The sequence below is a fragment of the Bradyrhizobium sp. Ai1a-2 genome (genome assembly GCF_000426245.1).
In the GTDB taxonomy this organism is placed as follows: Bacteria; Pseudomonadota; Alphaproteobacteria; order Rhizobiales; family Xanthobacteraceae; genus Bradyrhizobium.
Window position 1 is genome coordinate 9,241 of the sequence record NZ_KE384513.1, and the last position, 95,102, is coordinate 104,342.

A 95,102-nucleotide genomic window follows, 5' to 3' on the forward strand; every position below is an offset into this window, starting at 1 on the left:
TTGCCACCGTCACCCTTAGGGATGTTTCCATCCCCCAGGACTTAGCGCCAGCGTCGGGGCGCCGGGACCACACGACTTCGCCGTCCGTGATGCGTCTGCTCGTCAGTCACACGCATCGCGTCCACCGCATCTCACCGCAACGTTCGTGACGATCGCGACCCGCCCCTCATTCGGGTGAGACGCGCGGAGTTAAATCACTGATTTGCCCGACGACGGAAGCGGAATGTTTTTCGCGCGAGGGCTGGACAGCCTTTTGGCTGATTTGCCCGTCGGGTTGATTTGTCGCACCCGTTGTCTCCACATCGTCATTGCGAGCGGAGCGAAGCAATCCATAGCGCCGCAAGCGGAGGCGTGGATTGCTTCGCTCCGCTCGCAATGACGGAGGCTATCATTCCGGGGCGCGCGAAGCGCGAGGGCGGAATCCATTGGGCCACATGCGCAGGCTGAGAAATGGATTCCGGGCTCGCGCCAAGGGGCGCGCCCCGGAATGACGGCGCCCTGAACTGGCTGCGGGCGCCGCTGAGGGCTGAGAAGCCCGAAAGCGCACTATTGCAGGCTGACCAAGGTCAGATCGACGAACCACGACTGCGGCGAGACGAATCCCTTGACCTTCGGGCTCATCGCGCGCGGGTTGAGATCGTGCACGATGTAGAGCCACGGAGGGTTATCGACGAGACGTTCATGCGCCTTGCGATAGGCAGCCGCGATCACCTTGGGATCGGTGGACTCGGAGATCGTCTTGAGCGCATCGTCGAACTCGGCGTCCTTCCATTGCTCGAAATTGAATCCGTTCGGCGAAAAATTCTCGGATGAGAAATAGCGCGCCATGACGCCGGCATCGGAGGACGGCGAAGAGATATTGAGCCCCATGGCGCCCTGTAGCGTGGGACTATCGGGCGTCGCCCGCGCGGCAGTCAAAAGAACCTGCCACTCGATCACGTCGAAGGCCACGTTCACACCGCAGGCTTCTTTCAGGTTTTGCTGCAGGAATTCGTTCATCGGCAAAGGCAGCATCTGGCCCGAACCGGAATTCGAGATCAGCATCTTGAAGGACAATGGCTTCGCCGCCGTGTATCCGGCCTCAGCAAGCAGCGCCTTGCCCTTGGCGGGATCGAACTTGTAGCGGTTGACCGGCGAGCCGAAATCGGGGTCGCTGGCCTTGAGCCAGCCTACCGAAGGCTCCGCGGTCCTGTTGAGGAGCGCAACGAGCCCTTCCCGGTCGATGCAATAGTTCAGGGCCTGGCGGACCTTCACGTCTTTGAAGGGGCTGTTGGTCGCGCCGATATTGTAGAACCACGGCCAGACATGGGGATATGAGCCGGTGGTAATGGCAAAGCCGGCTGATTTCAGCGAGTCGATGCCATCGGCCGGCGGCACCTCGATCCAATCGACCTGACCGGAACGAAGTGCGGCCAAGCGCGAATTGGCTTCGGGGATCGGCATCAGCACGACATTGTCGACCTTCGCCAGCTTGCTCGTGTCCCAATACCCATTCCAGCGCGCGAGATCCGCCTCCTGTCGCGGCACGACCCTGGTGATGCGGAACGGTCCGGTACCGGCGGCCGGCAAAGTCGCGACCTTGGCCCAATCCCGCCCCGCCTTTTCGAACGAAGCCGGCGATGTGAACAAAAGGTAGACCGCCATGTAGGGGAGATAGGACGCCGGCTTGGTCGTGGTGATCGCGACCGTGAAGTCGTTGATCTTCTTGTAGCTGCCCATCACGGGAACGCGCGCTCGCGACATCGCCGAACTCGCGGGCTCGAATTGGGGGCTGGAACTGTTGAAGTAGCGCTCGAGATTCCAGATCACGGCATCGGCATTGAAATCCGTGCCGTCATGGAATTTCACGCCATGGCGCAGATGGAAGATCCAGGTCTTGTTGTCCTCGGGATCCTGTTCCCATTTCTCCGCAAGCCCCGGACGCAACCCGGCCAATTTGTCGGTCCTGGTCAAGTCCCACAGCACCAATCCCTCGAAGATCGGGTAGCCGAGAAAGCGCATTCCTTCGAAGCCGTTGTTCGGCAGCCCGGTGGCCGTGGGGATATCGGACGCCGTCATCCCGATGCGCAGCGTCGTTTCGGCCATTGCTGCGTGCGACGAAAGCAGCGCGGCGGTGAGCGTGAACGTGCAGCAAGCCTTGCGAATGAGCATAAAACTCCTCCCGTCCGGAAAGATCCGTGCCTGGATCGGGGGAAGTACGGGCAAGTTTCAGGCCACTGGAGCTTCGGTTCTGATCGAATCAGAACCGAAGCTCTAGATTCTTGTTTTGACGCGTTTTCTTCACGCGAACCGGTGTCCACTTCGCTCGAAAACGCTCTAGCGCGGGGCCGGCTATTTCTGGTCGTCGGCGAGCAACTTTCTGTATTTCTCGACGTCGCGCGTGACGAGTTGTTGCAGCACGTCCGCCGCATGCTCGTTGGCGTCAGGCTCAACCGTCGATAGGTCAGTGAAACGCTTTTTCACCGCCTCGCTCTCCACGGCAGTCCGCGCCGCGGCATTCAATTTGGCGATGATCTCGGGCGGCGTGCCCTTCGGCGCGAACAGACCGTTCCAGCCCTGCGCCTCGAATTCGGGCAGGCCTGCTTCCGCGGAGGTCGGCAGATCAGGCAGCGTCGCGAGCCGCACGGTCGAGCCGACCACGAGCCCCCGCACCAGCTTCTCGTTGATCGCCTGCGACACCGAGGCCGCCGCATCGCAGACGCCATCGATCTGGCCGCCGATCGCGTCCGTCAGCGCCGGTGACGCGCCGCGATAGCCGACCAGCGTCACGTCGATGCCGGCAGCGTTCACGAAACTTTTGCAGATCAGGTAATTCGACGAGCCGACGCCGGCATGACCAAGATTGACCTTGCCGGGATTCTTCTTCGCGTAAGCGATGAACTCCTGCAGATCCTTGGCGGGAAAATCCTTGCGTAACGCAATGATGCCAAAGGTCTTCGCGACCACTGCGATCGGCGCAAAGGAGTCCGGCGTGAACGGCAGTTTCGGATAGATCGTGTAGCTGGCGGCGCTGGTGCCGGCATTTCCGATCGCGATCGTGTATCCGTCCGGATCGGCACGCGCGGCACGGGCCAAAGCGGTCGAGCCGCCCGCACCTGCGACATTCTCAATCACGATCGGCTGCCCCAGCGCTGCGCTCATCTGCTCGGCAACGACGCGCGCGATCACGTCGGACGTGCCGCCGGCCGCGAACGGCACAATCATGGTGATGGGATGCTTTGGGAAATCCTGGGCGTACGCCGTCGTCGCAAGCCAAAGCGCCGCAATCGCCGCGAGGCACCTCGCGACGACAGCCTTCACGCGGCCTTTTCCAGATGCTGAACCAGACCGGCGAACAGGCCGCGACCGTCGGTGCAGCCCATGATGTCTTCGACGTGGTTTTCCGGGTGCGGCATCATGCCGAGCACGTTGCCGCCGTTGTTGACGATGCCGGCGATCGATTGCGCGGCGCCGTTGATGTTGTGGCGCTCGTCGACCACGCCTTCCGGCGAGCAGTAGCGATAGAGCACCCGCCCCTCGCCTTCCAGCCGCCTGATCGTCTCCTCATCCGCCTCGTAATTGCCCTCGCCGTGGGCGACGGGCACGCGGATCACCTGGCCGGCATTGTAGCCGCGGGTGAAGGGCGTATCGGAGCGTTCGACGCGCAGATGCACGTCGTGGCAAATGAACTTCAGTCCCGCATTGCGCATCAATACGCCCGGCAGCAGGCCCGATTCACAGAGGATCTGAAAGCCGTTGCAGACGCCGAGCACGAGACCGCCTTTGCTCGCATAATCACGCACGGCATCCATGATCGGCGCCCGCGCCGCAATCGCGCCACACCGCAGATAGTCGCCGTAAGAGAAGCCGCCGGGCACGACGACGAGGTCGGTGCCAGCAGGCAGCGCGGTCTCGGCATGCCAGACCATCGCTGGCTCCTGGCCCGAGATGAGCTTGAGCGCCCGCGCCATGTCACGCTCGCGATTGATGCCGGGGAAGACGAGGACGGCGGATTTCATGGCGTAGGCGCGTCGCTCAATTCTAGCCGACCCTCGATACGATCAAAACGGTGCTCGTGCCGAACCAGTGTCGCGTGGATGCTCGAAATTTCCTGAAATACGCCGGTAATCTCGTGACGAATGCCGTTCTGCGACGTGCGCGACGCCTGCATTTCCTGCTTGAGTTCGTCGATCTTACCATCACCCTGGGCGAGCCGCGCTTGGATGGCTCTCAATGCCTCAAACATTAGCTCAGCCGTAACGTCGGCCATCTGGCTCACCCTTAGGACTTCATCTCGATAGCATAGTTCTCGATCACGGTATTCGCGAGCAGCCTATCCGCCGCGTCCTTCAGCGCGGCTTCCGCCTTGGCGCGGTCGGAGCCGGCAAGCTCGATGTCGAACACCTTGCCCTGGCGGACGCTGGCGACGCCGTCGACGCCGAGCGATTTCAGGGCGCCCTCGATCGCCTTGCCTTGGGGATCGAGGATGCCGGATTTCAACGTAACGGTGACGCGTGCCTTCACTTAAACCTTGCCCCTCTCAGCTCTTCACCAGCACCGGGCCGGAGCCGGCCGGCCGCTCGTTCTCCATGAGGATGCCGAGCCGCTTTGCCACCTCGGTATAGGCTTCCAGCAGCCCGCCGAGATCGCGGCGGAAACGGTCCTTGTCGAGCTTCTCGTTCGACTTGATGTCCCACAGCCGGCACGAATCGGGCGAGATCTCGTCAGCGACGATGATCCGCATCATTTCGTTCTCAAACAGCCGCCCGCATTCCATCTTGAAGTCGACCAGGCGGATGCCAATCCCCAGGAAAAGCCCGGTCAGGAAGTCGTTGACGCGGATGGCGAGCGCCATGATGTCGTCGATCTCCTGCGGCGTCGCCCAGCCGAAGGCGGTGATGTGCTCTTCCGACACCATGGGGTCGTTGAGCTGGTCGTTCTTGTAGTAGAATTCGATGATCGAGCGCGGCAACTGCGTACCTTCCTCGATGCCGAGCCGCTGCGACAGCGAGCCGGCGGCGACGTTCCGCACCACCACCTCCAACGGCACGATCTCGACCTCGCGAATCAGCTGCTCGCGCATGTTGAGGCGGCGGATGAAGTGGGTCGGCACCCCGATGTCGTTGAGGTGCTGAAACAGGTACTCCGAAATCCGGTTGTTGAGGACGCCCTTGCCCTCGATCACCTGGTGTTTCTTGGCATTGAACGCGGTCGCATCGTCCTTGAAGTGCTGGATGAGGGTTCCGGGCTCGGGACCTTCGTAAAGGACCTTGGCCTTGCCTTCATAAATGCGGCGTCGACGGCTCATTGGGATGTACCGTGTTTTGTTGAAATCCATGAATCTGGTGTGCTCCGGTTGACAAGGGATCGAGGACCCACGACGGAGCTGCCGCGGAAGCCTGGAACCCAAAACAGAACAAGAACCAAGCCGTATGGCAACCTATCCGATTGGCCCATCCAGCACAATCGATCCGGACCCTTTTGGGCGACTTATCCGCCTTGGATTGCCACCCAAAAATCTGCCATTCTGCCTGCGGCTTAACGGCTCCTTGTCTTGCCGATTCGTCCCTTTTAATTAGGCATTCGCCGGGGCTGCCGCAACGCGAGCTCCACCCGTCCGACAGCTGGAATTGGAACCAATTATGACTACTTTCGACAAGCGCGAGGAAGGTTTTGAGAAGAAATTCGCCCTCGACGAGGAGCAGAAATTCAAGGCCGAGGCTCGCCGCAACAGGTTGCTGGGCATGTGGGCGGCGGAAAAGCTTGGCCTCACGGGCGATGCCGCCAACACCTATGCCAAGGAGGTGGTGGCCGCCGACTTCGAGGAAGCCGGCGACCATGACGTGCTGAAGAAGGTCCTGAAGGACCTGACCGCGAAGGGCGAGGCCATCACGGAGGGTCAAATCCGCGCCAAAATGGACGAACTGCTGGTCCAGGCCGTGGCGCAGGTGAAGGCGGGGGCATAAGCCCCCGCTATTCGGGGCTATTTCAACGTGATCTGAAGGCTCATCGAGCCGTTGATGTTGAAGCCTTCCTGCTGCTGACCGTACTGCCGGTTGATGTTGATACTACTGTTCACCGACTCCATCCGGCAGTCCTTGGCCAGCACCTCCCGCAGCAAATCGCATTCGTGCGCCGCCATTTCATAGACGGTGCGGCGCGCGCGTTCGCGCAGCTTCTGCGCCTCATCCCCCTCTCCGGTGGGGCCGACGATAAAGAAACTGATCGAGCTCTGCACCCGCACCGTTCCCTCCTGGCGCGGCGAACTGCCGGGCTGCTCGGCCATGATCCGCTGACCCGGCGTCTGGGCGAAGGCAGGAGCGATCAGAAACAGCAGGCCTATACCTGCCGGAAGAAGAAGGCGCGACGGCGACATCATGGCGGACCCTTGCGGTTGAAGTGACGGGCCGGTCTATAGCGACCTTAGATTGCAACAAGACGAACCGTTGCCGCGAAAAATCGATGCGCCACTTCATGCCGCGTTAACCGCCGTATTGTTGCTCTATCCTTCTTTGAATCCGTACTCCGGTACGTTGCCGCTGGCGCCGTAATATTTGAACGGCAGGAATTTTCCGGACATCGTGATTTTGACGCGGTCGCCCTTGGGATTGGGCAGGCGCTCCATCGCCATGTCGAAGTCGATCGCGGACATGATGCCGTCGCCGAACTCCTCCTCGATCAGCGCCTTCCAGGCCGGGCCATTGACCATCACGAGCTCGTAAAAGCGATAGATCAAGGGATCGGTCGGCGGCATCGGCAGGCCCTCCCCGCGCATCGGCGTCTCGTTCAGCAGCGCGATTTCGGATTTGGACAGGCCGAACAGTTCTCCGGCATTCGCGGCTTGCGGCTTGGTCAGCTTCATCTGGCCAAGGATCGCGCCGACGATCAGCACCTCGGAATAGCCACCGATATTCTCGCAGATATATTTCCAGCTCCATTCCTTCTCGCGCTTGATGTCGAGCAGCTTTTCGGTGAGGTCGGAACGTTTCATGGGGCTCTCCTTGCTTTTGTCGTTCCCGAGCTTGTCCCGGGCATTCACGTGGTTGGCGCAATTCAAGAGGACGTGGATGGCCGGGACAGGCCCGGCCATGACGTCTGGGTTGACGGCTTGGCTTCCGACGCGATCGCCAATTCAGGCAAGCCCGGCCGCACCGTCGGCACGTTGCGCGGGTCGTGACCGGTCGCTGTCGCCGCAAAGCTCTTGCTGCGGCTGACCAGGAAATCGATGATGTGGTTGCGGAGCGCGTAGTAATAGGGATGGCGGTGCAGGTCGATCCGGCCGCGGTCCTTCGGCAGCGGATTTTCGACGATTTCGGCCAGCACCGCGCCCGGGCCGTTGGTCATCAGGAAGATCTTGTCGGCAAGATAAATCGCTTCGTCGACATCGTGGGTGATCATGAACGCGGTCTGCCCGGTCTCGAGGCAGATGCGCCGCACCTCGTCCTGCAGCGTGCCGCGCGTCAGCGCGTCCAGGGCCGAGAACGGCTCGTCCATCAGCATGATCTTCGGCGTGATCGAGAGCGCACGGGCAATGCCAACGCGCTGCTTCATGCCGCCGGACAGTTCGGAGGGACGCTTGTGCTCCGAACCGGTGAGGCCGACGAGATCGATGAATTTCTGCGCGTGCGCCTTGACCCGCGCACCATCCCATTTGCGCCATTTCGAGCTGACGGCGTAGGCGACATTGCCGAGCACGGTGCGCCAGGGAAGCAGCGCGTGGCTCTGGAAGATCACGGCGCGATCGAGGCTCGTGCCCTCGATCGCCTGCCCGTCGACGATCACGGCGCCCTCGCTCGGCTCGTCGAGGCCTGCGAGGATGTTGAGCACCGTGGTCTTGCCGCAGCCGGAATGGCCGATCACGCAGCCGAACTCGCCCCGTGCCATCGAGAGCCACAGATCCTCGAACACGGTGGTGGTGCCGCCGCCCGCGCCCGGATAGCGCCGCGCGATGCCTTCGATGGAGATGAATTTGTCGGTCATCGCCCTACTCCGGAAACGTGACCATGCGCGTGAACCGCGCGAGGATCTGGTCGAGCAGCATGCCGACGATCCCGATCAGGAGGATCGCGATGATGACATTGGTGATCGAGAGGTTGTTCCACTCGTTCCAGACGAAGTAGCCGATGCCGGTGCCGCCGACGAGCATCTCGGCGGCGACGATCACGAGCCAGGCGATGCCGATCGAGATCCGCATGCCCGTCAGGATCGTCGGCGCCGCGGCCGGCAGGATCACCGTGAAGGCGCGCCTGACGGTGCCGACCTCGAGCGTGCGCGCGACATTGATCCATTCCTTGCGCACGCCGGCGACGCCGAACGCCGTGTTGAGCAGCATCGGCCACACCGAGCAGATGAAGATCACGAAGATCGCTGAAATCGAGGAATCCTTGATGGTGTAGAGCGCGAGCGGCATCCAGGCGAGTGGCGAGATCGGCTTCAGCACCTGGATGAACGGGTCGAGCGCTTTGCTGATCAATGGCGACATGCCGACCAGGAAGCCGAGCGGGATCGCGACCAGCACCGCGATGAGATAGCCCAGCCCGACGCGGCCGATCGAATAAGCGAGCTGGATGCCGAGCCCCTTGTCGTTGGGCCCGTTGTCGTAGAACGGCCGCCTCAAGTGCTCCCACAATTTGGCGCCGACATCGAGCGGACCCGGCATCGCCGATTTGCCTTGGGTGGCCGTGAGCCCCATCAGCTTCGCATATTCCGGGCTCATGTTGGTGGCCGGACCGGCGCTGCGGGTGGCAAGATGCCAGACGCCGATGAAGGCCGCGAACAGCACGACGGAAACGATCGCCGCGCGCAGGCGGAGGGAGAAGGTCATCGCCCTCTCCCTGTATCCGGACGTGCCGTCACGACGACTTCCTGATCTTGAAGCTGGCGAGATAGTCGTCGGGCTTCGCCGGATCGAATGGCTTGCCCATCACCGAGAAGGATTTGTAGGCGGTCGTCGGTGGCGTCAGCCCCATCTCGGCCATCACCTTGCCGGTGTCGGTGGCGAGATAGACCTGCTCGGCGATCGCCTTGTAGTCGACGTCGCCCTTGATCTGCCCCCAGCGCTTCATCTGGGTCAGCATCCACACCGCAAACGACTGCCAGGGGAACGGATCAAAGTCGACACGCTTGGGGTCAGTCTTCACGCCGCCGAGCCCGTCGGCATACGTGCCGGTGAGCACTTGCTCGAGCACCGTCACCGGCGCATTGATGTAGTTGGCCGGTGCGATCGCTTCCGCGATCTGCTTGCGGTTTTCGGCTTTCGACGCATAGGCGGTCGCGTCCACGATCGCGCGGGTCAAAGCGGCGAACGAATTCGGCGAGTTCGTGATGAATTCCTTGCTGGCCGCAAAGCTGCAGCAGGGATGCCCGTCCCAGATCTCCTTGGACAGGATGTGCATGAAGCCGACGCCATCATAGATCGCGCGCTGGCAGATGTTGTCTGGCGCGAGGAAGCCGTCGATGTTGTCCGCTCGAAGATTGGCGACCATTTCCGGCGGCGGCACCGCGCGGAGTTGCACATCGGTGTCAGGGTCGAGCCCGTGCTCGGCGAGGTAATAGCGCAAGAGATAATTGTGCATGGAATAGTCGAAGGGAATGGCGAGCTTCATGCCCTTCCAGTCCTTCGGATCGCGCTTGTCCTTGTGCTTCATCGCAAGCGTGATGCCCTGCCCATTGATGTTCTCGATCGCAGGGACGGCAAAAGGTATCGCATTGGCGCCGAGCCCGAGCGAAATCGCGATCGGCATCGGTGCCAGCATATGCGAGGCGTCGTATTCCTTGTTGATGGTCTTGTCGCGAATGACGGCCCAGCCGGCCGTCTTGACGACCTCGACGTTGAGGCCTTGCTTGGCATAGAAGCCGAGCGGCGCGGCCATGATGATCGGGGTTGCACAGGTGATCGGGATGAAGCCGACCTTGAGGTCCTTCTTCTCCGGCGCCGCGGTTTGCGCGAACACTTCCGTCGCGGTCTTGATCGGGAAGAACTGCGCCAGCGCCGCAAGCGCGGTCGAGGCCCCGACCGATTGCAGAAATGTGCGGCGCGCCATGTCCTGCGGAAACACCGCGCGCATCAGCGCGGAAGCGACCACGCCCTCGTAACGTTTCTCCTCGCTCTCGGCCGGCTCGCAACGGAACGTCGGCCCGGCCGCATCGTGCTCGGCGGCGGAACGATGCTGACCGCACGCGCAACCGGACTGGTTGAGCCTGCGGCTTGCATCGAACGGGTCATCGAAGGTGGACATGCTGCGCCCCTTTGTCACACCGAAGCGGCCGAAGTCCCGTTCCGCCGCTTCCGGAAGATTGCGTCACCGCCCGGCGCGCGCCGGACGGTGAAAAACCATGCACGTTCTATGCCGCTTTTCCGGTCAGCTCCGCCGCCGCGGTCGGCTGCCCCTCCTCGATCGGCAGCGACGGGTCGCGCGACCATTCGTTCCAGGAGCCGAAATACATCCGCACGTCCTTCACGCCGGCGTTCTTCAACGCGAGGAAGGTGTTCGAGGCCCGCGCGCCCTTGAAGCAGTAGAGATAGACCGGCGTGTTCTGGGTGATGCCGACAGTGGCGCATTCCGCCAGGATCTCGTCCCTCGACTTGAAGCGCGGGCCTTCCGCCGTCGGCTTCATCATCCGGTACCATTCGAGCCAGACCGCGCCGGGGATGCGCCCCTTGCGCGGGCAGAAGTCCTTGCCATAGGGCGAGGAGCTATCGCCGATCCATTCATCGACGTCGCGCACGTCGAGGATCGCGATACCGGGCTTGTCGAGCGCAGCCAGCACCGTCTTGGCGTCGATCAGGATCTCGCCTGCCTCCGGCACGATCGAGAACGAGGCTTTCACCGGCGACGGCACGTCCGTCGTAACAGGCAGACCCGCGGCGACCCAGGCATCGTAGCCGCCATGCAGCACCTTCACCTTCGGATAGCCAAGCATGGTGAGCAGGTAATAGCCGCGGCAGGACTGGCCGAAGCCGGAGCTCATCGACTGCTCGTAGACGACGGCGGTTTCGCTGCCCGACAGGCCGGCCGCGCCGAATGCATCGGCGAATTTGGTCTTGAGCTCGTGGACGCCGTCTGGCGTCGAGGTCGCCAGATAGGTGAAGATCTCATGCACGTTGACAGCGTTCGGCAGATGTCCCGCGGCGTAGGCCTCGGGATTGCGGGTGTCGATCACGACACACGGCTCCGTCTTCAAGAGTTCGGCAAGTTCGCCGGCAGTAATCAGAACGTCCGTCATGGCAGCCTCTCCTGTTCGTGGTTGCAGTCTGGGTGGATTTCGAAAGTTGCGTTCACGCCTCCGCCAGCATCTTGCGAAGCTGCTTGGTGGCGGGGGTGACGATGGCGACGAAATAGGCCTCGCGAAGCCGCCGCTGCGCGCGATGGCTCTTCAGATATCCGCGCGCGCCACAATGCAGCATCGCCGCATGCGCGGCCGCGACGCTGGCGTCGCCTAGTCGCAGCCGCAGCGCGACCACTTTCCGCCAGTAGGTGTCATCCTCATTGAAGGGATCGCGCGCCAGCGCCATCGCTTCGTTCTCGAACTCGGCATAAAGCTCGCGAAACTGCGTCGGCTGCTGCGGCAGATAGCGGTTGACATGGCCAAGCGGCGCACCGACCTCGTCCATGATTGCGATGCAGTCGCGGATCAGGCCGAACGCCATGCCGGCCTGCAGCAGGATGAAGCCGGCACGGATCTTTTTCACAAACGGCGCCGCGACCTCGGCGAGGATCAATTCATCCGGCACGAAGACGTCGCGGAACTGGACGCCGAAGGTGCCGGTGCCATCCATCGCCAGAAACGGCTTGCACGGCTGCAACGTGATCGCGGGATCGGAGCAATCGGCGAGGAACATGACGGTGCCGCCCTCCTCGTCCTCGCGCTCGAAAATGCTGCCGAAATAATGGTCGGGGCCGAGATTGGAGACCCAGGGCAACGCGCCCTTGACGATGTAGCCGCCTTCGACCTTGCGCCCCTTCAGCTTCAGCCGCTCGATGCCGAAGAAGCTTTTCATCGGGTTGGAGAGCCCGGTGCCGCCGAGAATGCTGCCGGTCGCGAATTTGTCGCCGAATTTTTCCGCGAGCTTCTCGTTGTCGGAATTCGACGCGTACCAGACCAGCGTGTTCTGGCACCAGGCCATGAAGGCGGTGGCGCCGCAGACTTCGCCGAGCGAAGCGATCGACTGGATGGCGCAGCGAAGATCGGCTGCGCCATCGCTTGGCTGATGACTGCCCCAGGCGCCGACATCGCCGAGCCGGCGCAACAATTCGTCCGGATAGATCGTGCCGGCATCGATGGCACTTGCCATCGGGGCGAGGTTCTTGCGCGCGATGGTGGCGACCTGGTCGGCGATCGACGTTCCCGGCAGGTCCTCTGCAAGCGCGAGCCGAGATGCAGCCAGTGTACCCATGAGTCCCTCCGCTCCCCGATGGCTTGTTGCGGCTGCGTCTACGCGCTGACTTCGAGATTGACGGGCCGCGTGAACGTATTGGCGACCGGCGACCATTTCTTCACATGCGCAACCAGTTGATCGATCTCCTCCTTCGAGACGCCCTCGCATTCCATGTCGACCTTGACGCGGACATCGGTGAAGCCGACCGGCTTCTCGCTGGTGTCGCCGGTGCCCCACACTGCCGTGATGTTGAGGTCGCCCTCGAGCTCCAGCTCGAGCTTGTTGACGGTCCAGCCGCGATGCACCGCATTGGCGTGCAGGCCGACCGCAAGGCACGAGCCAAGCGCGGCGAGCGACGCTTCGGAGGGATTGGGCGCTGTGTCGTCGCCGAGCAGGCCCGGCGGTTCGTCGACGATGTAGGGGGCAAGGTTGCGGATGTAGTTGGCGTGGCGGAATTTGCCTTCGGCCACGGTCTTGCACTTCAAGGTCTTGATGACCTTCGGGTTGGCCTTGCCGCTTTCAATGAGCTGTTCGAGTCCATTTCGGTCGATCGGGGCAAGGCAGCCCGTCAGCACTGTCTTTTGAGCAACCGCAGTCATCAATTTCTCTCCCTGGGAGTGAGGATACCGAACGGTCTGTTTCCTGCACGAAGCGTGCCAGACCGCACCGAAAGCAAAAGCTGAAACTCTCTCAGCGCTTAGCGCTGCTGCATCGAAATTGATCAGGACCGTCTTTGCCCAAATACCGCGCAGGCGCCGCGCGCTTGCGATTATTTTGAGCGCAGGGAAGAAGCGGCTTGATGATTGCGTAGGGCTCCGACTAAGCTGACGCGCATGGGCAGCAAATCGGTCTCGAAGAAGAAGTCACCCGCCGCTCCGGCCGCGGGCGACGATGAATCCGCGCGTGGGCGCCTGCTCAGCGCGGCGACCTATCTGTTCTGCAAGAACGGCATCAACGCTACCGGCATCGACGCGATCATCAATGCCGCCGGCACGGCGAAGACCACGCTGTACAAATTGTTCGGCTCGAAGACCAATCTCGTGCACGCCGTGCTGGAGGCGGAAGGCCGGCAGTGGCGCGAATGGTTCATCGGCGCGATCGAGGCTGGAGGCGGCGATGCGCAGACCAAGCTTGCACGGATATTTCCTGCGCTGAAGACCTGGTTCGGCGAGGAACGCTTTTACGGCTGCCCGTTCATCAATGCAGTCGCCGAACACGACAAGGACCAGAAGCAGTTCCGCGCCATCGCGCTGCGCCACAAGAAGGTTGTGCTCGCCCATATCGAAAAGCTTGCAGGCGAGATGGGCGCTTCCGACCCGGCCGTGCTTGCGCATCAACTCGCGCTTCTGATCGACGGCGCCATTGTCGCCGCCATGGTCTCGCGGGACCCCGGCGTGGCGGACACCGCAGCGCTCGCCGCAGGCAGCCTGCTTGCGCCGGCCAAGACGAGGAAGCCGAAACGGGCCGGCAGCGCAGCCGAGCTCGAGGCCGTGTGAGAACCTCCGCCTGCCCGGCGCCACTCACGACCGCAACCGGGTGGACCGTCGCCCTACGCGCCGTCCTGGGGGTGCGCGTCTAGCACCATCTGCAGCCGCTCCAATTCCGCCGCCAGATCGCGCTCCACGTCCGCGGCGCGCAGATTGAACACGCGATAGTCCCGCTCCTCCAGCCACTCCCGCCGCCTGCCCCGGTCGGCCGCGATCGTCGCGCTCTCGTCGGGGTTTACCAACTCGATCGCGAGCCGGTGGATGAAGGAGACGAAATCGGGGATATGGCGCCCGACCGGGGTCTGGCGCTTGAACAGGCCGGCGAAGCGGCGATCTTTGGTCAGCGCCTGCCACAGGATGCGCTCGGCATCGGTCGGGTTGCGCCGGAGCAGCCGCGCCAGCCCGCGCACCGTGCTGCTGGCATCGGCGGAGGTGCCGCCGTGCCCCTGCTCCGCGAGGAGCGCCCGCAGCCGGGTCGCCTGCTCGCCGTCGAGCACGCCGCCCTTGGCCGGCCCCTTGCGTCCCTCGGCGATCGCCATGATCACCCCGTGCAGGGTATGCATGTCCTGCTTGGTCGGCTCCATCCGGGTGAAGATGTTGCGCAAATTGACCAGCATGGTGTCGCGCTTCTCACGCGGCCGCAGGAACTCGACCTTGTCGAGCTCTGCGACCAGATTGTCGAAGAACGCCTGAACCTGATGCTGGGAAGCGCGCTCGGATCGCTCGGGCATCGCGAACGGCAGTTCGCCCAATGTCGAGAACTTGAACCACTCATAGCCCATCAGCAGCACCGCCTGAGCCAGGTTCAGCGAGGCGAAACCCGGGTTGACCGGGAAGGTGACGATGCGATTGGCGAGCGCGACCTCCTCGTTGGTCAGCCCGGCGCGCTCGCGGCCGAACAGGATGCCGGCCCCGCCACCATCGGCCACATGCGTCACGATCTCGCGCGCGGCCGCCTCCGGCCCGACCACCGGCTTGGCCTGGTCATGCGCACGGGCGGTGGTGGCATAGAGAAGGTCGAGATCGGCGACCGCCTGCTCCACGGTGACGAACAGCTCGACCCCGTCGAGAATATGGTCTGCGCCCGCGGCAGCACGCTGCGCGGCGACGTTCGGCCAGCCGTCGCGAGGATTGACCAGCCGGAGCCGCGACAGCGCGAAATTGCCCATCGCGCGCGCAGCCATCCCGATGTTCTCGCCAAGCTGCGGCTCGACCAGGATCACCACGGGACCCCTGAGGTCGTGGCCGGTCTTGGTCTTGTCGGTGCCGGACATCCTGAACTTCGCTTCCTGATTCAACGTTTGAACAATCTGATTCAGGTCCTGAAGGAGTTGAATCAGACTGCTAGGTCTCTTGGCCCGGCCGGATTGCCCCGCGGGCGCAAATTTCTCAAGCGGAATAATGGACTTGCGGCTGTTTTTGAATCTTTATCCGAAACCTGAGACTCAAGGCATCGCAACCCCACTGCTCCCTTTCGCTGCCGCCTGAAGCATGAGACATAATGGCGGCATTCTCGGCTAAAGGATGAGCCGAAACTGCATAACCCCTTGGCTTCCGCCGGCGCTTTCCCGGTGCTATAGGCCCGAGGATAGTCCGCTAGTCGCGCCCGAAAGCGCGCTGTTCCCCCAAGAGGCCCTATTCCCATGGCAAAAATCAAGGTGACCAACCCCGTCGTCGAACTCGATGGCGACGAGATGACCCGGATCATCTGGAAATACATCAAGGACAAGCTGATCCACCCGTTCCTTGATGTTCAGCTTTTGTATTACGACCTGGGGATCGAGTATCGCGACAAGACCAACGACCAGGTCACGATCGACGCGGCGGAAGCGATCAAGAAGGTCGGCGTTGGCGTCAAGTGCGCCACCATCACCCCGGACGAGGCCCGGGTGAAGGAATTCAACCTCAAGGAAATGTGGAAGTCGCCGAACGGCACCATCCGTAACATCCTGGGCGGCGTGATTTTCCGCGAGCCGATCATCTGCAGGAACGTGCCGCGGCTGGTTCCGGGCTGGACCAAGCCGATCATCATCGGCCGCCACGCGTATGGCGACCAGTACCGCGCCACCGACATCAAGTTCCCCGGCAAGGGCACCCTGTCGCTGAAATTCGTCGGCGAGGACGGCACGGTGATCGAGAAGGAAGTGTTCAAGACGCCCGGCGCCGGCGTCGCGATGGAGATGTACAACCTCGACGACTCCATCATCGACTTCGCCCGCGCCTCCCTCAACTACGGCCTGATGCGCGGCTACCCGGTCTATCTCTCGACCAAGAACACCATCCTCAAGGTCTATGACGGCCGCTTCAAGGACATCTTCCAGGACATCTACGACCGCGAATTCAAGAAGGAGTTCGAGGCCAAGGGGCTGACCTACGAGCACCGCCTGATCGACGACATGGTGGCCTCGGCGCTGAAATGGTCCGGCGGCTATGTCTGGGCCTGCAAGAACTATGACGGCGACGTCCAGTCCGACACCGTGGCGCAGGGCTATGGTTCGCTGGGCCTGATGACCTCGGTGCTGCTCACCCCGGACGGCAAGACCGTGGAAGCCGAGGCTGCCCACGGTACGGTGACCCGGCACTACCGCGAACACCAGAAGGGCAAGGAGACCTCGACCAACTCGATCGCCTCGATCTTCGCCTGGACGCGGGGCCTCGCCCACCGCGCCAAGCTCGACAACAATCCCGAGCTTGCGAAATTCGCCGACACCTTGGAGAAGGTCTGCGTCCAGACCGTCGAGGACGGCTACATGACCAAGGACCTCGCACTCCTGGTCGGTGCCGACCAGCGCTGGCTCTCCACCACCGGCTTCCTCGAGAAGGTCGCCGAGAACCTCAACAAGGCGATGGCGGCCTAAGCCGCCTTCCCGGGCTTCGCTCTTCCCGGGGGGAATATGTATGGAGACTGCACCATGCCACTCCCCGGGAAAACCGCATTCGCATTGCTTGTGCTGTCGAGCACGCTGGTCAGCGTGCGTGCGGAAACACCCCTCCCCGACGCGATTGCCGCGCCGGGAGAGGCAGTGGTGCTGAGCGTTCACGCCGAAGGCGCGCAGGTCTACGAGTGCAAGGCTGGCCTCGAAGGCAAGCTGGCCTGGGCCTTTCGCGAACCGATCGCGACGCTGATGGCCGACGGCAAGACCGTCGGCCGCCACTATGCCGGACCGAACTGGGAGCACGTCGACGGCAGCGTCGTGCTCGGCAGGCCGTCCGGCAATGCGCCGGGCGCGACACCGAACGACATTCCCTGGCTCAAGCTCGAGGTGATTTCGCGGCGCGGCAGCGGTACGCTGTCCGGCGTTACGACGGTGCAGCGGATCAACACCGCGGGCGGCGTGCTCCAAGGCGCATGCGGCAAGGCCGGCACGACCCACAGCGCGCCCTATTCCGCGGACTACGTGTTTCTCCGCAAGGGCTGAGCGGCTCGCGCCAAAGGCAGGACCCGTAGGATGGGTAGAGCGCAGCGAAACCCATCATCGCGCGGCTTGCTCCCAAGCTCACGAACGTTGCGGTGAGATGCGGTGGACGAACCACGCAAATGCGAATTGGCTGGCACCCAGGTCCGACAAGGTCGCAACAACTTCGCCTGGTGCAAACCCTCGGGTGGCTCACCTGGAAGACTGAACTGCTCGCCAGGTGAGTCCCTTAATTTTGAAACCGCGTGGCGGCTTCCCAACCGGTTTACCATTCAGTAGATGCAGGAGTACGACCATCCGTATGGCGTGTAATGCCGGCAACCAAGGCCGTAGCCGTAATAGCCGCCACCGAAATAATGTCTTCCATAGCCAAAGCCATAACGATGTCCTCCATATCCGTAGTGACCTCGGCCATAGCCATAGCCATAGTGACCTCCACCAAAATGACTTCGGCCAAAACCTCCTATGTGACCTCCGCCGAAGCCGCCGCCTCCGTGTCCACCGCCCCCGTGTCCGCCGCCGCGCGCCTGTGCCCCCGTCGCAATCAGAGACCCGGCAAGTAGGGCCGTTGCCAATACCATCATCGTTGTTCGTGCAGTCATGAATTTTCCTTTCGCCGGGCAGAGCCATCATCCCATATGATGGCCTTGGTCGTGCACCCCCGTGTATGGATGGCGCGCGCTACGACATGATGTCGTGACCGGGAAGACGCGTTACGTTGGCAACCTTCCGCTCGGCAGACGCTCCACGAGTCTGAGAAGAAAGGAAAATCAGCTATCTCAAGTAAGCGTGCGTGAGGATTGCGACAGAACGTGTCGCTATTGGCCGTTCTTGACCCAAATGCGAAACTCGCCCCTACAAGAGCCGCCCGAATAATCCCGAGCCCGTTTGGGGACTCACGCCATCAGCGATCCCAGAAAACGGATCGCCGGAATGCTCGGCATGAACGCATAGGCGCCGCCGCGAGTCCGGACGAATCGCGGCAATCCCCGCAGCCGGATCGTCGTGCCGGATTTGAGCGGCAAGTCGAACCAGCTGGTGCCAGGATCATTCGCGCCTGTGATCGGATCGTTGGAGCCGGTGATGCGTGGATCCTGCAGGCCAAGATTCAGCCAGTCACAGGACATCGCCTCGAACTGTGCGCCGAGACTCGCCCCAATGAAGTTACCGAGCAGGCCCCGTTCCGGTTCGGGTTTGGTCGGATCGCGAGGCTTCGCCGGATCATAGAGTGGTCCATAGGGCATCCCACGCCGAACAAGACGCCGACTGTTGTTCGCCACCCGTTGCACGATCTGGCCGCCCCGCGGGTTGCACCGCCGGATATGCGCCCCAAAGGGGCAGCGGGAGTTGCCAACGTAGTCAAAGTTCGCCTGATCCACTTTGGGATCAGGCGCATCCGGGGACAGTGCCATCGGCGTGCCATCGCGCCACCGGCCGCACAAATGGGCGGCGACGACCTCGCGCAAGGCGGCGTGGCGTGACAGGCCTTCGATTGACAAGGCTTGGCCGATTTTCTCTTCAGCACCGGGCGGCAGCAACTCGTCGATTTGCGGGCGTGTCAGCAAATCCGACGCGGCCTGATCAAGATACTCCTCGAAGCCGACCACATCCTGTTCCAGCACGCGAAAGGCGTTGAAGGTGCCGTTGTGTCCCAATGCTTCGGGTTGAGGCACCCGCCACCTCAGACCTTCGAAGTTGGTCGGATGTCCCAGCAGCACGGTGCCGAGTGGGGCTTTGGGTTGTCCGTCTTCATAGCGTTGTCCGTCATGAACCTCCGCGAATCTCGGTTGCATGATGTTGTCACGATAGCCGAAGTGAACGGCGTCCTTGGGGAAACTGCAGCCCTCAAGGGCGCCGAGCAGCTTGAAGGCCTCTCCGTCGGTGAGGGCGCGCTGCTGGACCTGGTCCAGCTGCGCGACCTCGTCGGCATAGATCGTCGCAATGAGATGAATCCGCCTGGGATCACCGAAGGGATCTGGCCAGGTTTCCGGCGCGCTCGGCCCGACGTCTCCGAGCTTCAAGGCGCGGGCGTTCATGCCTTCGATGAATTCGTTCGGGAACGTTGCAAGTGAAGAACCCGGCGTGCCGAGGGCGCGCAGTCCCTCGTAGGTCAAGCCAATGTTGAAGCAGGTCTCCGGCTTGGTTCTCCCCCAATTCCCGGTGGTGATCTGCGGAACATCGTCGCGCCCGGTTGTCGAGGCGGCGAACCAGCGCCGGGCCGCCATGCGATCGGCGACTTCAAGAATGAGGTACCGCACGCGAGGCTTGCGATAGCCCCGCAAAATATTGCCCTGCACATCAGCGGCGTCGAATACAGTGCTCACCAGCCTATCCCCAGTTGGTTGCGGACCTGAGCCGCTGAAAATCCGGGATAGGCCCGGTAGCCGCTGCCGAGCGAAACATTCGCGTTGGCACGGAGCTGGAGGACCACTTTCCGAGGAAGCAGGCGCAGATCGTCATGACCGAATGAGGCCTTGTCGCCGTTCAAAGCTTCCTGGTCTCTCAGAAGATCGGTGGCGGTGTCCGGCACCTGGTACAGGTCGCGCTCATGCACCCATTGGATGAACGCCTCGACATTGTGCTCGCAGGGAGTCACCGCGTCCCCTCCTTCGACAAGTTTAACCACGGCGTTGAACACGCCGCCGATCGTAGCGATGAAGTCACGAATGTAGTTGGTGAAGTCTCCGTCGTAGACGGAGAACATGCAAATATTGTCGCCGACGATGACGAAGCGCGCAAAGTGCACCGTGCCGACATTGTCCAATCCGGCATATATCGCATCCTTGTTTTGCGCGATCGCCAGCGCCGCTTTTGCTCGGCCGATCGGCGACTTGTCCTTCAGCGGCATGATCAGGTTCATCATGCACTGGATATTGTCGCCAGGCTGAATTGATGGGTGGGGACCACCGGGCAGCGGCTTCACCGGAGTGCGCCACGCCCAATAAGGCACCAGGAGCCACGACGCCAAGCGCTGGAATACGCGCGTCTCGGGCAACCCGCTCACAAACCGATCTAACCAACTCTCGTCACTTGGCATCAGCTTGACTCCGAATGAAGGGGCACCCGCCGCGCATTTCACGCGAGACTTCATAAGCGCACCGGCGGGCGTGGAGGATCGGATCGCCGGAGGGCTCGATGCCGGGCACGAGACGCCAGGGATTGAAACTGATGCGTTCGCCGTCCGCGACCTGATCCTTGGCGAGATTGGTGAGCGTAAGGGTGCCCATGACGACCCGGACCCGCCTGGCCGACCAAGGCTTTGTGGGATCGTCGAGCGCGTCGCCCGCTTCGCCGATTGTCATCATCAGCATGAACCGGGCCGGCCATCGCCGCAGGCGCTCTTCGAGTTCATGGCGCAGATATTTATCGACCGGCGTGGCAGTGGGATCTGTCGTACGAACGCCTGCGACCGGCTGCCAGGAAAAGCGAACGGGGCGACGCACGCCATGGGGATCTTCCACCATGAAGGTGTGGATGGCGTGATAGGTCGCGCGGGTATAGCTTACCGGAGCGCCGATCTGCGCGGCCTCGAAGACTGCCAGCTGGGCGAACCGGTACCGATTGGCATAACTGAGTGCCCCCGCATCGGTATTCGTCGTTTCCTTCGGGTATGGGTCGCGAACAGGCTCCTTGAGCTGCAGCATGTCGAGAATCTTCCGCCACGGGGATTCTCTTTGAACCGGATGCTGCCTCGCGATCTTGGTGAACTCGAAAAAGTCCTCAACATTGCGGGCGAAGAATTCGCCGAGCGTCGTAGCGATCAGGTCGGTTGCCGGTCCGTCCTTCACGCCGCCCTGCAGGTGGAAGCGTGTCGCCATTCCCCGGACATCGGACCATCCATCATGCTGCTTCGGCCCGCCAAATCCGTTGGAGAATCTCACCGACACCTCAACGCGGTGTCCCCTGAAGTGCTCTGCGATGCAATAGTTGCGCGCCACATCTGAAGCCATGAAATAGCCGTCCACGCCTACGCCCATGGTGTGCACCGGCCTTAGCCCGGGGGCAGGCTCCGGCAAATTGGCAATGATGGCGTCGACGAGCTGCTTTGCTACCGATGAACCGGTCATGCCCTCTCCATTACGAATGGACCGGCAACCCGAGGTGCCGTTGGCGCTTGATGCGTTAGCGATGTCGATCGAATTCAGCCTGCGCCCTCCCCCGAACGTTACATTTGATCGCAGGACGGGCATGTGATCTGGTTCACAAACTAGCCGAACGAGGCGCCGAGCAATTCGGATCGGGCAACTGGAAATAAACCCATGGCTTTCTGGACAACGGGCGCGGTTGGATTGGTGATCGCCTATCTTCTCGGTTCTACGCCCACGGGCTATCTGGCAGGGAAGCTCCTCAAGGGCATTGATATTCGAGAGCATGGCTCCAAAGCCACCGGCGCTACGAATGTATTGCGGACCCTCGGCAAATGGCCTGCACTGGTGGTGCTCGTCGCCGATGTGCTCAAGGGCGTCGGCGCCATCATCGTTGCCCGCTCGTTCTGCCCTTGGCTCTATGCCGAGTTATCTCCGACGCCGCCGACAGCGTTTGATTTGCAAATCTGGGTGCCATGGGCTGTTTGCCTGGCCGGAATTGCCGTGCTGTTCGGGCATAGCCGCTCGATTTGGTTGAACTTTACGGGCGGCAAATCCGCCGCGACCGGACTGGGTGTGTTGTTGGCGATGTCGTGGCCAGTGGGATTCGGCACTGCAACGGTCTTCGGCATCGTGCTGGCTATTGCTCGGATTGTTTCCCTTAGCTCGCTACTCGCGGCGTTGACAGCAATCGTTCTCGTCTGCGGTTTCGCGCAACCGCTGCCCTACCGGTTGCTGGTAATCGGAGGCGGCATCTACGTGATTGTTCGCCATCGTGCCAACATTCACCGGCTAGTGGTGGGGACGGAGCCACGCATAGGTCGAAGTGGTCCAGATGCGAAAGCAGAAGCGCAAGTCTAGCGCTAGTGCACGACCATCACCGGCACGCTTCCGTCCGCCAGGACCTCAGATGTTTGACTCCCCAACAACAGCTTCCTGAAGCCGCGACGCCCATGAGAGGCCATGACGATCAAGTCGCAGCCTCTGGACTTTGCTGTTTCAATAATCGCGGTGGCTGGGTGCGCATCCGGAACATGCAAGAGTTCTGCAGATATCCCGATCTCCTCCGCCATGGCTCGCGCTTCATCGAGCACTTTGCCCGCACGTTCCTTGCAGGCTGCGTCAAAGCGATCGAACTCTTCCTGCGAGGGAATCCATCCCGAGGCGTGTCCGCTGCCATAGTCGACCGGCAGCGGTTCCGTTACGGTGATGACTGTCACCTTGGCGTTCAAGGCCTTTGCCAAGGCAATCCCATGCTCGACGCCTTTTCTCGCGACGTCCGATCCATCCGTGCTCAAGAGAATATTGGCGTACATTCGGGGGCTCCCTTGCTCGTCGAATATTTTCCCTAAAACAAGTGATCCTTACTTATATGGTCCGATCGTCGCCGCGCAAAGTTCGACACCCTCGAAGGAAATTGGTCAGGCAGCTTGACGACATCGTCGGGCGTTTTTACGATGCTACCAAAGGTTGGTTGTGAGAGTTGCCTTGTAGGGAGGGTATGATGCTCGCCCTTGCAGCGGTGATCGCGCTCGTGACGCCAATAACACCGCTGCAGCGACGAGGAAACGCGTGATCAAGCCCTGGATGTTCGAGTTCTGGCAGGCCCCGGCCGTCGCCGGCGAGGTCACGCCGGCCACGGCCGTGTTTGACAACGGAATCGCCTTTTGGAATCGGCTCGATGCGCTCGGGTTTGAAGGCATCTCCTTCAGCGAGCGGCATTTCGGCGTTTCCAACAGCCCCTCCCCCGGCCTTCGAATCCGTCGCGCGCAATTTTGCGGCACGCCGAGGTGAGCTAAGCAGTGCAATCCCTATTCAACGTCCAGCGAACACCGTGAAGGCTACGGCACATGACTGAATCAAATCTGATCGATCGGTTGACGATTCGCGACCTCGTCGAGAACTGGGCAGTGTGGCGCGATGCCGGCGATTGGGATCGGTTCAAGACGGTTTGGCATGAAGACGGCTGGATGTGCGCGACCTGGTTCCAGGGCCCCGCGCCGGATTTCATTCGAGTGAGCAAAGCGGGCTGGGAGAAAGGCGTCAGTATCCTCCATTTCCTCGGAGGCACCTCGATCGATCTCGATGGCGACCGTGCCATTGCGCAAACCAAGATGACGATCTCGCAACGCGCCGCCGTGCATGGCGTCATGTGCGATGTCGTCTGCACGGGACGCTTCTACGATTTTCTGGAAAGGCGTGCCGGCACCTGGGGTCTTGTTCTGCGGCAACCGATCTATGAGAAGGATCGGCTCGATCCGATCGATCCGTCGGCCAAACTGGAGCTGGACGCCGAAAAGCTGAACGGATTTCCTGTCGGCTATCGCCATCTCGCTTACGCGCAGGAAGAAATCGGCTATCGCGTGAAACGCGACATGCCAGGCTTGACCGGGCCAGAGGTCGAGGAACTGTACAGGCATGGGCGAGCCTGGCTGAATGGGCACCTCGCTCACGGCGCGGAATTACGGCAAGCGCGCGGTATCTCTTAAGGCGCCTGGTGCAGCTTCTTCAAACTATCCACTGTTGAAGGTATGGGCAGAGACGATGCCGAAGAGAATTGCAATTGCCGGCGCTGGAATTGGAGGCCTTACGGCGGCCTGCTGCCTTCTCAAGGCTGGCTATGAGGTCGAGCTGTTTGAGCAGGCGGCGGAATTGTCGGAAATCGGCGCCGGCATTCAATTGAGCGCCAACGCCATGCATGTCCTGAATGATCTGGGGCTCGGCGAAGCCATCGCCAACTTTTCGGTACGCCCCCGTGCGTACGTCTTTCGTCTGCATGATACTGGAGAAACAGTCGGTCAATTTCCACTCGCTGAAGAGCATGCGGCACTGAACGGAGCGCCCTACAATCAATTGCATCGGGCCGATCTGCATCAAGTGCTCGTCGCCAAGGTCAAGAGCCTGGGACCGAAAGCGATTCGATTGAACTGCCGCGTCGACGGATTTGAAGAGTCGGAAGGCCGCGTTCAATTGATGTTGTCCGATGGCTCACGCGTGGACGCCGACATTCTGATTGGCGCCGACGGTGTCAAATCCGCCATTCGCGCTCAGATCGTTGGCGCAACCGGTGCTTCCTATACGGGGGATGCCGCATGGAGGCTGGTTGTTCCCGCCGCCCGCCTGCCTGCGAATTTCATGGACCCGGTCATGTCAGTCTGGATGGGGCCGGGCCGGCATGCGGTTTGTTACTATCTTCGCGGCGGCTCTCTATTGAATTTCGTCGGCCTCGTGGAAACTGATGAAGTGTCGGAGGAGTCCTGGACGGCGAAATATCCATGGGAACGTTTGAAAGCCGATTTCGAGGGTTGGCACAGCGATATTCAGGAGATCATCGACAGAGCCGATCGGAATTCCTGCTATCGCTGGTCATTGTTTTATCGTCCGCCTATCGCAAAGTGGAGCACCCGGCATGTCACGATGTTGGGCGACGCGGTCCACGCGACCTTGCCGTATCTTGCGCAGGGCGCCGCGATGGCCATCGAGGATGGCGCTGTGCTGACACGCGCGCTCAAACTGACCGACGACACGGCGGCCGCGCTTCAGCTTTACGAACGCAACCGGATCGAGCGGACATCAAGGATCGTCAACGGCTCCGGTGCAAATCGAACGCTATTCCACATGAGCGACCAGGAAAAACTGCGCCAGGCATTCGCCAACCGTGACGAGGGTAAGGCTCGAAACGAATGGCTCTACAGCTATAACCCCTTAACAGTCGAACTGGTGTGAGAGAGCGACTATGCCGACAAGCGGGATGCTTTCGCGGCGCCTGACCCTCGCCATCCTGGCCACGGCCTGCGCGCCGGTCGGACGAGGCTGGGCGCAGGGCGGATCGCGGCAGATCATTCGGTTCATAGTGCCATTCACGGCGGGCACCGGGCCTGATTTGCTCGCGCGTATCCTCGGAGATGAATTGCGGCAGCGCTGGAACGAGCCGGTGATTACCGAGAATAAGCCTGGGGCAAGCGGAAACATCGGCACGCAGGCGGCCGCGCGCGCCGATCCGGATGGCCAAACCCTGCTGGTAACCGTCAACACGTTCGTTATGAATGCGAGTCTCTATCGCTCGATCCCATACGATCCAGCGAAAAGCTTCTTGCCGATCATAGAGATCGCTACGGGGGCTCTTGGCCTCGTGGTGCACCCTTCGCTTAATGTCAACAGCGTGCAGGAGCTGATCGCATTGGCTCGCAGCAAGCCGGGCGAGATCAACTATGCGTCCCCGGGCAGAGGAACACCGCAACATCTCGCCATGGAGCTTTTTAAACTCACGGCACAGATCAATCTAACTCACATTCCATACTCAGGCTCCGCCGGTGCGGTGAATGACGTGTTGGGAGGGCATGTCGCGGCCATGTTCCTCCCGATCCACACCGCTCTCCCGCTCGCTGAGCAGCAACAAATCCGCATCCTCGCCGTCGGCAGCAAAGTTCGGGCGCGGCAGGCGCCTCAGGTGCCGACCACGGTTGAATTGGGGATGACGGATTTCGACGTGGATTTATGGTTTGCGGCCCTGGCTCCGGCTGGCACTTCCAAGGCCATCATCGATCGCTACAATGCAGCGTTCAACGAGATACTCGCGCAGCCGAACGTTCAGGCCGTTCTGGAGAAGCAAGGGCTGACTGCGCGAGGGGGAACACCAGAGCAATTGTCAGAGCTGATCGAAAAAGACCGCTTGCGTTGGGCCAAGATAGTCAAGGATGCCGGCATTACGCCGGACTGAGCTGACCAAGCGGACCGAGCTTGGAGCGTTTTCGAGCGAAGTGGACAACGGGTCTCCACCAACACCTCGGCTCAGGCCGGGCGCTTGTACTTCTTCAGCTGGAACGCAAGCGCGATGTAGACGCAACCCGCGAGGATCGCGAACGAACCGATCAGCCAGAGAACTGCCAGCGCGCCCGCGCCGGGTTGAGCAAACAGAACAACGCCAAAGGCAATCGACAGCAGGCCACTCAGACCGAGCAGCCACTCGCCCTCGATTTCCTTGCGAAGCCGGATCGCGCCCCAGATCTGCAGCGCACCGATGACAATCGCCCAACTGGCGATGAACATGAGCAAAACGAGCGCGGTCATGCCTGGCCAAACGAAAGCCAGTAGACCGGCGAGAATGCCCGCGATGCCGACGACGGCAAGCCACCATCGCGGTGCGATCTCGCCGCCTCTGCTGGCAATCGCTGCCCACAGGGCCAAGACTCCGTCCGCGATCGCGTAGATGCCCCACATGAAAATCAGTGTCAGCAGGGTGAGGCCTGGCCAAATAAAGGCCAGAACTCCGAAGGCGATCGCAGCGACGCCTCGCAGCAGCAGCAGCCACCAATTTTCTGCGAGTTCGCGCAACGCGAGCCCGAGGAATGGAGACCCTCGGCTGGGTTGAATGTGTGTGTCGGACATTGAGTTCCTCCCGAATTTGAATTCCCCCTTGCATTCAGCATCCCGGCACTGCTGTAGGTCGTTGCAAAGACATGATTGGCCTGGAGACCGTTGATCCGGCCGCCTGCGCGCGCAAAACAGGCGGCACAGCTAGTGCTATGCTCGCAACCACCAGAATATGCATCGAATTCGTGGCGACGCTCCATCGAAGTGGAGACCGCCCGGTTATTTATCCGCTTGTGCTTTACCGAACCTGAGCCAAGCTGGCGCCCGACATTTGGTCAGAGATACAGTCCCTCCGCCAGCCCATTGGCCTAGCGCGATCTTTGGACTTACAACGCATGACGCTAACCGAACGAAGTATACGCCAACCATCAGTTCTCCGCAACGCGCAACGTCCAATGCTGACGCCCGGGGATCGGCTCAAAGCTGCCGCCTGCGTTGCTGCAATGTGGTTTGTGCTTCTGGCACCACACGAAGTCCTCGCGCAAACCTCTAACGACCAGGCCGGAAGTTCGGTCTCGCTTGGTGCGCGTCGCGGATTGGCAACGGAGCGAACGCAAGGCGTGGCAGCGGACGACACGACCGAGCAAAGGTTCGCTTATACATTCGCGGCCGGCATGGCATCAGATTACATCTATCGGGGAGTTACGCTTTCGGCCCACCAACCCGCTGTTGGCGCGGCATTCGAAGCAAGGTTCGGCTCGTTCTATGCCGGTTCGACCGTCACGAGCGTGAAATTACCGAGCGAACCGGCGGCCGAACTGTCATTCACCAGTGGTTTTCGACCTAGCTTGTCCGGTTTCGATTTCGATATTGGCGTAACCTACTTCTTGTATCCCGGTGAAGTAGGCGGCATTGATACCGACTATTTTGAGTTCGTGGGCCGTGTAGACAGAAAACTTACGGACACGGTGCGCGTCGCGGCAGGCTTTGCGTACTCGCCCAATGTCTCGAACACGGGAGCCTGGAGCAAATACGCCGCAGCCGGGATCGGCATCGAGCTTCCAAAGCTAGGCCTGTTGCCCGACGTGACAGCGTCCTTCACGACAAGCGCAGGTTATCTCTGGTTCGGAAATCAGTCAGCAGCTCTAGGCGGATTTGCTCTCCCCGCCTATGCGACCTTCAACGCCGGTGTCACATTCAAACGCAATCACTTCAACTTCGACCTCCGCTACTACGACACGAGTCTTTCAAGGGAGAACTGCTTCGTATTTACAGGCGATCCAGGCGCCCGACCCGGAGGACGCATTGACCCCGTGACCAATCCCGAGGGCTTGACATCGTCTTGGTGTCGTTCCGCCGTGGTCGGGAAAGTCTGGTTTGCGCTCGACTAAAACCAATGCCCGATGATGCCAGCTTATGGCCCATTGCGTTGCCGCTGGCACGTCAGGTCTTGCGCCGCTTTCCGAGCCAAGCCGAAATCCGCAAGCGCGATCCGGTGGCCGCATCCGTTTCCGCCAACAAGAGGCTGAACGAATTGGCTTCTTAGGTCTGGATCACTGCTACATAGTTGGTCGCTGTCATACTACTAATGTATGATCCGCTCCGTGCGGTGAACTCCCGTTTACATGCCATTTGCATACGAACTCAATTGTGAGCATGCGCTTTTTATCGGCCGTGAGGGCTCAAGCCATGACGAAGGACTTTCCGATGCGCATCATGACAGATGTGCTCATAATCCTAGTATCTGTAGCGACAATCACGATTGCGGCGATATCCCTGGGCGAGCCCATTCGAGCCGGCATCGCTGCTTCTATTCCAACCCCATTCGATCTTGCGATGGAAACGACACTCGCAACCGCCCAACCGAGCAAGGTGAACCTTGCCCACGCGCAACCGACATGCCGACTTCGTTCCGCTCCATTGCAATGGAACGTAGACTGGCTTTTCGGGCCGCCTGTCGATCGCGGTTGATGAGAGTTCGTGAAGCAGCAGTGGCGTCGCCAGGCATCGCCATTTAGCGCCCCAGCTGAAACCAGGACCTAATGGGGCCCGCCCTGAGACGGGGGGGCCTACTCTATTTGACTTCGACGCTCCGCGAGCGCCACGCTCGTCAGTCGTGACACCCTCGCCCACCGCATCTCGCCACAATGCTCGTGACGATCGCGAGCCGCCCCTGATTCGCGCTGAGACGCGCCGATTCACACGCTCATTCGCCTGGTCTCATGAACGGGTCTTTGGACAGGCCCGCACAATCGGAGCTAGGATCGGCATGTTCGTCGACATGGGGGCATCCGCAAATATGATGAATCTATTGATTTCGTTGCTTGTGTTCGCGCTGATATTTGGCGGCGCCCTGGCTGGGATGGCCGTTCGGCCGTTGCTATCCGAACATCACTTGCAGTCGGACTCCAAGGATGTCGTAAAACTGACCGCGGGCCTGATTGGTACACTGACCGCACTCGTGCTGGGCCTGTTGATCGCATCCGCAAAAACCACGTTCGACCAGAAAGCAAGCCAGGTCAGGCAGCTGACCGCAACGATCATCCTTCTGGACGATCTGACTACGCAATATGGAACGGAAGCAACCGCTGTCCGAAAGCTCCTGCGGGAGAGCATACCACCGATGGCTGATCGCATTTGGCACGAGCAAGTGAACTCAACCGGGAAACCCGCGCGCTTCGAGTCCAGCGTGGAGGCGTGGGCATTCTACGATGAACTCGAACGGCTATCGCCGAACAACGATATGCAACGTTCCCTGCAGGCTCGTGCTATCGCGGCTTTCACGGAAGGCGCGCAGATGCGACTGCGGTTGTTTACGCAGGCCGGCAGGTCAATTCCGACGCCTTTTCTGATCATCATGGTATTTTGGCTGAGCGCGATCTTTGTGAGCGCCACCCTGTTTGTGCGGGCGAATGTGGTCGTCACCATCGCACTATTTGTGTGCGCGCTGTCGTTTGCCGGCGCGATCTTTCTGGTTTTGGAGCTGGATGACCCCTTCACGGGACTGATGGGGATTTCGAGTTCGATACTGCGGAGTGCGCTTCCGCCGCTGCACTCGTAAGCTCCGGTGGTTGCGATAGACAAAATATCAGCTCTCGGGCATGCACAAAGTCGGCAGCCGATTTCTCGGCCGCCGACTTTTTGCATCGAGCATGTCAAAGCTGCGATATGCCACCATCGACGACCAGTTCCGATCCGGTCATGAAGGAGGACTCTTCGCTGGCCAGGAACAAGGCCGCCTTGGCGACTTCCTCTGCTTCGCCGAAACGATGCAGCGGGATCTGATCCTCGATTGTCGCGGCCGCTTCATTGAGTTGCTTTTCGGAAAGCCCGAGCTTGCCATGAAACGGAGTGCTGATCGGACCCGGGCTTATGGCATTCACGCGAATGCCACGTGGCGCGAGCTCCGCTCCCAACGACCGCACCAGCGAACGCACCGCTGCTTTCGTGGCGGACAAGATGGACAGGCCGGGTGAACCTACTTCGTTCAGGAATGATGTCGTCATGACAACGCTTCCACCTTTGGCCAGCAGTGGAGCGACCTTCTGAACGGTGAAGAAGACGCCCTTGAAGTTCACGTTGAATTGCGTGTCGACCTGATCTTCCGTGACAGATTCCAATGGGGCCGCTATGCCCATGCCGGCGTTCGCGAACAGCACGTCGACACGGCCGAACTTCTCGCCAATCTGGCGAACGATATCTTCAATCTCCGCGGACTTGCTCACGTCGCCGCGCAACACGGTAACGCCGTCCCCGAGTTGACTTGCCGCCGACTGCAACCGGGCAGGATTCTGCCCGACGATGATCACGGTGGCTCCTTCGTCCCGAAACAACCTTGCCGCTTCGAGCCCGATGCCGGAGGTTCCGCCGGTAATAAGGGCGATCTTGTTCGATAGTTTCATGGTTCTCTCCTGGTCCAAAGGTTTGGGGTTTGTGACCGGAGCGCGCGTTCCGTTGTCAGCAACATGATCGTTGACCCTCGCTGCCGCAACAGAGATGATCTGTGCGAGCGACACAGAAAAACTTGTTCGGAAACTTCATGAGGGCTCCCAACCACTTAAACGCACTCCGCGCGTTCGAGGCGGCTGCCCGGCATCTCAGCTACGTTGCGGCAGCAGACGAACTCAACGTGACGCCAGCGGCGGTCGGAAGCCTCGTGCGGACCCTCGAAGCGGTTGTCGGAGTCGAACTTTTTCATCGCTCGCAGGCAGGTCCCGCACGACTTGTCTTGACCGAAGCCGCGCAAGCCGCCCTACCCGAGCTTCAAGCCGGATTCGATCACCTGACCGCGGCCTTTGAACGTTTGAAAGCATCGCGCGGGATAATCACGATCAATATGACCGTTCCGCCAGCCTTTGCCGACAAGTGGTTACTGCCACGCGTCGAGCGTTTTGCGGCCAATCATCCCCTGTATGACCTGCGCATCGATACCAGCGGCCGGCTCGTTGATTTTGCGGCGGAGAGAATCGATCTCGGCATTCGATACGGTGGTGGTCGCTGGCCCGGCCTCAAATCGACCTTCCTGTTGCACGACGCATTTTTTCCAGTCTGTAGTCCAGCATTGCTCGACGGGCCACACCCGCTGCGAGGCCCCGAAGATCTGAAGCATCACACGCTTATCCATGATCGTTCGATGACGTTTGAAAATGAATTCCCGACATGGCGGAGCTGGCTGCAAGCAGCAGGCTATCCGGAGATGAACTGCGACCGTGGGCTGCAAATCAACGATTCAGCGGCAGCCTACCAAGCGGCGATGAATGGAAGTGGCGTTGCCCTGGGCAGGACAACACTGGTAGCCCTGGATATGGAGGCGGGCCGCCTTGTTCGTCCTTTCGGCGAAGCAATAAACTGTGAGCTTGCCTACTATGTTGTCCATCGGCCCGGCGCCGACGGCGACCCAGGAATCGCGGCGTTCAAGGACTGGATCTGCGCTGAAGCGGCAACTGATCATGCGAAGATCGGCTAGTGACCCTGAGCCGAAGAACGCTTAAGCACGTCACAGATCACCTGAAGGGCCAGCGATCACCCTCGAAATACCAGGCGACGGTCGACGAGAGCGCAGTTTCGGACAGACTTGGAGCTGGAGGTCCCCTCCAATTCTCGACAGGTCGCGGCAACGCTGCGTATAGCCGCTTGAGGGTCACCCATTCAGCCCGCCTGCCCTTTATGAACCTTTAGCCGATGGGCCGAGACGTACTAACAGATGATTGAGCCTGCTGCCCGGCCTCCTCCCCACTTGGGGACGACGCCGGTCATTATCGGTCTGATCGTGGTCGGAGCATGGTAATTCAGTTCGGCTAGCCGCCAACCAGAGGGTGGGTGGTGCCAATGCAGCAGATTGCGGACTGGCTCGAGAAGCTTGGGCTTGGGCAATACGCGAAGCGTTTTGCCGAGAACGGGATCGATATTGGCATCCTGCCCGACCTGAAGGATGAGGACTTCGACAAGCTTGGAGTCGTGCTCGGCCATCGCCGTAAAATGCTTCGTGCGATCGCCGAACTCGATCAAGCCGAGCTGATCGCCGAGTCGGCGCGTCGCCACGACGCCGAGAGACGCCACCTCACCGTGATGTTCTGCGACCTGGTCGGCTCGACCGCGCTCTCGGCGCGCCTCGATCCCGAGGACATGTGGGAGGTGATCAGAGCCTACCGCGCCGCCTGCGCGAGGGTCATTGCCGCCTATGACGGCATGATCGCCAGGTTCGTCGGCGACGGAATCCTCGCCTATTTCGGCTATCCCCGCGCACACGAGGACGACGCGGAGCGCGCAGTGCGTGCGGGCCTCGATATCATCGCCGCAATGGGAAAGCTCGAAACCCGCGCGGAAGAACGGGTCGAAGTGCGGATCGCAATCGCCACCGGGCTTGTGGTGGTCGGCGACCTCATCAGCGGAGGCGCGTCGGAGGAACAGGGGATGGTCGGCGATACGCCGAATGTCGCTGCCCGGCTCCAGAGCCTGGCGGAGCCCGGCGTGGTCGTGGTGTCTGCTTCGACGCGCCAGCTGCTCGGCGACTTGTTCACTTTTCGCAATCTCGGCGACCGCAAGGTCAAGGGTATCTCCAATCCCATCGCGGTCTGGGCGGTCGAAGGTGCAGCCGCATCGGAGAGCCGCTTCGAGGCGGTGCGCACGGCGCGCTCGATCGGCTTTGTCGGCCGCAAGGCAGAAATCGAATTCGTGCTCTCGCGCCAGCAGCTGGCGTGGCAGGGCCAGGGTCAAGTGGTGTTGATTTCCGGTGAGGCCGGAATCGGCAAATCGCGCCTTGTGGCAACGCTGGCCGAGAGCCTTGAGCTGGGGTCGCATCGCCGGGTGCGCTATCAGTGCTCGCCTTACCATACGAACAGCGCGCTTCATCCCTTCATCGCTCAGCTCGAGCGGGCCGCCGGCATCACATCACAGGACACGCCCGGGCAAACGCTCGACAAGCTCGAGGCAATGCTGGCGCTCGGAACGCAGCAGGTGGCCAGCGTGACGCCGCTGATTGCCGCGCTTCTTTCGATCACAACCGGCGAGCGCTATCCGCCGCTCGGCCTCACTCCAGCGCAGCAGCGGCGACAGACATTCGCTGCACTGCTCGACCAGCTCGAGGGCCTGGCACGGCACCAACCGTTGCTGATCGTCTGCGAGGATATGCATTGGGCCGATGCCACGACGCTCGAGCTGTTCGACCTCGCGGTCGATCGGATCCGGGGACTGCCAATCCTCGTGCTCATGACATTCCGGCCCGAATTCGAGCCGCCCTGGGCGGGCCTTGCCAATGTCAGCCTGCTGCAGCTCGAGCGGCTTGACCGGCAGGACACGCGGGCACTGGTCGAGGAGGTGGCTATCGGTCGACAGGTGCCGCGCGAAATGATGACGCAGATCATCAACAAGACGGATGGCATCCCGCTCTTCGTTGAGGAATTGACCAAGATGGTGATGGAGTCCGGACTGCTCGTGGAATCGGCCGGGCGCTATCGCCTCGATAATCCGCTGCCGCCGCTCGCCATTCCCGAGACGCTGCAGGACTCGCTTATGGCGCGGCTTGACCGGCTGGCGCCGGTCAAGGAGGTTGCCCAGATCGGCGCAGCCATTGGCCGCGACTTCTCATACACGCTGCTGCGATGTGTGGCGGGGCGGGATGAACTGACGCTGAACGCCGCGCTGGCACAGCTCGAACAGGCCGAACTGCTGTTGCGCCGCGGGACGCCGCCCGAAGCGAGCTATAGCTTCAAGCATGCGCTCGTTCAGGAAGCGGCGTACGAGAGCTTGCTCAAGAGCCGCCGCCAACTGCTGCACAAGCACATCGGCGATGTGCTTCGCGATCAGTTTCCGAGCATGGCCGAGACCGAGCCGGAAGTCGTGGCATTCCACTTCACTCAAGCGGGGTTGGGCGGGGTCGCCCTTGAGTGGTGGCGCAAGGCGGGCCAGCAGGCGTTGAAACGCTCGGCCTATTCCGAGGCGATCGCACATCTCGGCAAGGCGGTTGCCATTGCCGATGAACTGCCTGATGCGCCCGACCGGGTGATGAGCCGGCTCCATCTTCAAATCGCATATGGCCGCGCGTTGCGGGGCAGCCTCGGGCACAGCGCTCCCGAGACAGTGGCCGCATGGACGCGCGCCCGACAGTTCGCGTCTGGCATCAATGATCCGGTTGAACTCGCGCCGATCCATTCGGGCTTGTTCAATGCATGCCTGACTCACGGCGAGATCGCGCCGATGCGGCAGTTGGCGGATGCAATCATTGATGTCGCCGACCGGCGGCCGGAGTCGCCGGTGGCCGCCGTTGTCGCACACTGGACGAGTGGAGTGACCTGCTGGTTCGGGGGCGAGTACCTGGACGCGAGAATGCATCTTGAGCAGGCACTCGCGATCTATGGTGCCGAGCCGGATCCCGCGACGTTCAAGGCGTCCGCGCTCGACCTGCCGTTCGTCGTCATGCGGTTTCTTGCCCTGGTGCTTTGGCCGCTTGGAGCGATCGATCGCGCGCGTCGGCTCGCCGCGGAAGCGGTGAGCGGTTCAGGAGAACAGCGGGCGCTGGCTCAAGCCAATGCGCTCGTTCACAGGGCCGTTTTCGACGGACTATGCGGCGGCATGCTGGAGCAGACGGAGACAATCCTGGCCCTGGGTCTGGCTCGCGACCATACGATGCCGTTGTATGTGGCCGCGGGCACTTACCTGAACGGCCTGGCAAAGTGGCGCGCTGGCGACCGAATGGTTGGGCGCACGGAAATGCGCCGGGGCTGGACGTTGCTGCACGAGAATGACTGCTACCTCTGTGAACCGTTCTGGGGGATGCACGTTGCCGTGGCGGATGCGGAGGCGGGCCAACTCGAGGCCGGGTTGGAAATCTTGAGGGAATTGATCATATGGGCGCAGCAATCCGGTCAGCATTGGCTCGATGCCGAACTGCATCGCGTCCAGGGAGAACTCTTGTTGCGTCATGACGCTCCGAACCTTTCCGGTGCCGAAGATGCCTTCAACCGAGCGCTGGAAATCGCCCGACACCAACAGACGAGGACGTTCGAGTTACGCAGCGCACTTGGACTTGCGCGCTTGCACAACACAAATGTCCGACCCGAGGCGGTATCGGCGGTGCTCGCTCCCGTCCTCGCCGAATTCGGCGCGGGGCGGCAAGATCTTCCCGAAATCCAAGAAGCAGAAGGGCTGCTCGAGCATCGGCATTAGCTGCTCGAGACGGTTTGTGACCCGGGCCGACCTGAGCCACGCCCGCAAGATCGCCCCCCAATCTTCGCCGCCTTACTCGGCCGCCATTTCGATCGCTCTTTTTTGCGTACCTTTCGGCTTCCAGATGCCGCTAAAAGACGAACCGCGTATCATCGTCCCCTGCGCAACATCGCCCCAGCAATACTCCGTGTCGCACAGATTGAACTTTTCATTTTTTGACCATTCCAGCATCCCGCCTTGGGTCGGGATACGCACCTTCATGTTGTCCCTTGCGGCGTCCGAAAGTAACAGAAACTCCGGAGTGAACAGGACCTCAGAGAAACTATGTAGAACGGACTTGTCTTTTTTCGACTTTTCTTCCCAACCAGGACCACCGCGCTCAAAAAAGGTCCCTGGCAGATCGTACCGCTCAATTGAAGCGAGATAGCTGTCCGTCCTGGTATCTTCGTTAAGCGACATATCCAGTGGCCATCTCAGCAGGATCGAAGATATGATGGCGCTCGCCCCGACGATGATAGCAACAGTCGCGAACCAGGATAACACTGTCACTTGTATCCGTGCGTTTTTTGCCAGAGGACTGGAGCCCTCCAGCTTTTCTGTACCCATTTCGAGACTGATCACAACGAAGATGAGCAAAATAAACAATACAAGACCCGATAGAGAATAACCGGCCGTCTCAGGCTTGAATGCAAGGGCTGCCGTGGTTGCTGCAACCACCAATCCACCGGCGCCGACCGCCCATTTGTATGCCCCGGGCGTTTGCTTCTTGAACTCCTCTTCCCCTGTGCCATTTGCCATGCGCTTTCTCCCGCATCGCGATAGGTTTCCAATCCGGCACTGTCATCAACGGCAGTGCACGGCGGCATGGTAAATAACGATCGTCAGCAAATGTGTGATCTGCCTCACGCCAAGCAAGGAAATGTTGGGCGGGTTTCCCCGCCTGCGTGCGTCAATTTGCATCGCAGCGCGCTGACGGTGTCGAGCTCTGCCATCTCTTCCGGCGTCAGGTGGGCATCAATCGCCTTTGTTGTCTTCGAGTTGCTTGCCCCGGGAACAAAGCTATTCAGGTAACCCCAGTTCAAGATCAGCAACGGCGGCATTGGATTCGCCCTGCCAGTACAGCACAGTGAATTGGCTCCATGGCCACCACAAAAAATGACCGCGCGGTGAAGATATGGCCTCCCGCAGCTTGATCTAAATCAATCGTCCTGCCCCGACATTTCATGTCTATTTCCTTGGTCGATTTCGGCCGAGGGGGTCAAGGCTTTGTCATTTTCAGCATCGAGACAGAGGATCAACTGGCTTGGCCTCTTGTTGTGCGTTGCAATTTCGCTTGCTGGTCAGAATGCCGTTGCCAAGAACCGATTGACGGACCCTCTGAAGATTGCACGTGAATGCAAAAGCGAGGCGGAGAAGTTTTGCAAGGAAGTGCGTCCCGGTGGGCAACGCATCACGGCTTGCCTCAAAGGGAAGATCGCCGAACTGTCATCTGCGTGCAAGACGGCGCTCAGGTCCACGGAATAGGAGGTGTCCACATCTCGCGACCGCCAAGGCCATTCGCGAGCGAGCAAGGCCGCAGGCCATCGTTATCGTCACGCCAAGAGTGGAGAAACCCGATGTGGGTCCTCATGTACGTCTTTTCCTACTCAGTCAGTCCGGCCGCTACAAACGACAAAGCGGAATGGAGGCTTCGTCCCACCGTGGTATTTCAGGAATTCTCGAACGAAGAGAGATGCAGGACGGCCAAAGCGACCCTTGAAGGCAGTCTAAAGGACGCAGGCGCAAAGTTACGGAGCGGTCTGGAAGACTTGAAGACCCTGGGTAAGGCCGACCCAACTCAGATCATCATCGCCTACAATGTGGAATGCCTTCCGAAATAAGAGAGAGCGGATGGGCACGCTAGTGATCCGGCTTTCTGTCTTGACCTTCAACAAGTTCATATATGGGAACGTGGGTGCATTCCGACCACGACTCCAGCGCGGCTCCGCAGACCGCGCAGATCGCGTCACCCGTATGCGGCACCAAGAACTTCTCTTCGGTGCGTCTGTACTCGGCGCCGCAATTGCAATGAACAATTGTCGCCATACCCCAACTATGCGCCTGGGAACGTGAATTTGCTATCAGAACGCCACAACAAAAATATGGCCCAGTCTATGGGCGCGCCTGGCGGGCACTCTCGGCGGCCATCCTTATTTTGACGCCGGCCCAAGTGACGAAACGCAACACAGGTTCGTGAAGGGTCAGTGTTCCTTCCGTGGTTCTCCGGCCCTCAACGAAAATCCGGTGCTATAAGAAAGGGTCTGGTTTTGTTTGCGTCGGCTGAGGGGCGGGACAATGCCAATCAATCGGGTATTGAAAGACAAGCGCGCGCCGGAAGAAATCGAACTTTTGAACAAGGCCTTCAACCAGGCTCTAAACTTGCTGGGCGTGGTTGATCGCAACGACCCGTTTTGCGATATGGTCGCTCGCAAGGTTATCGAGGTCCGCGCGACAGGCATAAGCGAGCCGCGAAAGATCGCGGAAATGGCCGTGGTCCGGATTGGCCTTCGGTAGGGCTGGCCGCTCGTAGTGCGGCTCGCGACGCTGAACGGGCTCGAAAGGGCACATCGATGTGCGCTTTCAGTCATCAAATCGCCGCGCCAGCGAAGTACGCAACCAATATTATCTTCGGCCGTTCATTTTTGTACTGAGCCTCGCTAGAGGCCCGTCCTCAAAAATTCACAGTGCACAGCAGGAGGCATTCATGCCGATTCCTGAACGTGTGGTACAGGTCGGGGAACTACTGGATGTCGGCGCAATGTTTGCCCTGCTGATCGTTGGGACAATTTTTGCGAACATTGAGGATTATCGTCACCGCAAGACACTCACGCGGGAACAACTCGACGAGTACCTCGAAGAAGATCGGCGTGAAATGAACATCTGGTGACACCGCCAGCCCCAATCGGCTGACAAGCATGCGAAACCTGAACAGCTGTTCAATAAAGTTCCTGCCCAGTTCCTGCAACACCCGATGCCCGCAGCTGTTGTCCCCTGCACGAACGATGCAAAGGAGGAACGGATGAAGAAGCTCACTTACGCTCTTGCAGCGGCAGCGACGCTTGCAATCGGTGTCCCGACCATCGCTAATGCGGCCGGTTTTGGCGTCTATGTTGGCGGCGACCGCGGCTATTATGGCGACCGCTATGATGGCCCTCGCGTACGCTTCTACGATCATGACCGCGGTTGGCACCATGGCTGGTACCGTCACGGCTACTACGGTGACCGCGATGTCGTGATCCGTCATCACCGCTGGGATGATTAGCAACCCACTATAATCCAGCAACGAAGGCCTCGCTTCGGCGAGGCCTTTTTGCGTTCCTGCCGTCCACGGTGGCTGCGCTATTGAGGCTTCGACAGTTTGCACAAGACTTCCGCAAGCGGCCGTAAGCTGCTTTGATAGGCCAAACAATCATGGCGGGAGGTATTGCGGTGACTGACGGATTTGGTAGCTGCGGTGCGGCGCGGCCGAGGCTTTTCCAGCCGCTGACAATTCGGGCCCTCACGTTGAAGAACCGGCTCGTCGTGCCACCGATGGTCCATTACCGCTGCGACCCCGGCAACACTTGCGGCACTTTCCACGTTGTACATCTCGGCCGCTATGCGCTCGGCGGCTTCGGGCTGGTCTTTGTCGAGGCAACCGCCGTCGAGGACGTCGGTCTCATCAATGAGAATGATCTTGGCATTTGGAATGAGGCCCAGGCCGAAAGTTTCAAACCATTGATCGAGTTCATGCGGCGCCAGGACACGGCGATCGGCATCCAGCTCGCCCATGGCGGACGGAAGTCATCCTCGCAGACCGCTATGCAGGGCATGGGGCCACTGACTGAGGAAAATATCAAGGCGGGTGCAAAGGTCTGGCAGCCGGTGGGACCGACAGCCGAGCCAGTAGCAGCAGGCTGGCTAGCGCCGCGGCAGCTGACGACAGCCGAGTGCCGGGCGATGCCCGCGACCTGGGCCAACGCCGCGCGCAATGCGGTGAAGGCCGGCTTCGACCTGATTGAGATCCACATGGCGCATGGCTATCTGCTCGCGTCCTTTCTGTCGCCGGTGTCCAATACACGCAACGATGAATATGGCGGCGACCGTGCCGGACGCATGCGCCTGCCGCTGGAGATCGTCGAGGCCGTGCGACGTGAAATGCCGGCTTCCATGCCACTGTTCGCGCGCGTCTCATCCGTCGACGGCACGAAGGAAGGCTGGAACATGGATGACACGGTGGCGCTTGCGCACGAGTTGAAGGCACGCGGGGTTGACGTGATCGACTGTTCTTCGGGAGGAATTGCAGGGGCCGCAACGGCGGCGCAGGTTACGCGCAGCCTTGGGTTTCAGGTCCCGTTCGCCGCGAGGGTTCGAAAGGAAGCCAACATCGCCACGATGGCCGTCGGCCTCATTCTCGAGGCGCAACAGGCAGAAGTCATCCTTGAGAGCGGTCAGGCCGATCTCATCGCGGTCGGCCGACAGTCGCAGTACAATCCCAACATCGCCCATCACTGGTCTCACGATCTCGGCATCAACAGCCGCTTCGAGGACTGGACCCCGGAGTATGGATGGTGGCTCGAGAAGCGGATCAGAACGATGCAAGGCTTTGCCACGCCGACTGGCAGCGTCACACGTTCCTCCCCGGAGCATGGAGCTGAGCAATCATGACGTTTTCGAGCGCTGAGCGATCAAGCGGCCTGCCGCGGCGGGCCGCGTCTTACCACCAGCGCGGTTGCATCGGTTGATAGTTTTGGCCGGCGCGCGGACGCGGATTGCCGGGTTGGGAGTTCCAATTGGGCTGAAAAAAGAAGCCGAAGCCGTTGTTGCCCCAGTCGTTGCCGCTGGCAACCGGGACATCGACGACTGTAGGCCGGCGCATTTTGAAGCCGCCCTGGGGCTGGTCGTTCAGCACCGCGACGAACTCGGTGCGATAGTTGGTCTCGCGGCTCAGCGGCTCGTCCGAGACGATGATCGAGGATCGCGGCAATGCAGTCGGCGCAATCCGATCGAGCACATCCTGCGGGATGGCGATGCGGTCGAGCGCATTCTTGGCGTCGTCGCCGTTTTCGATCGTGACCGCGGTCCAGCGCAGGCCCGCGTCGTTGCGCGCCATCGCCGTGAACACATGCGTGCCGATCCGCTTGTCGGGATCGCGGATCGTAACCGGAACCTCAATGGTCGCATCGAACACCTCGCCTCCGTCCGGCCACTGCTTGTGAGTGTTGCGCCGCACGTAAAGCTTCTGCGTCGCGCGGCTGACGTAGACGGAGACCGGCTCGAGCGCCAGCTTCGCCTCGCTCGCCGCCTTGGCGGTGTCGGCCTTCCTGGTCTGAGCCGCTTTGATGGCGTCCTTTGCGGCGGCGGCAGCAGCAAGCTTCGACTTCGCGTCGGCCTTGGCGGTGTCGAGCTGTGTCCCCGCTTCCGCGGCCTTATTGGCGGCCTTCTCCCTCTGCTCACTGGCCTGCGCCTTGGCCTGGTCCGTGTTTGCGGCGGCGAGCTTCTTGTCGGCGGATGCGAGCTCGGCGTCGGCGCGCGCCTTGAGCCCTTCCAGCTTGCGCAGCGACGCCGTGAGCGATGCTGCCTCGCGCGCCGCTGTCGCGGCGGCTTTCTTCGCTTCGTCGGCTGTCCTGGCGGCCTCCTCCGCCTCGCGGACGAGCGCCTCGGCACGCGCCGGAGCAGCCGCGACGGCCTTCGCGTTCGGCACGAATAGCGCCGGATGGGAAAACTCGACCGGGTCCGCGTCGTTCGGCGAGATGATCACCCGCATACCGATCCGCGTCTTGTCGAACAAATTCTCCGCAAAGTCGTAGGGCATCCGCACGCAGCCATGCGAGGCCGCATACCCGGGCAGCGGCCCGCCGTGCAGCGCGATGCCGTTCCAGGTGATGCGCTGCATGTTCGGCATCCAGGCATCATCGTAGAGGGTCGAGTGATGGTCCTTGTCCTTCTCGATGACGGCGAAGATGCCGGCAGGCGTCTCGCGTCCCTTGGTGCCGGTCGACACCGGCGCGCGCAGGATCCAGCCCTCGGAGTCGTAAAAAGTGACCTGCTGGGTCTTGATCGACACAATCGCCATGATCGGCTCGCCTGCTTCGCGCGGCGCCGTCGCCTCGGTGGGCGGCGCGGGGCGCGCCTGTCTCGCCGCGGCGTCGCCGGTCAGCGCCGCCAGTGCAGCCATCGCGGCGAGCGTCACAATGGCGGGCTTCCCCCAATGCCGCGCCTCTACGGTGGATTGCGCCGTCATGAACCGATTTGCCATGTCATGTCCCGGTTGAAGTGCCCGTCCGCCCTTGCGCCCATCAAGGATCGACGACCAGCTTATTCGACTCGCCCCGACACGGCTAGACCGACCCGACGTCGGCTGTTGGCCCGCAGCCAACCTGGGCCTCCGGCCGCCGAAGTCCGCTTTCACAATAACGTCGGCTTCTGACCTGCCGTCGAGATAGGCGAGTCATAACGCGCTCTTTGAATTTGTGCTTTTGGGCGACACCGAGGCGCCAAGCTACGCCGCAACGAACCACACCAGCAGCACTACTGCTGTAACATCTTCGGTCCGCGCTGAAATCGTGCCGTAACCGGTCCGGACTATCCCGCCAACCCCCTGCGGCATGGTCCGTGTGAGCGATGTCATGCTTTGCGCAGAATTGCCCGGAGGCGCTGCGCAAGTCTGCACACGGGGAGGTTTGGGGATGATCGGAAACTCATCCACCATGCCCAGCAATTCTCTTACCCGATGAGCCTCCCGGTGTCTCACGACAGACATCGTTTGGATCATCGGGACTGGAAGACGCCAATGATCCTCGGTGATGTCGCCTACTACTCGTTCACGATCTGCAACGTGCTCCGACTGGTTTCGTATCTGCCGCAAATTCACAAGATCGCGCGCGACACCAATGGTGCCACCGCGATTTCCTATTCAACCTGGATTCTCTGGTTGGCCGCAAATGCATCAACGGCCGTCTATTCCGTTTCCAATTTGGGTGATGCCACCATGGCATGGACCAATGGGCTCAATGCACTGTGTTGCGTAATCGTGATCATGCTGACCGCGCTCAAGCGGCGTCAGTTTCACTCCCAAATCGCGAATTACCGAACGCCTGCGATGAAGTGATGCTCCATCACGTAACTCATCTACGCCACCGACCGCATCCAGGCTGCAAAGGCCTCGATGCTGGCTCGCCGTGGGTGGTCGGGGACGTGGACGACATAGAAGCCGTAGCCCGGCAGCGCCAGATCGTGTGCCTTCACCAGCGCGCCGCTTTCGATCTCATGGCTCACCACGACATCGCTGCAGATCGCAATCCCCTGCCCCGCCGCGACCGCATCGATGGCGTGGATCTCCTCGCGGAAGCTCAGGTCCCAGTGCTCGGTCGCCGTAGGAATGCCCGGGTCCACCGAGCGTGCGACGGCGAGCCATCGCGACCAGCTCGGTGCCTCGCGATCTCCGTTCAGCCAATCGTAATGGATCAGCGGATAGTGCAGGAGGTCGGCGGCGCGCGTGATCGCCGGCCCGCCTTCGCTCAATAGCGCCGGGCTGCAGACCGGGAAGAAACTGTCTCGGAAGATTTCCCGCGCGACTAGGTCAGCGGGCATCGTACGGGCGTAGCGGATCGCGAGATCGGCATCTCCGGCGCGCAGATTAAGCACGTCGTCGGTGCCGATGATCTCCAGCCGGATCTGCGGATACAGCTTGCGCCACCGCGGCAGGCGCGGCACCAGCCAGCGGCTCGCAAACGCGTTCGGACTGGTCACGCGCAACGTGGTCCTACCGGTCTTTGCCGACACCGCGGTGACGACGGAGGCGAATGTATCGAAGCCGTTGCGGATCACCGGAAACAGCCGCTCGCCCGCATCCGTCAGCGCCAGCGGTCGCGGGCGCCGGCGAAACAGCGGTCGTCCGCAGATCTCCTCGAGGATCCGGACCTGATGGCTGATTGCGGTCGGCGTGACACCGAGTTCGGCCGCCGCTTCCCTGAAGCTCAGGCGTCTGGCAGCGGCCTCGAAGGCGCGAAGGGATCCCAGCGGCGGGAGCTTTCTCATGCCGCCAGTGTAGATGAATCCAATTCATCCAGCGACTGAGATATTCGATTTTGCCGCGACAAAAGCGCCGTGAGACCATCATGGCGCCGGCTTCAGCAGCATCGGACCCGAACATGCGGATCGATCATTCTCCCGTCGTCGCGCGCTATCTGGAAGCGATCGCCGCCGTCGCTCCGCTTGTCGCGGAGTTACGCCAGCAGTTCGATCGCGACCGCCGGCTCCCACCGGCGATGTTCGCAGCACTCGCTTCCGCCGGCCTGTTCCGGCTGTGGCTGCCCAAGGCACTGGGCGGGCCGGAATTGTCGCCGCTCGAATTCATGGCGGTGGTCGAGCAGGTCGCGACGGTGGATGGCTCGCTCGGCTGGATCGTCGGCAATGGCGCGGGCATGAGCCGGATCGGCGGCTACGTCCCCGAGCCGACCGCGCGCCGCTGGTTTTCCGATCCTGGCGCCTTCATCGCGAGCGCGACCGGCGCCGTCGGCGAAGCGCTTCCGTCGGATGGCGGCTACCGCGTCTCCGGACGCTGGCCGTTTGGCAGCGGCGCCCACGGGGCAACGCTGTTCATGGGTCTTGCCGCCGACAAGACGGATGGCGAAAGCCGGCTCTTGTGTTGCTACATGGATCGCGAAGCGGTCGAACTTGAGGACACCTGGCACGTCTCGGGCCTCCGTGGCACCGGAAGCTGTCACTTCCAGGCGCGCGATGTGTTCGTGCCTGCCGCGCACACGCACAGCTTCCTGGAGCCGAGCCCGTCGCAGCCCGGCCTCATGTATCGGCTGCCGCCCGCAACCCTGTTTCCCTGGACGGTCGCAGCCGTGCCGCTCGGGATCGCCCGCGGCGCCATGGAGACTTTCGTCACCCTCGCCGAAACCAGGTCCCGCAGCGGAAGCTCGTCCCTGCTTCGCGATCGTGAGACGGTGCAAGCCAGCGTCGGACGCGCCGAAACACTATACAGGTCGGCACGGGCCTTCCTTGCCGACGCGATGACCGACCTCATGGAGGGCGCCGAGCATGGCGAACCGACGACGAGCGCACGCGCCGCTTATCGCGCGGCGTGCGCGAATGCGGCGGAGAGCGCCTCAAGGATCGTCCAGCTGCTCGCGGCAGACGCGGGCGCAATCTCGATCTTCGAATCCTGCCCGCTGGAGCGAGCGCTCCGCGATATCCAGGCCGCGAGCCAGCACGTGGCCATGAGCCCGAACAACTACGTCATCGCCGGCCGCATCCGCCTCGGCCTCGATCCCGGCACAGCGAGACTTTGAGGAACGCTCGTGTAGCCGGGTGGAGCGCAGCGCAGCGCAGCTGCGCTTCACCCGGCTACGAAACTCTCCGACGTCCCGGGAACTGAAAGTTTCCGTTTGGGAACTCACGCGGCGTTTGTGCTGTCGTGAGAGGAAGGTTCAACGGCTTCCGCATCGAGATGCGCTCGATTTAATTTGACATTAAATTACATTTAAATAATTATTTACCATTAAATAACGTTTTCGTTCTCCTCGCGACATATGGGGCACCGCAAACACCCGAATTGCTGCGGCATCATTCCGATTACACGTGGTCTCATTGAACAGGAAGACACGCGAAGGCGTCTTGCATGCGCCAGCCAATTGCCACTGCACCGAGAGACGGAAAAGATGTCTGGGTCGAGGATGCGGCCGGGGCCATTGATATCGCTCGCTGGTCATCGGAGGCGTGCAAATGGGTTTGGAAAAACGGGCGACCAATCAATATCACGCCGACCCATTGGTACCCGATAACCGAGGATGTGTTCCAAGAAGACGAACAATCGAGCAGGCTGTTCCCGCCCGGCCGTGCGGGCCGAAGGTTAGCGGCTTCCTTGGTCCTTGTAGTGCTCGGCGCGATTGCGCTGATCGGTGTATTTGATCAATTCAGCGAAAACGCGATTTCGGAAACGATCGGAGGCGGTCGCACCGTCGGGCTCAATCTCAAGCCTGAGCTCGCGACCGCGTGGCAAACACGCGTTCAGCCCGAAACGACAGTAGCCCTCATGCAAGACACCGACGCTTCGCGCCAGATGCTGTTGGCGGGCACGACGCAGCGTCGCCAAGTGCTCCAAGAGGACGCACTCGCGGGCGAGCCGGCGGCAACAGCGTCCGCGGAATTGCGGCAGTCGCTTTACCAGGAACGCGAAAGATCCGGCGCGCTTGAGGCAGAACTCGCACGAGTCCGCGGCGACTTGGAAACGATGCTGGCACTGTCGAGCAAGTTCCAAAACGACGCGGTACAGCGCTGGGAGGCAGCGGAAATTACGGCGGAGGAGCTGCGGCAGTCGCTCCAACAGGAACAGGCCCATTCCGCGGCGCTCGCGACCGAACTTTCCGGAACGCGCCGCGAGATCGAGACCCGGGACACGCAGTCGACCAAGGCGGACGATGAGGCCGCCCAACAGGCGACGGGACGAGAGGTCGCGGAACTGCGGCAGTCGCTGCAGCAGGAGCAGGAAAAGACCGCCGCCCTCACCCGGGAAGTCGGCGCGGCGCGCCAGGCGATGACAGCGAGTGCCGAACAACAACGCCGCGCGCTCGACGAGGCACAGGCGCGCGCCGCGGCGCTCGCGAGTGAACTTGCCGGAACGAGCAGCAAGATCGAGACCCAGGCCGCGCAGTCGCAAAAGGCAGTTGAAGAAGCCGTACAGCAGAAGCAGACGGCGGAGGCCACCATTGCGGAACTGCGGCAGTCGCTGCAGCAGGAGCGGAACAGAACCGAAGCCATGGCACGGGATCTCGCATCGGCGCGGCGCGATGAGCGCGCAACCGGCAGCCGCGCAGTTGAAGGCCCGATGGTGCCGGTGACGAAGACCGTGGCAGCCGCCGTATCGGAGCCGCCAACAGCCGCAGACCAGGAGAAGGCAGAGGCGGCCCGACTGATTGCGCGCGCCAGCGCATTGCTCAGCCAGGGCAATATCGGCGCAGCGAGGACAGTGCTCGAGCGTGCCGCCGAGAACGGCAATGCCCAGGCAAGTTTCATGCTCGCGGAAACATATGATCCAGTCGTCCTGTCCGCCTGGGGCACCTACGGCACGCGCGGCGAAGCGGCCAAGGCACGAGAGCTCTACGCGAAGGCACACAGTGGCGGTATTCGCGAGGCCAAGGACCGGCTCGACGCGTTGCCGCAGTGAGAGGATGAGGTTGTTGCGTCCACGAAAATGACGCCCGCTGCTGCAGCTGGCGATCAAGAGGGGGCTGCCATGAACATGATGCCGAGGCCAAGCTCGTTGCTCCTGCTCGCCGCGCTGGTGCCGCTCGCCATGATGCTTCAACCGGCAGACCTGGAAGCACAGACCACGCAACCCTCCAAGGGCAATGCACAAGCGGTTCGACGGCCTCTCGCGCAGGAGAGAGAAAAAGACCGCATGAACGCCTGGACCGTCGGGCTCGCTGGCGGCTTGCTCGAGGGAGCGCCGATTCGCCTCGCCGCCGAGATGGCCCGCGTCGTCGACGACGGAGAAAACCTGCATCTGCTACCGATCGTCACCCGGGGCGCCACCGAGAATCTGAACTCGCTGCTCTATCTGCGCGGCATCGATACGGCGATCATCAATTCCGACGCGCTCGAAGAATACAAGATTCAAGTGCCGCAGATCCGCACCCGCATCGCTTACCTGCTCAATCTCTTCCCGTCCGAGCTTCATATTTTCGTCCGACCGGAAATTGCAAGCCTGCAGGATCTCGCCGGCAAGAAAGTGAACTTCAACACGCAGGGCACCGCAGCCGCCTATTCAGGACCGCTGATCTTCAGCCGTCTTGGCGTCGAGGTCGAGAAGACGTTCATTCCTCATCAGCTCGCCCTCGAACAGATGCGCAAAGGTGAGATGGCGGCCGTGGTGTTCATCACGTCGAAACCGGTGGACGCCTTCGTGCGCGGCCGCTGGGATGCGGGATTCAAGTTTCTCCCGGTCCAGTACGACAGCAAGTTCGAGGACTACTACCTGCCCGCGACGCTGGAGACAAATGAGTATCCCAATCTGATCAAGCAGGGCGAGCGGGTGTCGACCATCGCGGTGCCGACCGCGCTTGTCGCGTTCAATTGGCCGCCGCGGTCGAACCGCTATCAGCGCATCGCGCGCTTTGTCGACTATTTGTTCTCGCGAATCGATCGCTTGCAGGCGCCAGGCTTTGACCCGAAATGGAAATCGATCAATCTCGCAGCGACCGTCCCTGGACTGACCCGCTTCCAGGCCGCGCAGGAATGGCTGGATCGCAAGGCCCGCAGCGCGCAGGCGCCACCATGAGGGCCGCTGCTTTTCCCCTCGCCGTCACGTTCGAGATCGTTTGCGGCTGCGCCTACGCGCAAGGCACGAACGATCCGATGGAGAATCTTCGGGCCTGCTCGATGATGGAAGGACGAGCCCGGCTGCAATGTCTGGAGGATCTGTCACGCAAGATTACGCCGCCTGGTCGCCCGGCGCCGTACGACAACTGGCTGCTCAGCGAGACCACCTCTCCGGTGGACTATTCGCCGATCGTCGTCGCCACCACATTCGCTCGCGGCTCCGATGGGGCTGCGATGCAACTCGCGATCCACTGCCGCAAAGGCCGCACCGAGCTTGTGGTCGCCGGACCTGCGGTGTCACGCAGCGCCGCGGAATACACCATCTCCTACCGCATCAATGCAGATCCACCGGTGCAGGTTGCAGCCGCGTCGCCGTCATTCGGGTCCGGCGCCGCCTTCCAGGGCGACGTCGTGCGCTTGCTGCAATCGTTACCCGACGAAGGCGGCTTCACTGTCCGTCTTTCCGCCCGCACCGGCGCAGCTCAGGAAGGGAACTTCCCGCTCGGCGGATTGAAGACCGTGCGCGAGAAACTGGCGGTGGCGTGCAAATGGCCACGTGCCGTCGCCAGACCAGGAGAGTGATGGTCATGGGACAGGGAGAGGCAAGATGATCCGAACTGGAAATCTGGCGATAGCAGCCATTGCCGGCCTGGTGATGTCGCTCCTGATCGCGCCGACCGCGCAAGCGCAGGCGGATGATCAGATGAGGCCGCAAGCGAGCAGGCAGTACCGGGTGATCAAGTACAAGCCGCCGAGCAGACAGAAGCAGGCGAGCAAGAGGGACGATCAGACCAGCAAACGCGACCAGGCGAGCAAGCAGAAACTGGCACTGGTGACGAAACCTGCCGAGACCGCCAGGAAGCCGCATCAGCTGCTGCTGCAGGTCAACTCCAACGAACCCGCGATGATGAATCTCGCGCTTAACAATGCGACCAACGTTGCGCAATACTACCGCGACATCGGTGAAGACGTGTCGATCGAGGTCGTCACTTTCGGTCCTGGCCTCCACATGCTGCGCGATGACACTTCTCCGGTGAAGGCGCGCATCGAGGCGCTCTCGACGAGCAACCCGGAAATCTCTTTCAAGGCCTGCGGCAATACCCGGGAAAACATGCGCAAGGCCGAGAACAAGGACATCACCCTGCTTCCACAGGCGACGGTTGTGAAATCCGGCGTCGTCCGCGTCATGGAGCTGCAAGAGCGGGGCTGGACCTACGTCAAACTGTGAGACGCCACGACGGACCAGCACCTCGCCCTGCTCGATGGTGCCTGCGGTTCCGATTCAAATTGTCAAACAGCGAAGAGGATGCGATTTCGCATTCTCGCGGCATGAGATGCCCGAGCTTTGCATGTCGTTTCGCGCTCCTCGAAACAGAGGGCGCAGGGAAAGCCGGGTGCCGGTTGCACCCATGGGTCCCGTGCAACAAAAAGCACGGGGGTAGGACCACAGGTTCAACCGAAGCATTCCGGCTTTCCCTGCGCGATGGTTTTACAGCTTACTTCGTGCTCTCCCCGGTGACCGGGCTTTCTTGCCACCGTCATCTCTCGCGCAAACTTGTTTGCGCAACAAACTTAGCGCCAGCGTCGGGGCGCCAGGACCACACGACTTCGCCGTCCGTGAGTGCCACGCTCGTCAGTCGTGACACTCGCGTCCACCGCATCTCACCGCAACGTTCGTGACGATCGCGAGCCGCCCCTCATCCGCCGTGAGACGCGCGGAGTTAAATCACTGATTTGCCCGACGGCGAAAGCAGAATGTTTTTTCCGCGAGGGCTGGACAGACTTTTGAATGATTTGCCCGTCGGGTCGTTCTGTCGCGGCCAAGCGTCGAAATCGTCGTTGCGCCCGAAGCGAAGCAGGCCATGGAGAAAACAGGGTGCTGGTTTTTAAAGGCTCAGCCGAATGCTGCGTACGTCGGATTTCGGAGATAAGAGCGGAAATAGAAAACTCGATCAGAAAGTGCCGCTTTTGACCCATCTCGGATTCCGCCAGCGCTGTACACGTGCCGAATCCGCACAGGCGGGCTATAGTGGCACAATTGCCGGCGGCACAGCGACCCCTGGCTCAATCTGCCGAAGTTGCATAGCGCGAAACGTTCCCAACTGCTCGGCTCTAGATCACTCGGTACTGCCAAATGGAGGAAACCAATGAAAATTGGATGCGCGTTATGGCGTGGCGTGCTGGTGGGTTTTGCCGTAGTGGCTGCGATGAGCATAGAGGCATCAGCGCAACAGCAGAAGCGACCAAATGTGGTCATGCTGATGACGGATGACACGGGCTGGAACGATTTCGGAGCCTATAGCGGGGGCGGCGCTGCACTCGGCCATCCGACCCCAAACATCGACCGGATCGCTAAGGAAGGCGCGACGTTCACGAGCTGGTATGGTCAAGCGAGTTGCACGGCAGGCCGCGCCTCGTTTATGACCGGACGCATTCCGATCCGTTCAGCGCTCTCCATCGTGGTCGCCCCCGGCGACGAGAATGCGCTCAAAAAGGAGACGCCGACCATCGCGGAGTATTTTCAAAAGAACGGCTACTCGACTTACTTTTCTGGAAAGTGGCATCTCGGCGACAAGCCGGAGTCCTACCCGATCGAGCACGGCTTCGATGAGATGAAGGCGTTCGCCGCGTATTATCCGGGCGTCTACACTTATGCCGACACGTCCAAGTGGTTCCATCCGTGGTTTCCCTCGTACAACCCAGAGGTCGCTAAAGCATATTTTGAAGTTGTGAATATGTACGAATGGGAAGGAGTTGCTGGGCAACCGGCGAAACGAGGCGAGTACATAACTTACGACTACCTCGCCAACTTTGACGTCCGGCAGGCAGATTACGCAATCGATTACATCAAGAAACACGCCAAGGACGCGAAGCCGTTCTTCATGGACGTCAATTTCATGAAGATGCACAACCCGACCAATGCCTCACCAAAATTCGCTGGGAAGTCCCGGTTAGGCGATTATTCGGATTCGGTGATGGAACTCGACGACGACATCGGCCGGATTATGGACACTATCCGCGCGGAAGCGCCGAACACGATTGTGATCATAACGGCGGATAACGGTGCGTGGCAGGATGCCTATCCTGATGCGGGCACTACGCCTTTCCGTGGCGAAAAGGGTTCAGCCTTTGAAGGCGGATGGCGTGTCCCGGGCTTGATGTGGTGGCCCGCACAAATCCCGGCTGGCTCGCAATACCATGAAATGATGTCGCATATCGACTGCTGGGCGACGCTCGCCAAGATGGTCGGTCTAAACCCGCCGCCGCACGGTGCATGGACCGACAACAATGGCAAGCCAATCTACTTTGATAGCATCGACAACAGCGAGTACATCCTCGGTCGCGCGAAGCACTCAGCACGAAAATCGTGGATTTACGTCGACGGCGAAAACTTTATGGGAGCACGCGCGGATGTCGGCGGTGATCCAACCAACTCTGATCTCAGCATCGCGTGGAAGTACCTATGGACGGCCAAGGACACTTGGCTCGGTCCAGAGCAGAACCTAGGCGCGATCGGCGCGGTTTATAACCTGACAATGGACCCATTCGAGAAATACGACATGGTATTCAACGGCGCGATGTCGGCACGCATGCCAACACAGTCGCCGGGCAAATATGCCGGACAGGACAACGGCTGGGTTTTGGCACTAATCTTCCCGGTCGTGATGGAGTTCAACAAGTCGATCGTTGACTATCCAAGCATCAAGCGTAAGCCGGGCGGAGCCTCGAACGACTGGAGACCCGATCTGCAACGCCCAGAAAACCCAGTCCCGATGCTGGACATGAAACACCTGCCCAATATCAAGGGTGGCGGCGGCTAATTACTTACCGCTGACGAATAACTGACGTGCCGCTAAGCCATGCTAGTCGCCCGTTAAGAAGCGGAATAGTTGGGCTGGATGCGCGAGCGCGCGCTATAGGGCGGGCAGTGAATGCGTTCCGAATAGGTGCGGATCCGCCCCTATACAGGCAAGCCAATCAGACAACAGCCGCGCGTACTGTCGAGTGATTAGGCTGCGGTCAGGTCCTCGCCGGCCGGTGAATAAATATTCGCTGGCGGAGGCGTTTCGCGCGGCTCAGGATGCGAAGTGACTGGCAAGGTCGCGCCTCGCCGCGGTGTGGAAGGCGATCGAGCTCGTGATCGAAAGTCACACAGGGATGCGCCACCGTGAAGGAACTAACTCACCGTCGCCTCAGCACGCTAAACTGGAATGATTGAACCGAGTCCCAGGGCGTTACGTGGCGATGTGTCTGCTGATCGACCAATTCGAATGCCGATCCTGCAGCTCGACTCAAAGTTACGGCATCGTACCGCTGCACCGGCAGACTACTGCATTTCTCCGGACCATCAGGCGCAAAGGTAGCGATGATCGCGTGTCCACCAGCGGTCACGCCCTGAGCAAGGCGTTCGATGTAAGCCTTACGATCGTCTTCATCGACCAGGAAGTGAAAAGCGGCCCTGTCGTGCCAGATATCGAACGCCTGCGGCGGCTGCCATGTCGTAACGTCAGCGACGATCCAGTTCACATCGACAGCAGCGGGGCCAAGGCGAGCCTTCGAGACATCGAGCGCCGCCTCTGATAAATCGAGGACGGTGATCGCCCGGAAACCCATGCGCGCGCATAGCAATTCATCGACGAGCGACGATGCTCCGCCTCCGATATCAACGATGGAGGGTTGGGATGGTCCCACCGTAACTTTTTCGATCAACCCCAGTGAAGGCTGCGGGCTTTGCTGGAACCAGCTCCACTCCCGTTCGCCCTTGGTCCGATAGACATTCTCCCAATACAGTTGACGATCAAGCGACTGCATAGAACGACACTCCGATGCTTTTTGAGGATCGTTTTGATTCTCAAGCACGCTCTATCTTATCCATCAACTCAATGAATTGAGCGCGTTCGTCTTCGATCCCGCACAAACTCTTGACCGTAGGGCCGTATGGCACCGCGACTCAAGTGAACGTGACACGCGGTCCACCGTACACGGCAGCACCAGCGCCAGCACGGATGACGCAAGGAAGCGCCGCCAACGACGGACCAGATACGTCATTGCGCCACGCCGAGAAGCGCGACGGCGCCCTTGGGCGCCAACGCTCCGTCTAGACATATAGGCTGCTACTTTGCCCCGTTTCGCAAAAGTAAATTGTCCATCGGGGCCATTCCGAAAGCCAGCGGGAGGACAAATCTCCTCCACTGAGGCGCGGAACTGGAGACGGTAACCTGCCTCACCACCACTGCCCACCATTTACGCTGCCCTGAATGCAGAGCGCTGCGCTGAGAGGGCGGGCACAGGAAGCACGGTACTGAAAGAAAGCCAGGAGATTACATCATGTGTGACGACGTTTTTCTTCCAACGCGGCGCCGGCAACTACTTGCAGGAGTGGCTGCAGCAGCCGTTGGCGGCCTTGCGGCTGGCCCGGTGAGTGCCGCCGAAAGCAAGGAAACCAAAGTTGTGCCCTCCATATGTGTCTTCGATGTCAACGAGACACTGCTCGACATTGACTCGATGGCGCCTCTATTCCAGCGGGTCTTTGGTGACAAAGCGGTCCTGCGAGAGTGGTTTAATCAACTCATCCTGTATTCGGGCGCAATAACGTTGTCGGGGCCATACACAACGTTCTTCACGTTGGGTCAGGGCATCCTGAAGATGCTCGGTGAGATTCACAACGTTCCGATCCAACACGCTGACGTCGAGGAATTGCGAACGGGAATGCTGACGATGCCTGCGCATCCCGACGTGCCGCCTGGGCTGAAGCAATTGAAGGAGGCGGGATTCCGCTTGGTGACACTGACAAATTCGCCGCCGCCCGACGCGCGCGCCAACCCGCTGAAGCACGCTGGCATCGATGGTTGGTTCGAAAAGTCCCTTAGCATCGATCGCGTTCGCCGGTTCAAACCGGCTCCGCAGGTCTATCATATGGTTGCGGAAGAACTGGATGTCCCTCCAGCGTCGATTTGCATGGTGGCGGCACATACGTGGGATACAATTGGAGCGCAAAGCATCGGCTGCTCCGCAGCGCTCATTGCCAGACCCGGTAATGCAATCTTGCCGGTCCACGGACTACCGCAGCCGCAGGCTGTGGCGCCGAATTTGCCGGGCGTGGCGACCCAGCTCGCTCGGCTCTGGCGTAGTTAGCAAGGTGCTTGCATTGGAAGGGTGGCCAGCGACCTCTCGCAGGTGCTGCTGCGCGCCGCCCTTCGCGATCTAGCGCCGGAGCTCGCCCGCCCACGCCGAAGCAAACGAGAACGGCCGCCGGGTCACGGCCGATAATATGGAGCCGTTGCGGCGTATGGGCGTGTTCCGGACGCTAACCGTCTAGCAGACCGGCCAACCGCTTTGTCGGCCAGTTCTTCATGTCGCGTCGCCAGCTGCGGACCCCTCACCAGTGGAATGTCACGCCCTTCCCAATGTCGCAATCGAATGCAGACTCTCGAATCACCGCGAATGTCGCGGGATTTAGAACGACGTTGCGCATTTCGACCTTGCCGTTCGTGCGCACCCTATAAGACAGAAACTCGATGACCGGCGTCTTGTCCGCTCTCACGGTGAAGTGCGTATTCGCGAAGGCGATCGTCCCATCGGCCTGGACCATATAGGCGTCGAAGCGCGCGCTCCCCTTGACCGTCGGGCCTGCCTTGTCGGTGCCCTGGACCTGACACGCGGCGAGATCGAGGACCATGTGAACGTCCTTGCCATCAAGCACAGCTTTCTGCAGGCCGGCGTAATCCGCGTTGGGTTCATCGGCGGCGGCGTGATGACCGCTCCCCAGATCAAATAGGACTGCCAGAGCAACGATGCTCATCCGGGCGCGTTTTGACATAGACTGACTCCAGGGTGTGACAATGCGGACAGTTTGCTGGCAGAAGGGGCGCACGCCGTTTGGATGCAAGCCCGATCTGCGCTGTCACGGATGGAGAGCGCGTGTTACAGAAGTATTTCGGGCGGCTCCACAGGCGGCGCTTTGTGCATGCGCTCAGTCAACTGCGGCGGCGCAACGGGATTGTTCTCGCTCGCGCTCGATACCAAGAGAAACGAGCAAGTCGTTTTCCGGCACAATCGCTTTTCGGCGATTGGAGAGTTGTGGCGGGGGCGGGCATGAATCAATTCATGAGTGCGCGGCCTGATCGTCGTTCCCGCCGCTGCTCCCAGCCGGCTCCGCCTGCGCGATTTCGGCTGCCGCGATATCCCCTTTGCTGATCTCGCCCGTGTCAGCGATCCGCGCTTCCGCCGTCTGCTTCACATGCGCCGCAAGCGCCGGCAGGCGTTCGATCAAAGCGTGAAAGTCCTGGGCGTCGAGCGCGAGCAGCCTTGTCTTGCGCGTCGCTGTCACGGTGCCGGAGCGGCTGGTGCGCTTGAGCAACGCGATCTCGCCGAAGAAGGTGCCGTCGGACAGCCTGACCCGCTGGCTCGGCAACTCGATCTCGACCTCGCCCGCGGTGATGAAATACATCGAGGAGGCCGCGTCGCCGCGGCGGACAAGCACCTCGCCCTGCTCGATGGTCTGCGCGCGCAACAGGCGCATGATGTCGGCGATCTCGGCGGCGCCGAGATGGGAGAACAGCGGCACCCGCGCCAGCATGCCCCAGGTGACAACGAAATCGCGCCGGCGCACCTCGTCCGCAAAGGCGGTCGAGATGATCGCGACCGGCAGCGCGATCATGGCAAATCCGAACACGATCGCAAACACCGTGACGATCTTGCCGAGCGGCGTCACCGGAATCACGTCGCCATAGCCGACGGTGCCGAGCGTCACCATCGCCCACCACATCGCCTGCGGGATGGTGCCGAACTTGTCCGGCTGGACCTTGTGCTCGATAGCGTAGAGCAGCGAAGCGAACAGCAGCACCGCGCCGGCGAGGATCACGAGGCAGCCGACCAGCGTGCGCCGCTCGGCATGCAGCGCCGCCAGCAGCGAGCGCATCGCCGGCGAATAGCGCACCAGCTTAAAGAACGGCAGCATGCCGAACAGCACGACCGCGGTCTTGTCGCCCAGCATCAGCGCGATGGCTGACGGCACGAACGCGATGAGATCGATGATGCCGAAGCTCGAGAACACATATTCGAGCCGCGCCCGTGCAGCGGTCGTGGCGTGGAGGGAGTGACCAGCCACGCTCCAGATCCGCACCGCATATTCCAGCGCGAACACGATGACCGCGGCGACCTCGATGGTCGTGAACAGTGTCCCGAACGAGGCGTCGAGCTCCGGCACCGAAGCCAGGATCGCCGCCAGCACGTCGATGGCGATGATGAGGACGAGCAGCCGGACCAGGCGCGCGCCCCGCGAGTAAGGCAGATGGTCGTGCTCGAGCAATTCGTAGAGCCGGTCCCGCAACTCAGGGGCACCGGTCTCGCGCTTGCCCAACATGTTTGCCTACACGCCGGTGAGCGCTTGCTCGATCGCCGATAGCGCCGCATTGGCCTTTGCGCCATCAGGCCCACCGGCCTGCGCCATGTCGGGCCGGCCGCCGCCGCCCTTGCCGCCGAGCGCCTCCGATCCCTTGCGCACCAGATCGACCGCGTTGAAGCGCGAGGTGAGGTCGGCGGTGACGCCGACCACGATGCCGGCCTTGCCGTCCTCGGTGACGCCGACGATCGCGACCACGCCGGAGCCGATCTGCTTCTTGCCGTCGTCGACCAGGCTCTTGAGGTCCTTGGTCTCGACGCCCTCGACGGCGCGCGCCAGCAGCTTGACATTGCCGACCTCGCGGACGCCTGCGCCGCCGCCGTTCGAGGCGGCGCCGCCGCCCATCGCAAGCTTCTTGCGCGCATCCGACAGGTCGCGCTCGAGCTTCTTGCGCTCTTCCATCAGCGAGGCGATGCGCGCCGGCACGTCCTCGACAGACGTCCTCAGCTCCTGCGCCGCGGTCTTCGCCAGCGCGATGGTGTCATTGGCGTGCTTGCGGGCATAGCTGCCCGTGAGCGCCTCGATGCGGCGGACGCCGGAGGCCACCGCGCTTTCGCTGGTCACCGAAATCAGGCCGATGTCTCCGGTGCGGCGCACGTGGGTGCCGCCGCACAATTCCACCGACCAGCCGAACGCGTTCTGGCCCTGCTCGCGCGGGCCCTTGCCCATCGAGACCACACGGACCTCGTCGCCATACTTCTCGCCGAACAGGGCGCGGGCGCCGGCTTCGCGGGCGTCGTCCACCGCCATGATGCGGGTGGTGACCTCGTCGTTCTCGAGCACCACGTCATTGGCGATGTCCTCGACCCGGGCGAGTTCCTCCGCCGTGATCGGCTTCGGATGCACGAAGTCGAAGCGCAACCGGTCCGGCGCGACCAGCGAGCCGCGCTGGGCGATGTGATCGCCGAGCACCTGCCGCAGCGCCTCGTGCAGGAGATGCGTCGCGGAGTGGTTGCGGCGGATCGCCGAACGCCTGCCGTGATCGACGTCGAGCTGCAGTGGGGTGCCGGCCTTCAGCGTGCCCTGCTCCACCTGGCCGATATGGACGAAGAGATCGCCGGCCTTCTTCTGGGTATCGGTGACGCGGAAGGTGACGCCTTCGCCGGTCAAAACGCCGGTGTCGCCGACCTGGCCGCCGGACTCCGCATAGAACGGCGTCTGGTTCAGGACCACCGCGCCGCTCTCGCCGGCCTTCAGGCCGTCGACCTCCTGGCCGTCCTTCACCAGCGCCGCGATCACGCCCTCTGCGCGCTCGGTCTCGTAGCCAAGGAATTCGGTCGCGCCGAGCTTCTCGCGCAGCGGGAACCAGACGCTCTCTGTCGCGGCCTCACCGCTTCCGGCCCAGGCCGCGCGCGCCTTCTCGCGCTGCCTATCCATCGCGTCAGTGAACGACGCCTGATCCACGCTGATGCCGCGCGACTTCAGCGCATCCTGGGTCAGATCGAGCGGGAAACCATAGGTGTCGTAGAGCGTGAAGGCGGTGTCGCCGTCGAACATGTCGCCCTTTTTCAGGCCGGCGCTCTTCTCATCCAGAATGGCAAGGCCACGCTCCAAGGTCTTGCGGAAGCGGGTCTCTTCCAGCCGCAGCGTTTCTTCAATCAGTTTCTCAGCGCGCACCAGTTCCGGATAGGCCTGGCCCATCTCTCGCACCAGCGCCCAGACCAGGCGATGCATCAGCGGCTCGCGCGCACCGAGGAGCTGCGCATGGCGCATCGCGCGGCGCATGATCCGGCGCAGCACGTAACCGCGGCCTTCATTGGAGGGCAGCACGCCGTCGGAGATCAGGAACGAGGACGCGCGCAGATGGTCGGCGATCACGCGCAGCGAGGCCTTGTGCTCGCCCCTGGGGTCGGCGCCGGTGAGATCGGCGATGGCGCGGATCAGCGCGACGAACAGGTCGATGTCGTAATTGTCGTGGACGCCCTGCAGCACGGCGGCGACGCGCTCCAGCCCCGCGCCGGTGTCGATCGAGGGCTTCGGCAGCGGATTGCGCACGCCGCCCTCAAGCTGCTCGAACTGCATGAACACGAGATTCCAGATCTCGATGAAGCGGTCGCCGTCCTGCTCCGCCGAGCCGGGAGGGCCGCCCCAGACCTTGTCGCCATGGTCATAGAAGATTTCCGAGCACGGGCCGCAGGGGCCGGTGTCCCCCATCTGCCAGAAATTGTCGGAACCCGCGATGCGGATGATGCGCGACTCCGGCAGGCCGGCGATCTTCTTCCAGAGATCATAGGCCTCGTCGTCGTCGATATAGACGGTCGCCGTCAGCTTGTCCTTGGGCAGGCCGAATTCCTTGGTGACCAGGTTCCAGGCCAGCTCGATCGCGCGATCCTTGAAGTAATCGCCGAAGGAGAAGTTGCCGAGCATCTCGAAGAAGGTGTGATGGCGCGCGGTGTAGCCGACATTGTCGAGGTCGTTGTGCTTGCCGCCGGCGCGCACGCATTTCTGCGAGGTGGTCGCACGCTGATAGGGGCGCTTCTCGATGCCGGTGAAGACGTTCTTGAATTGCACCATGCCGGCATTGGTGAACATCAAGGTCGGGTCGTTGCGCGGAACAAGCGGCGACGACGGCACGATCTCGTGGCCGTTCTTCGCGAAGAAATTCAGAAAGGTCGACCTGATGTCGTTGACGCTGCTCATAGCCATCCAACCGGAAAAAGGGCCCGGAATCCGCCACAAAAGGGTTAATCTTCCGGCCGAACGCTTTTAGACAAGGCGCACGGTCGTGTCCAGAAACTGTGCAAGCACATCATAGGCTTGCCGCGATCGCGTAAAGGGCCGTTGATAGTTGCCGCGGCCGCGTTGACAGCCTTGGCCGCGCCGTGTTTCCCTCCTATTTGTACATCGTCACGTCGGGAGAGACCGGCCCTGAGCCGGCGCCGAAGGAGCAACCGCCCCGGAAACTCTCAGGCAAAAGGACCGCGTGACCACTGACATCTGGAAAGAGGTGCGTGAGGCTTCAAGCCGGGCGCGCCCGCCGACGGGATAATACTCTCAGGCAAAGCGACAGATGGGGCTTTTGGGTTTCCAGGGGATGGTCCCCAGGGAACCGCGAGGGCCCTGCGATGCTTGCGCGAGACGAATCCGACCTCAAACGCACACCCCTTTACGCGCTGCACCTCGCCCGGGGCGGCAAGATGGTGCCGTTCGCGGGCTATGAGATGCCCGTGCAGTATCCCGCAGGCGTCCTGAAGGAGCACCTTCACACCCGCGCCGCCGCCGGCCTGTTCGACGTCTCCCATATGGGCCAGCTCGCGCTGCGGCCGAAATCCGGCAAGGTCTCCGACGCGGCCCTGGCGCTGGAGCGGCTGGTGCCGCAGGACATCCTCGCCATCGCGCCGGGACGGCAGCGCTATGCCCAATTCACCAATGCCGATGGCGGAATCCTCGACGACCTCATGGTCGCGAATTTCGGCGATCACCTGTTCCTGGTCGTCAACGCCGCCTGCAAGGCCGAGGACGAGGCGCACTTGCGCAAATCCTTGTCCGATGCCTGCGACATCGATTCGCTGTCGGGCCGCGCGCTGATCGCGCTGCAGGGGCCGAAGGCCGAGTCGGCGCTGGCGAAAATTTGTGCAGACGCGCCGTCGATGAAGTTCATGGACGCCGGCCCGCGCCGCGTCGCCGGGTTCGACTGCTTCGTGTCCCGCTCCGGCTATACCGGCGAGGACGGTTTCGAGATCTCCGTTCCGGCCGAGCACGCCGAAGCGCTGGTGACCCAACTCCTGGATAATCCCGATGTGCTGCCGATCGGGCTCGGCGCGCGCGACAGCCTCCGGCTCGAGGCCGGGCTCTGCCTCTACGGCCACGACATCGACACCACGACGACGCCGGTCGAAGCCGCGCTCGAATGGTCGGTGCAGAAGAGCCGCCGCAAGGGCGGTGCGCGGCCTGCCGGCTTTCCGGGCGCGGAAAAGATCCTCGACCAATTCGAGCATGGCGCGCCGCACCGCCGCGTCGGCCTGAAGGCGCAGGGACGCGCGCCGGTGCGCGAGGGCGCGCCGCTGTTTGCCGATAGCACCTCTGGCGAGGCGATCGGCAAGGTCACGTCCGGCGGCTTTGGCCCAAGCCTCAATGCGCCGGTGGCGATGGGTTACCTGCCCACCGCGCTCTCCGGCATCGGCACCACCGTTTTTGCGGAGGTGCGCGGCCAGCGCCTGCCGCTTGCGGTCGCCGCCACGCCTTTCGTTCCCAACACCTATAAACGCTAGAGGAAGTGTTTCATGACGACGCTCTACACGTCCGACCACGAATGGCTCAGCATCGAGGGCGATGTCGCCACGATCGGGATCACCGACTATGCGCAGCAGCAGCTCGGCGACGTCGTGTTCGTCGAGCTGCCGAAGGTCGGGCGCACGCTGAAGAAGGCGGAAGCCGCCGCCGTCGTGGAATCCGTGAAAGCGGCCTCCGACGTCTATGCGCCGATCTCGGGCGAAGTGCTCGAGGCCAATGAGGCCCTCGCCGCCGAGCCGGCGCTGGTCAATTCGGATGCCGGCGGCAAGGCCTGGTTCTTCAAGATGAAGATCGCCGACAAGAACGAGCTCGGCGGCCTGATGGACGAAGCCGCCTACAAAGCCCACACCGCCTGAGAGGTTTCCATGAACGCGCCGTTCAAACCGACCAGTGAAACCGCGGCCACCTTCGTGCGCCGCCATATCGGCCCCTCGCCGCGCGACGTCGATGCGATGCTGCAGACCGTCGGCGCTACGAGCCTCGCCGCGCTGATGGGCGAGACGCTGCCGTCATCGATCCGTCAGAAGACGCCGCTCGATCTCGGCCGCGCGCTGAGCGAGACCGAGGCGCTGGCCCACATGACCGAGCTCGCCGCGCAAAACCAGGTGTTCACCTCGCTGATCGGCCAAGGCTATTCCGGCACGATCCTGCCTGCGGTGATCCAGCGCAACATCCTGGAAAATCCGGCCTGGTACACCGCCTACACGCCCTATCAGCCCGAGATCAGCCAGGGCCGGCTGGAAGCGCTGTTCAACTTCCAGACCATGATCTGCGACCTCACCGGGCTCGACGTCGCCAACGCCTCGCTGCTCGATGAGGCAACCGCGGCCGCCGAAGCGATGGCGCTCGCCGAGCGACATTCGCAGGTGAAGGCGAAAGCGTTTTTCGTCGACAAGGAAGTCCATCCGCAGACGCTTGCGGTGCTGCGCACCCGCGCCGAGCCGCTGGGCTGGAGCCTGGTCGTCGGCGATCCCCTCACCGATCTCGACAAGGCCGACGTGCTCGGCGCCCTCCTGCAATATCCTGGTACGTCGGGCGCCGTGCGCGACCTGCGGCCCGCTATCACGTCGTTGCGCGCGAAGGGCGCGCTCGCGATCGTCGCCGCCGACCTGCTGGCACTCACCGTTCTGGCCTCGCCGGGCGAACTCGGCGCCGACATCGCCATCGGCTCGGCGCAGCGCTTTGGCGTCCCGATGGGCTATGGCGGCCCGCATGCCGCCTACATGGCGGTGCGCGACGCGCTGAAGCGCTCGCTGCCCGGCCGCATCGTCGGTCTGTCAGTGGATTCGCGCGGGATGCCCGCCTACCGGCTGGCGCTGCAGACCCGCGAGCAGCATATCCGCCGCGAGAAGGCGACCTCCAACATCTGCACCGCGCAGGTGCTGCTCGCCGTGATCGCCTCGATGTATGCGGTCTATCATGGCCCCGAAGGCCTCACTCAGATCGCGCGCAATGTGCATCGCCGCGCCGCCGTGCTGGCGGCGGGATTGCGCAAGCTCGGCTTTGCGCCCGCGAGTGAGGCGTTCTTCGACACGCTGACCGTCGAGGTCGGCGCGAAGCAAAGCGAGATCGTGGCCCGCGCGCTTGCGGAAAAGATCAATCTGCGCATCGGTGACGGCACGCTCGGCATCGCCGTCGATGAGACCACGACAGCAGAGACCGTCGAGGCGGTGTGGCGCGCATTCGGCGGCACGCTTGCCTATGCCGACGTCGAGACCGGCGCGCGCGAGGGGCTGCCGACAGAATTGAAGCGCACGACCGCGTTCCTGACCCATCCCGTGTTCCATGCGCATCGCTCCGAGACCGAGTTGCTCCGCTACATGCGCAAACTGAGCGATCGCGACCTCGCGCTCGATCGCGCGATGATCCCGCTCGGCTCCTGCACCATGAAGCTGAACGCGACCACGGAGATGGTGCCGCTGACCTGGCCCGCCTTCGGCAGCCTGCATCCGTTCGCGCCGGCCGATCAGGCCAAGGGCTATCACGCGCTGTTTGCGCGATTGGAGAAATGGCTGTGCGACATCACCGGCTATGACGCGGTGTCGCTGCAGCCGAATTCAGGGGCGCAGGGCGAGTATGCCGGCCTGCTGGCAATCCGCGGCTATCATGCCGCGCGCGGCGAGGACCATCGCAGGATCTGCCTGATCCCCTCCTCGGCCCACGGCACCAATCCTGCATCCGCCGCGATGGCCGGCATGGACGTCGTGGTGGTCGCCTGCGACGCGCGCGGCGACGTCGATGTCAATGATCTCCGCGCCAAGGCGGAGAAGCATTCGGCTGACCTCGCAGCTGTCATGATCACCTATCCCTCGACGCATGGCGTGTTCGAGGAGCACATCAGCGAGATCTGCGACATCGTGCATCAGCATGGCGGACAGGTCTATCTCGACGGCGCCAACCTCAACGCGCAGGTGGGGCTGTCGCGGCCCGGCGATTATGGCGCCGACGTCAGCCATCTCAATCTGCACAAGACGTTCTGCATTCCGCATGGCGGCGGCGGTCCCGGCATGGGCCCGATCGGCGTGCGGGCGCATCTGACCCCGTATCTGCCCGGCCATCCCGCAACCGACGGCGGCACGCCGCATCCGGTCGGGCCGGTGTCGGCCGCGCCATTCGGCTCGGCGTCGATCCTGACCATCTCCTACATCTACATCCTGATGATGGGCGGCGAAGGCCTGACGCGCGCCACCGAAATCGCAATCCTCAATGCCAACTACGTCGCGGCACGCCTGCAGGTGCGTTTCCCGGTGCTGTACCGGAATGCCAAGGGCCGCGTCGCGCATGAATGCATCGTCGATCCGCGCCCGCTGAAGACCTCGGCCGGCGTCACCGTCGACGACATTGCAAAACGCCTGATCGACTACGGCTTCCACGCGCCGACCATGAGCTTCCCTGTGCCGGGCACGCTGATGATCGAGCCGACGGAATCGGAATCGAAGGCCGAGCTGGATCGCTTTTGTGATGCCATGATCGCGATCCGCCAGGAGATCGCCGAGATCGAAAGCGGCCGCTTCAAGGTCGAGGCCTCGCCGCTCCGGAACGCGCCGCACACCGTGCATGACATCGCCGACGACGGATGGAATCGCGCCTACAGCCGCGCCGAGGGCTGCTTCCCCGACGGCGTCTCGCGCACGGACAAATACTGGAGCCCGGTCGGACGCGTCGACAACGCCTACGGCGACCGCAACCTGGTGTGCTCCTGCCCGCCGGTGAGCGACTACGCGCAGGCCGCGGAGTGAGGTGATGCCGTCATTCCGGGGCACGCGAAAGCGCGGCCCCGGGATCTCGACGTTGCGGATTGTAGGAAGGGTAGAGCGCAGCGAAACCCATCGCGCCTGCGTGCTTTGGTGGCAATGATGGGTTTCGCTGCGCTCTACCCATCCTACGGGCGTGTCACGGCGCGACCAGGGCCGGATTCCAGCGCCAGAGGTGATCGTTGGTCAAATGTGTGCCGCCCCACCAGCGGTCGATCGGATTGTGACGGCTGAAATCTTCCTTGTGGGCGACGACGGCATTGCCGAAATCGGTCAGCGACAGCCGGCTTCGCAGGAGCGCCGTATGCCGGTCCCGCAAATTATCCCGCCCGATCGTCCGTAGCTCTTCGTCTAGTCCCGCGACCGCCGGAGTCGGGCCGAGCCCAAGCCCGTCAAGCAGGTAGCCACGTTCCCATTCGTTGAAGGTGCGCGTCTGGCGAAGCTCCCGGAGGTGGAAAAGGGGATTGACGTTCGCATAGCCCCTTGAGATCAGCTCCAGCATTCGCATTTCCGTCGCCCCCAGCCCGGTGGATGCTAAGGGAAGCTCTTCGAGCAGATCGAGCAGGACAGGTTTCAGCGGCAGTAAAGCGCTCAAGTCCTTCCGGAGCAGATCGAAGCAGGCTTCCGGCGTCGGCGCCCGATAGGCTTGCCATGCGGCACTTGCCGTCGTGAGCTCCTTCTCGGTGACATCAACAGCCGGCGGCCGCCACTTCTGAAAACCGCCCGGATGAAGCCCGATCATCTCAAGGTCAACAAGGCGCAGCTTCAATCTGGCGACGGTTTCCGGATAAGAGCTGAAGTAGTCGAGCAGCCACACCAGTTGCAGTTGGGCGTCGGGGCGCACGTCGTACCAAAGCTCCACGCTTTCGTATTGCCGGCAGAACTCAGCCAAGCTGAGATCCCTGTGGCGCTTGTTTTCGCTGCGCGACCACCGAGTCGCAAAATCCGACCAGTGAGTGCCTTGCCGTTGGCCGAGCGTGCGAGGACCGAGATAGACTGCCAGCTCTTCTGAAGACGGCAATGGTCCCACGTGAAGCGATGGAAGAAATCAATAGCGAGATCGGCGAAATCGGACTCCGTAAATTCCCGCATCAACCAGCCCGTCAAGACCAGGGGCTTCATAATTCTCTCCGGCAATCACGCAAAAAACAAAACGGGCGCCAAAGACGTCGGCAACTCAACGTCCTCAGCGCCCGCTTTCCGCGAAGAAATCGGATATCTTGAAACTTACTCTTCCGCCGGCTCCTCGCCGTCGGCATCACGCTCGGGGGTGCCGGCGAGGATCTGCTCGGCGATCAGGCCGGAGTTCTGCCGGATCGCGAGCTCGATCTTGCCGGTGATGTCGGGGTTCTGTCGGAGAAACGCCTTGGAGTTCTCGCGGCCCTGGCCGAGCCGCTGGCTGTCATAGGAGAACCAGGCGCCGGACTTCTCGACGATACCGGCCTTGACGCCGAGATCGAGAATTTCGCCCATCTTGGAGACGCCCTCGCCATACATGATGTCGAACTCGACCTGCTTGAAGGGCGGCGCCAGCTTGTTCTTCACCACCTTCACGCGCGTGGTGTTGCCGACCACCTCGTCGCGCTCCTTGATCGCGCCGATGCGGCGGATATCGAGGCGAACGGACGCGTAAAACTTCAGCGCATTGCCGCCGGTGGTCGTCTCCGGCGAGCCGTACATCACGCCGATCTTCATCCGGATCTGGTTGATGAAGATCACCATGGTGTTGGACTTGTTGATGGAGGCGGTGAGCTTGCGCAGCGCCTGGCTCATCAGCCGCGCCTGCAGGCCGGGCAGCGCATCGCCCATCTCGCCCTCGAGCTCGGCCTTCGGCACCAGCGCCGCCACCGAATCGACCACCAGCACGTCGATCGCGCCCGAGCGCACCAGCGTGTCGCAGATCTCGAGCGCCTGCTCGCCGGTGTCGGGCTGCGAGATCAGGAGCTCGTCGATGTTGACGCCGAGCTTGCGCGCATAGACCGGGTCAAGCGCGTGTTCCGCATCAATGAAGGCACAGATACCGCCCTTCTTCTGGGCTTCCGCCACCGTATGCAGCGCCAGCGTGGTCTTGCCCGAGGATTCCGGCCCGTAGATCTCGACGATACGTCCCTTCGGCAGCCCGCCGACGCCGAGCGCGATGTCGAGCCCGAGCGACCCCGACGATACCGTCTCGATATCCATCGAGCGGTCGTTCTTGCCGAGCTTCATCACCGAGCCCTTGCCGAACTGGCGCTCGATCTGGGAGAGCGCGGCAGACAGAGCCTTGGACTTATCCATGGAGGATCCTTCGACAATACGCAGGGCAGTGACGGACATGGGATGTGCTCCTTATGACGGGGATTCGCTAGCGGGAAATACGGGGCGGATCAGGATTCGATGGGTTTATTGCGCTGGAAATTCTGTACCACCTTTGTTCCATGTTCGCAATATGTTCTTTTCATTAAGCCAATGGTGTCCTTTAACCTCCGGGTGGCTTGGGGTGTCCTTGGGGGCGTCCTTGGACTGAATTTCGAGTGTCCTATCAGCCGGTCATCACCCCGTAGTTCTCCGGCCGTGAACAAAGTTCCTAACATAGGTTAAGGTTGGCTTCGGCCCTGGGAATACGGCCGCCTTCAATACGTCGGCCGTCATAGCCGGAAGCCTGAGCTTGAGGTCCGCCAGGTCTGGCTTTGCTATCGATCAGGGAATGAAAGCGGCGCCAGCGCTGGGGACGAGGCTCGGACCGTTCCCTCTCAAGGGCGACTGCAAGAGGGACGCTGTCACGGCGCGCTTGCAATTCCTGGACTCAAGCGATCACCGTTCCCGTCGGTGTCCTGGTTCCACCTCGGGTCCGCTAAGTTCACTTTTGAACCAAACCCGCATCCGCGAGTTACCCGTCCATCACCGACAGCGGATCGAACCCGTAGGCGTCGGTGGCTGAGAGACCGATAGCGCTCCCGCCTGCATCAATTAGGGGAGCGCGAGATGATTGGCTTGCGCACGTATCTTTGTCGCCCGTCCCGGGCCCAGGATGACGTCATCGCGAGAAGGTCGCGCGAGATCGTCGCTCAGTCTTTCGAACTGCTCGAACAGAGCACAAAGTCTGACACGTTCCTGGGACGTCAAACCTTTGAGCCGTTCCCGAAAGAGGACGACAATCCGTAATTCTCCGACCGAGAACGAAGTTCCTCTCCACCTCAACGCAAGTTAGCGGCCGTGTGAGTTTCCCTTTTTGTGAAGGGAGCATCGCTTCCGTTCCGGAATTGTCTTTCCAGACAAATCAGAGCGGGAAATGCCATGAGGAACACGCTGCAAGATCCGGGCTACTGGCGAGAGCGAGCGGAAGAAACCCGCAACAAAGCAGAGTCGTTTGCATATCGTAGCTCGCGCGAGAGGCTGCTTAAGATCGCTGAAGAATACGACCGGCTGGCCATCTACGCGGAGCAATGGCAGTTGCAACAGTAAGGGCCGCGCCATTTCGCCGAGGCGCCGCACTTGTCGGGAAAAATAGGCAATTGTCAGCGCCGGTAATTTTGGCTGCGATCGATCGAAGCGCTCTCGCGAAACTCCTGTGATGCGTTTTGCAAACTCGGCGAAATGCGCACTTCAGACCGATGCTCGCGCCGCAATCGCTTGTCCGCTCTCATCCGATTACCACCCGCGCGAATCGTGATGCAACGGCCCCACGCAGAATCTGCAGTGCTTTTCGATCAACCGCGATTGCTTCGCCGCGATGACAAATGGTCGATGAATGAAAATTCAGAAGGCGAGGATCAGGTGCCGGCGTACCGATCGTGCCTCGGGTGGGCGCCGTAGTTCTCCGGATGAGAACAAAGTTCCATCAAAACGTTCGCGATTTGGTGCATCCGCCCGACAATGCAGAGGTTTTCGAACCACCGCCTGACGGTATTCTTTCCACACCTTGCGAATCGCAAAACACGCAGGAGATGGCGCTGTCCGGCCAGCACTCCTCGGATGACAAGGTTCCTCGTTGCCGGCATGCAGCGCGCCCGTCTCCAAAGACCCAGCAGCTGCAATATGTGCCAACGCACTATCAGTTTCCGGCAAGGGTGGTCACGTATCGTACCGCTACCTCGTCCGAGAGGCTTCGAACGAAACGGCAGGCTGCAACGTTCCATTGTTCGTCATCGCCACTGCAATTCCAAGGTGATGGGATCGCGCTTCACGCATCGCATGAAGCGGTTTGATCGAACACGTCGGTAGGGGCGCGTCGAAATGCGGAACTGCTTATGCCTTGGGAAAAATATGCAGTCCGCCGGAACGGTCGGATTCGACCGATGTTAATTTGCGTTAAGCTCGGGGACGGCGATTTGATAGGTTTGCGAATACCAAAATCGGCGATCGGATCGCGCAAGGCGCCAACTGCACGTCGGCGGATTCCAACGTGGCCTGACCTTTGGTTCAGCCTGCAAATGCCGCCGGGTACGCGCGGAGCCTGCAGATGATCCATAAGGGCATCGAATATACCGTCACTCCGATCGCCCCCGGTGTGTGGAAGTGGCAGTTTCAGATCGGCGATACAATCAAGACCGGCAAGACCGAGGCGAAGCTTCAGTTGCTGGCGATCCGGCGGGTACAGTTGCGCATCGACCGCGAGCTGAAGAAGGCGAGCCGCGAAGCAAGCGGCGCCAAAGACTCATCATTGCGTTAGAGCGTGATCTTTTCGGAAAACCGGTCCCCACTCTTCCGGATCATGCTCTAACAGCATCACCGTAAATAACCGGAATTGATCTTTGCGGCGCCAGGGATTCCACTTCCTGCTCCCAGTGGCTTGCCCGTCGGCGGCCTTTGATGCGCCGGTGCCATCTCATGCCGCTCTATTTTTTTCGCATCCGAACCGCTGACGGCACCAGCATCTGCAATGACGGTGCCGAGTTTCCCGATCGCGACGCTGCCTGGAAGGAGATGACTCGTGTCTGCGCCGACATGATCAGCGGCGTGTCGCGTCAACTTCAGGAAAACGCGGAGTGGCAGATCGAATTGCTGGACGAGACCAAGAGCCCGATCTTCCGGATCCGGCTGGTCGCGAAAACGCTCTAGAGCATTTTCGGTTCTGATTGAATCAGAACCGAAGCTCTAGATTCTTGTTTTGACGCGTTTTCTGCGCAGATAAGTCTACGCAATCTGCGTAAACTTGATTGCTATGCGAACCGGTGTCCACTTCGCTCGAAAACGCTCTAGATCAACACCGTTTACGGCTTTGGGTCCGGCTCGTTTGGCGCTTGGCCCTGCCGAAGTTCCTTTGCGGTGACGAAGCGAGCCCCGACCAGTTCGCCGCGGCGCCAGATCAGCGCGCACACCCGCATCACCTCACCGCCTGCGGTGAAGGAGAGCCCGAACATTTTTGGTACCGCCATCGCACCGACCTCCAGGCAAACGCCGGTGTCGGACACATCATGCACGCGGCATTCGATCCACGGCGCATCGGGCGCCGGGATCAGGAATCCCGATTTTTGTACTTCAACCCGGACATGCTTGCGCTCACCGAGATCGTTGCGGTGTCTGGTCATTGCGTAATCCCCTCGCCGCTCGGAGAATTACGGCGGAAAGCTTGATCCCGCTTATGGAAAACCGCTCGCAATTTAGCGGAAACGCGGCAGGATCAGCCTACCGCCCAAGTCAAGGCATTCAATCGGCGCTGGCCAGACGCCGCATCGTGAATTCGATTTTGTCGCCGGGCAATTCGCGCCAGCTTTCCACCGCGCTCATATAGGCGGCCTTGGGATACCGGTTGAGGAAGTCGCGCGCCTTCAGCCGCGCCTCGTCGCGCGGCAGGGTAAAGGTCTCGCGCAAGAAGCCGTCGCCCCGCTTTCGCCGGGCGGCCATTCGGCTCGCAAGATCACGCGGACGCAAGGCCATGTCGCAAATCCAAACCAGGTGACGACAGGCCAAATATAGGGACAGCGGAGACGGAATCCGAGTCTCCGCGTCTAGTTCACGATCCGACTAGACGGAATCGGATCACGATCTCATCTTTCTCGTTTGAGCATGATCTCCGCGCAAACGCTTCGCGTTTGTCGCGAGGGAAAACCGGTTTCCACTTTTCCGGATCATGCTCCCGGCCGGCGCTACTGTTGCGCGCTGCCGGTCTTGGTCTTCGGCTTGGCCTGGGTGGCCGCCTTGGGGGTTTCGCTCCGCACGGTCCCCCACGGATCGGATGACGTCTTGGCGTCCGGGATCTTCCGCAGCGATTCCCTGTAGGCCTTATCCCTGACCGCGTCCTGCTCGATCTGGTCCGGCGTCTTCGCCGGCGCGTCGTCGAGCAGATTGATATGGGGGGTCTGCATTTGCGCGTAGGCCGGCGTTGCCAGCATGGCCACGACAGCCATGGCGCCCAGAATTCTCATGAGATGCTCCCTTGCTACTCCCCTGGAGTTTGCCTTCGCGTATAGCATCGCCCGAGCCGCGCCGCAAAGCAGGCCTCCAATGCGATTTCGCGCCAAAAGTCTGGCAATTTCAAGCCGGCCGCCCTGCTTTTCCCTTCCCCGAAATGCCCTCTAGAATGCATCGGCAATCATCGCCCAGGGAGAGGAAAACGCGCCCATGCAGCAAGAACAGGTCACCGAATTCGGCATCGCTGATGCGCGGCGGGTGCTTGGCGAGGTATTTGCCCCCTGGGTGCTCGATCTCAATCTCTCGATCGAGGGCTTTGATGCTGCGCCGCCGCGGGAGGCCGGCGCCGATTGGCAGCCCGGTGCGATCTTGCGCATGCCGTTCTCTGAACGGCTGTGCCGCAACGGCGGCGTCGTCTGCGGCCAGGCGCTGATGGCGTTCGCGGATACATCCATGGTCATCGCCAACCTCGCCGCCAACCGCAGCTATCGGCCGATGACGACCGTGGACCAGACCACGCACTTCATGCGCGCGGTGAGCGCCGCCGACGTGCTGGCGGACGCGCGCGTCGTCCGCCTCGGCCGCACCATGAGTTTCGGCCGCGTCACGCTCCTCTCCGCCACCGACAACAAGCCGGTGGCGATGGTGTCGAGTGCCTTTGCGATGCTGTGACTGCGTTTGGGGCGAGACGGGCAATCGCAATGACGGGGTGCCCATTTCAACGCTTGCGTAGGCGGCTCAATGGATTCCGGGCTCGCGCTTCGCGCGCCCCGGAATGACGCTGGATTGCGGCGCTACTTGCCGAGCACCGATTCGGCGGCATTGACGATGCTGACGTTCGGATTCTTCCCGCAATAGCTGCCGAACTTCTTGGCGTTGTCGACGAACACGTCGGTATCGATGATCGCTTCGTCGGAGTCGCCCTTGTACCAACCGTCCATCCAGGTCAGCACCAGCTTGATGGTGTCGTCGCCGCTCTCGAGGAATTGCTTGCAGCTCATGGTCGACAGGTCGAAGACGGTGGCGCCGGCGGGCGCCGACGACAGCGCGACAGCAGCGGCAAACAGGATCGAAACTTTTGTCTTCATCAGAATCTCCTTCGGCGCGCGGCGCCAAAAATATCGATAGTTTCCGGAAGACTGCTTGAGCTTGCTTCCGCGGCCGCTGTCGTAAGCGGAATCAGAATGCTCGCGCAAGCGCGGTGCGCATTGAATCCAAGCGCATGTCGACCTCTTGCGCGGAGTGAGACGTCAGATTGTGGATTGCGTTGAACGATCGCGACGCGCGCGGCGCCAGCGCCATGCTGCAGCCGCCATGATCGCAAGAACGAGCCCCGCAGAAATCGCACCACCAAGAAATCGTCCGCCCGGGCGATCGATCGTGCGTGACCAGAGCGAGGGCGCTTCGCCCTGCCGCGGCAGGCGGAAAGCCACCACACTGTCGCCGATCGTCGTGCCTGCTTCCGAATGGCCGCCGGCACCGATCACGACATATTGCTCGCCCTTCCAGAGATAGGTCATGGGATTGGCAACGCCGGGCACGGGCAGCCGACCTTGCCACAACTCCTGGCCGGTCCTGGCATCGAGCGCGCGCAGATAAGCATCGGTCGCGCCGGTGAAGACGAGCCCGCCAGCGGTGACCACCACGCCACTCAGCAGCGGCGTTCCCCAGTGGAAGGCGATACCGAGCGGCGCGCGATCCTCCGTCGTGCCGACCGTCGAACGCCAGAGAATCTTGCCAGCCCTCAGATCGACAGCGACCATCTCCCCCCAGGGCGGCTTGTTGCACAGCAATCCGAGCGGCGAAGTCACTGTCGCGCGCGACATCGCGAAAGGCGCACCCTCCTGTCGGCCGAAATCATGACCGGGCGGCGGATTGAAGCTGGCCGCCTGCTCGCGCGGGATCAGCTTCACCAGATGCACGGCGCGGCTGACATTGGCGTAGAGGATCTGATGGAGCGGATCGAACGCAACGCCGCCCCAGTTCACGCCGCCGCCGGTGAATGGGAACAGCAGCGTGCCTTGCGTCGATGGCGGCGTGTACAGGCCCTCGCTGCGCGCGCTTGCGAATTGCGCCTTGCAGGCGGAGCGGCCGAGAAACGGGAACGGATCGAACGCGTCGTCGACCGATATTTTCTGCGGCACGAGCGTTGGCACATGGGTCGGGAACGGCTGCGTAGGCGAAGGCCTCTCGCCCTCCGCCGCGCCTTGCGGCACCAGGCGCTCTTCGACCGGCCATATCGGCTTGCCGGTGTTGCGGTCGAGCACGAAGACGAAGCCCTGCTTGGTCGGCTGGATCACGACGTCGCGCATGGCCTCGCTGACATCGATCCGCGCCAGCGTCGGCTGCGCCGGCAGGTCGTAGTCCCAGAGATCGTGATGCACGGTCTGGAACGACCACACCAGTTCGCCCGTCTCGATACGCAGCGCGACGACCGAGTTGGCGTGCTCGTTATTGCCGGGACGCTTGCCGCCCCAGAAATCCGGGCTCGGCGACGTCGTCGGCAGGAACACCAGGCCGCGCGTCTCATCCGCCGACATGGGCGCCCAGACATTGGCGTGGCCCGCTTCGATGCCGTCATGCTGCAGCGGATCGAAATTCCAGCGCGGCGCTCCGCCGCGCGCGTCGAAGGCGCGCACCAGACCGCGCGGGGCGTCGACGCGACGGTTGTCGCCGATCGCTGATCCCACCACGACCACGCCACGGCCGACCACCGGCGGCGAGGTCACCTGAAACTCGCCCGGCCATTCCAGTGTCATGCCGATCTCGAGCCTGACCTCGCCGCGGTTGCCGAAGCCGGCGCACGGAACCCCGCTCTTGGCATCGAGCGCGATCAGACGCGCGTCGTTGGTGCCCATGAAGATCCGCGATCGGCAGACGGCCCCCGCAGGCGCATTGTCGTCGACCCAATAGGTCACGCCGCGGCAGACATAACGGTTGGCGGGACGCTGGTTGGTGCTGATACCAGGATCGTAGCGCCACTTTTGCGCACCGGTCCCGGGATCGAGCGCGATCACCTCGTTGAACGGCGAGCAGAACACCAGGCTGTCCTCGACGAGCAGCGGCGTCGCCTGGAATTTCGTCCGCCGCATCAGTTCCGGCGCGCGGCGGTCGAGATCGCCGGTCCGGAATTCCCAGGCGCGGATCAGATCGGCGACATTGTCTGGCGTGATCTGGTTGAGCGGCGAGAAGCGCGATCCACCGCGATCGCCGCCCCAATGCTCCCATGCAAGGGCCGGCGTCGCGACACACAACACGGCAAGCAGGCGGAGCAGATGACGCATGGTGTCCCGCTGAAGATGTGGTCATCGACTGCCGCATCTTCCCCGGATGGATACGCCATTACCGACCTAGTATCCACTCCTGCGACCGCTCCAGCCATCGCCACCGCGTCCGCCATAACCGCCGTAGCCACCGGGTCGGCCGTAGCCACCGCCGACGCCGATCCCGATTCCGATCGAGACCGGCGGGCCGGCGGGTTCGTAGACGACGCGCGGCGGCGGACGGCGCACGACCACGACGTCCTCCTCCTCGACGACGCGGCGCGGCGGCGTGCTGGCGCGCTTGGGCGGCGCCGGTTCGGCACGCTTCCTGACTGGCGTATCGACCCTCTTGATCGGCGCCGGTCGCGACGGCGCGTTGCACGGACAGGTCAGCGCGGCGCTGGTCGCGGGCACGCTGACCGGCGCTGCGAGTGCCAGCGCCGCGTTCAGGCGGTTGCGCAGCCGCTCCTCCAGCTTGCGTGCGGTCGCCGTGAGATCGCTGTCGGGATATTGCGCGAGGAAGGCGCGATAGCCGGCCGCGGTGTTGATGGTGACAGCATTGTTCCACGCCACCATGCGGCGATGGCGATCGAGCCAGTCGCGCGCCTGCAGGCCGCGCGGCGTCGAGGCGTAGAGCACAGCAAAGGCTCCATAGGCCTCGTCGGTGCCGTCGGCGACGATGATCTCATTGGCGGTCTCGACCGGCTTGCCTTGCAAATCCCGCTTCCATTGCTCGACCGTGCGCTTGGTCGATGCGAGTTTTGGCGCAGCAGCGTTCGTGCCGGCGGGACCTGCGACGAAGCGGAAATCCTCGGTCAGCGACGAGCTGTCCCACGGCGTCTGCCGGCCATCCGTCGCCTTGTTCACGGCGACGCGGACGCGCTTGAGGGTCTCCTCGATCGGCGCCGACTCCTTCGCCGCCACGAGCAGCGCCGTCGTGTAGGGACTATTGCTGCCGTCACCGTCTTCGGCCTCTGCGCCGGGCGAGGTCGAGAACGACAGGAAGGTGCCGGGCGCGCCGGTCTTGGCATCGACAATCGCAAGCCCGTGGCCGGCGCTCTTGAGCTCGGGGAACGGGTTGTTGCGGCACGCGTCGAGCAGAAGGATGCGCATCTTGCTCGGCACCGAATTCAGCGTGTTCAGGACGTCATTGAGGCGCACCGCCTGGATCGGAATGTCGGCCTCGCGCTTCGGATCGACGTCGGTCGGAACGAGGAAATTCTCGCCATCGACCTGCAGGCCGTGCCCGGCATAGAACACCAGCGCCACCGTGTCGGCACCCTTTGCCGCGACCTCGCCGGCGAATTCGCTGACCTTGGCGCGCAATCCATTCTGCGAGAGATCGGAAGCCGATACCACCTGGAAGCCCGAATCGGTGAGAAGCTGTGTCATCGCCTTGGCGTCATTGGCCGGGTTGGGCAGCACCGGCACCGACTTGTAGGCGGATTGTCCGATCACCAGCGCCAGCCGATTCTCGGCCAAAGCGGGCGAGGTGCCGAGCAGCACGGCAGCGGAAACAAGCAGTCTGGCGAGCGAGCGGCGCGACATCGAACGACCTCCGGCAATGCGATGGCTTGCCGAATTGGTCGCGAGGTTTGACGGCGAGGTTCAACCTTGCCGGCCGATCGCAAGATGGCTTCTCGGATCGAGGGCGATGTGTCGCAGGCCCCCGATCAACATCGCATCGCCGTTCGACGATGGATTGCCGTCAGCTCACTTCGACTTTTTCACAGGCTCGGCCGGCCGCGCCACGCCCCAGGGATCGTATTTCTCCTTGGGCTCGGGGATGCGTTCGAGCGCGGCCTTGTAAGCCTTCTCGTCGACCTTCGGCTTGTTGTCCTGCTTGCTTCCGGCCGCGTCGCCGTGATGCCGCTTGCCGCCCATCTGGGCATAGGCCGGCATCGCCATCAGCGCCAATACCGCCGCGGCAACCATGAACTTGCGCATGACTCTCTCCCTGCCAATCCGCGCGGTATCTTCTTACTGGAAAAACGGCAGCATAGCGTGCCGCCGGACCCATTCAGCAATAGTTGATCGATAACGCACCCCGCGAGGCAACCAATATTGCTTTGGACAAGGTATGTACATCGAAATGGGATGGGGCGGCGTTCGCACTACATTGATGATAGGTCTCGCGGCTACGCTGGCCGGTTGCGGCTTCGTGGACAGCCGCTCGCCGCTGCCGATGCCTGCGTTCTTGCGCGCGAAGGAAGCCGAGCCGCCGCCGGTTGAAGCACCGCCCGACATCAGGAAACTCGTCAGCGCAAAACTGGACTCGGTGTTCGTATCGACCTCGCGTCCCTCCAATGTCCGCGTCTCGCAGCCGCTGCACGATCCGCGCGGACTGGGATGGACCGCCTGTGTGCGCGCTGAACTGACATCGGTGATGGGCCAGCCGCTGGGCACCCAGACCTATCGCGTCTTCATCAATGAAGGCGCGATTGCCGATCGCCGCCGTGTCGACGGCGACGATACTTGCGCGACGGAGAACTACGAGCCGATCTGATTTCTGTTCCTCAATCGCTGAATTGTTCCATCCTGATGCGCGCGAACGAATCTCCCGCGCGCCCAGCGGAACCCGTCTGCTGCCAGTTCCTTCGGAACGAAACCCTGCGCGCAGCTTTGTCAGCCGCGAGGGCAGTATCTATGCGGAGGCGGAACCATGAAGACTTTTGCAATCGCTTTGCTGGCCGGCGTCGGCGCGTTGTCCGTCGGCAGCGCGGCCAAGGCCACCGATATCTACAGCACCACGGAGTACAGCAATCCGGATCTGGTGCAGCAGGTGCGTATGGTCTGCGACGACGACGGGCGCTGCTATCGCACCCAGGGCGGACGGCGTGTGATCATTCGCGACTCCTACAACTATGCGCCGCGCGAGCGTTATATCGAACGCCGCGAATATCGCGGCCGCGACTACTACGATGACGGCCCGCGTGCGGGCGTCGGCATTCGTACCCCCGGCGGGACTGTGGGCGTCGGCGTCGATCGCTGGTAAGCACTGACGAGGCAAAGAGAGCCGCCGAACGCGCTTCGGCGGCTCTTTCTTGCTGAACAAGCCGTTAACATTACCGTTCGAATTGCGGCGCCGAACCAACCGTATTTTGCATTTCTTCCGCTAGTCTTCCGGCCGAGCGCGATCATGAGAGGGGACATCGACAGTCCCTCCATAGCTCACACACGGGGAAGCGGGGAAAGTGGCCGAGATCGCCGACAAAGCGGTTGTCCATCGCGCATCGACCGACGATGCCGCGCCGGCTCATGCGCCGTCGAACGGCAATCCCGTGCTCGCGCCGCTCGCCGATATCCCCATGGACCAATGGCGCTCGCTCGCCGCGCGCGTCGTCGAGCCGAACGCCTATTACCTGCCGGAATGGGTGTTGGCGGTGAGCGCCTCCGCGCGCGGCCGCACCGGCGCGCTGGCGCTCAGCGCCTTCAGCGATGCTCCGCTCGCCTACGACGGACCGGCGCGGATGATCGGGCTGTTGCCGGTCGTCTCGCTGTGGCGCGCCTACAAGATCCCCCTGCCCGCGCTGGTGAGCGCACAGCCCTATGGCACGCTGTGCACGCCGCCGCTCGATGGCGACCTCACCGAGGCGGCAGTGGAGCGGCTGATGCAGGAAGCGCGCAAAGCCGGCGCGCATGCGCTGATCCTGCGCGACATGTCACTGGACGGCAAAACGATGCGGGCCTTCACCGAAGTGCTGCGGCTGAACGGCATGCGTCCGCGGTTGATGCAGTCCTATCTTCGCGCCTGTCTCGACGCGACGCGCGATGCTGATGAACTGTTGGCTGACGCGCTTGGAGCCAAGAAGCTGAAGGAACTGCGCCGGCTGCGTCATCGCCTCGCCGAGCATGGCGCTGTCAGCTTCGAAGTGTCGCGCACGCCAAATGAAGTCGCAGCCGCGCTCGAAACCTTCCTCGTCCTCGAGGCCAGCGGCTGGAAGGGCAAGCGCGGCACCGCGCTCGTCCAGCACGATGGCGACGCCACTTTCATCCGTCGCGCCACCGCGGCGCTTGCCGAAACCGGACAATGCGAGATCATAACGCTCCGCGCCGGCGACAGGCCGGTCGCAGCCGCGCTCGTGCTGCGGCACCAGGACCGCGCGTTCTATTTCAAGCTCGGCGTCGACGAGAGCTTTGCCAAATATTCGCCGGGCGTGCAGTTGACGCTCGATCTGACGCGTCACCTCTGCAGCGATCCGGCGATCCGCTCGGCGGATTCAACCGCGGCGCCCGACCATCCCATGATCAACCCGATCTGGCGCGGCCGCTTTGCCATCGGCGACGTGCTGATCCCGCTGCGACGATACGATCCGCTCGTGCCAATGATCCACACCGGCCTGGCCCTGCACCGCTCCGCGGAGGAGGCCGCGCGCGGCGTTGTTCGGTTCGTCAGAAATCGCGGCAAGTCGCGCTAGCAATCGTAGCCCGGGTGAAGCGCCAGCGTAACCCGGGGGCCGCTCGCCATCGTGAAGCAGCGGTCCCGGGTTGCGCTACGCTCCACCCGGGCTACGGGTCATGGCGCTCGTCCTGCCCCTCACTTCAATGGCGAGTGAGGTGCCGGTAGCATGATGGTCGAGTGCATTTCGTCGAGCAGCGGGCTGCCCTTGGCGAGGAATGCCTGCCATGCCGGATCTTTCAGGGCATTCGCGCGGGCTTCAGCGCGCGCATTGAGGCTGGGATAAGCCCAGATGTGGCAGACTTCGTTCGGTTGCCCCGCCTCGGTCTGCCAGAGGCCGACGATCTTGGAGTATTTCTCGCGCGCCGGAAGCGCCTCGGCGAGCGCTTCGAGCCATTGCCTGACGGCGCCGCCTGGCTTGGCACGGTAGTTGCGCAGTTCGTAGATATTGCCCGTCGACGCCGGAGCAACCGGTGGCTTCACAGCGTTGAGCAGGCGGATATCCTGACGCTGCAGCAGTGGGCGGATCAGCGGAATATACTCGCCGGTCCAGCGCTGATTCTTGGCGAGCTCCGCGCGCAGCCTGCTCCGCTCATCAAAATCCTTATAGCTCCAGAGGTGCATGACCTGGTTGAGCGGACCGATCTCGGTCGTCCAATAGCCTTCGAGCTTACCGTAGTCATCCTTGCGGATGTCGCGCGACACGGTACTCGCTGCTTTGACCATCTCGCCGACGGTCCCGGGCTTCACCGTGTAGGTGCGGAGCTCATAGAGCATGACGTTCTCCCAGTTTTCTTTTGATGTTTTTATCAGCCCGTAGCCCGGGTGAAGCGCGGCGCAACCCGGGACTCTCGAAGACGCTGATGCAGGCGTCCCGGGTTGCGCTACGCTCCACCCGGCTACGGCGTTACTCCGCTGCCTGCGCGTTGATCTCGGCCGAAACCTGGCGGATGGCGCGGGCGAGTTGCTCGGCTGGCTGCGCGCCGGAGACCGCATATTTCTGCGCGAACACGAAGGTCGGCACGCCGGAGATACCCTTGTCGGCCGCCTCCTGCGCGTGTCCCGAGATCAGCGCGACATCTTCGTCGGTTGCAAGGCGCTTGCGCACGTCGTCGGCATCGAGCCCGACATCGGCCGCTGCCTGCACCAAGACGTCGATGTCGGTGAGGTCGCCGCCGTCGCGGAAGTAAAGCTCCATCAGCCGCTGCTTCATCTCGGCCGCCTTGCCCTCGGCTTCCGCCCAGTGGATCAGGCGATGGCAATCGATGGTGTTGGGCTGGCGCTTGACGAGATCCGGGCGATAGGTCAGCCCCTCCTCGCCCGCGGCGGCGACAACGCGCCCGGCGATGCCCTTGTAGGCCTCGACCGAGCCGAACTTCGCGGTGAGATACTCATCGCGGCTGATGCCTTCGCGCGGCACCCAGGAATTGAGGAAGAACGGCCGCCAGTGCACTTCGACCGGTACATCCGGCACCAGCGCGAGCGCATTCTCGATCCGCCGCTTGCCGATATAGCACCAGGGACAGACGACGTCGGAAACGATGTCGAGGCGAAGCGGCTTCAGCGTGCTCATCGGGCGTTCCTCCGCTGGAAAGACGCAGAGATAAGCCGCGAAGGGAACCCCGACAAGCCGCTATTTCATGGCGTCAGCCATCTGCTTTAGCCGCTCGGCGGTTACATCGTCGGCGGGAAAGAAGGTTTCCAGTGCGAGTTCCGACAGCGTGATATCGACCGGCGTGCCGAATACCATGGTGGTGGAGAAGAAACTCAACACCCCGCCATCGTGGCGCAACTTGAGCGGGATCGCGACATTGTCCGGCGGCAGCGGTCCCGAACGCGCCGGGATCGGATAGCTCTTCAGGTCCTGGTAAAGCTTCAGCAATTCCGGATCGGCCGTCGCCTCACATTGCCGGTGCAGCCGCTCCAGGAGATGTCCGGTCCATTCGGCGAGATTGACCGTGCGCGCCGCCAGCCCCTCGGGGTGAAAGGCAAGCTTGAGGATGTTGAAGGGCTGGCCGAGCAGGCGCTGCGGAATGCCCTCGAGCAGCGGCGCCACCATGCGGTTGGCGGTGACCAGATTCCAGTGGCGGTCATAGGCCAGCGCCGGGTTCGGTTCATGCGCCTTCAACACCAGGTCGATCGCCTGCCGCGCCGATTTCAGCGCGGGATCGTCAAGCGAGCGCTGCGGGAACGCCGGCGCGAAGCCGGCGGCGACCAAGAGCACGTTGCGTTCACGCAAGGGCACCTCCAGCCGTTCGGCCAGCTTCAGCACCATCTCGCGCGATGGCGCGGCGCGGCCGGTTTCCACGAAGCTCAAATGGCGCGCCGAAATATCCGCTTCGATGGCGAGATCGAGCTGGCTCAGATGGCGGCGCTGCCGCCATTCGCGCAAGTGCTCGCCGACATGGATCGGCCTGGTTGGTTCGGCCCGCGCCGTGGATGCATGTGCGTTCATGGCCGGAAAACTACCACGCGACTTTCGCCCATTCCATTACGTCGGAGGTAATGGATATTGACAGCTAATTGCCTGAAATTACTAAAGTTTCTTTCGCTAACTCGGACTGATACCAACACAAATACCAACAGTTCAACTTCCGACAACAAAATCTTGGCGGGTCGCTTGGCCAGCGGAATTGGAGGTTGTGCCCCGCCCCTCACCCGCCGCCACTCGCTCGGACTGGGCCAGTGCGCTCGTGACGGGCATCTCTTGCAAAAGCGACGATCCAGCGCGAATTGCTTCCGGTATCGGGAACGCCTGTCGAGGAAACGCACTCGCGTCGTCCGAGCAGCGCACACATCGCGCGTTCACACAGATTACGGCAGAGCGGCAGGGCCTCGATAGGCGAGGACGCGGCGGAACGCGGGCCCACATTATGCTTGGATTGGAAACGAATTGCCCATGTAGTTGCAAAGTGCTCTACTCGCCTTCGGCTGCAATGAGCCGGGATATCCTTCGATGAGCGATTGTCAGATCGCGAAGTTTGGGAATTCGGCCGCGCAATCCTTGCTCGGCGGCGTTGGTGCGTTTCTGATGCTTCCGAACGAGGGACGCGGTGCGACATTCCACATTGCCCTACTCCTGAATCTAGTGGATGCACCGTGAGCGAGCGCTCGCGACCGCCCCAGACGCAAGCCAACGCAGGTGAGCCGATCGTCTTTGTCGTCGACGACGATCCGGCGATGCGTCGCTCGTTGACCAATCTGTTTCAGTCGGTCGGGCTCAAGGTTGAGACGTTCGCCTCGGCACCGGAAATGCTGCAAACCAAGCCGCCGGAAGTTCCCAGCTGCCTGGTCCTGGACATCCGCCTGCCCGGGTTGAGCGGTCTCGACCTGCAAGCGGAGCTCGCCAAAGCCGACATCCACACGCCCATCATCTTCATCACCGGTCACGGCGACATTCCGATGACTGTCAGAGCCATGAAGGGCGGCGCGGTCGACTTTCTCCCCAAACCGGTGCGGGAACAGGACATGCTCGATGCGGTCCGAGCCGCGATCGAGCACGACCGCAAACGTCGTGAGCTCGAGAGCACCATTTCCACACTGCGGGCCCGCTTCCAGAGCCTCTCGCAGCGCGAGCGCGACGTCCTTGCCCTGGTTGCGTCAGGACTGATGAACAAGCAGGTGGCTTCGGAGCTTGGTTTAGCCGAAATCACCGTGAAAATCTACCGCGGGCAGATCATGCGCAAAATGGGCGCGAGGTCGCTGGCCGATCTCGTGAGAATGAGCGAAGTGCTCGGGGTTTCGCGCTAAAGGGGGCATACAAACCTAAGTATGCTTTTCAATCCTGCTCCGCGGGCCCACTTTCCACTGGGCAGCCGCACTGCGGCAAGCGAATCCCTGATCACGAGCAATCATCTTGTCAAGGCCTCCTGTTATCTCCGTCATTGACGATGATTCCTCCGTCCGGCTCGCGACGAAGAACCTTCTGACGTCGCGGGGATTGGCCGTCCACACTTTTGCCTCCGCGGACGAATTCCTCCGCTCAGCGGAATTGAACGATACGTCCTGCGTGATTACGGACGTGCAGATGTCGGCGATGAGCGGCCTTGACCTGCTGACGCATATGCGCAGCCTTGGCAATCGTACGCCGTTCATCTTGATCACGGCGTTTCCGAACGATACGGTGCGCGCCCGCGCGCTACAGGCCGGCGCCGTCTGCTTTCTTGCCAAACCGTATGCCAGGCTGGCGTTGATCAAATGCCTGGAAATCGCGCTGAAGGGATCGGACGGCACAAGCGCGTGAGGCTCAGCCCTCTTACGCTCATCTTGCTGCCTCTGAAGCGGTTGAGCGAGCGATCGAACAGGGTTTCCGTCGCAAGGGCCGTCAGCGGGTTAGAGCTCATTCTCTCGGATGACTTGCAGACGATGCTGTTGTCGCAAATCAGTGCCAGCGCCGCGTTCCAGGGCCAAACGGCGACGGGAAGTTAAACGCCGAAATGATTCCGGTGACGCCGAACGGATGCCAGCCTTCTATCATCCGGTCCTGACTGCGCTCCGTTGCGAAGGTGAGGCCATACAGCTGGCGTGACAGACCACAGCGAAGTCGCAGATATCGATCATCTCCTGGACCTCGCCAAAGCCCTCTGATGCAACCTTGCCGGCTTCGAAGCCAGCGTGTTGACGCGCAGTTCCTCGAAGAAGGCGGACGAGTTCGCCGCGTTTCGGAGCGAGGATTTCTATTTGAACGTGGGCTCGGCCTACGCGAGATCGGCAGTGCCGGGCCTGAACCCAGCAATCGTGGCCAATGCGTGGTTCGGCCACGGTGGAAAAGTCAGTCCGTCCCGCTGAGTGCCAAAATGGCTCGTCGTTGTCTGAGTCGTCGAGTCCGGCGCACGGGACGTGATCATCCCGCCCTATCATCGATCAAGTGCTTCAGCATGGCCTCGCAACCATTCTCGGCTTCCGCAAAGGTGCGGAACGGTGATCCGCCCACTCTGACGGCAGCCCCGTTGAAATGGATGGGGCGCCAAGAAGCGGCAAAGCCGGGCCGTCCGCGAAGTCCAGGACCGCGACTACTCTCCTTGCTGATCACGAACGAAAAGCTGCCGCTGCTCGCGCTCCAAATTTCCAATTCACTCACTGGATTATGGATGCGGTGGAAGTGTAGGGTCATTTGCATCCACACACCGAGGCTTCAGTGGCGGCCGGACACAATCCGAACGTTGCGAGCCTGTAACTTTCGTGTCTTCCGGTCGGCGCCCATCTCAATCAACCCGCCCGTTTTCCGCAAGTGTGATGCCAAGAGGCAGGGCTGTGATGTGGAAAAGATGTCCTCGCCGCCGTCATCTGGCCGGATAAAGCCATAGCCTCGATCGGCAACAAATTTAGTAACTGTACCCCTGCTTTTCATTTCACGTCCAGAAAAATGCGATTGTTGCCACTGTCTCGCAAAAGCGGATTGTGACCGGGCTCCCCTTAGCAGACCCCTGCAGGGATCTAATTGTCCTAGATCAAAGACTGTGCGCGTATTTGCTGATAGCGTCACCACAGCGCAAGACCGAGACAAGGATTCCTTCGCTCAAGAGTAAAGGATGCATTTCGTCAAGCTGCTACCTCCCGCTAAGCAGGCGTTATGGCAAGCAAGCGGCTGAGCGTGCGGGCGCTGCTGTTCTTTGGAGGCGCCACGCTCACGCTGGTGCCCACAATCGTGACCGCAACTCTTATACGGCTGCCCTGCAGCAGCGCGGCGAGAAACTGCAGCTTGAGAAACTGAAGACCAGGGGCGAATTGATCGCCAATCTCCTGGCGCGCCGGCTTTACGGAGTCTGGATGGAGGTGACACGGTTCGCCACCAAGATCGATCCAACCGACCCTGCAAGCGCGCGCGAGCAAGTTCAGTTCATGAGCCGCTCGGTAGCCGCTACACTTGGCTCGGCGTTGCGGATGTCAACTGCAAGGTTCTGACGGCCACAGATGGAATGCTCGAGGGCGTAACGGTCAGGCAGGGACCGTGGTTTGGGCGCGGCCTTCCCACACCGACAACAAGACGATAAGCAGGAGGGAACGGTGTCCGAACGCGGATAATCCGCACGCGGCCGCACTGAGATGGCTGACGATTGGCGATGGCCGGCGTTCCACAGCGGACATGGACTTCGGACGCCCACGCGCAAGCTCCAGCAGCGTCAGCGTCTCCAGGCTAGACATGGGCGACCTCATTCACTTCCCGATTCACGCGACGCGCGTTAACACCGCCGCTCAATTGTCCTTGCTGCGCCTTCTGCACTTCCTCGCGAAGCCGGCTCCAGATCTCGTGTCGCACATGGCCGAACTCCGGCAGCACACGCATGTCCTCCGCCTCGCTGCGCAGTGACTCCGGAATGTCGATGACCTGCTTTATCCGGCCCGGCCGCGAGGTCATCACCGCCACGCGCTGGCCGAGCACGACGGCCTCGTCGGTGCCGTGGGTGATGAAGACGACAGTCTTGCTGGTGGCACGCCAAATCCGCAGCAGTTCGCCCTGGAGCGTCTCGCGTGTTTGCGCATCTAGAGCGGCAAACGGCTCGTCCATCAACAGCACCTCCGGATCGTAGGCGAGGCTGCGCGCGATCGCGACGCGCTGCTTCATGCCACCGGGCAGCTCGTGCGGATAGCGGTCGGCAAAACCGGACAAATCGACCAGGTCGAGGAAATGCCGCGCGATCTCCTGCCGCTGCCGTGCCTTGAGCCCGGCAATGTCGAGCCCGAACTCGACATTCTCCGCGGCGGTGCGCCAAGGAAACAGCGCGTATTGCTGGAACACGATGCCACGGTCGCGGCCGGGTCCCGTGATCGGCCGACCGTCGAGCAGGATGCGGCCGCTGGTCGGCGTTGTCAGTCCGCCGAGCAAATCGAGCAGGGTCGACTTCCCGCAGCCGCTTGGGCCGACCAGGGCCAGGAACTCGCCGGAGCGAACCTCTAATGTAATGTCCTCCAGTGCCGTGAAGCGGTACGGCGGACGGCCGCCCTCACCTCGCGTCACGAATTCCTTGCGAACCCGCTCGAGCGTCTTGCCGGGACGGAAGTAATTGAACGCGTTGGTGTAGGTATCGGAGGCCTTGATCTGGCCCGGCTTCAACAGGCCGTCCTTCTCCAGCAAGTCGATCCACACCTGGATCTCAGCGTCCGAGATCACGCCGCCCTTGGTAGCAACGCCGGTGCTCTTCCAGTATTTGATCGGAGTGGCGTCCTCATTCCGTTTGCGCTCCGCGATGATGCGTTCGAAGCGAGCGCGGACCTCTTCCGGCGGAGTCGTCTGCGCCCAAGCGATGGCGCGCGACACGCCTTCGATCAGCTTGCGGGAGGCGTCGGGGTTGTCCTTGATGAACTTGTCCCGCAGGACATAGGAACCGCCCGTGAATTTGCCGAACAGATCGGTATCGGCAAACAGCCTGCGGATGCCACCACGTTCAAGTGCCTTGTCGCGCAACACACCGTTCAGAGTGGTCACTTCGACCTGGCCCTGGCGCAATACCTGCTCGCCGGTGACTGGCGGAATCGCCACCAGCGTCACCTGCTTGGCCTGTGCGGGCGTCAGGCCGTTGCGGGCCAGATACTCACGCAACACGAATTCAAGGTGAGCGCCGAGCGTATTGACCGCAACCTTCTTGCCGATCAGGTCCGCGCGCAGTCCTGATCGGGCTGTCCTCCTTTACGTAGTAGCCGTTGTAGGTGTTATCATCAGATCCGTAATAGCCCACGACGGCCTTGATCGGCGCCCTTGCCGCGATCAGCTTGAGGATCGCGCCATAGAAGGCGCCGCCAATGTCGATATCGCCGGAGACCACGGTCTGGATGTCCTGCGGGCCGCTGATGGTGTTGCCGACCCATTTCAGCTTCAGCGGCGCGAGATAGCCGAGGTCGTCGGCGAGCTCGATAAATGTCACCTGCCCCGCCCAGCCCTGATAGCGGATTTCGGTCTTCTCGAGCGGCGGCTCGGCGAAGGCCGGGGCGGCGAGCCCCATCGCGAAGACTCCGGCAAGCAGCAGCCGCGCGGCGAGGTGCCGCGCACGAACAAATCGAAACAGAGGGTTCATTCTGGCAAATCCTGTCAAAGAAGCGAGATCAAGCGGCCTTGGCCGTTTGCGGTTTCGAGGTCTTGACGCGGGTCACGCTGTAACGGCCGTCGACGCTGCGCGGCACCTCGCCGTCGATGGTGGCGCGGCGGACGACGCGATGCTGATCGCCATAGTCATTGACTGCGTAGTGCTGCGTCGCGCGGTTGTCCCAGATCGCGACGTCACCGGTCCGCCAGGTCCAGCGCACGGTGTTTTCCGGCGCCGTGATGTGGGACTGGAACAGGTCGAACAGTTTCTGGCCGTCAAATTTCGGCAGGCCGACGAAGCGCTGGACGAAATTGCCAAGGACGAGCGTGCGCTCGCCGGTGTCGGGGTGGACGCGCACCACCGGATGCTCGGTCTCGTAAATGGTGCCGGTGAACACCTCATCGAAATGCTTTTGGTCCGCCTCGGTCGCGCGCGTCTTCACGGCGTAGTCATAGGCGTTGCTGTGGACTGCCCAGAGCTCGTCGGCGAGCTTGCGCAGCGGCGCCGGCAGGTCGAGATAGGCCGCCGCCGTGTTCGACCACACCGTGTCCCCGCCGAAAGGCGGGATCACCACGCCGCGCAGCACCGAGATCTTCGGATAGGCGTCGACGAAGGTGACCTGGTCGGCACGGCCACCGCCCCGGCCCGAGTCGAGCTCCAGGATCGACGACGTGCCCTTGGTCGCGCCGACCGTCGGATGGGGCACGAGTTTTCCGAGGCGGACGGCGAAGCGCTCCTGCTCGACATCGTCGAGATGCCCCTGGTCGCGGAAGAAGATGACCTTGTGCTCGAGCAGCACCTGGTTGATCGCGCGAATGACGTCGTCGGACAAATCGCCGGACAGCTTGATGTTTTTGATCTCGGCACCGATCCGCGCCGCACGCTTGATGATATCAGCGCGGGGAATGACGTTATCGATGGTGGTCGTATTGCTCATGATCGTGGTCTCTCGTTGCGATCTTCTGGCCAAAGCTCCGGCATGCGCCGGTCGCACGGGCGGCGGCAGCAGAGAGTGATGGGTTAATTCCTGGCTTTCGGTCCTGGTGGGCCGCGATTCGCTCCGGCGGCGGCTAGATGGTTCGCTGCACAGGAATCCCGGCGGTATAGCTCTCCGCCATCGTGTCAGCCCAGCACCGCGCGCAGAAGCCGAGATCATTCGGGCTGCTTAGCGAACGACGAGTGGATCGGATTGCCGCATGGTGAACGACCTCGCTTGAGCGTTACAGATCGTAAAAGCGATCGCGGTGCAGTCAATGAAACGAAACCAGCTTTGTTTTTCGCGGCGAGCAATGTTCGCTTCGTTCGTCACGCGGACACGGAAATATTTGCGATCATGGCCTCTTATTCGACCGCTTTACGCGCCCGACAGCACGCAAAATAAAGCCAGTCGGCTCACGAAACAGCAGGACTCACAGGCTTTCTTCATCAGCACCAGCGCACTCATCTCCGATCGACGATGAGAAGGTTCATGCTTGCATACCCTGCAACAACGCAAGTTCATTCCATCGACAGCTTTGCGATCCCCGACATAGAGTCGAACGAAACCACAAGAGCGACACTGACATCCGACAACGACAAACATTTGCGAGCCGGCCATGAGCAAACGGCAACTTTCCCTCAACTTCTTCATCTATCCGGACGGGCATCACGAGGCGGCCTGGCGTCACCAGGCTTCAACAACGAGCCGCATTCTCGACGTCACCTACTACCAGGAGCTGGCTCAACGTGCCGAGGCGTACAAGTTCGACGCCGTCTTCTTCGCTGACGGCCCGGCGCTGGCGGACAATGTCCGCTACGCACAGCGGTTTCGGCTCGAGCCGATCACCCTGCTTACCGCGATCGCGTCCGCCACCAAGCGCATCGGACTGATCGCGACCGCGTCGACCACCTATACCGAGCCCTACAACCTCGCGCGCTTGTTTGCCTCGCTGGATCACATCAGCGGTGGGCGTGCGGGGTGGAACATCGTGACAACGAGCACGCCGCAAGCGACCCAGAATTTTGGCCTGCCCGAGCACCCTCCCCATCATGAACGCTATGAGCGGGCGCGGGAGTATCTCGACGTCATCACCAGGCTCTGGGATAGCTGGGAAGACGACGCGCTTGTCAACGACCCCGTCTCGGGCATTTTCGCCGACACAAACAAGATCCACACGATCGACCACATCGGAATGCATTTCCGTGTGCGCGGTCCGCTCAATGTGTCGCGGCCGCCGCAGGGCCGGCCGGTCTATGTCCAGGCCGGCTCGTCCGACGACGGACGAGCCTTTGCCGCGCGTTTCGCGGAAGCCATCTTCACCGCGCACCAGACCCTGGCGAGCGCGCAAGCGTTTTATGCCGACATCAAGCGCCAGGCGCGCGCGTTCGACCGCAGTCCCGATCAGATCAAGATCCTGCCCGGGATCAGCCCGTTCATGGCCAGTACGCAGGTCGAGGCTGACCGGCTCCAGGAGGAGTTCAATGCGCTGATCCAGCCGGAATTCTCGCGCACCCAGCTCCGCCAGATGACCGGTCTTGATCTCGCCGGGTTCGATCTCGATGGCCCTTTCCCGCGCCACCTGATCGACACCAGTGCCGCCCATGGTGTCGCCAGCCGCTTCAAGCTGGTTGTCGACATCATCGATCGCGAGAAGCCGACGATCCGTCAGCTCGTGCAGCGGCTTGCCGGCGCACGCGATCGCCGGCCCGCCGGAAAAGATCGCCGACAACATCCAGACTTGGTTCGAGAATGGAGCGGCTGATGGCTTCAATGTCATGCCGCCGTGGCTGCCCGGCGGGTTCGACCTCTTCGCCGAGCAGGTCGTGCCGATCCTGCGCAAGCGAAGCCTGTTCCGTCACGACTACACGGGGGCCACGCTGCGCGACCACTATGGCCTGAACCGGCCGCCCAGCGTGTTCTCCAGCTCCATTCAGGCGATCGCGTGATTGCCTGACATTCGCGGCAGGCGACGACCCAGTTTAGTTCAGGTCATGCTCCCCGGCATGAAGCAGCGGACGACTTCAGAGGTGGGTTCGCATACTGGCCGTCATCACGGGCCTGCGCGGAACCTTGTCCGATCGCGATGGTGACGAGCAACCCAAGCGCCTGAAGGATCCTAAGCATCTTCGCCTTTCGCGCAGCGAATGTCCCAATGGCAGCATGCAAGCGGCGGCAGCGCCGCCGTGCCGGCTTGTCGGTGAGCAGCTCCCGGGTTGTGTGCCACCTCAATTACTCTGATGGGATATTGCCCCTCGCGACGTGCCCGGCGATCGTTGCGCCGACTCGCGCGCGCGGCGTCAGCACTGCGATCTGATGTGGAGATGCCGGCATTCCACCGAGCATAAGCCGTGGAACGGGCGCCTGCTCCTCTGCGTTGACCGATGCCCGTGCCGCAAGCTGGTTTGGCGTGATCTGGCCGGGTTTGCGAGTACGCTGCTAAGCATCATTCTCGTACGCGATCCCCCTTCCCTCGTATCCATCAGCCATTGGAGATTGCTGTTGGTGGTGACCGAGCATGCCTGTTGTGCCCATGCATCACCTCCATTTCGTTTCGGCAACACTAGACCTGCACTTCCGCTCGTATCGTGCATTTTTTGGGGGTGATCTTGCAGCATTGCTGCGCTTGCGCAGGCAATCGGCGGCAATGCCGAGCCGCTGCGATCGCCGCGACCGATAGCAAAAATTGTCCGCAAGCGAGCCCGGAGGTCCGCCGCCGGGCTTCGCTTTTTTCCGTCATCACTAAATTCTAGCCGGCAGGTATCCCGAGCGGGCTCAGACGAGGCAGCGGCGCGGCGTTGTCGGGGCGTCGCAACAGGTTGAGCACGTGGCCCTTCAGGCGCACAAACTCGCTCTCGGTGACAAGCTGAGCGTTCCTGGGCCGCGCAAATGGCAAGCGGATATCGTCGATTACCCTCCCGGGTCTTGCGCTCATGACGATGATCCGATCGGCCAGGAACAACGCTTCCTCGATATCATGCGTGACGAATACGGTCGTTGTCGGGATCTTCGTCCAGATCTCGAGCAGCACCTCCCGCATCATGCTGCGGGTCTGCGCGTCCAGCGCGCCGAACGGCTCGTCCATCAACAAGACCCGCGGCTGATTGATGAGAACCCGAGCGATCTCAACCCCGCTGCTGCATCCCGCCGGAGAGCTGCGAGGGGTAGAAGCCTTCGAAACCTTCAAGCCCGACCAGGCGTAGAATTTCGTCCGCAGCCCGGCGCCGCTCGGCCCTGCCGATGCCACGCATTTTCGGCCCGAAGGCGACATTGTCGCGAACCCGCTTCCAGGGAAACAGCGTGTGCTGCTGAAATACGATTCCGCGATCCGGACTGGGGCCCAGAATCGTTTGAGCGTCGAGGGCCAAATGTCCGCTCGTCGCCTGCAGATGTCCGGCCAGCGCACCGAGCAAAGTCGACTTGCCGCAGCCGGACGGACCAAGGATGCAGACGAGTTCGCCCGGGGGAACCGTGAAGTCGAGATCGCGAACAGCCTCGAAGGCCTTCTCGCCCTCGCCAAGCGAGATAGAGACATGGCTGACGTCGATTCGTCCTACGGTCTTACTTGGGGGATCCGATACCCGAATGTTCATCGCGCGACCGCCGGACGCCGCCAAGGCATCAAATATTGTCCGAGCGCCGTCAGGAGCCAACTGCTGCCCATGCCGAGCAGGCCGATGACCAGCATACCGACGATAATGTCGGCGTAATTCTGCAAGGTATAAGCCTCCCAGGTGTAATAGCCGATTCTGAACTGGCCGCTTATCATCTCTGCCGTGACGAGGCAGAACCAGGACGTGCCCATGCCGATGGCAAGGCCCGTGACGATGCTGGGCGCTGCGCCTGGCAGCACGACCTCCCGCAGGATCGCGGCGGGCCTGCCGCCGAGGCTACGCGCGGAGGCGACCAGCCGGCGGTCGATATTGGTGACGCCATGAACCGTATTCAGGATGATAGGGAAGAGCGCGCCGATGAAGGTGATGAAGATCATCGACAATTCCGAGGACGGGAAGACCAGGATCGACAGTGGGATCCAAGCTACCGCCGGAATCGGCCGCAGCAATTCCAGTGGTGGCAGTAGCAGATCGCTGGCAGCGCGCGAGCAGCCGATTGCGAAGCCGAACACCACTCCGATGACGACGGCTGCGCCATAACCCGCGAACACCCGCCAAAGGCTGCTGCCGACATGCGCCATTAGTTTTGGAGATCTCAGGAGGACGATCGCGGATTCCGCCACCTCTGTGGGAGGCGGCACGTTGCGGAACGTCACCACGCCAAGATTTAGATGCAGCGACGAGGCGAGCTGCCACAGCGCGATGCAGCCGAGGATGGAGAAGCCTCGAACCAGCCAACGCATTACCGGCAGTCGGTCAGGGCTACGGCCGGGGGCAGCCATCGGTCATCGGCTCGCCACGATCGCTTCGCGCGCGCCGGCGTAATCGAGCACATGGCCGCCATGAGCCTTCGACCACCTCTCGGCCCCCTCCTTCAGCAGGAAGGCATTCAGCTCGCCATTTGCCGAGCGTACGAACCATGCCTGGCTGGCGAACAGCTTGATGCCACTTTCGCGATCCTGTGCATACACGACGCGGATAGTTTTGCCTTCCTTCTCGAGCCCGGCGAGTGCCGTCAAGGCGTTTTCCGGCGAAGTGTAGTGACGGACCCTTGGTTCGTCCTTGACCCAAATCTCCGCGACCCGGCTGAAGTCGGTAATTTCAGCCCCGGTGGCCGCGTCCCTGGCCTTGAGCGGAAGCTGGGCATAGTTCTTCAGTTCGGCATCGTAATCGCGGCCGGCTTGCGAAAGTGCGATACGGATATACTTGTCGGTCACTAACTGGTTGATGTCGAGGTCACTGTCCGCCCGCTTGAGCGTCTTGATCGAGGTCGCAACTGCCTGGCGATATTCGTCCTTCCAGGTCAGATCGCGGGTCTGAAGGCCGAGCGGCCCATGGAAAAGATAATCCACCTCGGCCTCAATGCCGGTCACCCTCGCGATCACTTCGCTGTATTTTTCTGGCTCCTCGGTGATCAGACGATCAGCCTTGATCGCCGCTCGCAGGTAGGCGACGACGATCTCCGGATACTTCTGCGCATATTCGGCATCGACCAGGGAGCCATGAAACGTCGGCGCATTGGCTTGGGAGCCATCAAAGATCTTCCGCGCGTAGCCGCGCCACGGGAAGAGCTCGGCGAACGGGACAAAATCAGCGTGCGCCTCGATTTTGTTGGCTTGCAGCGCGGGCCCCGCCACCTCCGGCGCCTGCGTGATGATCTTGACGTTGGTTTCAGCGTTCCAGCCTTTCGCCTCGATGGCGTGCAGCAGCATACCGTGCGAGGTTGACGCGAAGGGGACCGAGATGGTCTTTCCCTTGAGATCGTCGATCGATCGCACCGACGAACTTGCCGGCACCACAATGCCGTTGCCGCTGCCTTTGGTGCTGCCGGAGAGCACGCTGATGAATAGGCTGCGGCGGCCGGCCTTCTGAAACGCCACGCCGTTTAGCGAGCCGGGGAAGTCCGCCATCGCGCCGAAATCGAGCTTGCCGGCGACCATCTCGTTGGTCAGCGGCGCGCCGCTGGTAAAGTTCTTCCACTGGATGTCGTAGGTGACATCCTTGTACTTGCCCTCGCGGGGCAGGAGCTTCTCGAGCAGTTTCAGCTCACGGATCAGAAGTCCGCCGGTCGCGCAATTGATTGTCGTATCTTGAGTGCCGACCGCAACGCAAATGGTTTCGGCCTGTGATGCGCCTGCCAAGCCAAACGTCACAACTGCAATGGCCACCATTCTCGCAAATTGGAAAGAGATCATCCATCATCCTCGATCGGTAGTCGCCGGCAGCCCGCGGCCAGCAGGGATTGCGGACTATTGGATCGAAGACATCTAGGCTGAAGCAATTACTTGCATCGGTATGCTTCTCCGGCCTCGCCGTGATTCCGACGCAATCGCCGATCGAGCACATCAAATGATTTTCTCGCCCCGGTGAGATCGGCAGCTGAAACATTTCGAGAGCGCGCCATTTACGTATCGGCTTTGCTAATTGAATCTTGACCTGCTCAAAGAAGTGGACTTTGCGCCTTCATCGTCCTTAGCTGTCGCAAAAATTAGGACAGCTAAGACACAACAATGACCACACTCAAAGAGGTCTCCGACGCGGGGTCTGCCGCGTTGGTGAACCGGACCGGCGGCACCGCGCACCTGTGTTGGCGCAATAGTGACATGCCAGCGATTGAACCCGCACCGCGCGCGTCTGCCAGCACGTCCGCGCTTTTCATGAGCGAGTCCATCGAAGGGCTGAACGTCGGCGCGCAATTTCTCGACCGGCTCTCGGCCGAGTAGAAGGTGCAGGTGTACACCGCGGGGCGCACCCTCTTGGCGCCGCAAGGCGGCATGGTGTTCAGTCAGGGCGATGCCCATGACGGGGTGTTCATCATCCGGCGCGGACAGGTGCGGGTCTATTACACGGCGCCCTCAGGCCGGGAGATTACGCTGGCCTACTGGACGCCCGGGCACTTCATCGGCGGCCCTGAAATATCGGGCGGCGGCGTGCATATGTGGTCCGGCGTGGCGATCGAGGATTGTGCGATCACGGCGCTGCCGGGCGCAACACTGCAAAAGCTTCTGGTCGAAATGCCGACCTTTGCGCTGGCACTGATCGATGGGCTGATCGCCAAGGGCAAATGCTACTCGTCCATGGCGCAGATGCTGGGAACCCGCTCGTGATCGAGCGGCTGGCGCAGTATCTCCTGAATCTGTCGGAGCTTTACGGCATTCCCGACGGCGATACGCTCATCATCAACCGCAAGGTCACCCACGACCAGATCGCCGCGATGGTCGGCTCGACGCGGCAATGGGTCACGATGATGCTGAAGCGCTTCCAGGCCAAGCGTATTATCGCCATCGACGCCAGTGTCATCCGCGGCCTCGGAGCCGGCGGTCACCCCGGGGGAATTTGCCTCCGCCGCTCGCCGGGCCGCGAACATCGCCTGATAGCGCCGGATCGTCTTGCGGTCGACCCCCGTCAGCCGCTCGATCTCTCGTTGGCTTTTCTGGCGCTCAAGTAACGTAAATACGGTGCTTTGCAGGTGCGGCTTCAAGACGTTCAACTCCCCGGCCCCTCTTCCCTAAAGGGGACGAAAATAAACGTCCTGCTACGCGCTTTGCGGCCGATCAGCCGCCCAGCCAGCCGGAATCAGGTGGGGGAGTTTGAGGTGACCACACCCGGGGAAATTTGACCGACCGTCCGGGATCCAAAATCCGCAGCAACCAACGGCTCTGCACCGCGTCCCTAGCAATCAGTGTGCTGCAAAAGGGGTGGTGCGAGTGTTGCTTAAAGAATGGCAAAACCTCGTGCTTCGCGCTGAGGCGGCGAGCTACGCGCCAGCCTTACTGTCGGATGTCCTACATGCACGTCTTTAACCCGACACGGCTCACCACAACAACACGGACCGTCAGTGAAGCGATCGCGTCTGGTGCCGTTGGAACGTGTTTCCGCAACCACGATCTCGGTGGGCGATCGCACGACCAGGGTACCAAACGACTTTGCAGCGGCCATCAATGTGGATCTTGCGAGCTTGCCATCTACGGCTGCTGAATCGCGTCCCCTGATCCGGAACTCCAAGAGGACATAGAGGACGTCTGCTCTCTTTTTTGGTTTCGGCCCAAGCACACAAGGGGCTCTTGAGGGGCTTGAATCGCACGTAGCGTTGAATTGTACGATCTCGAAATCAAGCGATGTCTCTGGCGCAGAAGCTTTCAACGAGTAACAAGAATGGCGAACGCTCCACTTGATATGATTGCAGTCGAACCAATACGATCCGGCATAGCCCCCGGTGTTTATCGAAATTCGCTAGAAACCGGCACCAATGGAGGACAGGAGCTCGCGTACGCTTCGCTGCCAACGCTGGATAGTGGGTCCGCATCGTGCGCCGTCGCGAGCCAGAGCGGAAGCAGGTTGCTCTCAGTGAAGCGGCTTGCTTTACAAGAAGCCAACCAAGCAGAATCTCTATGGAAAAGATAACCGAAGCAAATGCGACGTCCCATTTGCGGTATGGACTGCCAAGATGGATAGCTTGCCATCACCTCGCTGTCGAGCTCGGCGAAACAGCGAGACTCGCGTTCCCAATGGCGCTGACTCAGCTCGGGCAAATCGCGATGATGACGACCGATCTTGCGTTCATTGGACGGATCGGCGCCGAAGCTGCATGTTTCGCGGGATCGTGAGCACGGATTTCAGAGCATCGTGAGCAGAGATTTCAGACGATCGTGAGCATGGATTTCGCGGGATCGTGAGCAATTTTTGAATGGCTCAGCCCGCTTCGGCCGACAACTCAACCGGCTTAGGAACTGCCTCGTCAGTGAACGAGGAAGGCCGATGCCCACCCAGAGATTGTCGATGCGCCGGATCAAAGAGGTTCTCCGCTTAAAACATGTTCAAGGCTTGCCGGAGCGAGCCATCGCGCGCACCCTGGGCATCAGCAACGGTGCCGTACACAGCTATCTGCGCCGAGCCGGGGCTGCCGGGCTGAACTGGCCGTTGCCGACGGGAAT

Annotated in this window: 87 protein-coding genes, 7 pseudogenes and 1 riboswitch; of the genes and pseudogenes, 42 read left to right on the forward strand and 52 right to left on the reverse strand. The window is 61.8% G+C overall.

What is annotated here, in order from left to right; translation table 11 throughout:
- Window positions 1-546: 546 nt before the first annotated feature.
- The 6 genes from K288_RS0143605 to purC all read right to left on the reverse strand — a co-directional run bounded on the left by K288_RS0143605 (window position 547) and on the right by purC (window position 5,287).
- Complete coding sequence (locus K288_RS0143605; RefSeq protein ID WP_027584891.1) at window positions 547-2,151, reverse strand: ABC transporter substrate-binding protein; 1,605 nt, start codon at window positions 2,149-2,151, stop codon at window positions 547-549.
- Window positions 2,152-2,331: 180 nt separating this feature from the next.
- Window positions 2,332-3,300, reverse strand: a complete 969-nt coding sequence (locus K288_RS0143610; RefSeq protein WP_027584892.1) for a tripartite tricarboxylate transporter substrate binding protein BugD — start codon at window positions 3,298-3,300, stop codon at window positions 2,332-2,334.
- Window positions 3,297-3,998, reverse strand: a complete 702-nt coding sequence (gene purQ / locus K288_RS0143615) for a phosphoribosylformylglycinamidine synthase subunit PurQ (protein WP_027584893.1) — start codon at window positions 3,996-3,998, stop codon at window positions 3,297-3,299. The genes K288_RS0143610 and purQ overlap by 4 nt, the downstream gene beginning before the upstream one ends.
- Entirely contained in the window at window positions 3,995-4,249 is a 255-nt protein-coding gene (locus K288_RS0143620) for a hypothetical protein (protein ID WP_027584894.1), read from the reverse strand. The genes purQ and K288_RS0143620 overlap by 4 nt, the downstream gene beginning before the upstream one ends.
- Before the next feature lie 11 nt (window positions 4,250-4,260).
- On the reverse strand, window positions 4,261-4,503 hold the full coding sequence (purS, locus tag K288_RS0143625; RefSeq protein ID WP_027584895.1) for a phosphoribosylformylglycinamidine synthase subunit PurS: 243 nt from the start codon (window positions 4,501-4,503) through the stop codon (window positions 4,261-4,263).
- Window positions 4,504-4,519: 16 nt separating this feature from the next.
- Window positions 4,520-5,287 carry a phosphoribosylaminoimidazolesuccinocarboxamide synthase gene (purC, locus tag K288_RS0143630; RefSeq protein ID WP_008974302.1) on the reverse strand — a complete coding sequence of 256 codons (768 nt, stop codon included), beginning with the start codon at window positions 5,285-5,287 and terminating at the stop codon, window positions 4,520-4,522.
- 334 nt (window positions 5,288-5,621) lie between these two features.
- Between purC and K288_RS0143635 the strand changes: the two genes are divergently transcribed.
- A complete protein-coding gene (locus K288_RS0143635) occupies window positions 5,622-5,945 on the forward strand; it encodes a DUF1476 domain-containing protein (RefSeq protein WP_027584896.1) in 324 nt (107 codons plus the stop codon).
- A 17-nt stretch (window positions 5,946-5,962) separates the two neighbouring features.
- Here K288_RS0143635 and K288_RS55445 read toward each other — a convergent pair whose 3' ends face one another.
- The 8 genes from K288_RS55445 to K288_RS0143675 form a co-directional block, all read right to left on the reverse strand.
- Window positions 5,963-6,358 (reverse strand): hypothetical protein, encoded by a 396-nt coding sequence (locus K288_RS55445; protein WP_244443502.1) that lies wholly within the window; start codon window positions 6,356-6,358, stop codon window positions 5,963-5,965.
- A 123-nt stretch (window positions 6,359-6,481) separates the two neighbouring features.
- On the reverse strand, window positions 6,482-6,970 hold the full coding sequence (gene cynS / locus K288_RS49255; protein ID WP_051335085.1) for a cyanase: 489 nt from the start codon (window positions 6,968-6,970) through the stop codon (window positions 6,482-6,484).
- Between the two features lie 62 nt (window positions 6,971-7,032).
- Window positions 7,033-7,959 carry an ABC transporter ATP-binding protein gene (locus K288_RS0143650; RefSeq protein WP_027584898.1) on the reverse strand — a complete coding sequence of 309 codons (927 nt, stop codon included), beginning with the start codon at window positions 7,957-7,959 and terminating at the stop codon, window positions 7,033-7,035.
- A gap of 4 nt (window positions 7,960-7,963) precedes the next feature.
- Window positions 7,964-8,803, reverse strand: a complete 840-nt coding sequence (ntrB, locus tag K288_RS0143655; RefSeq protein WP_027584899.1) for a nitrate ABC transporter permease — start codon at window positions 8,801-8,803, stop codon at window positions 7,964-7,966.
- A 28-nt stretch (window positions 8,804-8,831) separates the two neighbouring features.
- Window positions 8,832-10,217, reverse strand: coding sequence for a CmpA/NrtA family ABC transporter substrate-binding protein (locus K288_RS0143660; protein WP_027584900.1), 1,386 nt, complete (start codon window positions 10,215-10,217; stop codon window positions 8,832-8,834).
- A gap of 106 nt (window positions 10,218-10,323) precedes the next feature.
- Window positions 10,324-11,205, reverse strand: coding sequence for a sulfurtransferase (locus tag K288_RS0143665; protein WP_027584901.1), 882 nt, complete (start codon window positions 11,203-11,205; stop codon window positions 10,324-10,326).
- Between the two features lie 52 nt (window positions 11,206-11,257).
- Window positions 11,258-12,376, reverse strand: a complete 1,119-nt coding sequence (locus tag K288_RS0143670; RefSeq protein WP_027584902.1) for an acyl-CoA dehydrogenase family protein — start codon at window positions 12,374-12,376, stop codon at window positions 11,258-11,260.
- A 38-nt stretch (window positions 12,377-12,414) separates the two neighbouring features.
- Complete coding sequence (locus tag K288_RS0143675; RefSeq protein ID WP_027584903.1) at window positions 12,415-12,957, reverse strand: OsmC family protein; 543 nt, start codon at window positions 12,955-12,957, stop codon at window positions 12,415-12,417.
- A 234-nt stretch (window positions 12,958-13,191) separates the two neighbouring features.
- Between K288_RS0143675 and K288_RS0143680 the strand changes: the two genes are divergently transcribed.
- On the forward strand, window positions 13,192-13,854 hold the full coding sequence (locus K288_RS0143680; protein WP_027584904.1) for a TetR/AcrR family transcriptional regulator: 663 nt from the start codon (window positions 13,192-13,194) through the stop codon (window positions 13,852-13,854).
- 53 nt (window positions 13,855-13,907) lie between these two features.
- Here K288_RS0143680 and K288_RS0143685 read toward each other — a convergent pair whose 3' ends face one another.
- A complete protein-coding gene (locus K288_RS0143685) occupies window positions 13,908-15,119 on the reverse strand; it encodes a TrmJ/YjtD family RNA methyltransferase (protein WP_027584905.1) in 1,212 nt (403 codons plus the stop codon).
- 369 nt (window positions 15,120-15,488) lie between these two features.
- Between K288_RS0143685 and K288_RS0143690 the strand changes: the two genes are divergently transcribed.
- Window positions 15,489-16,703, forward strand: coding sequence for an NADP-dependent isocitrate dehydrogenase (locus tag K288_RS0143690; RefSeq protein WP_027584906.1), 1,215 nt, complete (start codon window positions 15,489-15,491; stop codon window positions 16,701-16,703).
- 54 nt (window positions 16,704-16,757) lie between these two features.
- Entirely contained in the window at window positions 16,758-17,264 is a 507-nt protein-coding gene (locus K288_RS0143695) for a DUF3455 domain-containing protein (RefSeq protein ID WP_027584907.1), read from the forward strand.
- A gap of 262 nt (window positions 17,265-17,526) precedes the next feature.
- Here K288_RS0143695 and K288_RS53395 read toward each other — a convergent pair whose 3' ends face one another.
- The 4 genes from K288_RS53395 to K288_RS0143715 form a co-directional block, all read right to left on the reverse strand.
- Window positions 17,527-17,718: a hypothetical protein gene (locus tag K288_RS53395; protein ID WP_027584908.1), complete on the reverse strand. Its 192-nt coding sequence runs from the start codon at window positions 17,716-17,718 to the stop codon at window positions 17,527-17,529.
- A 439-nt stretch (window positions 17,719-18,157) separates the two neighbouring features.
- Window positions 18,158-19,585 (reverse strand): hypothetical protein, encoded by a 1,428-nt coding sequence (locus K288_RS0143705; RefSeq protein WP_027584909.1) that lies wholly within the window; start codon window positions 19,583-19,585, stop codon window positions 18,158-18,160.
- Complete coding sequence (locus K288_RS0143710; protein ID WP_152535997.1) at window positions 19,582-20,298, reverse strand: hypothetical protein; 717 nt, start codon at window positions 20,296-20,298, stop codon at window positions 19,582-19,584. Before K288_RS0143710 ends, K288_RS0143705 begins: the two co-directional genes overlap by 4 nt.
- Complete coding sequence (locus K288_RS0143715; protein ID WP_084800151.1) at window positions 20,288-21,634, reverse strand: catalase; 1,347 nt, start codon at window positions 21,632-21,634, stop codon at window positions 20,288-20,290. The genes K288_RS0143710 and K288_RS0143715 overlap by 11 nt, the downstream gene beginning before the upstream one ends.
- On the opposite strand from K288_RS0143715, the gene plsY reads away from it, so the two are divergent.
- On the forward strand, window positions 21,521-22,207 hold the full coding sequence (gene plsY, locus K288_RS0143720) for a glycerol-3-phosphate 1-O-acyltransferase PlsY (protein WP_027584912.1): 687 nt from the start codon (window positions 21,521-21,523) through the stop codon (window positions 22,205-22,207). The genes K288_RS0143715 and plsY overlap by 114 nt on opposite strands.
- Window positions 22,208-22,209: 2 nt before the next feature.
- Here the strand turns inward: plsY and K288_RS0143725 are convergent, their stop codons facing one another.
- Entirely contained in the window at window positions 22,210-22,662 is a 453-nt protein-coding gene (locus K288_RS0143725; RefSeq protein ID WP_027584913.1) for a universal stress protein, read from the reverse strand.
- A gap of 256 nt (window positions 22,663-22,918) precedes the next feature.
- Here K288_RS0143725 and K288_RS0143730 point away from each other — a divergent pair, with 256 nt between their 5' ends.
- Genes K288_RS0143730 through K288_RS0143745 form a run of 4 tightly spaced genes read left to right on the forward strand, consistent with a single transcriptional unit; the run spans window position 22,919 to window position 26,066 of the window.
- On the forward strand, window positions 22,919-23,140 hold the full coding sequence (locus K288_RS0143730) for a hypothetical protein (RefSeq protein ID WP_027584914.1): 222 nt from the start codon (window positions 22,919-22,921) through the stop codon (window positions 23,138-23,140).
- A 56-nt stretch (window positions 23,141-23,196) separates the two neighbouring features.
- Entirely contained in the window at window positions 23,197-23,835 is a 639-nt protein-coding gene (locus tag K288_RS49260; protein ID WP_051335079.1) for a nuclear transport factor 2 family protein, read from the forward strand.
- On the forward strand, window positions 23,783-25,072 hold the full coding sequence (locus K288_RS0143740; protein WP_084800152.1) for an FAD-dependent monooxygenase: 1,290 nt from the start codon (window positions 23,783-23,785) through the stop codon (window positions 25,070-25,072). The genes K288_RS49260 and K288_RS0143740 overlap by 53 nt, the downstream gene beginning before the upstream one ends.
- A 10-nt stretch (window positions 25,073-25,082) precedes the next feature.
- Window positions 25,083-26,066 carry a tripartite tricarboxylate transporter substrate binding protein gene (locus K288_RS0143745; RefSeq protein WP_027584916.1) on the forward strand — a complete coding sequence of 328 codons (984 nt, stop codon included), beginning with the start codon at window positions 25,083-25,085 and terminating at the stop codon, window positions 26,064-26,066.
- 71 nt (window positions 26,067-26,137) lie between these two features.
- Here the strand turns inward: K288_RS0143745 and K288_RS0143750 are convergent, their stop codons facing one another.
- On the reverse strand, window positions 26,138-26,680 hold the full coding sequence (locus tag K288_RS0143750) for an HdeD family acid-resistance protein (protein WP_244443503.1): 543 nt from the start codon (window positions 26,678-26,680) through the stop codon (window positions 26,138-26,140).
- A gap of 434 nt (window positions 26,681-27,114) precedes the next feature.
- Between K288_RS0143750 and K288_RS0143755 the strand changes: the two genes are divergently transcribed.
- The 3 genes from K288_RS0143755 to K288_RS0143770 all read left to right on the forward strand — a co-directional run bounded on the left by K288_RS0143755 (window position 27,115) and on the right by K288_RS0143770 (window position 29,720).
- Window positions 27,115-28,050 (forward strand): TorF family putative porin, encoded by a 936-nt coding sequence (locus K288_RS0143755; RefSeq protein WP_160169099.1) that lies wholly within the window; start codon window positions 27,115-27,117, stop codon window positions 28,048-28,050.
- Window positions 28,051-28,055: 5 nt separating this feature from the next.
- The gene (locus tag K288_RS53980; RefSeq protein ID WP_160169100.1) at window positions 28,056-28,205 is read left to right on the forward strand and encodes a hypothetical protein; all 150 of its coding nucleotides are present in this window, start codon (window positions 28,056-28,058) and stop codon (window positions 28,203-28,205) included.
- 723 nt (window positions 28,206-28,928) lie between these two features.
- Window positions 28,929-29,720 (forward strand): DUF4239 domain-containing protein, encoded by a 792-nt coding sequence (locus K288_RS0143770; RefSeq protein ID WP_051335081.1) that lies wholly within the window; start codon window positions 28,929-28,931, stop codon window positions 29,718-29,720.
- A 94-nt stretch (window positions 29,721-29,814) separates the two neighbouring features.
- Here the strand turns inward: K288_RS0143770 and K288_RS0143775 are convergent, their stop codons facing one another.
- On the reverse strand, window positions 29,815-30,561 hold the full coding sequence (locus tag K288_RS0143775) for an SDR family oxidoreductase (protein ID WP_027584921.1): 747 nt from the start codon (window positions 30,559-30,561) through the stop codon (window positions 29,815-29,817).
- Between the two features lie 137 nt (window positions 30,562-30,698).
- Between K288_RS0143775 and gcvA the strand changes: the two genes are divergently transcribed.
- Both gcvA and K288_RS0143785 read left to right on the forward strand, forming a co-directional pair.
- Window positions 30,699-31,625, forward strand: a complete 927-nt coding sequence (gene gcvA / locus K288_RS0143780) for a transcriptional regulator GcvA (RefSeq protein ID WP_027584922.1) — start codon at window positions 30,699-30,701, stop codon at window positions 31,623-31,625.
- A 362-nt stretch (window positions 31,626-31,987) separates the two neighbouring features.
- Window positions 31,988-35,323 (forward strand): adenylate/guanylate cyclase domain-containing protein, encoded by a 3,336-nt coding sequence (locus tag K288_RS0143785; RefSeq protein WP_043162570.1) that lies wholly within the window; start codon window positions 31,988-31,990, stop codon window positions 35,321-35,323.
- A 72-nt stretch (window positions 35,324-35,395) separates the two neighbouring features.
- On the opposite strand, the gene K288_RS0143790 is transcribed toward K288_RS0143785, so the two are convergent.
- A complete protein-coding gene (locus K288_RS0143790; protein WP_027584924.1) occupies window positions 35,396-36,121 on the reverse strand; it encodes a hypothetical protein in 726 nt (241 codons plus the stop codon).
- A 104-nt stretch (window positions 36,122-36,225) separates the two neighbouring features.
- Window positions 36,226-36,423 (reverse strand): hypothetical protein, encoded by a 198-nt coding sequence (locus tag K288_RS53400; protein ID WP_152535998.1) that lies wholly within the window; start codon window positions 36,421-36,423, stop codon window positions 36,226-36,228.
- A gap of 1,234 nt (window positions 36,424-37,657) precedes the next feature.
- Here K288_RS53400 and K288_RS0143800 point away from each other — a divergent pair.
- The 4 genes from K288_RS0143800 (at window position 37,658) to K288_RS0143810 (ending at window position 40,009) form a co-directional block, all read left to right on the forward strand.
- Window positions 37,658-37,876, forward strand: a complete 219-nt coding sequence (locus K288_RS0143800) for a hypothetical protein (RefSeq protein ID WP_051335082.1) — start codon at window positions 37,658-37,660, stop codon at window positions 37,874-37,876.
- 190 nt (window positions 37,877-38,066) lie between these two features.
- A complete protein-coding gene (locus K288_RS53410) occupies window positions 38,067-38,249 on the forward strand; it encodes a hypothetical protein (RefSeq protein ID WP_152535999.1) in 183 nt (60 codons plus the stop codon).
- Window positions 38,250-38,381: 132 nt separating this feature from the next.
- The gene (locus K288_RS51990; protein WP_201449829.1) at window positions 38,382-38,624 is read left to right on the forward strand and encodes a hypothetical protein; all 243 of its coding nucleotides are present in this window, start codon (window positions 38,382-38,384) and stop codon (window positions 38,622-38,624) included.
- Window positions 38,625-38,791: 167 nt separating this feature from the next.
- Window positions 38,792-40,009 (forward strand): NADH:flavin oxidoreductase/NADH oxidase, encoded by a 1,218-nt coding sequence (locus K288_RS0143810; protein WP_027584928.1) that lies wholly within the window; start codon window positions 38,792-38,794, stop codon window positions 40,007-40,009.
- A gap of 49 nt (window positions 40,010-40,058) precedes the next feature.
- On the opposite strand, the gene K288_RS0143815 is transcribed toward K288_RS0143810, so the two are convergent.
- Window positions 40,059-41,600, reverse strand: a complete 1,542-nt coding sequence (locus K288_RS0143815) for a L,D-transpeptidase (protein WP_027584929.1) — start codon at window positions 41,598-41,600, stop codon at window positions 40,059-40,061.
- A 534-nt stretch (window positions 41,601-42,134) separates the two neighbouring features.
- Here K288_RS0143815 and K288_RS0143820 point away from each other — a divergent pair.
- Window positions 42,135-42,452 (forward strand): PQ-loop domain-containing transporter, encoded by a 318-nt coding sequence (locus tag K288_RS0143820; protein ID WP_027584930.1) that lies wholly within the window; start codon window positions 42,135-42,137, stop codon window positions 42,450-42,452.
- Between the two features lie 20 nt (window positions 42,453-42,472).
- Here the strand turns inward: K288_RS0143820 and K288_RS0143825 are convergent, their stop codons facing one another.
- Window positions 42,473-43,381: a LysR substrate-binding domain-containing protein gene (locus K288_RS0143825; protein ID WP_027584931.1), complete on the reverse strand. Its 909-nt coding sequence runs from the start codon at window positions 43,379-43,381 to the stop codon at window positions 42,473-42,475.
- An 80-nt stretch (window positions 43,382-43,461) separates the two neighbouring features.
- Here K288_RS0143825 and K288_RS0143830 point away from each other — a divergent pair, with 80 nt between their 5' ends.
- From K288_RS0143830 to K288_RS0143855, 6 genes are all read left to right on the forward strand, one after another.
- On the forward strand, window positions 43,462-44,643 hold the full coding sequence (locus K288_RS0143830) for an acyl-CoA dehydrogenase family protein (RefSeq protein WP_027584932.1): 1,182 nt from the start codon (window positions 43,462-43,464) through the stop codon (window positions 44,641-44,643).
- Window positions 44,644-44,972: 329 nt separating this feature from the next.
- Window positions 44,973-46,517 (forward strand): hypothetical protein, encoded by a 1,545-nt coding sequence (locus K288_RS50130; protein WP_152536001.1) that lies wholly within the window; start codon window positions 44,973-44,975, stop codon window positions 46,515-46,517.
- Between the two features lie 69 nt (window positions 46,518-46,586).
- Entirely contained in the window at window positions 46,587-47,630 is a 1,044-nt protein-coding gene (locus K288_RS0143840) for a TAXI family TRAP transporter solute-binding subunit (protein ID WP_027584934.1), read from the forward strand.
- On the forward strand, window positions 47,627-48,253 hold the full coding sequence (locus K288_RS0143845) for a hypothetical protein (protein WP_027584935.1): 627 nt from the start codon (window positions 47,627-47,629) through the stop codon (window positions 48,251-48,253). Before K288_RS0143840 ends, K288_RS0143845 begins: the two co-directional genes overlap by 4 nt.
- A gap of 25 nt (window positions 48,254-48,278) precedes the next feature.
- Complete coding sequence (locus K288_RS0143850) at window positions 48,279-48,899, forward strand: DsrE family protein (RefSeq protein ID WP_027584936.1); 621 nt, start codon at window positions 48,279-48,281, stop codon at window positions 48,897-48,899.
- 919 nt (window positions 48,900-49,818) lie between these two features.
- Window positions 49,819-51,492 (forward strand): arylsulfatase, encoded by a 1,674-nt coding sequence (locus K288_RS0143855; RefSeq protein ID WP_043162575.1) that lies wholly within the window; start codon window positions 49,819-49,821, stop codon window positions 51,490-51,492.
- Window positions 51,493-51,853: 361 nt separating this feature from the next.
- Here K288_RS0143855 and K288_RS0143860 read toward each other — a convergent pair whose 3' ends face one another.
- The gene (locus tag K288_RS0143860) at window positions 51,854-52,483 is read right to left on the reverse strand and encodes a class I SAM-dependent methyltransferase (protein WP_027584938.1); all 630 of its coding nucleotides are present in this window, start codon (window positions 52,481-52,483) and stop codon (window positions 51,854-51,856) included.
- A gap of 516 nt (window positions 52,484-52,999) precedes the next feature.
- Between K288_RS0143860 and K288_RS0143865 the strand changes: the two genes are divergently transcribed.
- Window positions 53,000-53,806: a haloacid dehalogenase type II gene (locus K288_RS0143865; RefSeq protein WP_084800156.1), complete on the forward strand. Its 807-nt coding sequence runs from the start codon at window positions 53,000-53,002 to the stop codon at window positions 53,804-53,806.
- Between the two features lie 244 nt (window positions 53,807-54,050).
- Here K288_RS0143865 and K288_RS0143870 read toward each other — a convergent pair whose 3' ends face one another.
- From K288_RS0143870 to alaS, 3 genes are all read right to left on the reverse strand, one after another.
- On the reverse strand, window positions 54,051-54,491 hold the full coding sequence (locus K288_RS0143870) for a VirK family protein (protein ID WP_043162577.1): 441 nt from the start codon (window positions 54,489-54,491) through the stop codon (window positions 54,051-54,053).
- Window positions 54,492-54,776: 285 nt separating this feature from the next.
- Window positions 54,777-56,036, reverse strand: a complete 1,260-nt coding sequence (locus tag K288_RS0143875) for a cyclic nucleotide-gated ion channel (protein ID WP_027584941.1) — start codon at window positions 56,034-56,036, stop codon at window positions 54,777-54,779.
- 6 nt (window positions 56,037-56,042) lie between these two features.
- Window positions 56,043-58,715 (reverse strand): alanine--tRNA ligase, encoded by a 2,673-nt coding sequence (alaS, locus tag K288_RS0143880; protein WP_027584942.1) that lies wholly within the window; start codon window positions 58,713-58,715, stop codon window positions 56,043-56,045.
- A gap of 203 nt (window positions 58,716-58,918) precedes the next feature.
- Window positions 58,919-59,006, forward strand: a riboswitch (glycine riboswitch).
- Window positions 59,007-59,140: 134 nt separating this feature from the next.
- On the opposite strand from alaS, the gene gcvT reads away from it, so the two are divergent.
- The 3 genes from gcvT to gcvP are packed head-to-tail and all read left to right on the forward strand — an operon-like array spanning window position 59,141 to window position 63,547.
- Window positions 59,141-60,286 (forward strand): glycine cleavage system aminomethyltransferase GcvT, encoded by a 1,146-nt coding sequence (gene gcvT, locus K288_RS0143885; RefSeq protein ID WP_027584943.1) that lies wholly within the window; start codon window positions 59,141-59,143, stop codon window positions 60,284-60,286.
- A 12-nt stretch (window positions 60,287-60,298) separates the two neighbouring features.
- Window positions 60,299-60,664: a glycine cleavage system protein GcvH gene (gcvH, locus tag K288_RS0143890; RefSeq protein ID WP_027584944.1), complete on the forward strand. Its 366-nt coding sequence runs from the start codon at window positions 60,299-60,301 to the stop codon at window positions 60,662-60,664.
- 9 nt (window positions 60,665-60,673) lie between these two features.
- A complete protein-coding gene (gene gcvP / locus K288_RS0143895; RefSeq protein WP_027584945.1) occupies window positions 60,674-63,547 on the forward strand; it encodes an aminomethyl-transferring glycine dehydrogenase in 2,874 nt (957 codons plus the stop codon).
- 154 nt (window positions 63,548-63,701) lie between these two features.
- Here gcvP and K288_RS49270 read toward each other — a convergent pair whose 3' ends face one another.
- Window positions 63,702-64,454: a hypothetical protein gene (locus tag K288_RS49270; RefSeq protein WP_244443504.1), complete on the reverse strand. Its 753-nt coding sequence runs from the start codon at window positions 64,452-64,454 to the stop codon at window positions 63,702-63,704.
- A gap of 335 nt (window positions 64,455-64,789) precedes the next feature.
- Complete coding sequence (recA, locus tag K288_RS0143905; RefSeq protein WP_027584946.1) at window positions 64,790-65,878, reverse strand: recombinase RecA; 1,089 nt, start codon at window positions 65,876-65,878, stop codon at window positions 64,790-64,792.
- A 960-nt stretch (window positions 65,879-66,838) separates the two neighbouring features.
- On the opposite strand from recA, the gene K288_RS54465 reads away from it, so the two are divergent.
- The 3 genes from K288_RS54465 (at window position 66,839) to K288_RS0143925 (ending at window position 68,602) form a co-directional block, all read left to right on the forward strand.
- Window positions 66,839-67,006 carry a hypothetical protein gene (locus K288_RS54465; protein ID WP_201449830.1) on the forward strand — a complete coding sequence of 56 codons (168 nt, stop codon included), beginning with the start codon at window positions 66,839-66,841 and terminating at the stop codon, window positions 67,004-67,006.
- Window positions 67,007-68,003: 997 nt separating this feature from the next.
- Window positions 68,004-68,213: a hypothetical protein gene (locus K288_RS0143920; protein ID WP_043162604.1), complete on the forward strand. Its 210-nt coding sequence runs from the start codon at window positions 68,004-68,006 to the stop codon at window positions 68,211-68,213.
- A 158-nt stretch (window positions 68,214-68,371) separates the two neighbouring features.
- The gene (locus K288_RS0143925; protein WP_027584948.1) at window positions 68,372-68,602 is read left to right on the forward strand and encodes a hypothetical protein; all 231 of its coding nucleotides are present in this window, start codon (window positions 68,372-68,374) and stop codon (window positions 68,600-68,602) included.
- Window positions 68,603-68,754: 152 nt separating this feature from the next.
- Here the strand turns inward: K288_RS0143925 and K288_RS49280 are convergent, their stop codons facing one another.
- From K288_RS49280 to K288_RS0143940, 3 genes are all read right to left on the reverse strand, one after another.
- Window positions 68,755-69,072 carry a PilZ domain-containing protein gene (locus tag K288_RS49280; protein WP_043162579.1) on the reverse strand — a complete coding sequence of 106 codons (318 nt, stop codon included), beginning with the start codon at window positions 69,070-69,072 and terminating at the stop codon, window positions 68,755-68,757.
- 118 nt (window positions 69,073-69,190) lie between these two features.
- Entirely contained in the window at window positions 69,191-69,421 is a 231-nt protein-coding gene (locus K288_RS0143935) for a hypothetical protein (protein ID WP_027584949.1), read from the reverse strand.
- Between the two features lie 209 nt (window positions 69,422-69,630).
- Window positions 69,631-69,909: a hypothetical protein gene (locus K288_RS0143940; protein WP_027584950.1), complete on the reverse strand. Its 279-nt coding sequence runs from the start codon at window positions 69,907-69,909 to the stop codon at window positions 69,631-69,633.
- 196 nt (window positions 69,910-70,105) lie between these two features.
- On the opposite strand from K288_RS0143940, the gene K288_RS0143945 reads away from it, so the two are divergent.
- Window positions 70,106-70,567 carry a PaaI family thioesterase gene (locus tag K288_RS0143945; RefSeq protein WP_027584951.1) on the forward strand — a complete coding sequence of 154 codons (462 nt, stop codon included), beginning with the start codon at window positions 70,106-70,108 and terminating at the stop codon, window positions 70,565-70,567.
- Window positions 70,568-70,689: 122 nt separating this feature from the next.
- Here the strand turns inward: K288_RS0143945 and K288_RS0143950 are convergent, their stop codons facing one another.
- The 4 genes from K288_RS0143950 to K288_RS0143965 all read right to left on the reverse strand — a co-directional run bounded on the left by K288_RS0143950 (window position 70,690) and on the right by K288_RS0143965 (window position 75,105).
- Window positions 70,690-70,983, reverse strand: coding sequence for an HdeA/HdeB family chaperone (locus tag K288_RS0143950; protein WP_027584952.1), 294 nt, complete (start codon window positions 70,981-70,983; stop codon window positions 70,690-70,692).
- A 162-nt stretch (window positions 70,984-71,145) separates the two neighbouring features.
- Window positions 71,146-73,179, reverse strand: a complete 2,034-nt coding sequence (locus K288_RS0143955; RefSeq protein ID WP_027584953.1) for a pyrroloquinoline quinone-dependent dehydrogenase — start codon at window positions 73,177-73,179, stop codon at window positions 71,146-71,148.
- Between the two features lie 66 nt (window positions 73,180-73,245).
- Window positions 73,246-74,706 (reverse strand): caspase family protein, encoded by a 1,461-nt coding sequence (locus tag K288_RS0143960; protein WP_027584954.1) that lies wholly within the window; start codon window positions 74,704-74,706, stop codon window positions 73,246-73,248.
- 165 nt (window positions 74,707-74,871) lie between these two features.
- The gene (locus K288_RS0143965) at window positions 74,872-75,105 is read right to left on the reverse strand and encodes a hypothetical protein (protein WP_027584955.1); all 234 of its coding nucleotides are present in this window, start codon (window positions 75,103-75,105) and stop codon (window positions 74,872-74,874) included.
- A gap of 133 nt (window positions 75,106-75,238) precedes the next feature.
- On the opposite strand from K288_RS0143965, the gene K288_RS0143970 reads away from it, so the two are divergent.
- The 3 genes from K288_RS0143970 (at window position 75,239) to K288_RS0143980 (ending at window position 77,576) form a co-directional block, all read left to right on the forward strand.
- Window positions 75,239-75,664 carry a hypothetical protein gene (locus K288_RS0143970; protein ID WP_244443505.1) on the forward strand — a complete coding sequence of 142 codons (426 nt, stop codon included), beginning with the start codon at window positions 75,239-75,241 and terminating at the stop codon, window positions 75,662-75,664.
- Window positions 75,665-75,820: 156 nt separating this feature from the next.
- Window positions 75,821-76,153: a hypothetical protein gene (locus K288_RS0143975; protein ID WP_027584957.1), complete on the forward strand. Its 333-nt coding sequence runs from the start codon at window positions 75,821-75,823 to the stop codon at window positions 76,151-76,153.
- A gap of 199 nt (window positions 76,154-76,352) precedes the next feature.
- Window positions 76,353-77,576, forward strand: coding sequence for a GNAT family N-acetyltransferase (locus tag K288_RS0143980; RefSeq protein ID WP_027584958.1), 1,224 nt, complete (start codon window positions 76,353-76,355; stop codon window positions 77,574-77,576).
- Window positions 77,577-77,695: 119 nt separating this feature from the next.
- Here K288_RS0143980 and K288_RS0143985 read toward each other — a convergent pair whose 3' ends face one another.
- The 3 genes from K288_RS0143985 to K288_RS0143995 all read right to left on the reverse strand — a co-directional run bounded on the left by K288_RS0143985 (window position 77,696) and on the right by K288_RS0143995 (window position 80,012).
- Entirely contained in the window at window positions 77,696-78,334 is a 639-nt protein-coding gene (locus tag K288_RS0143985; protein WP_051335084.1) for an NIPSNAP family protein, read from the reverse strand.
- Between the two features lie 130 nt (window positions 78,335-78,464).
- Complete coding sequence (locus K288_RS0143990; RefSeq protein WP_027584960.1) at window positions 78,465-79,130, reverse strand: DsbA family oxidoreductase; 666 nt, start codon at window positions 79,128-79,130, stop codon at window positions 78,465-78,467.
- 60 nt (window positions 79,131-79,190) lie between these two features.
- The gene (locus K288_RS0143995; protein ID WP_027584961.1) at window positions 79,191-80,012 is read right to left on the reverse strand and encodes a helix-turn-helix transcriptional regulator; all 822 of its coding nucleotides are present in this window, start codon (window positions 80,010-80,012) and stop codon (window positions 79,191-79,193) included.
- 644 nt (window positions 80,013-80,656) lie between these two features.
- Between K288_RS0143995 and K288_RS0144005 the strand changes: the two genes are divergently transcribed.
- Window positions 80,657-81,307, forward strand: a complete 651-nt coding sequence (locus tag K288_RS0144005) for a response regulator transcription factor (RefSeq protein WP_027584963.1) — start codon at window positions 80,657-80,659, stop codon at window positions 81,305-81,307.
- Between the two features lie 106 nt (window positions 81,308-81,413).
- Window positions 81,414-81,800, forward strand: a complete 387-nt coding sequence (locus tag K288_RS0144010; protein WP_027584964.1) for a response regulator — start codon at window positions 81,414-81,416, stop codon at window positions 81,798-81,800.
- Window positions 81,801-81,834: 34 nt separating this feature from the next.
- On the opposite strand, the pseudogene K288_RS54470 reads toward K288_RS0144010, so the two are convergent.
- From K288_RS54470 to K288_RS0144045, 6 genes and pseudogenes are all read right to left on the reverse strand, one after another.
- Window positions 81,835-82,162, reverse strand: a pseudogene (locus tag K288_RS54470) (aldehyde dehydrogenase family protein); the annotation flags it as partial.
- 529 nt (window positions 82,163-82,691) lie between these two features.
- Window positions 82,692-82,907, reverse strand: coding sequence for a cold shock domain-containing protein (locus K288_RS52000; RefSeq protein ID WP_084800157.1), 216 nt, complete (start codon window positions 82,905-82,907; stop codon window positions 82,692-82,694).
- Between the two features lie 786 nt (window positions 82,908-83,693).
- Complete coding sequence (locus K288_RS53425; RefSeq protein WP_051335087.1) at window positions 83,694-84,515, reverse strand: ABC transporter ATP-binding protein; 822 nt, start codon at window positions 84,513-84,515, stop codon at window positions 83,694-83,696.
- A gap of 318 nt (window positions 84,516-84,833) precedes the next feature.
- A pseudogene (locus tag K288_RS55455) lies at window positions 84,834-85,100 on the reverse strand (ABC transporter substrate-binding protein); the annotation flags it as partial.
- A 4-nt stretch (window positions 85,101-85,104) separates the two neighbouring features.
- Window positions 85,105-85,569 carry a hypothetical protein gene (locus K288_RS54475; protein ID WP_201449833.1) on the reverse strand — a complete coding sequence of 155 codons (465 nt, stop codon included), beginning with the start codon at window positions 85,567-85,569 and terminating at the stop codon, window positions 85,105-85,107.
- Window positions 85,570-85,597: 28 nt separating this feature from the next.
- The gene (locus K288_RS0144045; protein WP_027584968.1) at window positions 85,598-86,515 is read right to left on the reverse strand and encodes a TauD/TfdA family dioxygenase; all 918 of its coding nucleotides are present in this window, start codon (window positions 86,513-86,515) and stop codon (window positions 85,598-85,600) included.
- A gap of 658 nt (window positions 86,516-87,173) precedes the next feature.
- On the opposite strand from K288_RS0144045, the pseudogene K288_RS49295 reads away from it, so the two are divergent.
- Window positions 87,174-88,503, forward strand: a pseudogene (locus K288_RS49295) (LLM class flavin-dependent oxidoreductase).
- Between the two features lie 800 nt (window positions 88,504-89,303).
- Here K288_RS49295 and K288_RS49300 read toward each other — a convergent pair.
- From K288_RS49300 to K288_RS0144065, 3 genes and pseudogenes are all read right to left on the reverse strand, one after another.
- Window positions 89,304-90,147: pseudogene (locus K288_RS49300) on the reverse strand (ABC transporter ATP-binding protein).
- Entirely contained in the window at window positions 90,144-90,950 is an 807-nt protein-coding gene (locus tag K288_RS0144060) for an ABC transporter permease (RefSeq protein WP_043162583.1), read from the reverse strand. Before K288_RS0144060 ends, K288_RS49300 begins: the two are co-directional and overlap by 4 nt.
- A gap of 3 nt (window positions 90,951-90,953) precedes the next feature.
- Window positions 90,954-92,339 (reverse strand): ABC transporter substrate-binding protein, encoded by a 1,386-nt coding sequence (locus K288_RS0144065; RefSeq protein WP_244443506.1) that lies wholly within the window; start codon window positions 92,337-92,339, stop codon window positions 90,954-90,956.
- 432 nt (window positions 92,340-92,771) lie between these two features.
- Here K288_RS0144065 and K288_RS49305 point away from each other — a divergent pair.
- Window positions 92,772-93,472, forward strand: a pseudogene (locus K288_RS49305) (Crp/Fnr family transcriptional regulator); the annotation flags it as partial.
- On the opposite strand, the pseudogene K288_RS55460 reads toward K288_RS49305, so the two are convergent.
- Window positions 93,467-93,658: pseudogene (locus K288_RS55460) on the reverse strand (IS21 family transposase); the annotation flags it as partial. The pseudogenes K288_RS49305 and K288_RS55460 sit on opposite strands and share 6 nt — an antisense overlap.
- Window positions 93,659-94,559: 901 nt before the next feature.
- On the opposite strand from K288_RS55460, the pseudogene K288_RS55465 reads away from it, so the two are divergent.
- Both K288_RS55465 and K288_RS52010 read left to right on the forward strand, forming a co-directional pair.
- Window positions 94,560-94,751 (forward strand): annotated as a pseudogene (locus K288_RS55465) (MATE family efflux transporter); the annotation flags it as partial.
- Between the two features lie 175 nt (window positions 94,752-94,926).
- On the forward strand, window positions 94,927-95,102 hold a 176-nt coding region (locus tag K288_RS52010; protein WP_201449757.1), incomplete at its 3' end, for a sigma-70 region 4 domain-containing protein.

Bases quoted from the DNA above. Each gene is read 5' to 3' on its own strand.
- K288_RS0143960 (WP_027584954.1), bottom strand. From the start codon at position 74,706: ATGTCGCGCCGCTCGCTCGCCAGACTGCTTGTTTCCGCTGCCGTGCTG.
- recA (WP_027584946.1), bottom strand. From the start codon at position 65,878: ATGTCCGTCACTGCCCTGCGTATTGTCGAAGGATCCTCCATGGATAAG.
- K288_RS0143695 (WP_027584907.1), top strand. From the start codon at position 16,758: ATGCCACTCCCCGGGAAAACCGCATTCGCATTGCTTGTGCTGTCGAGC.
- K288_RS49260 (WP_051335079.1), top strand. From the start codon at position 23,197: ATGACTGAATCAAATCTGATCGATCGGTTGACGATTCGCGACCTCGTC.
- K288_RS0143650 (WP_027584898.1), bottom strand. From the start codon at position 7,959: ATGACCGACAAATTCATCTCCATCGAAGGCATCGCGCGGCGCTATCCG.
- K288_RS0143865 (WP_084800156.1), top strand. From the start codon at position 53,000: ATGTGTGACGACGTTTTTCTTCCAACGCGGCGCCGGCAACTACTTGCA.
- K288_RS0143770 (WP_051335081.1), top strand. From the start codon at position 28,929: ATGTTCGTCGACATGGGGGCATCCGCAAATATGATGAATCTATTGATT.
- gcvP (WP_027584945.1), top strand. From the start codon at position 60,674: ATGAACGCGCCGTTCAAACCGACCAGTGAAACCGCGGCCACCTTCGTG.
- K288_RS0143725 (WP_027584913.1), bottom strand. From the start codon at position 22,662: ATGTACGCCAATATTCTCTTGAGCACGGATGGATCGGACGTCGCGAGA.
- K288_RS0143840 (WP_027584934.1), top strand. From the start codon at position 46,587: ATGAACATGATGCCGAGGCCAAGCTCGTTGCTCCTGCTCGCCGCGCTG.
- K288_RS0143740 (WP_084800152.1), top strand. From the start codon at position 23,783: ATGGGCACCTCGCTCACGGCGCGGAATTACGGCAAGCGCGCGGTATCT.
- K288_RS51990 (WP_201449829.1), top strand. From the start codon at position 38,382: ATGAAGAAGCTCACTTACGCTCTTGCAGCGGCAGCGACGCTTGCAATC.
- purQ (WP_027584893.1), bottom strand. From the start codon at position 3,998: ATGAAATCCGCCGTCCTCGTCTTCCCCGGCATCAATCGCGAGCGTGAC.
- ntrB (WP_027584899.1), bottom strand. From the start codon at position 8,803: ATGACCTTCTCCCTCCGCCTGCGCGCGGCGATCGTTTCCGTCGTGCTG.
- K288_RS0143950 (WP_027584952.1), bottom strand. From the start codon at position 70,983: ATGAAGACAAAAGTTTCGATCCTGTTTGCCGCTGCTGTCGCGCTGTCG.
- K288_RS54475 (WP_201449833.1), bottom strand. From the start codon at position 85,569: ATGAACCCTCTGTTTCGATTTGTTCGTGCGCGGCACCTCGCCGCGCGG.
- K288_RS0143855 (WP_043162575.1), top strand. From the start codon at position 49,819: ATGAAAATTGGATGCGCGTTATGGCGTGGCGTGCTGGTGGGTTTTGCC.
- K288_RS0143660 (WP_027584900.1), bottom strand. From the start codon at position 10,217: ATGTCCACCTTCGATGACCCGTTCGATGCAAGCCGCAGGCTCAACCAG.
- K288_RS0143845 (WP_027584935.1), top strand. From the start codon at position 47,627: ATGAGGGCCGCTGCTTTTCCCCTCGCCGTCACGTTCGAGATCGTTTGC.
- K288_RS0143990 (WP_027584960.1), bottom strand. From the start codon at position 79,130: ATGAGCACGCTGAAGCCGCTTCGCCTCGACATCGTTTCCGACGTCGTC.
- K288_RS0143685 (WP_027584905.1), bottom strand. From the start codon at position 15,119: ATGTCCGGCACCGACAAGACCAAGACCGGCCACGACCTCAGGGGTCCC.
- K288_RS0143975 (WP_027584957.1), top strand. From the start codon at position 75,821: ATGAAGACTTTTGCAATCGCTTTGCTGGCCGGCGTCGGCGCGTTGTCC.
- K288_RS55445 (WP_244443502.1), bottom strand. From the start codon at position 6,358: ATGATGTCGCCGTCGCGCCTTCTTCTTCCGGCAGGTATAGGCCTGCTG.
- K288_RS0143715 (WP_084800151.1), bottom strand. From the start codon at position 21,634: ATGCTCTCGAATATCAATGCCCTTGAGGAGCTTCCCTGCCAGATAGCC.
- K288_RS53980 (WP_160169100.1), top strand. From the start codon at position 28,056: ATGCCCGATGATGCCAGCTTATGGCCCATTGCGTTGCCGCTGGCACGT.
- K288_RS0143875 (WP_027584941.1), bottom strand. From the start codon at position 56,036: ATGTTGGGCAAGCGCGAGACCGGTGCCCCTGAGTTGCGGGACCGGCTC.
- K288_RS0143790 (WP_027584924.1), bottom strand. From the start codon at position 36,121: ATGGCAAATGGCACAGGGGAAGAGGAGTTCAAGAAGCAAACGCCCGGG.
- K288_RS0143830 (WP_027584932.1), top strand. From the start codon at position 43,462: ATGGCGCCGGCTTCAGCAGCATCGGACCCGAACATGCGGATCGATCAT.
- K288_RS0143775 (WP_027584921.1), bottom strand. From the start codon at position 30,561: ATGAAACTATCGAACAAGATCGCCCTTATTACCGGCGGAACCTCCGGC.
- K288_RS0143870 (WP_043162577.1), bottom strand. From the start codon at position 54,491: ATGTCAAAACGCGCCCGGATGAGCATCGTTGCTCTGGCAGTCCTATTT.
- alaS (WP_027584942.1), bottom strand. From the start codon at position 58,715: ATGAGCAGCGTCAACGACATCAGGTCGACCTTTCTGAATTTCTTCGCG.
- K288_RS0143945 (WP_027584951.1), top strand. From the start codon at position 70,106: ATGCAGCAAGAACAGGTCACCGAATTCGGCATCGCTGATGCGCGGCGG.
- K288_RS0143925 (WP_027584948.1), top strand. From the start codon at position 68,372: ATGCCGCTCTATTTTTTTCGCATCCGAACCGCTGACGGCACCAGCATC.
- K288_RS0143860 (WP_027584938.1), bottom strand. From the start codon at position 52,483: ATGCAGTCGCTTGATCGTCAACTGTATTGGGAGAATGTCTATCGGACC.
- K288_RS52000 (WP_084800157.1), bottom strand. From the start codon at position 82,907: ATGAAAAGCAGGGGTACAGTTACTAAATTTGTTGCCGATCGAGGCTAT.
- K288_RS0143850 (WP_027584936.1), top strand. From the start codon at position 48,279: ATGATCCGAACTGGAAATCTGGCGATAGCAGCCATTGCCGGCCTGGTG.
- K288_RS0143820 (WP_027584930.1), top strand. From the start codon at position 42,135: ATGATCCTCGGTGATGTCGCCTACTACTCGTTCACGATCTGCAACGTG.
- cynS (WP_051335085.1), bottom strand. From the start codon at position 6,970: ATGAAACGTTCCGACCTCACCGAAAAGCTGCTCGACATCAAGCGCGAG.
- gcvH (WP_027584944.1), top strand. From the start codon at position 60,299: ATGACGACGCTCTACACGTCCGACCACGAATGGCTCAGCATCGAGGGC.
- K288_RS0143605 (WP_027584891.1), bottom strand. From the start codon at position 2,151: ATGCTCATTCGCAAGGCTTGCTGCACGTTCACGCTCACCGCCGCGCTG.
- gcvA (WP_027584922.1), top strand. From the start codon at position 30,699: ATGAGGGCTCCCAACCACTTAAACGCACTCCGCGCGTTCGAGGCGGCT.
- K288_RS0143995 (WP_027584961.1), bottom strand. From the start codon at position 80,012: ATGAACGCACATGCATCCACGGCGCGGGCCGAACCAACCAGGCCGATC.
- gcvT (WP_027584943.1), top strand. From the start codon at position 59,141: ATGCTTGCGCGAGACGAATCCGACCTCAAACGCACACCCCTTTACGCG.
- K288_RS54465 (WP_201449830.1), top strand. From the start codon at position 66,839: ATGAGGAACACGCTGCAAGATCCGGGCTACTGGCGAGAGCGAGCGGAA.
- K288_RS0143985 (WP_051335084.1), bottom strand. From the start codon at position 78,334: ATGCTCTATGAGCTCCGCACCTACACGGTGAAGCCCGGGACCGTCGGC.
- K288_RS0143785 (WP_043162570.1), top strand. From the start codon at position 31,988: ATGCAGCAGATTGCGGACTGGCTCGAGAAGCTTGGGCTTGGGCAATAC.
- K288_RS53410 (WP_152535999.1), top strand. From the start codon at position 38,067: ATGCCGATTCCTGAACGTGTGGTACAGGTCGGGGAACTACTGGATGTC.
- K288_RS0143920 (WP_043162604.1), top strand. From the start codon at position 68,004: ATGATCCATAAGGGCATCGAATATACCGTCACTCCGATCGCCCCCGGT.
- K288_RS0143710 (WP_152535997.1), bottom strand. From the start codon at position 20,298: ATGCCAAGTGACGAGAGTTGGTTAGATCGGTTTGTGAGCGGGTTGCCC.
- K288_RS0143955 (WP_027584953.1), bottom strand. From the start codon at position 73,179: ATGCGTCATCTGCTCCGCCTGCTTGCCGTGTTGTGTGTCGCGACGCCG.
- K288_RS0143665 (WP_027584901.1), bottom strand. From the start codon at position 11,205: ATGACGGACGTTCTGATTACTGCCGGCGAACTTGCCGAACTCTTGAAG.
- K288_RS0143680 (WP_027584904.1), top strand. From the start codon at position 13,192: ATGGGCAGCAAATCGGTCTCGAAGAAGAAGTCACCCGCCGCTCCGGCC.
- K288_RS0144065 (WP_244443506.1), bottom strand. From the start codon at position 92,339: ATGGTGGCCATTGCAGTTGTGACGTTTGGCTTGGCAGGCGCATCACAG.
- K288_RS0143635 (WP_027584896.1), top strand. From the start codon at position 5,622: ATGACTACTTTCGACAAGCGCGAGGAAGGTTTTGAGAAGAAATTCGCC.
- K288_RS50130 (WP_152536001.1), top strand. From the start codon at position 44,973: ATGCGCCAGCCAATTGCCACTGCACCGAGAGACGGAAAAGATGTCTGG.
- K288_RS0143670 (WP_027584902.1), bottom strand. From the start codon at position 12,376: ATGGGTACACTGGCTGCATCTCGGCTCGCGCTTGCAGAGGACCTGCCG.
- K288_RS0143940 (WP_027584950.1), bottom strand. From the start codon at position 69,909: ATGAGAATTCTGGGCGCCATGGCTGTCGTGGCCATGCTGGCAACGCCG.
- K288_RS0143970 (WP_244443505.1), top strand. From the start codon at position 75,239: ATGTACATCGAAATGGGATGGGGCGGCGTTCGCACTACATTGATGATA.
- K288_RS0143825 (WP_027584931.1), bottom strand. From the start codon at position 43,381: ATGAGAAAGCTCCCGCCGCTGGGATCCCTTCGCGCCTTCGAGGCCGCT.
- K288_RS0144060 (WP_043162583.1), bottom strand. From the start codon at position 90,950: ATGGCTGCCCCCGGCCGTAGCCCTGACCGACTGCCGGTAATGCGTTGG.
- plsY (WP_027584912.1), top strand. From the start codon at position 21,521: ATGGCTTTCTGGACAACGGGCGCGGTTGGATTGGTGATCGCCTATCTT.
- K288_RS49280 (WP_043162579.1), bottom strand. From the start codon at position 69,072: ATGACCAGACACCGCAACGATCTCGGTGAGCGCAAGCATGTCCGGGTT.
- K288_RS0143755 (WP_160169099.1), top strand. From the start codon at position 27,115: ATGCTGACGCCCGGGGATCGGCTCAAAGCTGCCGCCTGCGTTGCTGCA.
- K288_RS0144045 (WP_027584968.1), bottom strand. From the start codon at position 86,515: ATGAGCAATACGACCACCATCGATAACGTCATTCCCCGCGCTGATATC.
- K288_RS0143675 (WP_027584903.1), bottom strand. From the start codon at position 12,957: ATGACTGCGGTTGCTCAAAAGACAGTGCTGACGGGCTGCCTTGCCCCG.
- K288_RS53400 (WP_152535998.1), bottom strand. From the start codon at position 36,423: ATGCCGCCGTTGCTGATCTTGAACTGGGGTTACCTGAATAGCTTTGTT.
- K288_RS0143690 (WP_027584906.1), top strand. From the start codon at position 15,489: ATGGCAAAAATCAAGGTGACCAACCCCGTCGTCGAACTCGATGGCGAC.
- purC (WP_008974302.1), bottom strand. From the start codon at position 5,287: ATGAGCCGTCGACGCCGCATTTATGAAGGCAAGGCCAAGGTCCTTTAC.
- K288_RS0143935 (WP_027584949.1), bottom strand. From the start codon at position 69,421: ATGGCCTTGCGTCCGCGTGATCTTGCGAGCCGAATGGCCGCCCGGCGA.
- K288_RS0143745 (WP_027584916.1), top strand. From the start codon at position 25,083: ATGCCGACAAGCGGGATGCTTTCGCGGCGCCTGACCCTCGCCATCCTG.
- K288_RS0143965 (WP_027584955.1), bottom strand. From the start codon at position 75,105: ATGCGCAAGTTCATGGTTGCCGCGGCGGTATTGGCGCTGATGGCGATG.
- K288_RS0143800 (WP_051335082.1), top strand. From the start codon at position 37,658: ATGCCAATCAATCGGGTATTGAAAGACAAGCGCGCGCCGGAAGAAATC.
- K288_RS0143815 (WP_027584929.1), bottom strand. From the start codon at position 41,600: ATGGCAAATCGGTTCATGACGGCGCAATCCACCGTAGAGGCGCGGCAT.
- K288_RS0143620 (WP_027584894.1), bottom strand. From the start codon at position 4,249: ATGGCCGACGTTACGGCTGAGCTAATGTTTGAGGCATTGAGAGCCATC.